The organism is Kitasatospora sp. NPDC005751 (assembly GCF_040630835.1).
Lineage (GTDB): Bacteria > Actinomycetota > Actinomycetes > Streptomycetales > Streptomycetaceae > Kitasatospora.
In genome coordinates this window covers 1-115343 of the sequence record NZ_JBEXYC010000009.1, presented here as the reverse complement: position 1 = coordinate 115343, position 115343 = coordinate 1, and the positions used below count along the sequence as shown (strand labels likewise).

Annotated in this window: 86 protein-coding genes and 7 pseudogenes (1 of these 93 running past the window's edge); 54 read left to right on the top strand and 39 right to left on the bottom strand. The window is 73.7% G+C overall.

What is annotated here, in order from left to right:
• The 4 genes from ABZ497_RS12280 to ABZ497_RS12265 form a co-directional block, all read right to left on the bottom strand.
• On the bottom strand, positions 1–226 hold the start of the coding sequence (locus ABZ497_RS12280; RefSeq protein WP_359804525.1) for a diiron oxygenase. Its footprint begins 641 nt before the window's first position; 226 of the gene's 867 nt are visible here — the first part of the coding sequence; it begins with the start codon at positions 224–226; the stop codon falls past the left edge of the window.
• Positions 227–413: 187 nt separating this feature from the next.
• Complete coding sequence (locus ABZ497_RS12275) at positions 414–1412, bottom strand: LuxR C-terminal-related transcriptional regulator (RefSeq protein WP_329485908.1); 999 nt, start codon at positions 1410–1412, stop codon at positions 414–416.
• A complete protein-coding gene (locus ABZ497_RS12270; protein ID WP_359804524.1) occupies positions 1409–2176 on the bottom strand; it encodes an alpha/beta fold hydrolase in 768 nt (255 codons plus the stop codon). Before ABZ497_RS12270 ends, ABZ497_RS12275 begins: the two co-directional genes overlap by 4 nt.
• 727 nt (positions 2177–2903) lie before the next feature.
• The gene (locus ABZ497_RS12265) at positions 2904–4136 is read right to left on the bottom strand and encodes an MFS transporter (protein ID WP_359804523.1); all 1233 of its coding nucleotides are present in this window, start codon (positions 4134–4136) and stop codon (positions 2904–2906) included.
• Positions 4137–4469: 333 nt separating this feature from the next.
• Between ABZ497_RS12265 and ABZ497_RS12260 the strand changes: the two genes are divergently transcribed.
• Both ABZ497_RS12260 and ABZ497_RS12255 read left to right on the top strand, forming a co-directional pair.
• Entirely contained in the window at positions 4470–4817 is a 348-nt protein-coding gene (locus ABZ497_RS12260; RefSeq protein ID WP_359804522.1) for a metalloregulator ArsR/SmtB family transcription factor, read from the top strand.
• Between the two features lie 95 nt (positions 4818–4912).
• Positions 4913–5539 (top strand): pyridoxamine 5'-phosphate oxidase family protein, encoded by a 627-nt coding sequence (locus ABZ497_RS12255; protein WP_359804521.1) that lies wholly within the window; start codon positions 4913–4915, stop codon positions 5537–5539.
• A 1023-nt stretch (positions 5540–6562) separates the two neighbouring features.
• Here the strand turns inward: ABZ497_RS12255 and ABZ497_RS12250 are convergent.
• A pseudogene (locus tag ABZ497_RS12250) lies at positions 6563–6775 on the bottom strand (IS110 family transposase); the annotation flags it as partial.
• A gap of 317 nt (positions 6776–7092) precedes the next feature.
• On the opposite strand from ABZ497_RS12250, the gene ABZ497_RS12245 reads away from it, so the two are divergent.
• From ABZ497_RS12245 to ABZ497_RS12225, 5 genes are all read left to right on the top strand, one after another.
• Positions 7093–8694, top strand: coding sequence for a restriction endonuclease (locus ABZ497_RS12245; protein WP_359804520.1), 1602 nt, complete (start codon positions 7093–7095; stop codon positions 8692–8694).
• A 414-nt stretch (positions 8695–9108) separates the two neighbouring features.
• Positions 9109–9381 (top strand): hypothetical protein, encoded by a 273-nt coding sequence (locus ABZ497_RS12240; RefSeq protein WP_359804519.1) that lies wholly within the window; start codon positions 9109–9111, stop codon positions 9379–9381.
• A 518-nt stretch (positions 9382–9899) separates the two neighbouring features.
• Positions 9900–10415: a DUF5994 family protein gene (locus ABZ497_RS12235; protein ID WP_359804607.1), complete on the top strand. Its 516-nt coding sequence runs from the start codon at positions 9900–9902 to the stop codon at positions 10413–10415.
• Between the two features lie 212 nt (positions 10416–10627).
• Complete coding sequence (locus ABZ497_RS12230; protein ID WP_359804518.1) at positions 10628–12739, top strand: HAD-IIB family hydrolase; 2112 nt, start codon at positions 10628–10630, stop codon at positions 12737–12739.
• 309 nt (positions 12740–13048) lie between these two features.
• Positions 13049–14239, top strand: a complete 1191-nt coding sequence (locus tag ABZ497_RS12225) for an IS110 family transposase (protein WP_359804517.1) — start codon at positions 13049–13051, stop codon at positions 14237–14239.
• 195 nt (positions 14240–14434) lie between these two features.
• Here ABZ497_RS12225 and ABZ497_RS12220 read toward each other — a convergent pair whose 3' ends face one another.
• Entirely contained in the window at positions 14435–14560 is a 126-nt protein-coding gene (locus ABZ497_RS12220; RefSeq protein ID WP_359804605.1) for a hypothetical protein, read from the bottom strand.
• A gap of 96 nt (positions 14561–14656) precedes the next feature.
• A complete protein-coding gene (locus ABZ497_RS12215) occupies positions 14657–15037 on the bottom strand; it encodes a hypothetical protein (RefSeq protein ID WP_359804516.1) in 381 nt (126 codons plus the stop codon).
• A 34-nt stretch (positions 15038–15071) separates the two neighbouring features.
• Here ABZ497_RS12215 and ABZ497_RS12210 point away from each other — a divergent pair.
• Positions 15072–16794 (top strand): annotated as a pseudogene (locus ABZ497_RS12210) (amidohydrolase); the annotation flags it as partial.
• A gap of 811 nt (positions 16795–17605) precedes the next feature.
• On the opposite strand, the pseudogene ABZ497_RS12205 reads toward ABZ497_RS12210, so the two are convergent.
• Together ABZ497_RS12205 and ABZ497_RS12200 are read right to left on the bottom strand one after the other, a co-directional pair.
• Positions 17606–17850, bottom strand: a pseudogene (locus ABZ497_RS12205) (DUF427 domain-containing protein).
• 82 nt (positions 17851–17932) lie between these two features.
• On the bottom strand, positions 17933–18508 hold the full coding sequence (locus ABZ497_RS12200; protein WP_359804515.1) for a sigma-70 family RNA polymerase sigma factor: 576 nt from the start codon (positions 18506–18508) through the stop codon (positions 17933–17935).
• 248 nt (positions 18509–18756) lie between these two features.
• Between ABZ497_RS12200 and ABZ497_RS12195 the strand changes: the two genes are divergently transcribed.
• Complete coding sequence (locus ABZ497_RS12195) at positions 18757–19290, top strand: DUF4383 domain-containing protein (protein ID WP_359804514.1); 534 nt, start codon at positions 18757–18759, stop codon at positions 19288–19290.
• A complete protein-coding gene (locus ABZ497_RS12190) occupies positions 19287–20801 on the top strand; it encodes a cryptochrome/photolyase family protein (RefSeq protein ID WP_359804513.1) in 1515 nt (504 codons plus the stop codon). Before ABZ497_RS12195 ends, ABZ497_RS12190 begins: the two co-directional genes overlap by 4 nt.
• Here ABZ497_RS12190 and ABZ497_RS12185 read toward each other — a convergent pair.
• Together ABZ497_RS12185 and ABZ497_RS12180 are read right to left on the bottom strand one after the other, a co-directional pair.
• Positions 20790–20948 (bottom strand): annotated as a pseudogene (locus ABZ497_RS12185) (amine oxidase); the annotation flags it as partial. The gene ABZ497_RS12190 and the pseudogene ABZ497_RS12185 overlap by 12 nt on opposite strands.
• Before the next feature lie 167 nt (positions 20949–21115).
• Positions 21116–22465: a glycosyltransferase family 4 protein gene (locus ABZ497_RS12180; RefSeq protein WP_359804512.1), complete on the bottom strand. Its 1350-nt coding sequence runs from the start codon at positions 22463–22465 to the stop codon at positions 21116–21118.
• Positions 22466–23455: 990 nt separating this feature from the next.
• On the opposite strand from ABZ497_RS12180, the gene ABZ497_RS12175 reads away from it, so the two are divergent.
• The 5 genes from ABZ497_RS12175 to ABZ497_RS12155 all read left to right on the top strand — a co-directional run bounded on the left by ABZ497_RS12175 (position 23456) and on the right by ABZ497_RS12155 (position 27028).
• Positions 23456–24805: a nucleotide disphospho-sugar-binding domain-containing protein gene (locus ABZ497_RS12175; RefSeq protein ID WP_359804511.1), complete on the top strand. Its 1350-nt coding sequence runs from the start codon at positions 23456–23458 to the stop codon at positions 24803–24805.
• Positions 24806–24911: 106 nt separating this feature from the next.
• Positions 24912–25214, top strand: a complete 303-nt coding sequence (locus tag ABZ497_RS12170; RefSeq protein WP_359804510.1) for a DUF3040 domain-containing protein — start codon at positions 24912–24914, stop codon at positions 25212–25214.
• A gap of 144 nt (positions 25215–25358) precedes the next feature.
• Complete coding sequence (locus tag ABZ497_RS12165) at positions 25359–25646, top strand: hypothetical protein (RefSeq protein ID WP_359804509.1); 288 nt, start codon at positions 25359–25361, stop codon at positions 25644–25646.
• Positions 25647–25957: 311 nt separating this feature from the next.
• On the top strand, positions 25958–26389 hold the full coding sequence (locus ABZ497_RS12160) for an SRPBCC family protein (protein WP_359804508.1): 432 nt from the start codon (positions 25958–25960) through the stop codon (positions 26387–26389).
• An 81-nt stretch (positions 26390–26470) separates the two neighbouring features.
• Positions 26471–27028, top strand: a complete 558-nt coding sequence (locus ABZ497_RS12155) for a hypothetical protein (protein ID WP_359804507.1) — start codon at positions 26471–26473, stop codon at positions 27026–27028.
• 231 nt (positions 27029–27259) lie between these two features.
• Here ABZ497_RS12155 and ABZ497_RS12150 read toward each other — a convergent pair whose 3' ends face one another.
• Both ABZ497_RS12150 and ABZ497_RS12145 read right to left on the bottom strand, forming a co-directional pair.
• The gene (locus ABZ497_RS12150) at positions 27260–28861 is read right to left on the bottom strand and encodes an FAD-binding oxidoreductase (protein ID WP_359804506.1); all 1602 of its coding nucleotides are present in this window, start codon (positions 28859–28861) and stop codon (positions 27260–27262) included.
• A gap of 394 nt (positions 28862–29255) precedes the next feature.
• Positions 29256–29408 carry a hypothetical protein gene (locus ABZ497_RS12145; RefSeq protein ID WP_359804505.1) on the bottom strand — a complete coding sequence of 51 codons (153 nt, stop codon included), beginning with the start codon at positions 29406–29408 and terminating at the stop codon, positions 29256–29258.
• 517 nt (positions 29409–29925) lie between these two features.
• Here ABZ497_RS12145 and ABZ497_RS12140 point away from each other — a divergent pair.
• Entirely contained in the window at positions 29926–33807 is a 3882-nt protein-coding gene (locus ABZ497_RS12140; protein WP_359804504.1) for a Pls/PosA family non-ribosomal peptide synthetase, read from the top strand.
• Positions 33808–33872: 65 nt separating this feature from the next.
• Entirely contained in the window at positions 33873–35252 is a 1380-nt protein-coding gene (locus ABZ497_RS12135) for a M1 family metallopeptidase (RefSeq protein WP_359804503.1), read from the top strand.
• A 57-nt stretch (positions 35253–35309) separates the two neighbouring features.
• Here ABZ497_RS12135 and ABZ497_RS12130 read toward each other — a convergent pair whose 3' ends face one another.
• The 3 genes and pseudogenes from ABZ497_RS12130 to ABZ497_RS12120 form a co-directional block, all read right to left on the bottom strand.
• Positions 35310–36938 carry a carbohydrate binding domain-containing protein gene (locus ABZ497_RS12130; protein ID WP_359804603.1) on the bottom strand — a complete coding sequence of 543 codons (1629 nt, stop codon included), beginning with the start codon at positions 36936–36938 and terminating at the stop codon, positions 35310–35312.
• Positions 36939–37303: 365 nt separating this feature from the next.
• The gene (locus ABZ497_RS12125) at positions 37304–37669 is read right to left on the bottom strand and encodes a lipase family protein (RefSeq protein ID WP_359804502.1); all 366 of its coding nucleotides are present in this window, start codon (positions 37667–37669) and stop codon (positions 37304–37306) included.
• 175 nt (positions 37670–37844) lie between these two features.
• Positions 37845–38618 (bottom strand): annotated as a pseudogene (locus ABZ497_RS12120) (lipase family protein); the annotation flags it as partial.
• Positions 38619–38977: 359 nt separating this feature from the next.
• Here ABZ497_RS12120 and ABZ497_RS12115 point away from each other — a divergent pair.
• Positions 38978–40357: a serine hydrolase domain-containing protein gene (locus tag ABZ497_RS12115; protein WP_359804501.1), complete on the top strand. Its 1380-nt coding sequence runs from the start codon at positions 38978–38980 to the stop codon at positions 40355–40357.
• A gap of 85 nt (positions 40358–40442) precedes the next feature.
• Here ABZ497_RS12115 and ABZ497_RS12110 read toward each other — a convergent pair whose 3' ends face one another.
• Complete coding sequence (locus tag ABZ497_RS12110; RefSeq protein WP_359804500.1) at positions 40443–40916, bottom strand: hypothetical protein; 474 nt, start codon at positions 40914–40916, stop codon at positions 40443–40445.
• A 226-nt stretch (positions 40917–41142) separates the two neighbouring features.
• Between ABZ497_RS12110 and ABZ497_RS12105 the strand changes: the two genes are divergently transcribed.
• The 4 genes from ABZ497_RS12105 to ABZ497_RS12090 all read left to right on the top strand — a co-directional run bounded on the left by ABZ497_RS12105 (position 41143) and on the right by ABZ497_RS12090 (position 45507).
• Positions 41143–42156 carry a GNAT family N-acyltransferase gene (locus tag ABZ497_RS12105; RefSeq protein ID WP_359804499.1) on the top strand — a complete coding sequence of 338 codons (1014 nt, stop codon included), beginning with the start codon at positions 41143–41145 and terminating at the stop codon, positions 42154–42156.
• On the top strand, positions 42153–42977 hold the full coding sequence (locus ABZ497_RS12100) for a lysophospholipid acyltransferase family protein (protein WP_359804498.1): 825 nt from the start codon (positions 42153–42155) through the stop codon (positions 42975–42977). The genes ABZ497_RS12105 and ABZ497_RS12100 overlap by 4 nt, the downstream gene beginning before the upstream one ends.
• Positions 42978–43343: 366 nt before the next feature.
• The gene (gene pip / locus ABZ497_RS12095; RefSeq protein WP_359804497.1) at positions 43344–44312 is read left to right on the top strand and encodes a prolyl aminopeptidase; all 969 of its coding nucleotides are present in this window, start codon (positions 43344–43346) and stop codon (positions 44310–44312) included.
• Positions 44313–44505: 193 nt separating this feature from the next.
• Positions 44506–45507: a YdcF family protein gene (locus tag ABZ497_RS12090; RefSeq protein WP_359804496.1), complete on the top strand. Its 1002-nt coding sequence runs from the start codon at positions 44506–44508 to the stop codon at positions 45505–45507.
• 70 nt (positions 45508–45577) lie between these two features.
• Here the strand turns inward: ABZ497_RS12090 and ABZ497_RS12085 are convergent, their stop codons facing one another.
• Positions 45578–46120: a PaaI family thioesterase gene (locus ABZ497_RS12085; protein ID WP_359804495.1), complete on the bottom strand. Its 543-nt coding sequence runs from the start codon at positions 46118–46120 to the stop codon at positions 45578–45580.
• Positions 46121–46307: 187 nt separating this feature from the next.
• Between ABZ497_RS12085 and ABZ497_RS12080 the strand changes: the two genes are divergently transcribed.
• Entirely contained in the window at positions 46308–47996 is a 1689-nt protein-coding gene (locus ABZ497_RS12080) for a PHB depolymerase family esterase (protein WP_359804494.1), read from the top strand.
• Between the two features lie 137 nt (positions 47997–48133).
• Here ABZ497_RS12080 and mca read toward each other — a convergent pair whose 3' ends face one another.
• Entirely contained in the window at positions 48134–49015 is an 882-nt protein-coding gene (gene mca, locus ABZ497_RS12075; RefSeq protein WP_359804493.1) for a mycothiol conjugate amidase Mca, read from the bottom strand.
• Positions 49016–49155: 140 nt separating this feature from the next.
• On the opposite strand from mca, the gene ABZ497_RS12070 reads away from it, so the two are divergent.
• The 3 genes from ABZ497_RS12070 to murQ all read left to right on the top strand — a co-directional run bounded on the left by ABZ497_RS12070 (position 49156) and on the right by murQ (position 51842).
• On the top strand, positions 49156–49800 hold the full coding sequence (locus ABZ497_RS12070; RefSeq protein WP_359804492.1) for a TetR/AcrR family transcriptional regulator: 645 nt from the start codon (positions 49156–49158) through the stop codon (positions 49798–49800).
• A gap of 171 nt (positions 49801–49971) precedes the next feature.
• Positions 49972–50652, top strand: coding sequence for a DUF6445 family protein (locus ABZ497_RS12065; protein ID WP_359804491.1), 681 nt, complete (start codon positions 49972–49974; stop codon positions 50650–50652).
• A gap of 140 nt (positions 50653–50792) precedes the next feature.
• On the top strand, positions 50793–51842 hold the full coding sequence (gene murQ, locus ABZ497_RS12060; protein ID WP_359804490.1) for an N-acetylmuramic acid 6-phosphate etherase: 1050 nt from the start codon (positions 50793–50795) through the stop codon (positions 51840–51842).
• A 148-nt stretch (positions 51843–51990) separates the two neighbouring features.
• Here murQ and ABZ497_RS12055 read toward each other — a convergent pair.
• Positions 51991–52259, bottom strand: a pseudogene (locus ABZ497_RS12055) (helix-turn-helix domain-containing protein); the annotation flags it as partial.
• 69 nt (positions 52260–52328) lie between these two features.
• Positions 52329–52745, bottom strand: coding sequence for a GNAT family N-acetyltransferase (locus tag ABZ497_RS12050; RefSeq protein ID WP_359804489.1), 417 nt, complete (start codon positions 52743–52745; stop codon positions 52329–52331).
• A gap of 195 nt (positions 52746–52940) precedes the next feature.
• Between ABZ497_RS12050 and ABZ497_RS12045 the strand changes: the two genes are divergently transcribed.
• Positions 52941–53372 (top strand): transposase family protein, encoded by a 432-nt coding sequence (locus ABZ497_RS12045; RefSeq protein ID WP_359804602.1) that lies wholly within the window; start codon positions 52941–52943, stop codon positions 53370–53372.
• Between the two features lie 70 nt (positions 53373–53442).
• Here ABZ497_RS12045 and ABZ497_RS12040 read toward each other — a convergent pair whose 3' ends face one another.
• Entirely contained in the window at positions 53443–53874 is a 432-nt protein-coding gene (locus tag ABZ497_RS12040) for a VOC family protein (protein ID WP_359804488.1), read from the bottom strand.
• A 169-nt stretch (positions 53875–54043) separates the two neighbouring features.
• On the opposite strand from ABZ497_RS12040, the pseudogene ABZ497_RS12035 reads away from it, so the two are divergent.
• Positions 54044–54161, top strand: a pseudogene (locus tag ABZ497_RS12035) (MerR family transcriptional regulator); the annotation flags it as partial.
• 24 nt (positions 54162–54185) lie between these two features.
• Here ABZ497_RS12035 and ABZ497_RS12030 read toward each other — a convergent pair.
• Positions 54186–54698, bottom strand: coding sequence for an isochorismatase family protein (locus ABZ497_RS12030; protein WP_359804487.1), 513 nt, complete (start codon positions 54696–54698; stop codon positions 54186–54188).
• 756 nt (positions 54699–55454) lie between these two features.
• On the opposite strand from ABZ497_RS12030, the gene ABZ497_RS12025 reads away from it, so the two are divergent.
• Complete coding sequence (locus tag ABZ497_RS12025; RefSeq protein WP_359804600.1) at positions 55455–57176, top strand: cellulase family glycosylhydrolase; 1722 nt, start codon at positions 55455–55457, stop codon at positions 57174–57176.
• A 394-nt stretch (positions 57177–57570) separates the two neighbouring features.
• Positions 57571–59601 (top strand): glycoside hydrolase family 6 protein, encoded by a 2031-nt coding sequence (locus ABZ497_RS12020; RefSeq protein ID WP_359804486.1) that lies wholly within the window; start codon positions 57571–57573, stop codon positions 59599–59601.
• Positions 59602–59764: 163 nt separating this feature from the next.
• On the opposite strand, the gene ABZ497_RS12015 is transcribed toward ABZ497_RS12020, so the two are convergent.
• Positions 59765–60826 (bottom strand): LacI family DNA-binding transcriptional regulator, encoded by a 1062-nt coding sequence (locus ABZ497_RS12015; protein ID WP_359804485.1) that lies wholly within the window; start codon positions 60824–60826, stop codon positions 59765–59767.
• Between the two features lie 597 nt (positions 60827–61423).
• Here ABZ497_RS12015 and ABZ497_RS12010 point away from each other — a divergent pair.
• From ABZ497_RS12010 to ABZ497_RS11995, 4 genes are all read left to right on the top strand, one after another.
• The gene (locus ABZ497_RS12010; protein WP_359804484.1) at positions 61424–62752 is read left to right on the top strand and encodes an extracellular solute-binding protein; all 1329 of its coding nucleotides are present in this window, start codon (positions 61424–61426) and stop codon (positions 62750–62752) included.
• A gap of 188 nt (positions 62753–62940) precedes the next feature.
• Positions 62941–63840 carry a sugar ABC transporter permease gene (locus tag ABZ497_RS12005; RefSeq protein ID WP_329492012.1) on the top strand — a complete coding sequence of 300 codons (900 nt, stop codon included), beginning with the start codon at positions 62941–62943 and terminating at the stop codon, positions 63838–63840.
• A gap of 1 nt (position 63841) precedes the next feature.
• Complete coding sequence (locus tag ABZ497_RS12000) at positions 63842–64783, top strand: carbohydrate ABC transporter permease (protein ID WP_359804483.1); 942 nt, start codon at positions 63842–63844, stop codon at positions 64781–64783.
• An 86-nt stretch (positions 64784–64869) separates the two neighbouring features.
• Positions 64870–66336 carry a GH1 family beta-glucosidase gene (locus ABZ497_RS11995; protein ID WP_359804482.1) on the top strand — a complete coding sequence of 489 codons (1467 nt, stop codon included), beginning with the start codon at positions 64870–64872 and terminating at the stop codon, positions 66334–66336.
• Positions 66337–66360: 24 nt separating this feature from the next.
• On the opposite strand, the gene ABZ497_RS11990 is transcribed toward ABZ497_RS11995, so the two are convergent.
• The 6 genes from ABZ497_RS11990 to ABZ497_RS11965 form a co-directional block, all read right to left on the bottom strand.
• Entirely contained in the window at positions 66361–67758 is a 1398-nt protein-coding gene (locus ABZ497_RS11990; RefSeq protein WP_359804481.1) for a pyridoxal-phosphate dependent enzyme, read from the bottom strand.
• A 198-nt stretch (positions 67759–67956) separates the two neighbouring features.
• Positions 67957–68193 (bottom strand): hypothetical protein, encoded by a 237-nt coding sequence (locus ABZ497_RS11985; RefSeq protein WP_352292002.1) that lies wholly within the window; start codon positions 68191–68193, stop codon positions 67957–67959.
• Positions 68194–68392: 199 nt separating this feature from the next.
• Positions 68393–69655: a sugar ABC transporter permease gene (locus ABZ497_RS11980; RefSeq protein WP_359804480.1), complete on the bottom strand. Its 1263-nt coding sequence runs from the start codon at positions 69653–69655 to the stop codon at positions 68393–68395.
• Positions 69652–70440, bottom strand: coding sequence for an ATP-binding cassette domain-containing protein (locus ABZ497_RS11975; RefSeq protein WP_329485943.1), 789 nt, complete (start codon positions 70438–70440; stop codon positions 69652–69654). The genes ABZ497_RS11980 and ABZ497_RS11975 overlap by 4 nt, the downstream gene beginning before the upstream one ends.
• Positions 70441–70547: 107 nt before the next feature.
• Positions 70548–71642, bottom strand: coding sequence for a substrate-binding domain-containing protein (locus ABZ497_RS11970; protein WP_352292000.1), 1095 nt, complete (start codon positions 71640–71642; stop codon positions 70548–70550).
• Between the two features lie 582 nt (positions 71643–72224).
• Positions 72225–72632 carry a hypothetical protein gene (locus ABZ497_RS11965; RefSeq protein ID WP_359804479.1) on the bottom strand — a complete coding sequence of 136 codons (408 nt, stop codon included), beginning with the start codon at positions 72630–72632 and terminating at the stop codon, positions 72225–72227.
• Between the two features lie 375 nt (positions 72633–73007).
• On the opposite strand from ABZ497_RS11965, the gene ABZ497_RS11960 reads away from it, so the two are divergent.
• Entirely contained in the window at positions 73008–74660 is a 1653-nt protein-coding gene (locus ABZ497_RS11960; RefSeq protein WP_359804478.1) for a cytochrome bc complex cytochrome b subunit, read from the top strand.
• Positions 74661–74763: 103 nt separating this feature from the next.
• On the opposite strand, the gene ABZ497_RS11955 is transcribed toward ABZ497_RS11960, so the two are convergent.
• On the bottom strand, positions 74764–75168 hold the full coding sequence (locus ABZ497_RS11955; protein WP_359804477.1) for a cytochrome C oxidase subunit I: 405 nt from the start codon (positions 75166–75168) through the stop codon (positions 74764–74766).
• A 422-nt stretch (positions 75169–75590) separates the two neighbouring features.
• Here ABZ497_RS11955 and ABZ497_RS11950 point away from each other — a divergent pair, with 422 nt between their 5' ends.
• Together ABZ497_RS11950 and ABZ497_RS11945 are read left to right on the top strand one after the other, a co-directional pair.
• A complete protein-coding gene (locus ABZ497_RS11950) occupies positions 75591–76010 on the top strand; it encodes a hypothetical protein (protein WP_359804476.1) in 420 nt (139 codons plus the stop codon).
• Positions 76007–76219, top strand: a complete 213-nt coding sequence (locus ABZ497_RS11945) for a hypothetical protein (RefSeq protein ID WP_359804475.1) — start codon at positions 76007–76009, stop codon at positions 76217–76219. The genes ABZ497_RS11950 and ABZ497_RS11945 overlap by 4 nt, the downstream gene beginning before the upstream one ends.
• Positions 76220–76222: 3 nt before the next feature.
• On the opposite strand, the gene ABZ497_RS11940 is transcribed toward ABZ497_RS11945, so the two are convergent.
• The gene (locus tag ABZ497_RS11940; protein WP_359804474.1) at positions 76223–77815 is read right to left on the bottom strand and encodes a PQQ-binding-like beta-propeller repeat protein; all 1593 of its coding nucleotides are present in this window, start codon (positions 77813–77815) and stop codon (positions 76223–76225) included.
• Between the two features lie 175 nt (positions 77816–77990).
• Between ABZ497_RS11940 and ABZ497_RS11935 the strand changes: the two genes are divergently transcribed.
• Positions 77991–78647, top strand: coding sequence for an NAD(P)-binding domain-containing protein (locus ABZ497_RS11935; RefSeq protein ID WP_359804473.1), 657 nt, complete (start codon positions 77991–77993; stop codon positions 78645–78647).
• Between the two features lie 55 nt (positions 78648–78702).
• Here the strand turns inward: ABZ497_RS11935 and ABZ497_RS11930 are convergent, their stop codons facing one another.
• On the bottom strand, positions 78703–84273 hold the full coding sequence (locus ABZ497_RS11930) for an amino acid adenylation domain-containing protein (RefSeq protein ID WP_359804472.1): 5571 nt from the start codon (positions 84271–84273) through the stop codon (positions 78703–78705).
• Positions 84270–89219, bottom strand: coding sequence for an amino acid adenylation domain-containing protein (locus tag ABZ497_RS11925; RefSeq protein WP_359804471.1), 4950 nt, complete (start codon positions 89217–89219; stop codon positions 84270–84272). Before ABZ497_RS11925 ends, ABZ497_RS11930 begins: the two co-directional genes overlap by 4 nt.
• A gap of 619 nt (positions 89220–89838) precedes the next feature.
• Between ABZ497_RS11925 and ABZ497_RS11920 the strand changes: the two genes are divergently transcribed.
• Entirely contained in the window at positions 89839–90276 is a 438-nt protein-coding gene (locus ABZ497_RS11920; protein ID WP_359804470.1) for a YchJ family metal-binding protein, read from the top strand.
• Positions 90277–90347: 71 nt separating this feature from the next.
• Here ABZ497_RS11920 and ABZ497_RS11915 read toward each other — a convergent pair whose 3' ends face one another.
• On the bottom strand, positions 90348–91292 hold the full coding sequence (locus tag ABZ497_RS11915) for a polysaccharide deacetylase family protein (RefSeq protein ID WP_359804469.1): 945 nt from the start codon (positions 91290–91292) through the stop codon (positions 90348–90350).
• A 210-nt stretch (positions 91293–91502) separates the two neighbouring features.
• Between ABZ497_RS11915 and ABZ497_RS11910 the strand changes: the two genes are divergently transcribed.
• The 4 genes from ABZ497_RS11910 to ABZ497_RS11895 all read left to right on the top strand — a co-directional run bounded on the left by ABZ497_RS11910 (position 91503) and on the right by ABZ497_RS11895 (position 95966).
• Positions 91503–92033, top strand: a complete 531-nt coding sequence (locus ABZ497_RS11910) for a GNAT family N-acetyltransferase (RefSeq protein ID WP_359804468.1) — start codon at positions 91503–91505, stop codon at positions 92031–92033.
• 537 nt (positions 92034–92570) lie between these two features.
• Positions 92571–94040 carry a M1 family metallopeptidase gene (locus ABZ497_RS11905; RefSeq protein WP_359804597.1) on the top strand — a complete coding sequence of 490 codons (1470 nt, stop codon included), beginning with the start codon at positions 92571–92573 and terminating at the stop codon, positions 94038–94040.
• Between the two features lie 464 nt (positions 94041–94504).
• The gene (locus ABZ497_RS11900; RefSeq protein ID WP_329485957.1) at positions 94505–95026 is read left to right on the top strand and encodes a SigE family RNA polymerase sigma factor; all 522 of its coding nucleotides are present in this window, start codon (positions 94505–94507) and stop codon (positions 95024–95026) included.
• Positions 95013–95966, top strand: coding sequence for a hypothetical protein (locus ABZ497_RS11895; protein ID WP_359804467.1), 954 nt, complete (start codon positions 95013–95015; stop codon positions 95964–95966). The genes ABZ497_RS11900 and ABZ497_RS11895 overlap by 14 nt, the downstream gene beginning before the upstream one ends.
• 480 nt (positions 95967–96446) lie before the next feature.
• On the opposite strand, the gene ABZ497_RS11890 is transcribed toward ABZ497_RS11895, so the two are convergent.
• A complete protein-coding gene (locus ABZ497_RS11890; protein ID WP_359804466.1) occupies positions 96447–97547 on the bottom strand; it encodes a chemotaxis protein in 1101 nt (366 codons plus the stop codon).
• Positions 97548–97869: 322 nt separating this feature from the next.
• Between ABZ497_RS11890 and ABZ497_RS11885 the strand changes: the two genes are divergently transcribed.
• The 6 genes from ABZ497_RS11885 (at position 97870) to ABZ497_RS11860 (ending at position 107453) form a co-directional block, all read left to right on the top strand.
• Positions 97870–98415, top strand: coding sequence for a CU044_2847 family protein (locus ABZ497_RS11885; RefSeq protein WP_359804465.1), 546 nt, complete (start codon positions 97870–97872; stop codon positions 98413–98415).
• A 920-nt stretch (positions 98416–99335) separates the two neighbouring features.
• Positions 99336–99680, top strand: coding sequence for a hypothetical protein (locus ABZ497_RS11880; protein ID WP_359804464.1), 345 nt, complete (start codon positions 99336–99338; stop codon positions 99678–99680).
• Positions 99674–101554: a hypothetical protein gene (locus ABZ497_RS11875; protein WP_359804463.1), complete on the top strand. Its 1881-nt coding sequence runs from the start codon at positions 99674–99676 to the stop codon at positions 101552–101554. The genes ABZ497_RS11880 and ABZ497_RS11875 overlap by 7 nt, the downstream gene beginning before the upstream one ends.
• Positions 101551–102699 (top strand): MoxR family ATPase, encoded by a 1149-nt coding sequence (locus ABZ497_RS11870; protein WP_359804462.1) that lies wholly within the window; start codon positions 101551–101553, stop codon positions 102697–102699. Before ABZ497_RS11875 ends, ABZ497_RS11870 begins: the two co-directional genes overlap by 4 nt.
• A 6-nt stretch (positions 102700–102705) precedes the next feature.
• Positions 102706–107151 carry a tetratricopeptide repeat protein gene (locus ABZ497_RS11865; RefSeq protein WP_359804461.1) on the top strand — a complete coding sequence of 1482 codons (4446 nt, stop codon included), beginning with the start codon at positions 102706–102708 and terminating at the stop codon, positions 107149–107151.
• A 50-nt stretch (positions 107152–107201) separates the two neighbouring features.
• On the top strand, positions 107202–107453 hold the full coding sequence (locus ABZ497_RS11860) for a hypothetical protein (RefSeq protein ID WP_359804460.1): 252 nt from the start codon (positions 107202–107204) through the stop codon (positions 107451–107453).
• A gap of 40 nt (positions 107454–107493) precedes the next feature.
• Here the strand turns inward: ABZ497_RS11860 and ABZ497_RS11855 are convergent, their stop codons facing one another.
• The 3 genes from ABZ497_RS11855 to ABZ497_RS11845 form a co-directional block, all read right to left on the bottom strand.
• Positions 107494–109095: a sigma-70 family RNA polymerase sigma factor gene (locus ABZ497_RS11855; RefSeq protein WP_359804459.1), complete on the bottom strand. Its 1602-nt coding sequence runs from the start codon at positions 109093–109095 to the stop codon at positions 107494–107496.
• Positions 109096–109217: 122 nt separating this feature from the next.
• A complete protein-coding gene (locus tag ABZ497_RS11850) occupies positions 109218–110210 on the bottom strand; it encodes a CAP domain-containing protein (protein WP_359804458.1) in 993 nt (330 codons plus the stop codon).
• 151 nt (positions 110211–110361) lie between these two features.
• Entirely contained in the window at positions 110362–110529 is a 168-nt protein-coding gene (locus ABZ497_RS11845) for a hypothetical protein (RefSeq protein ID WP_359804457.1), read from the bottom strand.
• A gap of 319 nt (positions 110530–110848) precedes the next feature.
• On the opposite strand from ABZ497_RS11845, the gene ABZ497_RS11840 reads away from it, so the two are divergent.
• The 5 genes from ABZ497_RS11840 to ABZ497_RS11820 all read left to right on the top strand — a co-directional run bounded on the left by ABZ497_RS11840 (position 110849) and on the right by ABZ497_RS11820 (position 115269).
• On the top strand, positions 110849–112417 hold the full coding sequence (locus ABZ497_RS11840) for an ATP-dependent DNA ligase (RefSeq protein ID WP_359804456.1): 1569 nt from the start codon (positions 110849–110851) through the stop codon (positions 112415–112417).
• 181 nt (positions 112418–112598) lie between these two features.
• On the top strand, positions 112599–112838 hold the full coding sequence (locus tag ABZ497_RS11835; protein WP_352291960.1) for a ferredoxin: 240 nt from the start codon (positions 112599–112601) through the stop codon (positions 112836–112838).
• A 298-nt stretch (positions 112839–113136) separates the two neighbouring features.
• Positions 113137–114357, top strand: a complete 1221-nt coding sequence (locus tag ABZ497_RS11830) for a cytochrome P450 (protein WP_359804455.1) — start codon at positions 113137–113139, stop codon at positions 114355–114357.
• 285 nt (positions 114358–114642) lie between these two features.
• Positions 114643–114804: a hypothetical protein gene (locus ABZ497_RS11825; protein WP_329485968.1), complete on the top strand. Its 162-nt coding sequence runs from the start codon at positions 114643–114645 to the stop codon at positions 114802–114804.
• A gap of 108 nt (positions 114805–114912) precedes the next feature.
• The gene (locus ABZ497_RS11820) at positions 114913–115269 is read left to right on the top strand and encodes a hypothetical protein (protein ID WP_352291954.1); all 357 of its coding nucleotides are present in this window, start codon (positions 114913–114915) and stop codon (positions 115267–115269) included.
• The last annotated feature ends 74 nt before the right edge of the window (positions 115270–115343 follow it).

Genomic DNA, 115343 nt, shown 5'->3' with positions numbered 1-115343 from the left:
TCTCGTACCGCGACAGTGCGTGGAGCTCCTTTTCGGTGAGCCGCCGGGCGGCCTCGGTACCGTGGGTGGTGGTGAGTTCGGGGCTCATCCACCACATCTCCTCGGGCAGGCTGTCCGGCCATTCGAAGAGTTTGTAGGGGTTGTAGTAGTCATCGATCGACTTCGTGGTCAGACGGTCGAGTATTTCCAGGAACCGGCCGTCCTGGTCGATCAGTTTGCTGACCATGCTGGCGTTGACCTCCGAGTTTCCCCGGCCGCCTCGCGGTGACCGGCCGCCCCAATGCCGTGCCGTTTTCCGGCACTCTTCGAAGGTAGGGAAGTCCCGGCGGGCGCCGCAATGACCTGATGTGGTGTGGCCACATACGGCCATATCGAAGCGGCGACGCCCGCCGGGACCGACGGCACCGGGCCGGTCAGCCGGCGGCGCCCCGGACCGGCAGGAGTCCGGCCTGGACGGCGGCCGCGCCCGCCTGGAACCGGCTCTCGGCGTTCAACTCGTCCATGATGGTGGCGAGGTGACGGCGGAAGGTCCGCGAGGACATGCCGATGCGCCGGGCCACCACCTCGTCCTTGAGCCCCGAGGCGAGCAGTTCCAGGATGGCGCAGCGGACCTCGTCCAGGGTCTCGCCGTACCTGACCACGTTCGAGTCGATGTCCGTCCCGGACGCCCAGGCGTGTTCGTAGGAGCGCACCAGCCGGGCGACGATGGCCTGCTCGTAGACGACGGTGACGCCCGCGTCGTCACCCCCGGGGTCGGCCAGGAAGGCCACCTCGCCGCCCACGATGACCAGGCGCTCGAAGGCCTGGGTCGAGGTGCGGACCCGCGCGCTCGCTTCGGCCAGCGTCCGCAGGCTGCCGCGTGAGGCCAGGCTGCTGCGGGCGGTGTGCGGGTACAGGACCTGAATCGGGACCCCGGGCGGCAGCGCCGACAGGCCCAGCACGTGCGAGTCCTGCCCCTGGACCGGGGCGAACGGCTCCATGACGAGGATCTCGGACGGGCGGTCGCGCAGGGCGTCCGCCATCCGCAACCCGGTCTGCTCCCGGTCCAGCCCGCTGAGCACCGGCTCCCTCCGCAGCCGGGTGCGCTGGAGGCTGCTGTAGGTGTCGGCGAACGAGCCCAGCGTGTCCTGGAAGTCCGTCAGTTCACGGCGCTTCTCGCGGATCGCCTGCTCCAGCGGCATGAGCAGTTCCAGTTGGGCGATCTCGGGGCTGCGCGCCACGAAGCGCCCCTGCTCCTGGCAGTACCTGACGAGCTTCAGGCAGCGCAGGGCGGAGAGCGCCTGTTCCGCCCGCTCGGCCGTGATGCCCAGGTCGGTGGCGAGCTCCGGGAGGGTCACCCCCTTGGCCACCAGCAGCCGCTCGTAGACCCGGACCGCCAGCTCCTCGTCGATCGAGCACAGTCCCCGCTTCACGCTCTGTCTCCGTCCGCTCGTCCGGTGGATCCGACACCCAGATCCGCGGTGATCGTCGCGACCACCGCGGCCAACTGCTGATCGAGGAAGAAGTGGCCACCGGGGAAGGAGGTGAGCCGGAACTCCCCTGTGGTGTGGCCCTTCCAGCCGAGCGCCGCCGCCAGGTCGAGATACGGGTCGGCGTCCGCGAACAGGAAGGTGACCGGACAGGTCACGGTGGTGTCGGGCCGGGCGGTGTAACGGGAGTTGGCCCGGTAGTCGTTGCGGATGACGGTCAGGATCGACTCCCGGTACTTCGGGCGGTCCAGCAGCCTCGCCGGGATCCCGCCCAGCTCCCGGAGTTCGTCCAGGACCTCGTCGTCGCCCCGGGGGATGTTCAGGCCGAGCCCGGCGGACGGCGAGCGGCGGCCCGAGACGAACAGCCGCACCGGCGCCCGCCCGGCCGCCTCCAGCCGGCGGGTCACCTCGAAGGCGACGACCGAGCCCATGCTGTGGCCCAGCACGGCCAACGGCAGGTCGTCGAAGGCGAGCAGTTCGGTGCCGATCCGGTCGGCCAGCGCGCCGATGTCGTCGATCCCGCGCCCCCCGGACCCGCCGCGCCGCCCGGGGTACTGGACCGACAGCGCCTCGACGCCGCCGGGAAGGGCGGCCGAGAGCCGGCGGTAGGTGCCCGCCGAGGCCCCGGCGTGCGGGCAACAGACCAGGCGCAGCCCGGCCCTCGGTGCGGGGTCGAATATCTGGATCCATCCCGTGTTATTGGTCAAGCCTTGTTCTTCCATCCCAGTTGTCCCGTCCTATCCGATCACTGGGCAGCGGAGACGCAAATGATTGACGCAGGCGTGGAAGTTCTTCGGTGAGGAGAGTCGGCAGAAGGCAGGTTCGGCGCTTTCCTCGAGCCGTGATCGCCGTCGGGGCGGAGTCGACGGCGGCAACTCGCGTTATCCATGGTGAGGGCCGCAACACGGTTCGCGGCCACAGGAGTTGCCAGGACGTCAGCTTACCTTGCGCCACTTTCATGTCAACCAATCAGAGTCCGTGTGCGACGTGTTCCCCGTGGGACTGCTGGTGAGGATTGGAAGGCCATGAAGGAACACGCACCATCCTGCCCGGACGCGCCCGGGAGGCGCCTCGACCACCTCTTTCGCGACCGCCCGCCCCCGGGATCGCGGTCCGTACCGCAACGAAGCGGTCGCGAAGGCCATTCACCTCTATGACAGAGATATCTCGACGGTGCACATCGCCTATCCGCGGAACGGCCCCGCGAAAGTCCGCCCCTGCACCCACCGGAGGCCCTCACGGCCTTCTTCGGCGTCAAGCCCAACTACTTCTTCGGTGACGAGGTCGCAAAGGAGGCCGATTCGGCGCCGTCGAGGTGGCTCCGCCGGTCGGCCCTGTCGGCCCTGTCGGCACTGTCGGCAGCGGCGGCAGCGGCGGCAGCGGCAGCAGCGGTAGCGCCGGGCAGCGGCGGCCTCCCGCCGCTGCCCGGCGGCCTCACTCCGCGGCCGAGGACACCGGCGCGGCAGGGGGCTCGGCGGGCGCCGTGCGGCCGTCCGCCCGGCCCGAGATCCAGGCGAGGCCGGCCGCCGACACGGCGAAGGCCGCCGCGACCGGGAGCAGGTGCCCGGCGGAGCCGAAGGCCTTCAGACCGATCGCCCCGAGGACGCTGGACAGCGAGACCGCCAGGTACAGCACGGCCGCGTTGAGCGAGACGACGAGGGACTCGGAGCCCGCCGGGGCGAGCGCGATGATCCGCTGCTGCTGCGGCGCGGTCAGCGACCAGGAGGCCACCCCGCAGAACGCCACCGACACCAGCGCGGCCGCGAACGAGCCCCGGCTCGCCAGCATCGCCAAGAAGACGGCCGCGAGCCCCAGGGTCGCGGTGATCACCACCTTGCGCGGCCCGTACCGGTCGGCGAGGTGCCCGGCCATCAGGTTCCCGGCGGTGCCGGCCACCCCGAAGACCAGCAGCAGCAGCGACACCCGTGCCCCGTGTCCCCCGACGGCCGGCGCGAAGACGGAGCTGATGTACGTGTAGGGGAGGTAGACGCCGACGAAGGCCAGCAGGGTGCAGGCGAGCACGCCGGCCACCCGCCGATCGGTGAGCGGGGACAGGCGCCGGCGCAGCCCGGCCGCGGTGCCGAGCCTGATCTCGGGCAGTCGCAACGCGATCACGGCGGCGACCGGGACCGCCAGGGCGGTGACGAACCACATCGTCGCCCGCCAGCCGATCGCGTCGCCGAGAGCGGTGCCCAGCGGCGCGCCGAGGGCGAGCGAGGCGGTCAGGCCCACGGTCACGATGGCGATCGCCCGGCCGCGGTGGCGCTCACCGGCGAGCGCCGCCGCCGTGGCGCCCGCGTTCGGGGTGAACATCGCCGCACCGGCCGCCGCGATCACCCGCGAGGCCAGCACCAGCCCGTAGCCGGGGGCGACCGCCGTCACCACGTTGCCCACCCCGAACACCAGCAGCGCCGTGACCAGCACGGTACGCCGTGACCAGGTGCCGGTCAGCGCCGCCAGAACCGGGGAGAGCACCGCGTAGGCGAGGGCGAAGACACTGACCAGCTGGCCCGCCGCGGCGACATCGACGTGCAGTGAGCCGGCGATGTCGGGGAGCAGGCCCGCGATGACGAAGGCGTCGGTGCCCACGGCGAAGGTACCGAGGGCCAGGAGCATCGCGGCGGGTCCCCAGGGGGCCGCCGGGGACGCGTCGGCGGGGTCGGTCACGGTGCGACTCCCGGTTCGATGATCGGCGTCTGTTACGACCGGCATCGTAACGGCAGGGGCCTCCCCCACTGGTGCCGACAGCGCGGCCGACCGTCGGGTTCCGGCCAAATGCCCGTCGGAGAAGTTCCGTTGAAGCCTTCGACGGCCGACGACCCCGAGGCGACGCCGGTCCCCCGCAACTCGCCCGCGGCGGCCGAAAGGCGTCAGAAAGGTCGATGTCCATCGGACAAGACGACTACTATCGAAGCACGGAGAGCCTCCTGCCGATCGGCCCGGACGGATGGGTACCGTCGGCACCGGTGCACGGCCGCACCGACGAGCAGGGTGGAGCGGATGAACGCGATCGAGGAGACCTGGCTGCCACAGCCCGACCTTGCGGCGGTGGACATCGGCACCGTGCTCCAGGCACTGGCCGATCCGGTGCGCCTGCAGATCCTCCGGGCGCTCGACGCCTCCGCCGAGGAGTCGTGCACGTCGCTGGACCTGCCCGTCAAGCGCTCGACCGTCTCGCACCACCTGCGCACCCTGCGCGAGGCCGGTGTCGTGGCGACCAGGCTGGTCGGCAACAGTCGGCTCAGCCGGCTGCGCCGGGACGACCTCGAAGCCCGTTTCCCCGGACTCCTGACCTCGATCCTCACGGCCGCCCCGGCGACCGCCCCACCGGCCGTCCCGACCGGCTGACCCGGCGGGCCCGGTGATCCGGACCGCCACCACACCGCCGCGCCATCGCGCCATCGCGTCCACCCAACCGCCCCACCGGCGAGAAGGAGCACAGCATGGGCCGCTACGCCCACCTGGCGTACACCGACGAGGTGCGCCTGGTCCAGAGGGAACAGGGAAGCGAGTTGTCGGCCATCCGCCAGCTCGCGCACGGCGACGAGCCCGAGGAGCTGACGGACGCCGAGACCGACTTCATCCAGTCCCGCGACGGGTTCTACCTGGCCAGCGTCAGCGAGACCGGCTGGCCGTACGTCCAGTTCCGCGGCGGTCCGCCCGGCTTCGCCCAGGTCGTCGACGAGCGGACGATCGCCTTCGCCGAGGTGCGCGGCAACCGCCAGTACATCAGCACCGGCAACATCCGCGCGGACGGCCGGGTGGCGCTGTTCTTCATGGACTACGCCCGCCAGGCCCGGCTGAAGCTCTTCGGCCGGGCCTCGGTGCAGGACCTGGAGGAGAATCCGGAGCTCGACCGGCGCCTGCTCGCCACCCGGACCGGGGGCCGGGTGGAACGCCTGATGACCATCCACGTCGAGGGCTTCAACTGGAACTGCCCCCAGCACATCACCCCGCGCTTCTCCGAGGCCGAACTCCGGCCCCACCTCGACCAGTTGCAGGACCGGCTGGCCGCATTGGAGAAGGAGAACCGCCTACTGCGGACGCAACTGGAGCAGCGGGCCGGGTAGACCGGCAGCAAGCTCGCTGCCGTTGGGAAGCGGGTCGCCGGGCTGCCGGCGGCCCCTTTCCGACCTCGGTCCGCATGACCTGAGGGCCTGTGCCTGGTCGCGGTGGGGGCTCAGTGTTCGGCGAGGATCCGGCTGGGCTTGGCGGCGGCGGGGCATCGGCTTGGAGGAGATGCGCCAGGTTCACCTCGTGTGGCCTGCTCGACCAATGACGCGCCCGGGCACGGCGTCGCTGGTCGACATAAGCCGTCGCTGGTCGACACAAGCCAACATCCGACGCAGACTTGAGTTAGGTCGTCTATCTGAAGACCGGCCGACGCCCATGTGATCCAGAGATCTAAATATTCTGACACGAAGAATGCAAACCCATCCCTACTCGCCAGAGGGGAGGGAAAGTGTCATATCCAGAATGGGGAGAGTTCGACGTCATATCCCCAGAGCTCATCATAGATCGAGACAATGAGGCGCGCTGCCCCTATACCCCGAAGCTTGCGTTAGTTGATTCCAAGTCACTTAGTCGCGCCATTGAATCGACATGGAATCAGTATGGCTTGAATGAGTGGAAAGGAATCGATGATCGCACCCGAGGGAATGCCTTCAATGTTGAGAGACTGCTTTGCCTGATGCTTCCTTCGGAACGATTTTGCGCATATCACCTAGGGCGAGGCATGGCGGGAGTCGCCTTGGAAGTCATCGCATTCCCGTGCGATCAATACCAACCTTTAGTTGCCCCAATGGAGGCTCTCATTCCGCGCATTGTGCCTGGGGCAGACTCGCAGTACGTTTCGCGAACCAAAGAGACACTAAGTGATTTCATGGCAGCCGAACAGAGCCGCGGAACCCAGGGATTCGCTGACCTCTTCAGGGCCACTGAGCCTGTAAAGCCGAAAAAGGTCCGCTGGTGGCAAAGGTGAACGAGGCCAGGCCCTGAAAAGGCGGCGAGGCTGCCGACCGAAGGCGCACCTACGAACGAACTGCTGGCCCCCCGCACGCGTGCGACGCGACCTGGAACTCGTCCTGCACTGGTCACCGTATGAGGGCCCAGAGAACGTTGAGGCGGCTGCGGGCGAGTGCGAGGACGGCCTGCTTGTGGATCTTGCCCTCGTTCCGCTTGCATTCGTAGAACATCCTCGAGCTGGGACAGCAACGGGCTGCGACCTTGGCGGAGAACACGTGCAAGAGCCGACGGCGGTAGCGGTGAGGCCGGCGCATGTTGCCGCTGATGCGTCCGGCCGTTCGCTGCTCTGGCCAGGCGGTTACCTACTCGGCGCGGCGGATGGCCATGGCCAGCTCGCATCAGCTGCGGGCCTTGCGCCGAGTCGTCCTGCCTGAGCGCCATCCGACGCCTCGACCACGTGCGGAGTATTCGTGAAGACCCGCAGGATTCGCAGCGCTCCACTCGGGTGCAGGTCGCCTTGCGGGTTGAGATCCGGCGCATACGACGGCAGCTGGACGACCAGTCGTGGGATCGCCGTTTAGTCGCCTTTGCCGTATGGCGCCGGGTCGGTTAGGGCAAGGTGGTAGCGGCACAAGATGTATGAGCATGAGGAGGGCCAGTGGCGGGAGGGGCGGCGCGTCCGAAGCGGCAGCCGGACTATGCGGCGCAGGCACGGCGGGCCGAAGCCGAGCAGCGCAGGCTCCAGCAGCAGGCGGAGCGTGAGCGCAAGGCCGCGGAGGCCCGTGCCAAGCAGGCTGAGCGGGAGCTGCGTGCTGCCTACTCAGTAGCGCGGGCCCAGGAGGCGGTGGACCTCACGAGCGTGGCGGAAGACGACGCCGAGAAGCTGCGGACACTTCTTACCCGGTCGGTCCAACACGCGGCTCCGTTGTCATTCAGCGCGCTTCGCCAGCAGTTCACGCCTGCTGCGTTCGTGGCCGGCAGGTTGGACCGTGCGGTGGCCGCACCACGGTGGGAGGACTTCGAACCGCCCGCTCGGCGTGGCCTGCTGGCCTCGCTGGGATTCGCCAGCCCGCGTCACGAAGCTGCGGTCGAGGAGGCCCGGCGCCGTTTCGACGAAGCACTGGCCGAGCACGCCCGAGGAGACAAGAAGCGGGTGGCCAAACTCGCGGAGCGCCGGGCCGCACACGACTCGAAGGTCCGAGAAGCTGCCGAGCGGGTCCACGCGTTCAACGCCGCATTGACGGAGCGGGAAGCGGCGTACCGGGCCGGAGACGTCGAGGCCGTGGAATGGTTCGTCGACCAGGTGCTGGCCGCGTCTGTCTATCCCCTCGGATTCCCGAAGCGGCACCAGGTGTCCTACCAGGCCGACACCGGTGATCTCCTTGTGCAGTTGGACCTGCCGCTGGAGGACGTGGTGCCGCCAGCCCGCTCCTTCAAGTACGTAAAGACGCGGGACGAGATCGTTCCTGTGCCGCGGCCCGAGAAGGAGCGCAAGGAACTGTACGCGTCGGTTCTCGCCCAGAGCGCGCTTCGCACTCTGCATGACGTATTCGCCTCCGACCCGGACCGGGTCATCCGGTCCATCGCCCTCAACTGCCACGTCGACACCATCGACCGTGCCACGGGACGCGGTGTCCATCCGTGCCTGATCACCCTGCAGGCGAGCAGGGAGGACTTCGAGGCCCTCGTTCTCACCAAGGTGGAACCCCGACTGTGTCTCCAGCGGCTTCGGGCTCTCGTCTCCCCGAACCCCTACGAGCTGGAACCGGTGCGCCCGCTGGTGACGTTCGACCTGTCGAAGTTCAGGCTGATGGACAGCATGGACGTGGTTGCCGGCCTTGACAGCCGACCAGTACTGATCGACCTTTCGCCCCTCGAGTTCGAGCACCTGGTCCGCCAGCTCTTCGAAGCCATCGGCATGGAAGGGTGGAACACACAGCCGTCCAAGGACGAGGGAGTGGACGCCATCGTGATGAACACCGACCCGGTGATGAAGGGGCTGTGCGTCATCCAGGCGAAGCGCAGCCGTAACGTGGTGCCCTTCGAGACCGTCTCGGCCCTGGCGGGCGTCGTCGAGCACAAACGGGCAGCGAAGGGCATCCTGGTCACCACCTCGTGGTTCGGCAGAGCCAGCCAGGCGTTCGCCCAGGACCACGGCCGACTCGAGCTCCTCGACGGAGCCAACCTGGTCCACCTTTTCAAGGAGCACCTTGATCTCGACGTCATCCCCGGCCCGGTTCCCCCCAAGCGTCGCGCCTAGAAGCGCTGTTCGCTCCACTCCAGGCGAGCACTCGGCGGGGCGGGAGCTCGAGGGTGGACTCGCGTGCGGCCGGGGCGAGGATGTATTCGTCCATGCTCGGACAACGCCCACGCCGTAGGTGCGGCTGTATGCGGCCTCGCCTACGGCGTAGAAACCGAAGTCCGGCTCCTCGGTGGTGACCTCGCTGTTGACGTCGACGGCGTGGAGGCTGCCGGGGCGTCCGACAGCTGCCCGCAGAGCCCGGTCGACCAACTATATGGTCCGGCCCTGGTTTCGTCCGACACCGCACCGGAGGCGCCCAGGAGTTGTCCTCCATGGAACCGATACGCCCCCTCGGAGTCGTTCGTCCCCAGGTTGTCCGACCGATGGAGCAGGATGGGCTCTGACGAGTCACCGGGAAGAGGGAAGCAAGGAATGGCCGCCGACGAGACCCAGCTGCCTGTCGAGTTCCTGGCCACCCTCGCGGCCGGCGCCGATCCCGGGTCCGCGGCGGCCCGGATGGCGGCCGAGCAGGCCCATGACGTAGCCAACAGCCAACAGGGCGGGCCGCTCCTCGCCGCGCTTCTCGCCAAGCCGTATCGGGATTCGGCGCCCTCCTGGCTGTTGGAGGCCGCGGTGGCGAACGGGCTGCGGCAGAGCGAGAGCGCGTACCTCACCGACTCCACCTCGCGCTCACAAGCTCGTTGACATCCGGCATGTTTCCTGTCAACGACGACCTGCAGCCTCCATTGCTACCGATGAAGAGTCAGCCTCGGGGGAGCCCGGAAGGAGCGCGACAGCGCCCACTCACAAGATCGAAGCTCACGTCCGCCGCCTCCGACCGCCGGGCCAACGTCGGCCTGAGGCTCGGCGTCACGGGCTTTCACCGTTCCCTGCCGCTCGGATGCGAGGGCCGCAGCAACAGGCCTTACGGTCATGCGAGGTTCGGACGATACGGGGAGTAGCCTTGGTATCACCGAAGGCACTTCGTATGCCGGCACCGGACACTGGCGTCGTCTCCGGCGAACGGGTATGCCGGACCCGGGCCCCGCTCGGGTTCGGAGACAGGCCCCTTGATCATGACTGTGATCCTCGATTGTGCGCCGACGCCGACCACCCCCGAATCCACCCTGCGGCTCTCCCTGCACCCGGCGGCGCACAGGCCGGTCGGCTAGACGGGGCCTGGTGGCCCCCGGTCGCGTGACCTTCTTCTCGAACTTCCCTCTCTGGCCGCCGAGATCGACGAGCGGTGGGGCCGGGTCACCCGGATCACTGTGAATCCCGCACAGTGGCCAGTCGTCCCCCGGCGGATCCCGGTCGCGGGCCACACCGTCCACGCGGGCTGGTTCACCCTCGAACAGGACGAACACGTGGTCACGGTCTGCTCGTACGCGCCGCGCCACCTGAACCTGTTGGTCGTCCCCCCGCAAACGGCTGCCGTCGATGCCGCCCGGCTGATGACCGAGGCGGCCGACCCCGAGAGCACGAGGACCGCGAGCGCCCTGCTCGCCGCCGGGACGGGCGGCGCTGCGGCGCAGCCGAAGGCCCGTTCCGACTTCCTGCCGTCGGCCGTCACACCCGCCGACGGCTTGGGTGAGGCCGGCAGGCGAGCGGATCTCGCCCAGGCTCCAGCCATGCGCTCGACGCTGCTGGACTGCAGAAGTGGCTCGCTGGTGTTCCTTGCCGTTGACCGCTCGGAGAACTGGTGGTCAGTCAGATGTGCTCGGCATGTTGATCAGTGAGTGCGGGTGTGCTTGATGTTGCCCAGCGTGGCAGGTCCCATTCAATCGGTGATCGGTACGTGTTAGCGTCCGATGATCCTGATCCATGATGCGCCCGGCCCGGCGGTCGGAGCGCATCTCAACGTGGCGATCGGCGAAGGACGCGGGTGCGGCGGGCCGGCGACGAACGGACGCACGATGGCCTTGGCCCACCTCGCCGAAGGGGGCACTGCATGAGGGTTCTGGTCACCGACCTGGACGGCACGCTGCTGGGCGGCGACCGGGCCGACCGCCGCCGCCTGCGGGCCGCGCTGGACCGCCACCCGGAGGTGACCGTGGTCTTCGCGACCGGCCGCGGGCTGTCCTCCGTACGCGAGGTGCTGCGGGACCCGCTGGTGCCCAGGCCGCGCTGGATCATCGCGGACGTCGGGGCGAGCGTCATCGACGGCGCGGACCACGTCCCGGTCGAGGCCCTGCAGCGCGGACTGCGCAGCGGCTGGCCCGGTGCCCAGCGGGTCCGCGCAGCGTTGCGCCGCTTTCCCGGCCTGAACCACCAGCACGGCGTGGCGCAGTCCGGGCGCTGCTCCTTCCATCTGCGCCCCGAACAACTCACCCCGGAGATCACCGACGCGGTGCGTGCGCTGGGCTGCACGTGGCTGTACTCCGCCGACCGCTACTTCGATGTGCTGCCGCCCGGAGCGAGCAAGGGCAGCGCGCTCGCGGCCCTTGCCACCGAACAGCACTGGCCGATGGACTCGGTCCTGGTCGCCGGCGACTCCCTCAACGACCTGTCCCTGTTCGCACTCGGCGCACACGGCGTGATCGTCGGCAACGCCGAACCCGCCCTGCGTGAGGCCGTACCCGAGGACGACACGGTCCACCGCCCCGACCGGCCCGGCGCCGCGGGCATCCTGTCGGCCCTTCAAAACCTGGGCTGGGTGGAACGCGACCACCCGCTCGTCATCGGGTACCACCGACCGCCGGTGCACTGGACGCCCGACGGCTGGCGGCCCCCCGCGAGCCCCAACGGCATCCTGCCCACCTTGCGCACCCTGCTCGGCGAGAACCCGCAGGCCCTGTGGACGACCGCCACAGTCGTCGAACCCGGGGCGCCCCCGGCCGAGCTGGACCGGCACGGCACCGGGCTGCCGCTCTCCTTCGTCCCGGTGAGCGCCGCGCAGTGGGCCGGCTACTTCCACCGGGCCTGCAAGGAGACGCTCTGGCCGGTGCTGATGTCCCAGCCGGAGCGACTGCGCTTCGCCCCCGACGCGTGGAGCCACTACCGCGAGGTCAACAGCCGATTCGCCGAGCACATCAACGCCCGCGCCGCGCCCGGCGCCACGGTCTGGCTCCACGACTACAACCTGTGGCTCGTCCCCGGCCTGCTCCGCCCCACCCGCCCCGACCTGCGGGTCGGCCTGTTCCACCACACCCCCTTCCCGCCGCCCAACGTCTTCGCCGCCCTCCCCACTGCCACGGAGATCCGTGCCTCCCTGGCCTGCCTGGACTGGGTCGGATTCCACACCGAGACCTTCGCCGGACACTTCCGTCAAACCCTCGCCGGCGCCTCGCGAGTGCCTCGGGTGGGCGTGCATCCCCTGGGCATCGACCGGGAGGCCATCGAAGCGCTTGCCCGCGCCCGCCGGCCCCGGGCCGCCCCGGCCGACGGGCCGCTGGTGCTCTCCGTCGAGCGCCTCGACTACGCCAAAGCGCCCGTGCAGAAGGTCGAGGCCATCGCGGCCCTGCTCACCCACCGCCCCGAGCTGCGCGGACGGCTGCGGTTCCGCCTGGTCTGCCCGCCCCCCGAGGCCGGGATCACCTCCCACGACGCGACCCGGCAGCAGCTGGAGCACCGCATTACCGCTGTCAACCACGCTTGGGGGAACTCCAGTTGGCAGCCGATCGAGTACCTGCCCCGTAATCTGCCGCTCGACGAGGTGATCGACCACTACCTCGCCGCCGACGTATTCTGGGTGACCTCCCTCCAGGACGGGATGAACCTGACCGCGAAGGAGTACATCGCCGCCCAGTACGCCAATGGCCACTCCGGCGTGCTGGTGCTGTCCCGCCACACCGGCGCCGCCTCCGAGCTCGGCAGCGCGGCACTCCTCACCGACCCCCACTCACCCACGGACCTCGCGGACACCTTGCACCAAGCCCTGACGCTCACCTCCGAAGAACGCCGCTACCGGCTGGAACTACTCGCCGACCGCCTCGGACACCGCCACCCCGCGAACTGGGCCGCCGACATCACCACCGCCATCCGCGACGACGACACGCTTCCCCGCCGTCGCGCTCACCTGCGCCAGGACGACACCAACATGGTGGTCACCACCGTTCGGTGACCACGCCGCGGTGGCCCGGCCAGGTGTGACGGACAGCCGATCCGAGTCTCGAAGGCACCACTCGTGTTCAGGCGGTCCTACGTTGTTGATGTGGCGGACGGGCCAGTCGTATGGTCCAGAGGCCCAGGGACGCCGGGTATGGCTTTCAGGCGGTTGCACTCGATGGTTCTCCGCACCTGGCCGCCCGGTGTCTCACGACGACTCGACCGCTGATTAGGAGCTGCGGGCCCCTCGGGTGCACCGCTGAGTAGGACCACGCTGGCGAGGTCGTCCGGACGAACAGCGCACATCGAACGAGCGGGGGAACAGGTGGCCCAGATCTGGGCGGGCACGGACATCGGCAAGACCCACCACCACTGCGTGGTCCTGGACACCGAGGGCAGGAAGCTGCTCTCGCGCCGGGTCCTGAACGACGAGCCGGAACTGCTGGCACTGCTCGCCGACGTACTGGCACTGGACGAGGACGTGCTCTGGGCGGTCGACGTCGCCGACGGCATGGCCGCCCTGCTGATCAACGTGCTCCTCAACCACGGCCAGCAACTGGTCTACATACCCGGCCTGGCGGTCAACCGGGCCTCGGCCGGCTACCGGGGCACGGGCAAGACCGACGCCAAGGACGCCGTCGTCATCGCCGACCAGGCCCGCATGCGCCGGGACCTGGCCGTGATCCGGCCGGACGACGAGCACGCCGTCGAACTGAGGATCCTCACCGACCGCCGCTCCGACCTGACCGCCGACCGCACCCGCCGGATCAACCGGCTGCGCGGCCAACTCACAGGCATTTTCCCGGCGTTGGAGCGGATCCTTGACCTCGGTAACGTCGGTCCGCTGGTCCTGCTGACCGGCTACCAGACCCCGGCCGCCCTGCGGCGGACCGGCCGCAGCCGTCTGGAGACCTGGCTGCGTAACCGCAAGGTCCGCGGCGCCGACACCCTGGCCCAGGCCGCCGTAGAGGCGGCCGAGCGCCAGCACACCACCGTCCCCGGGGAGAAGATCGCCGCGCAGGTGATCCACACCCTGGCGAAGGAGGTGATGGACCTCAACGAGCAGATCACCGAGACCGACAAGCTCATTGCGGCCCGGTTTCGCGACCACGACCTCGCCGAGGTGATCGCCAGCATGCCCGGCATCGGCCCGCTGCTGGGGGCCGAGTTCCTGGCGGCCACCGCCGGCGACATGAGCCGCTTCGGCAGCGCCGACCGCCTGGCCAGCTTCGCCGGAGTCGCCCCGGTGCCCCGCGACTCCGGCAACGTCAGCGGCAACCTGCACCGCCCCCGGCGCTACCACCGCGGCCTGCAACGCGTCTTCTACACCTCCGCGATGATCAGAATCCAGTGCTGCGAGGAGTCGCGCCGCTTCTACGACCGCAAACGTGCCGAGGGCAAGCGACACACCCAGGCAGTCCTGGCCCTGGCCCGCCGACGCGTCAACGTCCTGTGGGCCCTCATTCGTGACGGGCAGTGCTTCCAACGTGGACTCCCGGTCACAGTCGCTGCTTGACAACAGCATTAGGAGGTGCCCTGCGGACCCGCCGGCGATTTCGACTTCCGACAGACGCGGCTCTGTGCCGTGATCGACAGGGAGGAGTGTGCCCTCCCCGAATCGGAGCAACTCATCAGAGAGTCGGCTATCGCCCGGCCACCGGTGGCGCCGGACGGCGTCTCCACCTCGACAAGGCGCCGTCACTGAGGATGTCTACATCAATGTCGTCGCTTCGTCCGTCGGCGCTCCCTCGGGCATCGGACGCTCCGGTGTCCGGAGGAGCGCGGAGCCCAGGAGCAGCCAGGCGGTGGCGAGGAGCCAGCCGCCGAGGACGTCCAGCGGCCAGTGGACACCGAGGTAGAAGCGGGTGGCGGCGAAGGCGACGGCTCGGAGCGCGTCTCCAGGGCCGTGATGCTCGGCGTGCTGCCGCCGTTCCTACTGAAGGCCGATGACACCCCGGGCGGGGTCGGCGACATCGTCTTCGAGAGGATCCGGGGCGCCATCCGCGCCGACCGCCCCGCCTTCGTCGCCGGCTTCTACCACGTGGACGTGCTCGGCGGCGACCGGGTGAGCGACCAAGTCGGTCAGTGCAGCTGGAACGTCGGCGTTTCGGCCTCCGCCAAGGCGACCGCGGACTGCGTCCCGACCTGGCTCACCGACTTCCGTGCGGACCTGCCGAAGATCGACGTCCCCGTCCTGATCATCCACGGCGACGCCGACCGCACCCTGCCGCTGCGCTCGACCGCCGTCCCACTCTCGAAGGCCATCGCGGGCGCCCGCCTGGTGGTGCTCGAAGGGGCCCCGCACGGTCTTCATCTGGACGCACGCCACCGAGGTCAACAGAGAACGCGGACTGATCACCGCCGTCGGCGACGACGCCGACGTCCTGCCGCGGGTCGGCCCGCACACCCGCGTGGTCGACGCGCTGGGTCGGCGCGCCGTCCCCGGCCTCAACGACTCGCACCTGCACGTCATCCGGGGCGGCCTCAACTACGTGCTGGAACTGCGCTGGGACGGCGTGCCCACGCTGCGCCAGGCGCTGGCCATGCTGCGTGCCCAGGCCGAGCGCACCCCACCGGGCCAGTGGGTCCGGGTGGTGGGTGGCTGGTCCGCCGACCAGTTCGCCGAGCGTCGACTGCCCACCCTCGCCGAACTCAACGCCGCCGCCCCCGACACCCCGGTGTTCGTGCTGCACCTGTACCAGTCGGCGCTGCTCAACCGGGCGGCACTGCGGGCCGCGGGCTTCACCCGGAACACCCCCGACCCGGTCGGCGGGCAGATCGTGCGTGCTCACGACGGCGAGCCGACCGGCATGCTGCTGGCCGCACCGGGCGCCCTGCTGCTGTACTCCACGCTGGCCACGGCTCCGACCCTGGACGAGGCCGACAAGGCCGCCTCCACCCGGCACTTCCTGCGCGAGCTCAACCGCTTCGGGCTCACCTCCGCCATCGACGCGGCGGGCGGCTTCCAGAGCTTCCCGGAGAACTACGGCACCGTCACGGAGTTGGCGAAGAACGGCCAGCGCCGGGCAGGAGCTGGACGACCTGCGGCGCTGGGTGGAGACCGTCCGACCCGGCGACGGGGACGAGTGGCTGCGACTCAACGGAGCCGTGGAGAACCTCACCTGGGCGGCCGCCGACTTCGAGAACTTCTCCGAGGCGCGCCCCGAACTCGGCCCGTACGAGGCCGGGTTCGAGCAAGCGGTGCGGCTGCTGATGGAGCACGACTGGGGCTTCCGGCTGCACGCGAGCTACGACGAGACGATCCGCCGCGATCTGGCGGTCTTCGAGCGGCTGGCCGCCGAGGGCCTGTTCCCCGGTGGGAACCGGTGGCTCTTCGACCACGCCGAGACGGTCTCCGCCGCGAGCCTGGAGCGGATCGCGGCGCTCGGCGGCGCCGTCTCGGTGCAGAACCGGATGTCCTTCCAGGGCGAGGCGTTCGTCCGGCGCTACGGCGCGGCCGCGGCCGCCGACGCCCCGCCGGTGCGGGCGATGCTGGAACGCGGCCTGACGGTGGCCGTCGGCACCGACGCCACCCGGGTCTCCTCCTACAACCCACGGGTGGCCCTGCACTGGCTGGTCTCCGGACGGGCCGTCAGTGGACGCGCGGTCCGCCCGGCCGCCAACCGGCTGAGCCGCGAGGAGGCACTGGAGCTGTACACCCTCGGCGGCGCCCGGCTCACCGGTGAGGAGGAGGTCAAGGGCCGTCTTCGGGTGGGCTGTTACGCCGACCTCACGGTGCTCAGCGCGGACTACCTCACCGTCCCCGAGGCGGACATCCCGCACATCGAGTCGGTGCTCACCGTAGTCGGCGGCCGTATCGTGTACGGCGTCCAGGAGCACGAGGGCCTCGCCCCCGAGCTGCCGGCCGTGGTCCCGCTGTGGAGCCCGGTGGCACGCTTCGGCGGCTACCAGGCCACCCCGGCGCCGAGCCTGTCCGGTGTCCGGCAGGCCGAGCGGCTGGCCGAGGCGGCGGCCGACTCCGACGAGCAGCGCGCCTGGCGCGCGGCCCGCGGCCACTGGGTGCCCGGACAGGGCGGCGGCCCCGCACTCGACGACCCCTGTTTCCTCTGAATCGCCCGCTTCCGGCCTGACCGGTCGAACCATCGTGCGCCGCCGAGCCCTTGCCGCTTGGCGGCGCACGGCGTTGCCCGGCGGGAGCCGTGAATGGACCACCCACGTGACAGATCTCGATGGTCTCTGCTGCCCGAGGTTCTGGCGACGCAGCCGGGGGAGTTCCTCTCGCTCAGGGCTGGTCAGCCGCCCGGCAGGCCTTCTCACGGCCGCAAGCCGCTTCGCACCACGCTCAGCGGACACGAGGGCGCGGCCCTGGTCGACGTACCCGCCGGCAGCTTCGCCGCTGGCTGCGGAGGGAGAGCTTCACCCTGGCACGCCTGCTGGCTCCTGCACAGCGAGTACGGCGAAGCCGACGACGAAGACCTCGGCACCAGCGCGCCGGCCGCGAACGCTTCGCCCAGCTCGTCCGCGACACTGCCGCCCGCCACCGCGGCCGCCTCATCCGAGCCGCCGCCCTACGAACCCACACGCCGCCGACCGGCTGGTTCTCCATGGGTAACGGGAGCTGTACTTTCGGGTGCCGCCGAAGCGGCGGTCGGCAACGGCGGGTGCGCCGCTGGGTCCAGAGCTCAATGGTCGTCCTGTCCACTTGTCGTGCCCAATCGCACCGTTTTGCGCTCCGCTGCGGGCGGCGGCCGGCCGTACCGCCGGGGTGCTCACGGCCCGGCCGAACCCGGTGGCCCTTCGAACGGGCCGGCGAGCGCGTCGGTGATCCACCCGCCCTAGAAGCGGCCACCCTTGGCGCGCACCGTCTCGCCGTGAACCGTGCACAGGTCCACCACTCCGGGGTAGCACGCCAGACGGCCGCTCACTCCTCGTGGACGGGCTTCGGATGGGAACAGCCCCAGGCCGCCCGCGCCGCTGTGCGCTGCCCGACCCGCGCGTCCCAGGAGCGGGCCCGCCCCTTCCACTCGCACACGCTCACACCCTCCCGGGACGTGAGGAACTCGGTGACAACGTCATCCGGGGGAGGTAGTGCACCGGCGGGTGGCTCGTCTCCAGCACACGCGCCGCCTCGGCCGCGGAGGCGATCAGCACCCCGGCGAACCGCACCGCGATCCGCGTCCGGCGAGCAGAGTGGACGGCCGGTGGGTGCGGGTGGTCACGCACCGGTTCGAGGCCGGACCGCCGGTCATCACGCCGCCGTGCGGTCCGGTGCGGGGAGCAGCCCAGCCGAGCCGGCGTCGGGCGTGATCGCGGCGCGCAGCCGAAGGAGCCCGTCGCGGACGCGGGTCTTGACGGTGCCCAGCGGCACGCCGGTCCGGTGCGCGATCTCACGTTGCGTGTACCCGCCGTAGTAGGCCAGCACCACGGCCTCGCGTTGCGCCGCGCTCAGCTGCCGGAGCGCGGACCGGACCCGTCGGCGTTCGAGCGATCGCAGCGCCTGCTCCTCCGGGGGGTCACCGGGGCAGGTCTCCCGGAGCCCGACCCGCCGGTCGCGTTCGGCGGACGCCTGGACGGCCCGCACCCGGTCCACGGCCCGGCGGTGCGCGCAGACCAGCACCCAGGTCATGACCGCGCCACGCTCCGGCCGGTACGCGGCAGCGGTGCGCCACACCTCCAGCAGGACTTCCTGGGCCACCTCCTCTGCGTGCGCCGGGCTGTGCAGGGTCCGTAGCACGACCCCGTAAACCGGCCCGGCGATCACGCTGTACAGCAACTCGAAGGCCGCCTCGTCGCCCCGGGCGACCCGGCCCACGAGCTGGGGCATTTCCTCGGCCGTCGGGCTGCGGCGAACGACGGAACGTCTGCCGCACTCGGTCCTCGTTGGCGTCTTCACACCGTCACGGTGCAGCGATTCGCCCCGGAAAGCCCAGTCGCAGCGTTTGTGCAGCGCACTCTGCCGCACACCCCGTGAAACGCTGCGCCTTCGGTGCGAGTGGGGCGGGAGCTTACCGCGGCCAATGCTCGCCACGGGCCGCACGGCGGCCATGGACTCACTCGGAACGGGAGCGGACCATGAAGCTGCACGACGAACTTCCGGTCGACAATCACCTCTCGCAGATCTACCGCGCGGGCGCCGGCCTGTGCGGAGCGGCGCTACTGGTCTTCGGCTGCCTCGGGCTCACGAACGGTCTGGCGTTCTTCAGCACCAGCGGCGAGCGGATCGCCGGCCTGTCCAGCAACGGCCTGCTCAGCCTGGTCTCGGTGGTGACGGCCGTGGTACTGATCGCCGGCGCGCTGATCGGCGGCAACGCGGCCTCCACGGTCAACATCACCGTCGGCGCGCTGTTCGTCCTCAGCGGCTTCGTCAACCTCGTCCTGCTGGACTCGCCCGCCAACATCCTGGCCTTCCGCATCCAGAACGTGCTCTTCAGCTTCGCCATGGGCCTGGTGATCGCCACCTTCGGCATGTACGGCCGCGTCAGCGGCAAGCTGCCCCTCGACAACCCCTACTGGCGCCAGCGCCACCCCCGACCCGCCGACCGGGACAGTGCGCCGGCCCTCCCCGACGGCTCCCGGCCGCCGGTACTCCCCGGGCGGCCGGTGTGAGCGGCCCGTGCCCGCACTGGCTGTTCGGCGACCAGCTCGGGCCGCACTTTCTCGCCCCGGGCGAGGGCGGCCCGGACCCGGACGCGCCGGTGGTCATGATCGAGGCCCGCTCGGTGCTTCGCCGGCGGCGGTTCCACCGGGCCAAGGCGCATCTGGTCCTGTCGGCGATGCGCCACGCCGCCGAGGCGCTCGGCGACCGGGTGCGCTACGTCCGGGCCGACACCTACCGCGAGGGCCTGGCGAAGGCCGTAGGCCGTCGCCGGACCACCGTCTGCCACCCGACCTCGCGCGCTGCCCTCGGCCTGGTGCGCGACCTCGACCAGGTCAGGGTGCTGCCGCCACGCGGCTTCCTGGTCCCCTTCGCCGACTTCCGCCGCTGGGCCGGCGAACCCGGCGAGCGGCGGCTGCTCATGGAGGACTTCTACCACCGGGTGCGCCGCGCCGAGCACCTGCTGCTTGAACCGGACGGCAGCCCGGTCGGCGGCCGCTGGAACCTCGACCGGGACAACCGCGAACCGCCGCCGAGGGGAGCTACCGCCCTGCCGCTGCCGGCCCCGTTCGAGCCCGAGGAGGACGGCATCGACGAGGAGGTCCGGGCCGATCTGGACCGTTGGGAGCGCGCCGGGGAGGTCGCCTTCGTCGGCCGGGACGGCCCGCGCCGCTTCGCCGCGACCCGGCCGGAGGCCGAGCGGGCGCTCGCGCACTTCGTCGCCCACCGCCTGGCCGACTTCGGCCGCTACGAGGATGCCATGCTCCTCGCCGACCCGTGGCTGGCCCACAGCGCCCTGTCCGTCCCGCTCAACCTCGGCCTGCTCGACGCCCGCGAATGCGCGCGTGCCGCCGAGACCGCGTACCGGGCGGGCCGGGTACCGCTCAACAGTGCCGAGGGATTCGTACGACAGATCGTCGGCTGGCGCGAGTACGTCTGGCAGCTCTACTGGCACCTCGGCGAGGGATACCGAGACGCCAACCGCCTCCGCCACCACGAACCTCTTCCCAGCTGGTTCCGCGACCTGGACGCCGATGCCGTCACCGCCCGCTGCCTGTCCCACGTCCTCGCCGAGGTCCGCGACCACGGCTGGGTCCACCACATCCCCCGGCTCATGGTGCTCGGCAACTGGGCCCTCCAGCACGGCTGGGACCCACGGGAGTTGACTGACTGGTTCCACCGCTGCTTCGTGGACGGCTACGACTGGGTGATGACCGCCAACGTGGTCGGCATGTCCCAGTTCGCCGACGGCGGCCTGATCACCACCAAGCCCTACGCGGCCGGCGGCGCCTACCTGAACCGCATGGGCAACCACTGCCGCCCCTGCCGCTACCAGCCCACCGAACGCCTCGGCGACCGCGCCTGCCCCTTCACCACCGGCTACTGGGCCTTCGTCCACCGCCACCAGGACCTCCTCGCCGCCAACCACCGCACCGCCCGGGCCGCCGCCGGCCTGCACCGGCTGACCGGCCTGTCCGAAGTCCTGGCCGCCGAACACACCCGCGGCCAGTCACCGCCGTGAGGCGGCCAGGTCCGCCGCCACTTCCCGGGCCGCCCGCCTCCCCGACGCCGGCGCGCCCTGGACCGAGGGCGTCGCCCGGTGGTCCCCGCACACGTGGCGGCCCGGCGCGAAGCGCGTGCGACGGCTGAGCGACCGCGGGGGCCGCAGCCGCCGAGAGCGCTTCGGCGATCCGGTGGCCGGCGGCTCCCACGCCGAGCAAGAGTTGCCCCGTCGGCAGCCTGGCCGCCGGGGCTGCCCCGGGACGGCCCCCATGCCGTCCTGCGGCAGGCAGAGGGTGCCGCGCGCCATGCCGCTCCGTACCAGGTGGAATCACCTCAACTACGTCCCGTGACATCGCGCTCGCCGCTCTTTCCCTCCGCACGCTGCGGCTGGTCCGCGGGGCGGCTGGCGCCGCACGTGGTCCGGTAGGCGTCGGCCAGGGACGCGGCCATGGCGTCGATGCCCAGCCGCTCGCGCACCGTCGCGGCTCCGGCTTCTGCCATCGCCGCCAGTTCCGGCACGGGGGTGGAGACCAGGGAGCGCAGGCCGTCGGCGAGCCGCTCGACCGAATGGGTGGCCAGCAGTCGTCCGTTGACGCCGTCGTGCAGGTAGTGGGAGGCCCCGCCGCGCTGCGGGGCGGCCACCGGAAGGCCCGCCTCCATGGCTTCCAGTACAGCCAGGCCGAACTCCTCCTTGGCGCTGGGGCATACATACAGGACGGTTCCTGGCCCGCGTTGCGCCAGCGCCCTCTCCAGTAGCCGCACCTGCCGGTTGGGCAGCGCGGGCCACAGGGCGGCGCGCCGCTCGGCCACGGGATCGGTCGCCAGGTGCTGAGCGAGCCGGGCGCGGACCGCCGCTTCGTCCGGGGTCGGGACCGTGGGGGATCCTCCGACCAGCAGCAGCGTGGTGCGGTGGTGCAGGCCCGCGAGGACCCAGGCTTTCACCAGGTGCTCCTGCTGCTTGACGGGGTGGAGCCGTCCTACACAGAGCAGAAGCGGCAGTTCGCGGTCCTCGGCTTCAAGGCCGCTCGCACTCGCGCCGCCGTACAGGCGGGCCAGCTGGCCGTGTGCCGTGTCGTCGTCGGCCGCGGCGGGATGAAAGGGGGCGATGCCCTCGGGCTGGATGTGCACCGGGCGCTCCGCCAGCTGGGGGAAGTGCGCCGCGAGCTCCTGCCCTCCTGGTGCCGCGGGCATGGCCACCAGCAGGTCGGCGCGCGCCACGAGACAGTCGGCGACGAAGATCCGGTGCAGGTCCAGGCGCAGCGCGCGGGCCGCGTCGCCAGTGTGCTCCGGTGGCAGGCCGGCGTGCCGTTCGTCGATCGTGCGGTGGGGGTCGGGGGTGACGGTGAACGCGAGTTTCGCGCCGCGGCGGCGGGCGGTGCGGGCGACGGCGAGTGAGGCGTCATCAGCGAATCTGACGTGCGTGATGTCCGGGCGGTAGCCCGGGAGTTCGAAGATCCGGGCGGTCCACCAGGCCAGTGCCGCCTGGTGCTCGACGGCGGTGTGCGGATCCAGCGGCTGCGGCGAGTCGACGGGCAGCCGGACCAGCAGATGGGATCGGCCCGATGGCTGGGCCAGGTCGCAGCGGTCGGCTTCCGTGGGCCGGGCCGTGGTGAGGGTGAGAACCCGGGCGACGCTGTTCTGTGCGGTCAGGGACGGGCCCAGCCCGGTGAGGAGCACGCTCATGCCGCCGCTGAGTCCGGCGCCGGGTTCCTCCAGTCGGCCCAGCAGCATCGATTGCGCGACGACCAGGGATCCCGGCGGGGGCTCTTCCAGGACCGCGAACGCCGCCCTGAACCGCCGGCCGGACGGGTCCGCGGGGTCGGCCCGCCCAGCCGCAGGCGGCGAGCAGGAGCCGCTCGTAGCCGTCCCTGCCCTCACCGGGGTCAGGCAGCAGGCGGTGGCCGCCGGGCACCCCCGACAGGTAGCGCCACAGCGCGTGAGCCGCCCTGCGGCCGGGGGCCCGGTGCTGGAGGGCTTCCACGGATGAGAGCGGTCGCAGCCCGTTCGCGTCCGCCACGTCCAGCAGGAATCCGGTCTCCGCCGGGCCGGGATCGGCGAGCAGCCGGCGGCGGATCTCGGCGGTGGCGCTCGCCCCTGCGTCGAGGCGGGCGCTGCGTTCCCAGGCTTCCGCGAGGGCGGTCCGCTCCCACACCTGGAGATCCGGCGCCGCCCCGGCGGCGGCCAGGATCCACGCCGGAACCGTGCTCTCGCGCCGGACGAGCCGGCGAAGCCACGCCGTTCGCCGGTCGGCGACGGACAGCGCCGCGTCCGGGCGGCCGCAGGACCCGCCGTACTCGGCCCGGGCCAGTCGGCTGAGCAGGTCGCGGCCGGGTACCGCGCTGAGGTCCTCGGCCCAGTGGCACCTGCGCCAAGCGGCAAGTGCCCCGGCGCCGGCGAGCCCGCTTCGCGGAGGTGCTGCCAAGGCCGGTGTCAGGTGGTGGGTCATCGCGTTTCCTCCCGTGCCGCTGTCCGTTCGACGGCGCCTTCGGAGCCGGGCCGCACAACGGTTTGGGCCCAGGCCGCGACCGGCGCCACGTACCCTGTCCGGGCCGGTATCGACGGCATCGGTGGCACGAGCTTCCGCCCGGGGCAGCACCGGTCGCCCGGACGTGGCACCGGGCTCCCGGCATCATCGAAGGCCGCTCGCGCGGCGACACCCCGAAGGAGGACAGCATGGCCCGCGTCGTCGTGATCAGCCCGCCCTTCCACTCCCACGCCCGGCCGCTGGCCGCGCTCGGCTCCGCGCTGAAGCGGTACGGCGCCCGCGTCGACTTCGCCTGCACCCCCGCGTTCGCCGACCTCGCGACCCGCGCCGGCCTCGGGTTCGCCGAACTGGCAGTTACCCGCAACGCCAACACCGGCGTCGCCGAAGCGACCCGGCAGGGCCGGGCCGAGGCCGCTCGCCTGCGCGACTTCCTCGACGCCACCCACCACGGCCCGACCGCGACCCTCCTCGTCCAGGCCCGCCACCGCCGCGCCGACATGCTTCCCGACCCCGAGGACGTCCTGCGCGGCCTCGCCGACCTCGACCGGCGCCTGCGCCCGGACTGGTACCTCGTCGATCAGCTCTCCTACTCCGCGACCCTCGCCCTGCACTGCCTCGACCTGCCCTACGCCACCTTCTGCCCCGGTCACCCCAGCTACCTGCCGGCCTCCCCCGACGCCTTCTTCGGGCTCCCCCACGCCTGGCCGGACACCCTGCGTCCGGCCGCCGCCGACCTCGCGCGACTGCGCGACGCGGCGGCGGCGAACGACACCGCGTTCACCGCCGCGTTCCAGGCGGTCGTCCGCCGCCAGGCGCCGGGCCGACCTGCGCCCGAGCGGGCGTTCACCCTGTGCTCGCCGCACGCCGTCGTCTTCAACTACCCGAGTCTGCCGTGGCTGCCGCCAGCCCCGGCCGGCCCCCGGGCCCTGTACGCCGGGCACCTGCTGTCCGACGCCGGCCCGGACCCGCTGGACGAGCACTGGCAGGCCGTGCTCGCCCGGTTGACGACGGACGGGCGCCCGCTGGTACTGCTGGCCCTCGGCACGTTCCTGTCCGCCCGCGACGACGTCCTGACCACCGCCGCGGCCGGGATCCTCCGGCACACCCCGGCCTCGGTGATCATGGCCGCCGGGGACCGCGTCGCCGCCGTCGCGGCCGACCCGGCACTGCGCGACGCCGACCCGGAACGGCTGCACGTCGCCTCGGTGATCCCGCAACAGGAACTGCTCCCGCACGCCTCCGCCATGGTCCACCACGGCGGCAACAACTCCTTCACGGAGTGCCTGCACGCCGGCGTGCCCGCTCTGGTCCTGCCGTTCTCCAGCGACCAGTTCGCCATCGCCCACGACGCCGAACGCGCCGGAGCCGGCCGCTGCCTGGACCCCAACACCCTCACCCCGGACGCCGCCGGCCACGCCGTCGCCGCCTTCCTCGCCGCACCACCACAACCCACCGAGGCCCTACCCGCCCGCCCGCACCCACGCGGCCCCGCCTGGGCCGCCCGAGAACTCCTGCAGTCCATGCCGACCCGCCCCTGACGCCTTCGGCACGCCACCAAGTCGGTTCACGCAAACGCTGCGACCGGCGCCACGCCGCAGCGAACGGATGCTGTATCGCAACCGGCGAACCAAAGGTGGCCGCACCATGCGCACTCCCCTGACCGGCCGCGAGCAGCGGCTGCTCGACGGCATCGAGTCCCACCTCCGGCGGGAGGATCCGGCGCTGGAGCGTCTGCTCGCAGTTCCCCCGGGTCTGCGGACGCGCCTGTGGCACCGGCCCCGTTTCCTGGCCGCCGCAGCCTCGGCCCTGGCCGCCCCGACTGCCGCCTGCGCGCTGTTGGCGGGCTCGGGTGCTGCCACCACACCCGTTGCCGAAGCCGGCGCGGGCGGGTCCGCGCCCGTGCTCCCGCTCGTCTTCCGGCGCCTGACACTACTGCGCGCCGGCTGATGGCGCCGGCTGCTCGCAGGAAGGGATCGCGCCGGGCCGGACGGCGGGAGGGCGGACGATGCACCAACGATGCGACTACCGGACCAACGAGCCTGCTCTCAGGCTGAAAGCCCAAGACCGATTCGAGCACGTCGGAGGGAAGTCATGGCCATCGTGCGACGACTCCACGAAGCCGGAATCACCAGCGAACACGCCTACGCGGCGGCATTCGGATCCATCGGCCTGTCCCTGCTGAGCTGGATCGCGTCGATGAAGGCCGAACAGGCCGGCGTTGAACGCGCCGACCGGTGGGGCATCTTTGTGGGCGAGTGGGCGCCCACGTTCTTCGGGCTCGGGCTGGCACTCGCCGGGTACGAACGCGAGGCGCCCACCGTCTCCTCCAAGGGTCGGCGGAGCGCGTGGCTCGACCACCCGGGCGACAAGACCGGGTGACCGGCCCGAGCCGCCGCCTGGGCCCCGCAGGACAATACCTGCGGGGCCCGCAGCGCTTCACTCACCCTCGTAAGCCCCGACGGAGCAGCTCGCAGACGGCCGCGGTACCGGTCCCCGGCAGCTCCGCCGATCTCCAGTGCAGCAACGCTGCGAGTTCCCCGCCCCACCGCCAGGAGCGCACCATCCGAGGCCTGAACGCCAGCAGGGGAGGTACGGATGATCATCGAACCGGTGACGGTGGACCCGGCCCGGCCATCGCACAAGACAGCGGCAGCCCGCAAAGCGGCGGGCCACGACGGAAAGGCGAACTGATGATCAGCGTCGAACGGAGCATGGTGATCGGGCGCCCTGCCGGGGAGGTGGTGAGGTACCTGGCGGACTTCGACAACACAGTGGAGTGGGATCCGGGCACCGTGGCCTGCGTGCGCCTGGACCCCGGTCCGCTCGTGGTAGGTGCGCGCTGGCGCAACACCTCGCGGTTCCGAGGGCGGCAAACCGACCTGGACTACCGCCTGGAGGAGTACGGGCCCGCCCGGCTGGTATTCGTCGGACACAACCGTACCGTCACGGCCACGGACGACATCACGGTCCGCGCAACCGAGGGCCGAACGCTCGTGGTCTACCGCGCGTCGTTGCACTTCCACGGCCTGGCGCGCCTTGCGGCGCCGTTCCTGCGGGCCGAGTTCGAGCGTCTCGCGAATGCGGTCGCCGAGCGCCTTCCCCGGGTGCTGGCCCAACGGTGACCCACCCCGGCGGGGAATCCGGTGCGTGCGGGTCGCACGCGCGCAGCCGGCCTGCGTCGCTCGCCCTGGGAGGAGACGGCGGTGGAGTTCGGCGGTGGAGTTCGGCGGTGGAGTTCGGCGGTGGAGTTCGGCGGATGGCGGCTGCTGGTGATGGACGCCACCGGTGTGATCGGGGCGCTGACCGGCGTCATCGTAGAGCGCCAGCTGTCGGGAACCGCTGCCTACCGGGCTGCCGAGGCCGCCCTGGCCGCCTGGCTCGAATCGGTGCGCGCCGAGCACCGCCGACAGGGTTTCACCCTGGTGGACGCACGCCTGCCGCGCCTGGACACCGGCTTCGCACAGCGCCCTCGCCGGAACGGTACCGCCGCTGCCGCCCGGCGCGGACCCGGGAATCCGGGTCTCGGCGGTGCTCGACCAACTGTCACCCAGGACCAGGATCCGCATGGAGGTGGCCATCCCAGCCGCCTCCGCCTTCAGCTCGCTCCCGGGCCCGCACACCAGGCCGCCCGGGTACCGATCAGCAGCCAGGCCATTTCCGCACATACTCATGCAGAGGCGCCGCAGAGCGATTCCAGCCCTCGCCCGGCCTCTCCGACCGCTCCTGCTCGAACAGCTTCCGCCTACGCCGATCAGACCTGACTCACCATCGGCTTAGACCAGCAGAAGTCAGCATCAGTCCGAGTCCACCCTCACAGATGCGCGAACACCTGAGAGATCAGCCCACGGCACGTCGAACCTGCACCGCCGCTGCGAGGAGGTCCGGCCGCCCTCCAGCGCTCGGGGCAGAAAGCCACGTCGACCTCTTTGCTCACACCATTCGCCCCGATATCACCTACTTACCGGATGGTCGACATGGCTCTGTGTGTGCGGTCAGGACGGCAAGGTGATCGACTGGGCGTGGTGGAAGACGTTCGTCTCGTCCCAGGTCTTCTTGGCCCGCTGCAGTCGGGCGTAGTTCTGCTTGTAGTAGAGCCGCTGGTAGGCCGGCTGTTTCTGGTCGGCCGTTCCGAGGTCGACGTCGGGGTAGTTCACATAGGCGCCGTCGGTGTCCGTGTCGATCTCCGGGATGCCGTTGGTGGCCCTGTAGACCGCTTGGTAGAGCCCGCCGAGGTAGGCCAGGTGCGCGGCGTCCTGCGCGGGGTCGGTCCAGTAGGTCTGGTACTGGAGCTTCATCACGGAGTCGCGCTGGGGGATCGCGGCTTCGGCGGGCTTGTGCTCGTTGATCCGACAGCCGTAGGAGTCGATCTGGACCAGCGTCTGGGTGAGATCCACGCCGGGGACGGTTTTGGTCAGCCACTCCCAGAAGGCGTCGATGTGTGTGGGGGTGAAGCGCCGCCGGTGGTAGGCGGACTTGTACTTGCCGCGCTGATTGGCCCCGGAGGGGTTCAGCGTCATGGTGGCCTGGAACCACGGCATCTGTCGGCGCTTGTCCGGATACGGCAGGAGCACGCCCCCGGCGGCGTAGCTCTGGACCACGGCCCTGCTCGTCAGCCCGGCCTCCATCGCGGCCAGGAACTCCTCCAGCGGCGCCGGATCGTCCTCGTCCCACTGGCTGAGCAGGACGACGTTCCCGTTCGTCCGGTGGGTGAGTTTGAGGATCGCGAAGAGGCCCCGGTAGACCGTCTCCTTCGGACCGCTGTGCTGGGCGAAGAAGGATCCGAAGTTTTCCACGAGGCGGCGGAAGTCCTCCGGGTGCTTGAGCAGGTCCGCCCAGGACCAGGCCACGCTGCTCAGCCAGACCCGTGGCGGCGGCTTGGGGAGGCGGGCGGCGAAGTGGTAGCGCAGGACGACGCCGAAGTTTCCGCCGCCCCCACCGGTGTGCGCCCAGAAGAGGTCGCTCTCCGGCGAGGTCGCGGGGTCGTCCCGGTGGGCCGTGGTCAGCTCCACCGTGCCGCCGCGGACCGTGACCACGTCCACCTGGACGAGGTGGTCGACGGTCAGCCCGTCTCTTCGGGAGAGCAGCCCGTACCCGCCGCCGCTGACGTGACCGCCCGCCCCGACCGAGTAGCACGACCCCGCGGGCAGCGTGACGCCGTACGTCCGGAACAGGCTGGTGTAGACGTCCCAGTTGGTCGCGCCGCCCTCGACGCAGTAGGTGGGGGCGCCGAACTTGTCCCGCGCCGCGCGGACACCGCGCAGAGTGCTGAGGTCGAGGATGACGCCCCGGTCGTTGTCGACGAACCCCTCGTAGCAGTGCCCGCCGCCCCGGATCGTCGGCCGCAGCCCCTTGTCGAGCGCGGTCTTCAGCGCCGCCACCACGTCCGCGTCGCTCCCCACCAGCCGGATGTAGGCCGGTCTGCTGGACCAGCGCTGATTGAAGCCCTGACTGAGCGTCTGGTACCGCGGATCGCCCGGGAGCACCGACTGCCCGCCGAGGACGCCGGGGGCGCCGGGGGCGCCGGCCGAATCGGCCGCGGCCGGGCCGGCCGCGCCGACCCCCAACGAAACGGCGGAAACCCCGGCGGCAGCCATTCCGGCACTGCCCAGGAACCCGCGGCGAGAGAATTCTTGACTCATGCCAGGACCCACTTTCTCGATTCTGAGAAGCTGGCGTCCGCACGCTAGCACGGGCATTCGCCCATGTGAATACCTGTACGAATTAGTGTGACTGTACGTCCTTTTCAATCCCCCTTCGAACCCTCCCGACTCAGAGCCATTGTCAGTGGCGCCGGTTAATGTCCCCTCGTCGACCCCGGGCCCCGGGGTGACAGCTCGATTCCGTGCCTCGCACCCCGGGCCGCACGACCCTCGGAGAATGTGATGCGAAATAAGAACGCCAATATGATGAATGCGCCTCGCGCGGGCGAATTCCCTGCGCTCGGCCACTGGACGACCCTGCCGGCCGTCATCGGCGGGGTCGGCCTGGTCACCCGTCGACGTCGTCGGGCCCGCGCAGGGCGGCCACGACCAGCCCGCGGATCTCGTCCGGCCGGACTCCCCCTCCGGCGACGAGCCGGTCGAAGACCAGCCCGTCCACGCAGGCCAGCAGGGCGAGGGTGCGGCCCGCCGGATCCGCCACGCCCGGCCCTGCCCGGCAATGAAGGCGCGGACGCCGGCGCGGGCCGCGCTCTCACCCGGGACGGCTCGCGCGCCCCCGGGAGTCCGGAGGTCCGCCCAGGGCGCCTTCCGAACGGGGCTGGAAGGCGCCCTGGACCCGCCGAGAACCGGTCCCCGACCCCTGCGGGAGGCGCCCGCGAGGCCCCCGGAACAGCCCCCGTCACCCGGAGGGAGCACGATCCGTGTGGCGTGGCTCACCATCGAAATTCCGAACTGACGATCCGTCAAGGTCGCTGACGGGTCGTCACATCTACCACGAGTAGGCCCAGTTACGAGCTGATGCAACGTCAGATTCATTCAGTTCAAGGCCAGTTGAGCAGAGTGTCGGGCAGTACGCCGTTCATCACACGGGGCTACCATCGGTGAGGTTGTCCGCTCCGGCCCCGGAGTGGGGTCACCCGATAGACTGAGTGGTCCCACCGCCCCAAGGGCCGGACACGGTCGGAACCAGGGGCGAGGACGAGGAGCGCACGGCAGCCATGACCGCTGAACCGAGCCACACAGAACAGACCGCGCGGGCCCCGCAGGCCCTCTTCCCCGGTCGCCCGGCTCCGGCCCCGCGCACCCTGGTCGACATCCTGGACGCCGCCGTCCGCGCCCACCCCAACGAGCCGGCCCTGGACGACGGGCACACCGTCCTCGGCTACCGGGCACTCGCCGCCGAGGTCGAGCAGCTGCGCCACCGGCTGAACGGCGCCGGGATCGGCCCCGGTGACCGGGTCGGCGTCCGCGTCCCCTCCGGCACCAACGACCTCTACATCGCCATCCTCGCCGTACTGGCCGCGGGCGCCGCCTACGTCCCGGTGGACGCCGAGGACCCGGACGAGCGCGCCCAGCTCGTCTTCGAGGAGGCCGCCGTGGCCGGCGTGCTCGGGGCCGAGCGCGTCCTGACCCTCACCGGCGACCCCCGGCCCGCCGTCCCCGCGGACACCCGGCCGACCCCCGCCGACGACGCCTGGATCATCTTCACCTCCGGCTCGACCGGCCGGCCGAAGGGCGTCGCCGTCACCCACCGCAACGCCGCCGCGTTCGTCGACGCCGAGGCCGCCCTCTTCCTCCAGGAGGAGCCGATCGGCCCGGGCGACCGCGTGATGGCCGGCCTCTCCGTCGCCTTCGACGCCTCCTGCGAGGAGATGTGGCTGGCCTGGCGCTACGGCGCCTGCCTGGTGCCCGTCCCCCGCTCGCAGGTGCGCAGCGGCGCCGATCTCGGCCCGTGGCTCGCCGAGCAGGAGATCACCGTCGTCTCCACCGTCCCGACGCTGGCCGCGCTCTGGCCCGCCGAGGCACTGAACGAGGTCCGGCTGCTGATCTTCGGCGGCGAGGCCTGCCCGCCCGAGCTGGTGCAGCGGCTGGTCACCGAGGGCCGCGAGGTGTGGAACACCTACGGCCCGACCGAGGCGACCGTGGTGGCCTGCGCCGCGCTGCTCACCGGCGACGGTCCGGTCCGGATCGGCCTGCCGCTGGACGGCTGGGACCTCGCCGTGGTCGACGAGGCCGGCGAGCCGGTCGCCGCGGGCGGCACCGGCCAGCTGGTGATCGGCGGCGTCGGTCTGGCCCGTTACCTGGACCCGGTCAAGGACGCCGAGAAGTACGCGCCGCTGCCCTCGCTCGGCTGGGACCGCGCCTACCGCAGCGGCGACCTCGTCGAGGCCGACCCCGAGGGCCTGCTCTTCCTCGGCCGCAGCGACGAGCAGATCAAGCTCGGCGGGCGCCGGATCGAACTCGGCGAGGTCGACGCCGCGCTGCAGGCCCTGCCGGGCGTCGCCGGTGCGGCCGCCGCCGTGCGGACCGCCCGCGGCGGCAACCAGCTGCTGGTCGGCTACCTGGTCACCAAGGACGGCTGGGACCGGGAGGCCTCGGTCGAGCGGCTGCGCGCCGAGCTGCCCGCGGCTCTGGTGCCCCTGCTGGCCTCCGTGGAGTCCCTGCCCACCCGTACGTCCGGCAAGGTCGACCGCAACGCGCTGCCCTGGCCGCTGCCCGACCTGGAGACCGCCGGGCCCACCGAGCAGCTCTACGGCACCGAGGCCTGGCTGGCCGAGCAGTGGACCGAGATCCTCGGCGTGCCGGTCGGCGGCCCGCGCGAGGACTTCTTCGCCATCGGCGGCGGCAGCCTGGCCGCCGCCCGGCTCACCACCCTGCTGCGCGCCCGCTACCCGAGCGCCGCCGTGCTGGACATCTACCAGCAGCCGACGCTGCGCAAGCTCGCCCGCCATCTGGAGCGGTCGGTGGCGGACAGCGGCGAGACCCGCACCGTCGCCCTGGTGCCGACCAGGGCAAAGCTGCTCCAGCTGCTCCTGCTGATTCCGCTCTTCACCGTGGTCGGCCTGCGCTGGACGGTCGCCCTGCTCACCCTCGGCAATGTGCTCGCCTGGTTCGGCGACTACCCCTGGGCACCGACCGCCTCGTGGTGGGTGGTCGGCGCGGGCGCGCTGGCGCTGTTCTCCCCGGCCGGCCGGCTCGCCATCGCGGCCGGCGGCGCCCGGCTGCTGCTGCGCGGCCTGCGGCCCGGCAGCTACCCGCGCGGCGGCAGCGCCCATCTACGGCTCTGGACCGCCGAGCGGCTGGCCGAGGTCAGTGGCGCGACCTCGCTCTCCGGAGCCTGGCTGACCCGCTACGCGCGGGCGCTCGGCGCCAAGGTCGGCCCGGAGGTGGACCTGCACTCGATGCCGCCGGTGACCGGGATGCTCAAGCTGGGCCGGGGCTGCGCCGTCGAGGCCGAGGTCGACCTCTGCGGCTACTGGCTGGACGGCGACCGGCTGGAGGTCGGCCAGGTCAAGGTCGGTTCGGGGGCCGTGGTCGGCACCCGCTCGACCCTGCTGCCCGGCGCCCGGGTCGGCAAGCGGTCGCACGTGGTGGCCGGTTCCAGCGTCACCGGGCACGTGCCGACCGGCCAGCGCTGGGGCGGCGCGCCCGCCGCCAAGCTGGGCCGGGCCGAGCGGACCTGGCCGAAGGACCGGCCGGCCCGCCAGGCGCGCTGGGCGGCGCTCTTCGGCGCCAGCGGCACAGCGCTCAGCCTGTTGCCGGTGCTGCCCGCCCTCGCCGGGCTCGTGGTGCTGTCCCGCTTCGTCCAGCCCGGCCAGGACCTCGGTGCCGCGCTCGGCGGCGCCCTGCTCGGCCTCCTCCCGGCCACCCTGGCCTACGGCCTGGTGTACGCGGCGCAGCTGGTGGCGGCCGTGCGGCTGCTCAGCATCGGGCTGGCCCCGGGCGTGCACCCGTTGCACGGCCGGATCGGCTGGCAGGCCTGGACGGTCACCCAGCTGATGGACCAGGCCCGCGAGATCCTGTTCCCGCTGTACGCGGGTCTGGTCACGCCGCTGTGGCTGCGGGCGCTGGGGATGAAGGTCGGCCGGGGCGCCGAGGTGTCCACCGTGCTGGCGCTGCCGAGCCTGACCACGGTCGGGGACGGCGCGTTCCTGGCGGACGACACCCTGATCGCCCCGTACGAGCTGGGCGGCGGGTGGCTGCGGCTCGGTGAGGCGAAGGTCGGTGAGCGGGCGTTCCTCGGCAACTCGGGGATGACCGCTCCCGGGCGGGCCGTCCCGGCGCGCGGGCTGGTGGGCGTGCTGTCGGCGACGCCGAAGAAGGCCAAGAAGGGCAGCTCCTACCTGGGCATGCCGCCGATGCGGCTGCCGCGCTCGGCCGACCAGGCCGACCAGAGCCTCACCTACGAGCCGCCGGCCCGGCTGCTCTGGGCCCGCGGGCTGGTGGAGGTGGCCCGGCTGCTGCCGGTGCTGGCCTCCGGCGCGCTCGGTGCGCTGACCCTCGCGTCGCTCTCCTGGCTGTCGGCGAACTGGTCCCCGGTGGCGGCGGCGCTGCTCTCCGGGCTGGTGCTGCTCGCGGCGGGCGGGGCGGCCTGCGTGGTCGCGGTGGCCGCGAAGTGGCTGCTGGTCGGGCGGTTCCGGGCGGTCGAGCACCCGCTCTGGAGCGGCTTCGTCTGGCGCAACGAGCTCGCGGACACCTTCGTCGAGGTCCTGGCGGTGCCGTGGCTGGTGGGCGCGGTCCCGGGCACGCCGGTCCTGAACGTCTGGCTGCGGGCGCTCGGCGCGCGGGTCGGGCGGGGTGTCTGGTGCGAGAGCTACTGGCTGCCGGAGGCGGACCTGGTCACCCTCGGTGACGGAGTGACCATCAACCGGGGCTGCGTGGTGCAGACCCACCTCTTCCACGACCGGATCATGCGGATGGATACTGTCATCCTCCGCGAGGGCGCCACCCTGGGCCCGGGCGGCATCGTGCTGCCCGGCAGTACGGTGGGCGCACGCAGCACCCTGGGCCCGGCCTCGCTGGTGATGCGCGCCGAGTCCGTCCCCGCCGACACGCGGTGGCTGGGCAACCCGATCGAGGTGTGGCAGGCCACCTCGTGACCGCCGCCCCCTCCGACCCGCCCGCCACCTCCACGTCCCCCAGTTCGCAGGGAGCGCACGACCCGGTGAAACCCCGCCCGGTGAACCACCAGCACGCCTCGGCGGCCCGCGCCGCCGCCCCGGACCCGTACTTCCCGAACAGCGGGGACACCCGCTACCGGGTGCACCGCTACGAGCTCGCCCTGGACTACCGCCCCGGGCCCAACCGGCTGGGCGGCACCGCGCGACTGAGCGCGGTCGCCGGGACGTCGCTGCCCGAGTTCGCGCTCGACCTCGCCGAGTTCCGGATCGGCCGGGTCCTGGTGGACGGCAAGGCCGCCCGGTACACCCACCGGGCCGGCAAGCTGCGGGTGCGGCCGGTCAAGGCGCTCGCGGCCGGCGCCGCGTTCACGGTCGAGGTGCACTACACCGGGAACCCGCGGCCAATGCGCAGCCCGTGGGGCGGCCTCGGCTGGGAGGAGCTGACCGACGGCGCGCTGGTCGCCAGCCAGCCCGTCGGCGCGCCGTCCTGGTTCCCGTGCAACGACCGGCCCGCCGACAAGGCGACCTACCAGATAGCGGTGACCACGCCGTCCGCGTACACCGTGGTGGTCGGCGGCCGGCTGCTCACCCGCACCACGCACGCCTCCAGCACGACCTGGGTGTACGAGCAGAGCGCACCGACCTCGACGTACCTGGTGACGGTCTCGATCGGCCAGTACCGGCCGGTCGTGCTCGCCGAGCGCCCGGCCGTCCGGCAGACCGGGTACGTGCCCGAGCGGGTGGCCGGCGACTTCGCGGTGGACTTCGGGCGGCAGCCGCGGATGACCGCGTACTTCGAGGAGGTCTTCGGCCCCTACCCGTTCGGCGAGTACACGGTGGTCGTCGCCGACGAGGAGCTGGACGTCCCGGTGGAGGCGCAGGGCGTCGCCACCTTCGGCACCAACCACCTCGGCGGGGGCTGGGAGCGGGAGCGGCTGATCGCCCACGAGCTGGCCCACCAGTGGTTCGGCAACAGCGTGTCGATCGCCGACTGGAGCCACATCTGGCTCAACGAGGGCTTCGCCAAGTACGCGGAGTGGCTCTGGTCCGAGCGGGCCGGCGGCCCGTCGGCCACCACGCACGCGGCGGCCGCGCACGCCCTGCTGGCCGGCCTCCCCCAGGACCTCAGACTGGCCGACCCGGGCCGGAAGCTGATGTTCGACGACCGGCTCTACCAGCGCGGCGGCCTGACCGTCCACGCGCTCCGGCTCACCCTCGGCGACGCCGCGTTCTTCCCGATGCTCCGGGAGTGGGCCACCGCCCACCGGCACGGCGTCGTCGGCACCGCCGACCTGCGCGCCCATGCGGGGCGCTACGCCGATCACTCGCTGGAGCCCCTGTTCACCGCGTGGCTGGACCGCCCGGAGCTCCCGCCGCTGCGGGGGCTGAGCGGGCCGACCGGCCCACCGCGACCGGGCTACTGACGGTCCGGCCCGGACCCCTCGCGGTGAGGGGGCCCGGGCCGGACCGCCGGCCGGGTGTCAGCCCGTGAAGCCGGCCGTGATGGAGGTGAACTGCCAGTCGTTCTGGGCGATGCCGGAGCAGGTCTCCTGCAGGCCGCCGCCCGCGCAGCCGCGGTCGCGGTTCACCGACCAGAAGGCCAGCCGGGCGATGTGGTGGCTGTTGGCCCAGTCGCGGATCGCGGTCCAGTTCTGGACGGTGGTGACCTCGTTGTTGTCGCTGAGGCCGTTCATGCCGGAGATGCCGACGTGCGCGTAGGCGGTGGCGTCGTCCCAGCCGAAGGTGGACCTGAGCTTGGCCTTCAGGCCCTCCGCCGCACTCACGGTGGCGGCGTACATGTCGGTGGAGGCGTTGCCGAAGTCGAACGGCATGATGGTGAAGACGTCGATGTCCGCGCCGAGCGCCTTGGCCTGCTCGATCAGCCGGTTCCCGTACGAGGTCGGGCCGGTGGTGCCGGTACCGAAGGTCAGGATGGTGCGCAGGCCGGGGTTGTTCTGCTTGACGATCTTGAGCGCGCCGAGGATGCGGTCCTGGACGACGGTGTTCTCGAACTCGTCGGTGTTCTCGATGTCGATGTCGATCGCCTTCAGACCGTAGGCGTCGATCACCTTCTGGTAGGCGCCGGCGAGATCGGCGGTGGTGGCGCAGTTGGGGCCGAGCTTGTTGCCGCTCCACCCGCCGATGGACGGGACGACGTCGCCGCCGGCCGCGCGGACGGCCTTGATGGTGGCCTGGTCGACCCCGTTCAGCAGCGGCCGCTGGCTGTCCCAGGTGGGGTTGCAGCCGTTCTGGGCGAGGACGAAGGCCAGGGTGAACCACTTCACGCCGGTGGCGTTCATGACGGTCGTGGGGGCCGGCGGGTTGCCCCAGCCGTTGTAGAGGTAGGGCGCGGCCTGCTTGAACCCGGTCGGGGTGCCGCCGCCCGGGTCGGTGGTGACCACGAGGGCGGCGGAGGAGCCGGAGGTGTTGCCGGCCGCGTCGCGGGCCTTGACGGTGAAGCTGTACGCCGTGGCGGCGGTCAGCCCGTCGACGGTCGCGCCGGTGCCGGTCGTGGTGGCGACCTTGGTGGCGCCCTGGTAGACGTCGTAGCCGGTCACGCCGACGTTGTCGGTGGCGGCGTCCCACGCGAGGGTGACGCCGGTGGCGGACTTGCCGGTGCTGCGCAGGTTGCCTGGGGACGTGGGTGCCTGGGTGTCGCCCGGGGTCCCGCCGCCTGGGCCGTCCAGGCTCAGGTCGTCGGCGTAGTAGGTGCCCTGGCCGTACCAGCCGTTGACATAGACCTCCGCGCTGGTCTGCGTGGCGCCGGTGGTGAAGGAGACGCTCAGCCGGGTGTAGTCGGCGGCCGAGGTCCAGGCGGAGCCGGCGCCGGTGACACCGAGGTAGACATAGCTGCCGCGGACCCAGCCGGACAGCGAGTACGTGGTGTTGGGCTGGACGGCGACGGTCTGCGTGCACTTGGCGTTGTCGCTCGCGGAGGCGGCGCCCGCCAGCGCCTTGCCGCCGCCGTGCACGGGGGTGGAGACCACCGAGCCGAGTCCGCCGGCGCAGGACCAGCCGGACAGGGTGCCGGTCTCGAAGCCGGGGTTGCCGAGTTGGTTCGCCGCGTGGGCGGCGGTGGGGGCGGTGAACGCGGCGGCGGCCGCGAGCAGGGCTGCCGCGCCGACGGCGGGCAGTCGGGTGCGCTTGAGCACCGGGGACCTCCAGTGGGGGTGTGGGGGTGGAGGTGCGGGGAGGAGCCCAAAATGGACTGGACCAATTCATGCTGTCAAGTACCGTCCGGCGAGCGGACGGTGAGCGGGCGGCGAGCGACGGGTGAACGGGGCCGAGAGCGGGCCGGAGCGCGGGGAGCGCCGGGAGAGCGAACGGGCCGGGAGAGCGAACGGGGACGCGGCCCGGGGACGCCGAAGGCCGCGCGGCCCCGGGTGCCTGGTGGACCCCGGGGCCGCGCGGCCTTCGGCCGCCGGCCCCTCCCCCGGAACGTGTGTTCAGGTCGGGAGCGGCAGGCGCCGACGCGTCAGCAGTTCGACGGCGCCGCGTTCCCGGCGAAGCGGTCGGCGATCCAGGTCAGGTACTCCTGCTGCGCCTCGAACGGGATCGTGTTGTGGGTCGCGCCCTGGTAGGTCGAGTATTCGACCGGCCGGCTGAACCCGCAGGCCCGCTTGATGTACTGCTCGGTGGAGTGCGGGTTGATGACGGTGTCCGCCGTTCCCTGCATGACCAGCACCGGTGCCACCGTGGCGGCGTAGCCCGGGGTGTTCTCGTAGAAGCGCCGGCTCCAGACCTCCGGCACATCGCGCAGCGGCTTGAACAGCGTGTCCAGCTGGTGGTTGTCCGCGACGTTGTTCTGGATCACGTCGGCGAAGTGCTCGATGCAGGCCACCCCGTCGCCCTCCAACGCCTGGAGTCCGGCCCGGCTGCAGCACGTCGGTGGCCCGCAGCTCGGGGTAGGCCGCCAGGAAGCCCCGGTAGACGTTGATCCGCAGCGCCGCGTTGTGGGCCTCCGAGGACTCGTTGCGCGGACCGGGCGGCACGAGACCGGCGAACTGCGGACCGAGGTCGGCGGCCGGCGCCAGCGCGGCCACGCCGACCAGGTCGAGGTCCGGACTGTAACCGGGCGCGTCCTGACCGACGAACAGCCCCGCGCCGCCACCCTGCGACCAGCCCAGGACGGCCGTGCGCCGGCCCGCCCGGGCCGAGCGGATCTGCCGCACCGCGGTGACGGAGTCCAGCACGTTGTGCGTCTCGGTCGCGCCGACCACGTACTGGTGGACGCCCGGCGTCCCCAGGCCCTGGTAGTCGGTCGCCACCACGACGTCGCCGGCGCCGAGGAACTGGGTCAGCGCGGGCACTCCGACGTCGATCGAGAAGGGGCTCTGGTAGCTGAAGTAGTCGACGAGGTCCCGGGCCGGATTCGGGGCGGCCGACGGGGCGCACTGGCGCGGCCCGCCGACGGTCCCGTGGGCCCACGCCACGACGTTCCGGTCGCCGCGGCGGGGGACGGCGTCGGTCGGCCAGGCCACCAGGCCGGAGACGGCGACCGGGGTGCCGTCGTGCAGCGTCGAGCGGTAGAGGATCCGGCAGGCCCGGGCGTGGTCGGGCGCCTCGATGGCGCGGGCCCAGATCAGGTCGCCGTGCCGGCCCTCGGGCAGCGGGGACGGGGGCTCGTAGAACGCGTCGCCGCCGGGGCCGACCGGGACACCGGGGGCGCACCGGCCGGAGTGGTCCGGGCCGCGGCCGTCGTCGGTCGCGGCCGCCTCGGTGCTCAGTGCGGGCAGGGCAAGAAAGGTCACGAGGGCAGCCGCAGTGACTGCCCGTAGCCAGGCTCTCATCAGGTATCCCATCGCCGGAGGCCGGCTGCCCCCGGCCGGCCTCGGAGGCGGCCGTGCCGTGCGAGCCGGCTTGTCATGGTCGAGCCGAGGCTACTCCTCGTCGACCGGCAATCGACTGATCGTCACCACCGCCGCGTGTTGGCGGCTCCGGCCCGGGGCGGGCGCCGCGAGCGGCGCGGCGGGCCCTCGGCGGGACTCCCCCGGCCGGCCCGGAAAGGAGCCGGAAAGGAGGTGGAGGACCGTGGACGACCGACGTAGGTTGAAGGAGCCGTGCGGCCCCGCCGACGGCATGCGGCGACGGTCGACCCCCGGCCCCGGGCCGCGTTCCAGCCGCTGCACCGAATGATTCAGAGGATCAGATGACCGACCAGTACGACGAGCTCCTCCCGACGACCCGCCGCGCGCTGCTGCACCGGATCGCGGTCGCACAGGCCGAGGGCCGCACGCCCTCCCTGGTCGCCGCGGTGGTCCGGGACGGCAGACTGGTCTGGAGCGGAGCGCGCAGCATGATCGACGGTCATGCGCCCACCGTCGACGTGCAGTACCGGATCGGCTCGCTCACCAAGACCTTCGTCGCCGTCCTGGTGCTCCGGCTGCGCGACGAGGGCCTGCTCGACCTGGCCGACCCGCTGGAGCGCCACCTGCCCGGCACCCCGGCCGACGGCGCCACCGTCGCCCAACTGCTCGCCCACTCGGCCGGCCTCGCCTCCGAGACCCCGGCGCCCTGGTGGGAGCGGACCGACGGCACGCTGCGCCCCGAGCTCGCCGACCTCCTGGAGGGCGACAACCCGCGCAAGCACCCGGCGGGGCGGCTCCACCACTACTCCAACCCCGGCTACGCCCTGCTCGGCGCGCTGGTCGAGCGCCTGCGCGGCGAGCCGTGGCACGAGGTGCTGCACCGCGAGGTCCTGGCTCCGCTCGGGATGGACCGCACCACCCTGCTGCCCGAGCACCCGCACGCCGGCGGCTTCGCCGTCCACCCCTGGGCCGACGTCATGCTGCCCGAACCGCTGACCGAGACCGGGCTGATGGCACCGGCCGGGCAGCTCTGGTCGACCGTCGCCGACCTGGCCCGCTGGGCCGCCTTCCTGACCGCCGGCGACCCGAAGGTGCTGACCGCCGAGAGCCTCGCCGAGATGCGCGTACCCGCCGTCGGCCCGGGCGGCGAGAACTGGTCCGGCGGGTACGGGCTCGGGCTGCAACTGCTGCGCCACCAGGACCGCGTGCTCTACGGCCACACCGGTTCGATGCCGGGCTTCACCGCCGGCCTCTGGATCAGCGAGGCGGACGGTCTGGCGGCGATCGCGGTCGCCAACGCGACCGGCGGCGGCGACACCCCGCGGGTCGCGGCGGAGCTGATCTCCCTCACCGCCCAGCACGAACCCCGGCTGCCCGAACCCTGGCGCCCGCTGTCCTCCCTCGACGAGGACCTGCTCGCGCTCACCGGCCCCTGGTACTGGGGCGCCGCCGGCCACACCCTGCGGCTGAAGGCCGACCGCGTCCTGGAACTGGCCCCGCTCACCGGCGGCACCCGCAGCTCCCGGTTCCGCGCCGAGCCGGACGGCACCTGGACGGGGCTGGACCACTACTACGCGGGCGAGACGCTGCGGGTCGTCCGCGCCGCCGACGGCTCGGTCAGCCACCTGGACGTCGGCTCCTTCGTCTTCACCCGCCGGCCCTACGGTCCGGCCGAGGCCGTGCCCGGCGGGGTCGACCCCGCCGGCTGGCAGGCCTTCTGAGGCGTCGGGCCTCCCCCGGCCCGGGTGTGTCGCCGCCGCGGGGCTCCGGCACGCCGTGACGGGCGCCCGGTGCGGTGCGGCGGGCCTACGCCGCGCCGCCGCGGGGCTCCGTCGCTTCGGCGTCGGGGGCCCGCGCTCCGGCCGGGGACCCAGGCGGACGGGCCAGGCGCAGGAGGTGGGCCGTGCGCAGCGCGTGCGACGCGAGCAGCGTGCCGACGACCGTGCACGGCGCCAGCGCGGCGTCCGTCGCGCCGCTCTCCCACCCGAGGAAGGCGCCGACCGCCAGGAACGGGACGACCCCCGTCACGGGGGCGACCACCATGGCGAAGGCGAGGGTGCTCCGCCTGCGGTCCTCCTCCCAGCACCGGTCGGAGGTGATCTGCAGGGCGCCGGCCATCGCCACCACCAGCATCCACCAGGGCGAGGTGGCCAGTCCGACCAGTCTGGCGAGCAGGTGGAGGAGGAGCAGTACGACCGCGAGCTGGACCTGCACCCGCAGGATGTCCCGCAGCTCCGCGGCGATCTCCCGCCGCCGCGCCGAGCCCGGTTTCCACCCCATGGAGCGGAGCATACGGTGGCGCCCGCACACCGAACAGGTGTCCGGCAGACAGTGAGTGGCCCCATTCAGCAGGTGCACATCCAAGCTCTGCCGAACGGCAACGTGGACGCCAGCGGACACGGAGAAACATACGGATACCGGTTCGCACGCCCCACGACCGAGAGTGCGGGCCGGTGCCACGGCGATCCGTGGCCGCCGTCGTCCGTGCCGCCCTGGAGGGTCTGCCATGACCACCGTCCCCACGTACGCTCCGCCCGCCGTCACCCCCGGCCACACCTCGGTACTCCCCATCCCGCTGCCGGCGCAGCAGACCGTCGTCCAGCCGGTCACCGTCCGACCGGTCCCCGCCCCGGCCGCACCCGCCCCGGCCGCTCCCGTGCCCGCCCTCGCGGCCCCGGCGCTCTCCGCACCGGCGCTGTCCGCACCGGCCCTCCTCGGCAAGGTGCCGGCGCCCGCCTACACCGTCGCGCTCGCTCGCGACGAGGCCGACGTGCGCGCCGCCCAGCTGCTGCGCCACCAGGTCTTCGCCGCCGAACTCGGTGCCCGGCTGCACAGCCCGGTGGCGGGGCTGGACGTCGACCCGTTCGACGCGTTCTGCGACCACCTGCTGGTGCGCGAGGGCGAGGACGGCCTCGTGGTGGGGACCTACCGGCTGCTGCGCCCGGCGGCCGCCCGACGGGCCGGACGGCTCTACTCCGACGGCGAGTTCGACCTGCGCAACCTGTCCCCGCTCCGCGACGGCCTGGTGGAGCTGGGCCGCTCCTGCATCCACCCGGACCACCGGGGCAACGGCGCGGTCATCAACCTGATGTGGGGCGGCATCGCCCGCTATCTCGCCGACACCGGCAACACCTGGGTCGGCGGCTGCTGCTCGATCCCGCTGGACGACGGCGGCGCGACGGCGGCGCGGGTCTGGGACACCGTCAGCGCCAAGTACCTCGCCCCCGAGGAGTACCGGGTCGCCCCGCACCGGCCGTGGGACCCCACCGGCCTGCCCCGCGCCGAGCGGGCCGCGCTGCCGGCACTGCTCCGCGGGTACCTGCGGCTGGGCGCCTGGGTCTGCGGCGCGCCCGCCCACGACCCGGACTTCGCCACCGCCGACCTCTACGTGCTGCTGTCCCTGGAGCGCACCGATCCGCGTTACCTGCGGCACTTCCTCTCCGGGCTCGCTCCGGCGGCCCCGGCCACCGGACCGGCCGTGCCCGGCGGTACGGAACCCGCGCCCGGGCCGCTCTCGTGAGCGTCTGGCTGCCGACCGCCCCCTGCACGCCGGAGACCTGCCTGACCGAGGCCGCCCCCGTGGTGGCACTCCCCCGGCGGATCCTGCGCCTCGCCTCGTTCCTGGTCGTGCTGGTGACGGGCCTCGCGCTCACCCCGTCGGTCCGGGCCCTGCCCGGGGGCCCGCGCGACGCGCTGGTCCGGTTCTGGGCACGCACCCTGCTCGGCGCGCTCGGGGTCACCGTCCGGATCGCGCCGCCCCCGGCCTGCGGAGGCGGGGTGCTGGTGGTGGCCAATCACGTCTCGTGGCTGGACATCCCGCTGATCGCCGCCGGCCGGCCCGGCCGCTCGCTGGCCAAGGCCGAAGTCCGGCACTGGCCGGTGCTCGGCCCGCTGGTGGCCTGGGGCGGCACCGTCTTCCTCGACCGCGACCGGCTGCGCACCCTCCCCGGCACGGTCGCCGCGGTCACCGAACTGCTGCGCGCGGGACGGCCCGTGGTCGTCTTCCCCGAGGGGTCGACCTGGTGCGGGCGGGAGAGCGGCCGGTTCCGCCCGGCGCTCTTCGAGGCCGCCGTCCAGTCCGGTGCTCCCGTGCAGCCGGTGACGGTCCGCTACCGGCTCGCCGACGGGCGGGCGACCAGCGCGCCGGCCTTCGTCGGCGAGGACGGCCTGCTCGCCTCGATCGCCCGCGTGGTGTCGGTCCGTGGACTGGTGGCCGAGGTGACCTTCCTGCCCGCGATCCCGGCACCCGCGGTCCGGACCGGTCAGCCGGCGGACCGCTGGCAGCCGCGCCGGGAGCTGGCCCGTGCCGCCCAGGTGGCCGTGGAGGCGACCGGCCGGTGAGTGCCCGGTGGTGACTGCCCGTTGTGAGCACCCGCTATGAGCACCCGCTATGAGTGCCCGCTGTGGCTGCCCGCTGGCGAGCACCTGCTGTGAGCACCCGCTGTGAGTGCCCGCTGGTGAGTCAGACCGGTGGGGTCGGTGCGGCCGGGTGCCCGCGGCGGATGCCCGTCGTGCCCGGCGCCGCCCGGTGATCGACGGGCGGTGGGCCGGGCGGGTAGCCTCACGGCATCCGCCCGTCCACCACGGCTCGCCGCCGTCGACCGCCGTGCCACACCGTCCGACTCCCCTGCGACCGGCAGGCGTTCCGCGGGACCGCCCCCGCCCGCCGCCGAGGTCGGCCGACGCCACGCCCAGGAGGACTCCGCCGTGCCCGAGCTGTACCCGATCGGCAAGCCCTACGCGCAAGGACTCCTGGAGGTCGGCGACGGCCAGCGAATCTACTGGGAGGCCTCGGGCAACCCCGCCGGCAAGCCGGCCGTCGTGGTGCACGGCGGGCCGGGCTCCGGCCACAGTCCGAAGAACCGGCGCTGCTTCGACCCCGAGCGCTACCACCTGGTGCTGTTCGACCAGCGCGGGTGCGGACGGAGCCTGCCGCACGCCGCCGACCCGGCGACCGGTCTGGAACACAACACCACCGCCCATCTGATCGCCGACATGGAACGGCTTCGCGAACACCTGGGCATCGAGAAGTGGCTGCTGTACGGCGGCTCCTGGGGCTCGACCCTGATCCTCGCCTACGCGCAGACCCACCCCGAGCGGGTCTCGGAGATCGTGATCTGCGGGGTGACCATGACCCGCCCCGAGGAGACCGACTGGCTGTACCGCGGCGTGGGCCGGCTGCTGCCGGGCCCCTGGGAGGCGTTCCGCGACGGGCTGCCGCCCGCCGAACGGGACGGCGACCTGGTGGCCGCGTACAGCCGGCTGCTGAACAGCCCCGACGAGGCCGTCCGCCGCAAGGCCGCACGGGACTGGGCGACCTGGGAGGACGCGGTGATCGCGCACGAGTCGCTGGGGAAACCGAACGCCTACTCCGACCGCCCGGACGACGCCCTGATGGCGTTCACCCGAATCACCGCGCACTACTTCGCGCACGACGCCTTCCTGGAGGACGGCCGACTCCTGCGCGACGCCGGACGACTGGCCGGGATCCCGGGCGTTCTGATCCACGGCCGGCTGGACCTCGGATCGCCGCTGAAGACCGCCTGGGAACTGGCGAAGGCCTGGCCGGACGCCGAGCTGACGGTCATCCAGGACTCCGGCCACACCGGGAGCCCCGCCATGGGCGAGGCGGTGTTCGCAGCCATCGAACGGTTCGCCGGACCCGCCCGGAACTGACCACGACAGCTCGCTCCGGCCGTCTCGTGCCGGCGGCGAGACGGTCCGCCGGCCCGACCGGGAGTCGGACCTGCGGCGAGACCGAGACGGCGGAGTTGCCCGGCCGTTGCCCGGCCGGGGGCCGCCCGGGCCCGGTCGGCCGTGTGCCCAAGGGCCGCTCCCGGCCGCTCGATCGGGCCCCTACGATACGAGCATGATCGCCTATGCCCCCGCGGCCCTGTTCTTCGTCCTGTGCGGGATCGGGGTGCTCCGTGACCGACGCCGATTCAGCAACGCCGTCCTGCTCGGCATAGCCGTCTCCTTTCTCGCCCTGGCGCTGCTCGCCGAGTTGCGCAAGGCCCCGACACTGGTCGCCGAGGTGGCAGCCGTCGCCATCATCCTGCTGCCGGCGGTCGGAACGCTGGCGCTGGTCGGCTTCCTGATCGCCAACGGCCTGACGATGGTCCGCAAGGAGGGCAGACGGCCGGCCAATCTGCTGTCCCTGCTCGCGGGCCTCGGCATCCTCTCCGTGATCAGCCTGCTCGTCGCCGCCGTGGTGACCCGCTCGTACCGGCTGGGGGTCCTCGCCGGCACCGCCGTGCTGGTGGTCGGTTACATCTCCTTCCTGTTCGTCTGCTTCGTGGGCTACGCCTTCCTTTACGGCCGCCACCGCCCCCGCCGGGACGTCGACTTCGTCGTGGTGCTCGGCTCGGGCCTGATCGGCGGCGACCGGGTGCCGCCGCTGCTGGCGAGCCGGCTGAACCGGGGCCGTGAGGTGTACGAGAAGCAGGCCGCTCGCGGCAACCCACCGGTGCTGATCACCTCGGGCGGCCAGGGACCGGACGAGAAGCTGCCCGAGTCCCACGCGATGGCCGACTACCTCGTGCAGCGCGGCTTCCCCGAGGCACACCTGGTGCGTGAGGAGCACTCGCGCACGACGGAGGAGAACCTGCTCTTCTCCAGGGCGATCATGGAGCAGGCCAAGGCCGGGTACCGCTGCGTGATCGTCACCAACAACTTCCACGCGTTCCGTGCCGCGCTGACGGCCCGTAAGGCAGGTGTGACCGGGCAGGTCTTCGGCTCCCCCACCGCGGCGTACTACTGGCCGAGCGCGACGATCCGGGAGTTCGCCGCCGTCTTCCTCTCCCACAAGCTGATCAACTTCGGCATCTGCGGCTTCCTCGCGCTGTGCGGAGTGCTCGCCGCTGCGCTCTGACGCACCCGACACCCCGTCCTTTCAAGCCCCGGCCGCCAGAACCCGGGGAAACGGCCCGGGGACCGCCGTGTCATACCGTCGGACGCGGCGCCAGGACCGCGCAGGTGGTCGTCCCGTGCGCGTACAGCTTGCCGTCCTCCACGCCGACCACCCGCGCCTCCGCCGTCGCGAGGGTACGGCCGACGTGCAGGGCCACGGCCTCGCACCGCAGCTTCCCAGAGTCGGCGAACACCGGGCGCACCATGTGCACGTTCAACTGGGTCGTGGTGTAGGCCGTGCCGGCGGGCAGTCGGCTCATCACGGCGCAGCCGAGCGCCGAGTCGAGCAGGGTGGCGAGGTAGCCGCCGTGCACGGTGTTCATCGGGTTGAAGAGATGCTCGCCGACCTCGCCCTCGAAGACCGCCGTGCCCGGCCCGGCCTCGACCAGCCCGAAGCCCAGGGTGCTGGCGATCGGCGGAGCCTGGATCCGTCCCGCGATCATCTCCTGCAGGATCTCCTCCCCGGTGAGGTGCGGGAACGCGGAGACCGGCGGTCCGGCCTGCCAGTGGTGGGTACGGCTGTGCGACGCCTCGTCCGGCACGGTCTGCTCTCCCTGGAATCCATACGTGGTCATGGGACCAACCTGCCCGCTCCGCCCGTCCGGCTCAACTGCGATTCGCACTACGGAGCGGCTCTGCCCATGGCGGCACCGGCCATGACGGGCGCGCCGACAACGGGTGCCCGTCACATGTCACCCGACGGCCGGGCGCGGCACGCTGCACGGCAGTCCACCGAACTCCGCCCCCACCCAGGAGTCGTCCATGGTTCTGCTGCCCGTGCGCGTGTCGACCACGCCCGCCGTGACCGCCCCGTCCACCGCGCCCGTCCCACCGACCGGATCCGACGCGACCGGATCCAGCGCACCCGGATCCAGCGCGCCCGGTACCACTGAGACCGGGACCGCCCGCGCCGTGCCCGTCGCCGGTCCGGCCCGCCCGGGCGGGCGGCTCGCGCGCCGCGCCGCGGCTGCGCTGCTCGCGGCGCTGGCACTCGCCTCCACGGCACCGGCCTCCGCCGTCGCGGCCGCCACCCCGGGCCCCGGCCGTACCGCGGCCTCCGCGACTTCCGCCGCGCATGTGGCCTCCCCTGCCACTTCCACGGCGGGCGGGACCTTCCAACAGGTCACCGGGTTCGGTGGCAACCCCGGGAACCTGGCGATGTTCTCCTACACCCCGGCAGGCCTGCCGACCGACGCACCGCTGGTGGTCGCGCTGCACGGCTGCACCCAGACAGCCACCGACTACTACCGCAACTCCGGCTGGACCACCCTGGCCGACCGGTACGGCTTCGCGGTGGTGTTCCCGCAGACCGGCAGCGCCAACAACGCCCTCTCCTGCTTCAGCTGGTTCGACGCCGCCAAGGACAGCCGGGGCGCGGGCGAGGCCGAATCGGTGTCCGAGATGGTCACCGAAGCCCGGGCCCTGTACGGCTCCGACGGGCGCCGGGTGTTCGTCACGGGCCTCTCGGCCGGCGGCGGTATGGCGGCCGACCTGCTGGCCGACTACCCGGACGTGTTCGCGGGCGGAGCGATCGACTCCGGCCTGCCCGCGCACTGCGCCACCACCCAGGCCGCCGCCTCCGGGTGCCAGAACAACGACCAGCGGCTCACCCCGGCCCAGTGGGGCGACCGAGTCCGCCGGGCGTACCCGGGCCACAGCGGGCCGTGGCCCCGGGTGGCGATCTGGCAGGGCACCGCGGACACCACCGTCAGGCCCGTGAACGGCACCGAGCTGCGGGACCAGTGGACGGATGTGTGGGGCATCGGCCAGAGCGCCTCCGCCACCCGGGACCTGCCGGGTGGCACCACCGAGTCCGTCTACAACGACGCGAGCGGCCGGCCCGCCGTGGCGCTCTACTCCGTCGCGGGGATGGGTCACGGACTCGCGGTCGACCCGGGCCCGGGGGCGGACCAGTGCGGGGCCGGCGGCGCCTACTTCCTCGACACGATCTGCTCCAGCTACTACACCGCGCGGTTCTGGGGCTTGGACGGCGGCGGCCCGGCCACGCCCTCGCTGCCCGCACCGACGGGCCTGACCGCGACCGCCACCGGCCAGGACTCGATCGCGCTCGGCTGGCAGGCCGTCACCGGCGCCGCGTCCTACGTGCTGTACCGCAACGGAACGCGGGTGGCCGCCCCGGCCGGCACCTCGTACACCGACGGCGGCCTGAACCCCGGGGCCTCGTACACCTACACCGTGGCCGCCGTCGACGCGGCGGGCGCCGTGGGAGCCCGGTCGGCGGCGGTGACGGCGAGCACTCCCGGCGGCGCGCAGCAGTGCTTCACGGACAGCAACTACGACCAGGTGAAGGCGGGCCGTGCGACTCAGGCCGGCGGCCTCACCTACGCCCTCGGCTCGGGACAGGCCATGGGCCTCTGGAACACCTTCACGATCCACACGCTGAAGGAGACCGGGGCGGGCTACTTCGTCCTCGCCGACGGGCAGTGCTGACCCGCGACCGGCCGCGAGTCGGCCCCGGCACGGGCCCTGATGCGGCCCCCGATTCCGGGCCGGGCCCGCGTGTCCGCAGTGTCCGGCCACCGTGCCACCGCCGGTGAGCCGGCCTCCGCCCAACCTTCTGAGCTTCCTCATCCGTGCTCCTCTCCGGGGCGCAGACCGGCGAACAGGTCGGATTCGGGGAGGACCGTCTCCACCAGGCTCCGGGCCAGGTGGTAGTCCTCCGTCGGCCAGACCTCGCGCTCGATCTCACGCGGGTGTGCCATGAACCCGGTGCCGGGCTGTATCTGGGTGGCGTGCGCGAGCAGGGCGGCGTCCCGTACGGCGAACTGCTCGGCGCAGCGGATCCGGGTGGTGGTGGCGAGGGCGGGCGGGGCGTCGGGCCAGCCGGCCAGCACCTCGCCCATGGCCGAGTCGACGCCGCGAGCCGTCATCGCGTCGTGCATGGCCTGGAACCATGCCCGGGACAGCGCCAGGTGGTAGTAGAGCTTGGCCACCTGCCAGGGCTCGCCCGCCTCCGGAGAGCGGTCGGGGTCGGCCGCGCCCTCGACCGCCTCGACGGTGACCCGATGGGTCATCACATGGTCGGGGTGCGGGTAGCCGCCCGTCTCGTCGTAGGTGACGACGACGTGGGGGCGGAACTCGCGGATCAGCGTGATCAGCGGCTCGGCGGCGACGGCGGGCGGCAGGAGCGCGAAGCAGCCGTCGGGCAGTGGCTCGCCGGGGCCAGGTAGCCCGGAGTCGGTGAAGCCCAGGAAGCGCTGGCCGACACCGAGGATCCCGCGTGCGGCGGCCATCTCCTCGCGCCGGATCCGGGCCAGCTCGGCCCTGGTCCCGGGCCGGTCGAGTGCCGGGTTGAGCACCGAGCCGCGCTCGCCGCCGGTGCACGTCGCGACCATGACGTCCACCCCCTGGGCGGCGTAGCGGGCGAGGGTGGCCGCCCCCTTGCTGGACTCGTCGTCGGGGTGGGCGTGCACGGTCAGCAGCCGGAGTGCGGAGGGGTGAGTGAACATGCGCGGTTCCTTCGGTCCGAGTGGCATCGAGCAGCGGTCCGGTCCGGTGGCCCGCCGGGAGACAACTTAGGTCGGACCCATTGACTGGGTCAAGCCTAATTTCTGTACCCGACCCAGTGAATCTGCGCTACGCTCACGCCATGACCGAGGGCACCCCCAACCTGCGCGAACTCAACAAGCGCCGCACCCGCGAGGCGATCTCCAACGCCGCCACGCGGCTCTTCATCGAGCACGGCTTCGACCGGACGACGATCGCCGAGGTCGCGGTGGCCGCCGGGGTCGCCAAGATGACCGTCACCAACCACTTCCCGCGCAAGGAGGACCTCGTCCTCGACCTGCACCGGGAGATGATCGCCGCCCAGGCCGAGGCGGTCGCCGGGCGCGCGCCCGGCGAGTCCGCGCTGGCGGCGCTGCGCCGCACCTGCCTCGCCTCGATCGACCGGCACGACCCGGCCCTCGGCTTCGCCGATCCGCCGTTCGCCCGCACCGTCACGGAGAGCCCCGCCCTGCTCGCCCGGCTGCGCGAGATCCACGAGCAGAGCGAGAACGCGCTCACCGCGGCCCTCGCCGAGGCCACCGACTCCCCACCGGGCGACCTCACCGCCAGACTCGCGGCCGGCCTGCTGGCGGCGATCCGCCGCGCGCTCTTCACCGAGGTCTTCCACCGCGTCCTGGCCGGCGAGGAGCACGAGGCGATATCGGCGGCCATCCGACCGTCCGCTGTCCGGGCCTTCGACCACCTGCGGAGCGCGCTCGACGGGTACGCCGTCCGGCCGACCGAGTGACGCGCCGCCACACACCGGGCGCGCCGACGACGGCATCCCCCCGACCGGGCCGCTCGTCGTACAGGCACACCGGCACACCGGCACACCGAAAAAGCGCAGGTCCCGACACTTGACGAAAGGTTGACTTGTTCACGGCAGAACGTTGGCGGGCCCCGACCCTATGGTCGGCGCATGCCCCCACAGCCCCTCGGGCGGACAGCCCTGCCCGTCCTGCCCTACCGCAAACCCACCCCCGGCCGGGACTACTGGGTGCTGGACGACGTGCTGCCCGATCCGGACGCGGTCCGTGAACGGTGCCTCGCCCGGGGCGACTGGACCGAGGGGTACCCCTACCGGCCCGAGACCTGGCCCGGACTGCGCACCATGCCCGGCCTGGAGCCGGCCGAGCTCGCCCGGGTGGAGGCACTGGTCCGCCGGGCGACCGGTACCGCCAAGCTCTGGGTCCAGAGCACGCCCGGCGGCGGAACGCTCAACCACAACTGCGTCCAACTGGTCGGCGCCGGCGAGTCGGAACCCCGCCCCCACACCGACTCCCGCGCGCTCTGCCGCTACGCGGCCGTCCTCTACCTCAGCCCCGGCGCCCCCAAGGAGGCCGGCACCAGCTTCTACCGCCAGCAGTTCCCCGGCGGGCGCCTCGGCGGCAACCTCGTCGACGCACCGCACAACAACCTCGTCGAGGCGCTCGGCACGCGCCGCGTCCCGGGTGACGCCTTCACCGAGGACGTCCGCGTCCCCAACCGCTACAACCGGCTCCTGCTGTACCGCGCCAACCTGATCCACAGTGCCACCGGCTACTACGGCATCCCGCTGGAGGAGCGGCGAATGACGGCCGTCTTCTTCTGGATGGCCTGACCCCGGAGCGCCCTGGCACCGGGCCCCGGAGCACCCGGCCCCGGATCCCTGACGCGACCCGTCCGTGCAGCTGAACCCCGGAGCACCGGCCCGGCCGCCCACCCTGGTTCACGGCACGCCCACCCGGGGAAACAGCGCTCATGGACAGCGACCTCCCGCCGCACCCGGAGCCCGGCACGGCGACCGGTGCGACCGACGACCCCGGCAGCGACACCCGCAGCGACACCCTCAGCGACAGCGGCGACGACACCGACAGCACCAGCGGGACCCACAGCGGCGACGGCGCCATCGGCGGTTCGGTGACCGAGGCCGTACGCCCCGACTGGTCCGGCATCGACCGGATGACGACCCTCGACCTCCTCCGCCTGATGAACGACGAGGACCGCACCGTGGCCGAGGCCGTGGCCACGCAGCTGGAACCGATCGCCGCCGCGGCCGACGCGATCGCCGCCCGGATGGCCCGGGGCGGCCGACTGGTGTACGTGGGGGCGGGAACGGCCGGGCGGCTCGGAGTGCTGGACGCGAGCGAGTGCCCGCCGACCTTCAACACCGCCCCCGGCCAGGTCGTGGGCCTGATCGCGGGCGGCTCCGCAGCGCTGGTCCGCGCCGTCGAGGGCGCGGAGGACCGGCCGGATCTCGCCGTCGCCGACCTCGAAGCACTCGCCCCGACGGCCGCCGACTGCGTGGTGGGCGTCTCCGCCTCGGGCCGTACGCCGTACACGGTGGCCGCGATCCGACAGGCCCGCGCCGCCGGAGCGCTGACCGTGGGCGTGGCCTGCAACCGGAGGTCCGCCCTGGTGTCGGCGGCCGCGCTGGGCATCGAGGTGGTGACGGGGCCGGAGGTGCTGGCCGGATCCACCCGGCTCAAGGCGGGCACCGCACAGAAGTTCGTCCTGAACCTGCTCTCGACGGCCGTCATGGTTCGGCTCGGCAAGACCTACGGAAATCTGATGGTCGACGTGCGGGCGGGCAATGCCAAGCTTCGCGACCGGGCCCACCGGATCGTGGCCACGGCCACCGGCGCGGACGAGGAGACCGTCCGGAGCGCGCTGGCCGTGACGGGCGGCGAGGCCAAGGACGCCGTCCTGGTCGTGCTCGCCGGAGTGGACGCGCCGACCGCCCGCCGACTGCTCGCCGCCTCGGGCGGCCGACTGCGCGAAGCCCTCGAATCGGCCCGGCCGGTGAACTGACGGACGGTGGACTGACGGACGGCCTCGGCGGCACGCACTCGTGGCGGCCGCAGAGACGCCGCCGGAGCACACTGAGCCGGCTAGCCGTTCGTCGACGGCGTGCTTGTTCCGCCAGACGATGTAGCGGCGGATCATGCTTGAACTTGGTGATCTCCATGATCTCCCGGCGCTCGGGCAGGGTGAACGCCCGTGGCCGCCCGCCCCTGTGCTTCGGGAAGAGTGAGTCGAAGCCGTCGGCGTTGAAGTGGTGGATCACGTCGCGAACCCGGCCCGTACTGGTGAAGGTGACCTCGGCGAGCTTCGCCACAGGCGCACGCGGGGCAGACAGCAGGACCATCTGTGCCCGCCGCCAGGACACCACCACCCGGCGACCCGGTGGACGATCCGCAGCAGCCGGCCGCCCTCGTCATCATCGATCTCGCGGACCTGTACGTGGACGCCGGGTCGCCAACCATGCGGTGCGGGAGGGGGATCCGTTGCGTCGGTCTACGGCTGATCGAATGTCCAGGTGAGGACCACCTGTCCCGTTTCAGGGACGCCGCCGGCGCGGCGGTACGTGGCCAGTGCTGCCGCGTTCTCCTCGTCCGTGATGGTCCACACGCCATAGCAGCCCCGTTCACGGGACAGGTCGGCGAGCGCCGACACCAGAGCCCGGCCGACGCCACGCCCACGGAAGGACTCGTCCACGCCCAGCTCGTACAGGAACATCTCGGTTCCCTTGTCCGGATGGGTCATCTCGACACCGGTGACGATCCCCGCCGGGACGTCGTCCACATAGGCGATGAGGAGGTGATGGCGCTCGTCCGTCAGGAACCGTTCAGTGGCCTCCCGCCCTGGGACGGTGTCGAAGAGATGTCCAGCGGCGTCGACCGCCTCGACCTGAGTGACACGACGGATCTCCATTCGAGGATCCTGACACGTTCCGGCATCGGGGGGCGGGCATTTTGCCGCAGAGCGATCCCGACGCCGAACCCATCTCCACGGCCTTCGGACCCCCGTCGCTCTGGCCTCTGTCGGTACCCCAGCAGGGCGAACGTTGCCTGATGCGGCACTGAGAGTCATCCCGTCGGTGGTCTTGCCCGTGGGATGACCTTGGCCGTGGCTGGTGTTATCACGGCGTCTGAGCCGCCCTGGACTGCCCTGTTCGCCGGACTGAGCCCGCGTGCCGTCGGCGAGTTGGTGAGGCAGCCGCGCCGGGTCGGTCGGCCCCTGCCCGGCAACCGCAACGGCTGCAGGGCATGGGAGGAATCCGGGGCCAAGGCCGCCGTCGGCCGGCCAACCACGATCGCCGACGGCGGCTACCCCGGAACCGGTCTCGTCATCCCGCACCGCCGCCTCCGCGGCGACGAACTGACCGACTGGCAGACCGAACACAACCACGACCACCAACGGGTCCGCGCCCGCGTCGAGCAGGCCTTCGCCCGGATGAGGACCCGGAAGATCCTGCGCGACCGCCGCCTGAGCGACGACGGTGTGCGCCACGCGATGCACGGCGTTGCCCGTCTGCGCAACCTCGCTCTCACGGGATGACTCCCGCCGCATGCGCGACCTGAAGGGTTCCCGGGAGAGGGCTCCCCACCTCGCAGTCTCGGAGGAGAAATCAGGCGAGGCAGAACTCGTTGCCCTCGATGTCCTGCATCGTGATGCACGACTCGTTGACGCCATCGGCGCGCTGCGTCAGCACGTGCTTCGCCCCGAGCGCCATCAGCCGTGCGCATTCGGCCTCGAGCGTGGCCAGGCGCTCGTCACCCACGAGCCCGGTGCCGGCCCGCACATCGAGATGCACCCGGTTCTTGACGACCTTGCCTTCGGGGACTCGCTGGAACAGCAGGCGCGGAGCCACACCCGCGGGATCAGTGCACGCGAAGTAGATCGCATCCTCGGGCGGCAGTGAGCGGAAGCACTCCTCCCACGTGGCGAAGCCCTCCGGGACCGGCGGCATGACGTACCCCAGCACCTCGCACCAGAAGGCGGCGAGGCGCACGGGCTCCGCGCAGTCGAAGGCCACTTGGAACTGTTTGATCGTTGACATTGGCGCACAATAACAGGGGCGCTGCTCATCTCCGCAGGTCAGGGGATCCACAGGTGGTCAGGCGGCGGGGTGGACGGCAGCGCCGATGGTGCGGACCACGGCACAGCAGGCGGCGGGTACGCCACCTACCGGCGGCCGGATGCCGAGGATCGAGCAGGCGATCTCCGCCGCCCTGGGTGGGGCGCGCCGTGGTCAATGTCGGGGACGGCGCGGCGTCGTACGAGTCGGCGACGCGGGAGGTGACGGCGGTCGAGCCGTCGGCGTCCATGCGTGCCCAGCGCCCCGCGCACCTGTCTGCCACCGTCCGGCGGTCACGAGAGACGGACGGCTTCCCGCGCCACCACCTCGCCGAAGCGCGGCAGGTCGAGGTCGACCGCCGACCGGTGCTCCGCCTCCGTCAGGGCCGCCATCGCATCCTCGACGAAGACCAGCTCGTAGCCGTGGTCGGCGGCTGCCCGAGCGGTCGACTCCACGCCCAGGTTGGTCGCGATGCCGGCGAACACCAGTGTGTCCACGCCGCGCCCCTGGAGCAGGTCGTGCAGGCCGGTGTCCTGGAACCCGCCGATGGTGCGCTTCACCAAGACGGCATCGGCGGTCGCCGCCACCTCCGCGACCAGCCCACTGCCGGGCGGCTGCTCGGCGACGTTCGGGCGCTCGACGCGCAGGGCGACGACGGGGGCACCCGCTGCCCGGAAGGCCGCCGCCAGTTCCAGCGACGCCCTGAGCACCCCGGTCCCCGCGTGCGGTGCCAGCGGCAGGGCGACGATCCGGTCCATCAGGTCGACCAGGACGAGCGCCGTCCGGCCGGAGTCAAGGGTTCGCATGGCGGATCACGGTAGCGGGTCACCGTGGCCGGATGCCTGCTCCTGGGCGGTCGCGCTCCGGAATCCTCGATCAGCACCCACGCCCGTACTCGACGTCTGCGACGTGGTCGGTCATCCGCAGGATGTCGGCGGCCTCGCACAACAGCGGCAGGCCGCGCGACGCCACGAGCCCTGACGAGCGACGGCCGAACAAGGTGCCTTCCGGCCAGGCAACCGGGCAACTGATCGGACCACCGCAACGCCGTCCGGCCGCGCCGTCGGACGGCATCGGCCGGGCCGGCGACAAGAGTTGAACGCCAACGCCGTCCTTGACGCCCTCGGCGGGTTGTCGATTTCATGGTGTGAACGTCGCCCGGTCCCGAGCATCGACGGCGATGTGGGTGCCTCGTGCCCCAGGGGGTGATGTCCGCACCTCCGTCCGCGACGCACCACCCAGCGACGACACCGCACCGGCCGCCCCACCCCGAGAACACCGGAGCTTCCCCGCACCCGAACGTGGGAGCGCTCCCGCACTCCTCGTCCCGTCCCACCCCGCTCCACAATTACCGCCCGCAAGAACCATCCGCTCCGCCCCGGCCGGTGCCCACCGGCGGAGGCCCGCCCGGACCGCCGCCGCACTCCTCGGAGAGGAAGACCGACGTGTCCCACCCCCTACGCCGCCTGCGCAGGATCGTGACAGCGCTCGCCCTCACGGCGGCCGTGCTCCTGTCGGCCCCGCCCGCGCAGGCCGCCCCCACCACCCCGACCAGCGCCCCGATGCCCGGAGCGACCGCAGGGACGGGAGCAACCGGCGCCACCGCCCCGGGCTCCGGCTACTGGCACACCAGCGGGCGCCAACTGCTCGACGAGGCCGGCCGACCCGTCCGGATCGCCGGAGTCAACTGGTTCGGCTTCGAAACGGCCGACCACGTTCCGCACGGCCTCTGGGCCCGCGACTACGGCAGCATGATCGACCAGATGCGCGCCCTCGGCTTCAACACCATCCGCCTGCCCTACAGCGACGACCTCTTCCGGGGCTCCGTACCGACCGGCGTCAACCACTCCGGCGGCATGAACGCCGACCTCCAGGGCCTGACCTCGCTCCAGGTGATGGACCGGATCGTCGACCGGGCCGGAGCCGCCGGGCTCAAGGTGATCCTCGACCGCCACCGCCCGGACGCCGACGGGCAGTCGGCGCTCTGGTACACGAGCGCCGTCCCGGAGAGCACCTGGCTCGCCGACCTCCGGGCGATCGCCGCGCGCTACGCCGGCAACCCCACCGTCATCGGCATCGACCTGCACAACGAGCCGCATGATCCGGCCTGTTGGGGCTGCGGCGACCCGGCGCTCGACTGGCGCCTGGCGGCCGAGCGCGGCGGCGAGGCCGTCCTGGGGGCCAACCCCTCGCTGCTCGTCCTCGTCGAGGGCGTGCAGAGCTTCCAGGGCAGTTCGACCTGGTGGGGCGGGAACCTCCGCGGTGCGGCGGCGTACCCGGTCCGACTGAGCGTGCCGAACCGCCTCGTCTACTCCGCGCACGAGTACGCCACGAGCGTGGCGCGCCAACCGTGGTTCGACGACCCGGCGTTCCCCGCCAACCTGCCCGCGGTGTGGGACTCCAACTGGGGCTACCTGTTCCGACAGAACATCGCGCCGGTGTGGATCGGCGAGTTCGGCTCCACCCTGCAAGCGGCCGCCGACCGGACCTGGCTGAGCGCGCTCACCCAGTACCTGCGGCCCACCGCGCAGGCGGGCGCGGACGCCTTCTCCTGGACGTTCTGGTCCTGGAACCCGAACTCGGGCGACACCGGCGGGATCCTCAAGGACGACTGGACCACCGTGGACACGGTGAAGGACGGCTACCTCACCGCCGTCAAGGCCCCGGGCTTCGCCGCCGGCGGCGGTGTCGGCGACACCCGGTCGCCGACGGCCCCCACCGGTCTCACGGCGACCGCTGTCACCGCCACCTCAGCCACCCTCGGCTGGGCCGCCTCGCAGGACGACACGGGCGTCACCGGCTACGACGTCCACCGGGGCGCCACGCTGGTGGGCACGGTCACGGGCACCACGTACACGGACACCGGCCTCACCCCGGCGACCGCCTACACCTACACCGTCACCGCGCGGGACGCCGCCGGGAACGTCTCGGCCGCCTCCGGGGCGACGACCGTGACCACCGCGGGGCCTCCCGACACCACCGGCTGCACGGCCGGTTGGCACACGGACAGCCAGTGGGACACCGGGTTCACCGCGACCGTGACGGTCACCAACACCGGGAGCCGGGCCGGTAGCACCTGGACGGCCGCCTGGGACCGGCCCGCCGGGTGGCAGCCGACCGGTACCTGGAACGCCGCCGTCACCCAGTCGGCGAGCACGGTCACCGCGACCGGCCTGGCGTACAACAGCGCCTTGGCGCCCGGCGCTTCGACGACCTTCGGCCTTCAGGGCAGCGGCCGGCTCGGCGCCTCCCCGCCGGTGCCGACGTGCACCGTCACGCCCTGACGGCAGCAGGACCTCCGCCCACCCGGCACCACCAGCCACCGGGCACCACCACCAGGCGCCAGACACCAGGCCGTACCGCAGACAGCCCACCCAGACCCACCCGACACTCGCCGAGGCCCACCACAGATCCTGCTGCGGGAGCGCTCCCACGCATTTGCGTCGAACGCCTTGACGCCCCCGAGCGTTCATGGGTTGATAGCGGGGAGCCGGAGTCTGACTCCATCTCACGCACACAGCAGCCGAATTGAGAGCCTTGCCGCAGTTCGGCAACCATCCCGGCCGACCCGCCGGAAACCTGCACCGGGATCGCTCTCACCTCTGATGGGAGCGATCCCACCCCGGCGCCCCGGACCGGCGCCCTTACCCCTGGGTCCCCCACCCGAAAGGACTCCCCATGCCTTCCGGCCACCACAACGGCGGACGCACCCGCCGCAGGCCCGTGCTCCACCGGCTGCGCGCCCTCGCCGCCGTCGCGGCGCTCGGCGCCACCAGCCTCCTGCCCGTCGCCACCGCCACCTCCGCCTCAGCCGCTCCGGCGGAGGCCTCGACGCCGGCCGCCCGGGTCGACAACCCCTATGCCGGCGCGGGCGTCTACGTGAACCCCGAGTGGGCCGCGAACGCCGCCGCCGAACCCGGCGGCAGCGCCGTCGCGGGCCAGCCGACCGCCGTCTGGCTCGACCGCATCGCCGCCATCAACGGCACCGCCGGCCACCTGGGCCTGCGCGGACACCTCGACAACGCCGTCCGGCAGGCGGCGGGCAAGCCCTTCGTCGTCCAGCTCGTCGTCTACGACCTCCCCGGCCGCGACTGCGCCGCCCTCGCCTCCAACGGCGAACTCGGCCCGACCGAGATCGGCCGCTACCGGACCGAGTTCATCGACCCGATCGCCGCCGTGCTGGCCGATCCCGCCTACGCCGGGCTGCGGATCGTCACCACCGTCGAGATCGACTCGCTGCCGAACCTGGTCACCAACGCGGGCGGCACCGCCACCGCCACCCCGCAGTGCGACACCATGAAGGCCAACGGCAACTACGTGAACGGCGTCGGGTACGCACTGGCCAAGCTGGGCGCCGTCCCGAACGTCTACAACTACGTCGATGCCGGCCACCACGGCTGGCTCGGCTGGGACTCCAACCTCGGCCCAGCCGTCGACGTCCTCCACCAGGCCGCGACGGCCGCCGGCTCCACCACCGCCAACGTGCACGGCTTCATCGTCAACACCGCCAACTACTCGGCCCTGAAGGAGCCCTACTACACCATCGACGACTCGGTGAACGGCACCTCGGTCCGCCAGAGCGCCTGGGTGGACTGGAACCGCTACGTCGACGAGCTCTCCTACGCCCAGGCCTTCCGGCAGAAGGCCGTCAGCGCCGGGTTCGACCCGGCCGTCGGCATGCTGATCGACACCTCGCGCAACGGCTGGGGCGGCGCGGCCCGCCCGACCGGGCCGGGCGCCCGAACCAGCGTGGACAGCTACGTGGACGGCGGCCGGACCGACCGGCGGTTCCAGACCGGCAACTGGTGCAACCAGAGCGGGGCCGGCCTCGGCGAGCGTCCGCGGACCGCACCCGAGCCGGGCATCGACGCCTACGTGTGGGTGAAGCCCCCGGGCGAGTCGGACGGCGCCAGCCAGTACATCCCCAACGACGAGGGGAAGGGCTTCGACCGGATGTGCGACCCGACGTACACCGGCAACGCGCGCAACAACTTCCACCTCTCCGGCGCCCTGCCGGGCGCGCCGCTGGCCGGGGCCTGGTTCTCCGCCCAGTTCCAGGAGTTGCTGAAGAACGCCTACCCGCCGGTGACCGGCGGCGGCACCGGCGACACCACGCCGCCGAGCACCCCGGCCGGGCTCCGCTCCACCGCCACCACGGCCGCCACCGTCTCGCTGGCGTGGACGGCCTCGACCGACAACGTCGGGGTCACGGGGTACGACGTCTACCGCGACGGCACGGCGGTCGGGTCCACCACGGGCGCCGGCGGCACCACCTACACCGACGGCGGGCTGACCGCCTCGACCGCCTACCGCTACACCGTGGTCGCACGTGACGCGGCGGGCAACGCCTCGACGGCCTCGGCGGCCCTCACCGTCACCACCGCCGCGGGCAGCGGCGGCGGGAGCTCCGGCTGCACCGCGGCCTACCGGGTCAGCAGCGACTGGGGCAGCGGCTTCAACGCCGACGTCACCGTCACCAACACCGGCACGGCCGCCGCCACGCACTGGAAGGTGACCTGGACCTGGGGCGGCACCCAGCAGGTGAGCAACCTCTGGAACGGTGTCCTCGCGCAGTCCGGCCCGAGCGTGACCGTCACCAACGCCCCGTACAACGGCGCGCTGGCGGCGGGCGCGAGCACCGCCTTCGGGTTCGGCGCCGGTTACTCCGGCGGCAACACCGCACCCACGCTGAGCTGCACGACGAGCTGACGCCCGACCGGCCCGGTGCCGGCTCCGCCACGACGGCGGGGCCGGCACCGGCGCTGTCCCCAGCGTTCCGGCCAGTCAGGGGTTCCCGCCACACAGGGGGCTCCCGCCACACAGGGGGCTCCCGCCAAACCGGAACTCCCACCGGGGACGCGGCAGGCCCCCGTCAGGCCGAGTCGCGGACCACCAGCTCGGTCGCCAGCACCACCTGCCGGCTGCCCCGGTGCCGTCCGGCGATCTCCTCCAGGAGCAGCCGGGCCATCGTGCGCCCCATCTCCTCGATCGGCTGGCGGACGCTGGTCATCGCCGGTTCGGTGTGCCGGGCCACGATCGAGTCGTCGAACCCGATCACCGCGACCTGGTCCGGGATCCGCCGGCCGGCCGCCCGGAGCACCTGCATGGCCCCGGCGGCCATCACGTCCGAGGCGCAGAACACCGCGTCGAGGTCGGGCCGCCGCTCCAGCAGCGCCCGCATCGCCTGCCGGCCGCCCTCCTCGGTGAAGTCGGCCAGACCGACGAGGTCCTCCTCGTACGTCTGCCCGGCCTCCTCCAGGGCCCGGCGGTAGCCGTCCAGGCGGGCCAGCGCCACCTCCATGTCCAGCGGGCCGGTGATGGTGGCCACCCGGCCGCAGCCGCGCCGCAGCAGGTGCCGGACGGCCATCCGCGCCCCGCCGGCGTTGTCGGCGTGGACATAGCTGAGGACCTCGTGGTCGTTGCGCCGGCCGGCCAGCACCGACGGGATCTCCAGGCTCTCCAGCAGGCCGGGCAGCGGGTCGTCCCGGTGCACCGCGACGAGCAGCACGCCGTCCACCCGCTGGGCCGACAGGTACGCGGCCAGCCGGTCGCGCTCGCGCTGGTTGCGGACCAGGATCAGCAGCAACTGCATGTCGGTCTCGCTGAGTTCGGCCGCGACGCCGCTGATGATGTCGGAGAAGTAGGGCTCGGAGAAGAGCCTGGTCTCCGCCTCCGGGACGACCAGGGCGACGGCGTCCGTCCGGGAGGTGACCAGGGCCCGCGCCGCCCGGTTCGGCACGTAGCCGAGTTCGGCGATCGCGGCCTGGACCGCCTCCCGGGCCTTGTCGCTCACCCGGGGCGAGCCGTTGACCACCCGGGAGACCGTGCCGCGGCCCACGCCGGCGAGGGCGGCCACCTCCTCCAGGGTCGGCCGTGCCGAGCCCCGTGACCCACTGCCCGACGCGCCGGCCGTCCCACTCGCCGCCTGTGCCATCGTCCACCTCTCCAAGACCTCGCCACGGGGGCCGCCAACGCCGGGCGGGCGCCCCGGAGACCATCCTCCTCCACCGGGGCGCGGCGCGGGCGCGAGGGGGCAGGTGCCGGCCCGGTGGGCCGCCCGCCGCAGGACACGTTCCCGCAACGGATGGCGCGATCCGCCTTGACACCCGACCCGATCACCCAGCAACCTTCCCCTAGTGCTTGGGAGCGCTCCCACGACAGTGCGCCCACCCTAGCGGCCCGCCGCCACCGGGGCCAGCCTCCGACGCCCGACCGAAACCGGAGGGGCTGTCCGACGCTCGATCAACAAGCTCGCCAGTGAGCCGAATTGGCCGCCGGATCACTGACTGATCAACCCCGGCCGGGCACCACGCACGCGTCCGCCGAGTACTGCCGGAACCAGAGCCCGAGCCGGAACCCAAGTCCGAGCCGGAACCAGAGGACCCGAGCCGAAGCCCGAGCAAACCCGCACCCGGCCCCCGGGAGCACCGGCCACCCGGCCACCCGGCCACCCGGCCACCCGGCCACCCGGGAGCACCGGACACCAGACACCCGCCACACCCACCACGCACAGGCACCGAGGAGAACCCCCATGCGTCCCACCACCCGCGCACGCCGCCGGGCCGTCCCCGTCACCACCGCACTGACCCTCTCGGCCCTCCTGCTCACCGGCTGCGCCGGCGGCTCCGACGCCGATCCCGCCACCGGCGCGGCCGCCGACGGCGGTGGCAAAGTCACGCTCTCCGTCGGCGACTTCGGCACCTTCGGCTACCGCGAAGCCGGCCTGTACGACGAGTACATGGCCGCCCACCCCTCGATCACCATCCGGTACGAGACCGTCCAGGACGGTCAGAAGTACTGGGACGCCCTGGCCACCCACCTGGCCTCCGGCAGCGGCCTCAACGACATCCAGGCCGTCGAGGTCGGCTACATCGCGCAGGCCACCGGCACGCTCGGCGACAAGTTCACCGACCTCTCCAAGGCGGAGGGCGTCCGGGCCGACGCGTGGCTGCCGTGGAAGGCCAAGCAGGCCACCACCGCCAAGGGCGCCCTGATCGGCCTGGGCACCGACATCGGCCCGATGGCCGTCTGCTACCGCAAGGACCTCTTCGAGCAGGCCGGACTGCCGGCCGACCGCGAGGCCGTGGGCAAGCTGTGGAGCGGGGACTGGGCGAAGTTCGTCGAGGCCGGTAAGCAGTACCAGGCCAAGGCCCCGGCAGGCACCTTCTTCACCGACTCGGCGAGCGGCCTCTTCAACGCGGCCCTCTCCGCGGAGTCCCAGCAGTACTCGGACGCCTCCGGCAAGCTCGTCTACCGGGACAGTCCCGGGGTGAAGAAGGCCTGGACGACCGCCGTGGACGCGTCCCGCGCCGGTATCAGCGCCGGTCTGCGGCAGTTCCAGGACGACTGGAACACCGCCTTCAGCAACGCCCGGTTCGCCACCGTGGTCTGCCCGTCCTGGATGACCGGCATCATCAGCAAGTACTCCGGCGACCCGGGCAAGGGCAAGTGGGACATCGCGCAGGCCCCGGTGGCCTCCAACTGGGGCGGCGCCTTCCTCACGGTGCCCAAGGCCGGCAAGCACCAGAAGGAAGCCGCCGCGCTGGCCGCCTGGCTGACCGCGCCCGAGCAGCAGGCCAAGGTCTTCGCCAAGGTCGGCAATCTGCCGTCGACCACCGCGGCGCTGGCTCAACCCGCCGTCCAGAACGCCACCTTGGACTACTTCGGCACCACCCCGACCGGGAAGATCTTCGCCGCCACCGCACAGAACATCGCGCCGGCACCGATCGGTGAGCAGGACGGCACGGTCAAGACCGTCATCACGGACAACGGGATCCTCGACATCGAGCAGCACGGCACCGACCCGGCCAAGGCCTGGACCAACGTCACCAAGCTGATCGACGACAAGGTCAACGGCTGAGCACCACCCCTCCGGCCGTTCCGGTGCCGGGCCCGTCCGCGGCCCGGCCCGGCCCGGCCCGCCACCCCTGGAAGGACTCCCCCGTGGCCACCACCCACCGGCCCGCGACGGACAGCGGCCCGCCCCGGCCCGCGCCCGCAGGGCGCCGCTCCGGCCCCGCCGCGCCGCCCCCCAGCTGGCGCTCGCGCCTGCACCGACTCGACCTCAAGGCCTCGCCCTACGCGTACATCGCGCCCTTCTTCCTCTGCTTCGCGGCCTTCGGCCTGTTCCCCCTGCTGTGGACCGGCTGGCTCTCGCTGCACCGGGTCGACCTGCTCGACCCGGGGGTGATGGAGTGGCGCGGGCTGGGCAACTACACCCGGCTCTGGGGCACGGAGCAGTTCCGCACCGCGCTGCTCAACACCTTCACCATCGGGGTGCTGTCCACCGTGCCGCAGCTGCTGATGGCGCTCGGGCTGGCGCACCTGCTCAACTACCGGCTGCGCGGCCGCGGCTTCCTGCGGGTGGCGGTCCTGGCGCCGTACGCCACCTCGATCGCGGCGGCCACCCTGGTCTTCGTCCAACTGTTCAACCCCGACTACGGGTTGGTCAACTGGCTGCTCTCGCTGGTGGGGGTCGGCCGGACGGACTGGTACGCCGACACCTGGCCCGCCCAGATCGCCGTCGCCACCATCGTCACCTGGCGCTGGACGGGCTACAACGCGCTGATCTACCTGGCCGCGATGCAGGCCGTCCCGAAGGACCTCTACGAGGCCGCGAGCCTGGACGGCGCCTCCCGCTGGCAGCAGTTCACCCGGATCACCGTGCCGTCCATCCGGCCCACCATCCTGTTCACGGTGATCGTCTCGACCATCGGGGCCACCCAGCTGTTCGGCGAGCCGCTGCTCTTCGGCGGCGGTGTCGGGGTCAGCGGCGGATCGGCCCACCAGTTCCAGACCTTGAGCCTCTACATGTACGAACTCGGCTGGCCGAGCCGTCAGTTGGGCCGTGCGTCGGCCGTCGCCTGGACGATGCTGCTGATCCTGTTGCTGATCGGCGCCGTCCAACTGCTGCTCGCCCGCCGGGGCCGTGCCGGACAGGGGCGCTGAGATGACCACCACCCTCGAACCCACCCCGACGGCGCGGCCGTCCACCGCCGGCCGTGCCCCCGGCCGGCTCGCGGGCGCGCTGCGCGCCGTCCGGCGCCGGCTGCGGCCCGGTGCCGGGGAGCAGGACAAGGCCGGGCCGCTGACCTACGCCGTCCTGGTGGCCGCCGCCGTGCTCTCGCTGTTCCCCCTGTACTGGACCTTCGTCGCCGCCTCCTCCACCGGGGAGCGGGTGGCCCAGGCACCGCCGCCGCTGCTGCCCGGCGGATCGCTGTGGACCAACATCACCACCGCCTGGGAGCAGGCCGACCTCGGCCGGGCGCTGCTCAACTCCACGGTCGTGGCGGGCTGCGTCGCACTGAGCACGGTCGCGTTCTCCACCCTGGCCGGGTTCGCCTTCGCCAAGCTGGCGTTCCGCGGCCGGGGCGCCCTGCTGACCGTCGTCGTCGCCACCATGACCATCCCCCCGCAGCTCAGCGTGATCCCGCTCTACCGGATCATCACCGACCTGGGCTGGGGCAACCAGCTGAAGGCCGTCGTACTCCCCTCCCTGGTGGCCGCCTTCGGGGTGTTCTTCATGCGGCAGTACCTCGCCGAGGCGCTGCCGGTGGAGCTGATCGAGGCGGCCCGGGTGGACGGCGCGCACAGTCTGCGGATCGTCTGGCACGTCGTGCTGCCGGTGGCCCGGCCGGCGATGGCCGTGCTGGGAATGCTGGTCTTCGTGCAGTCCTGGAACGACTTCTTCTGGCCCTTCGTCGTCCTGACCCAGCAGAACCCGACCGTCCAGGTCGCGTTGTCCGCCATCGGCGGCGGCAGCGCCTACGAAGTCAACCAGGCGGTCATCATGACCGGCGCCCTGGTCGGCACGCTGCCGCTGCTGCTGCTCTTCGCCGTGCTGGGCCGGCACATCGTCGGGGGCATCACCGCCGGCGCCGTCAAGAGCTGAACCCGCCCCATGCCGCCGTCAAGAGCTGAACCGCCGTCGAGCGCTGACCCCCGCCCCGCCCACCACCTCCCGGGAGCATCCCCGCCATGACCTCCACCGTGCCGCCCGCCCACACCGATGCCGTCCCCGCCGCCCGCACCGCGGCCGAACCCCCCGCCCGGGCCTTCCCGCCCGGCTTCCGCTGGGGCGCCGCCACCGCCGCCTACCAGATCGAGGGCGCCCCCGCCGAGGGCGGCCGGACGCCGTCGATCTGGGACACCTTCAGCCACACCCCCGGTCGGACCGCCGGCGGGCAGACCGGCGACGTGGCGGTCGACCACTACCACCGGTTCCGCGAGGACGTCCGGCTGATGGCCCGGCTCGGCCTCACCTCCTACCGGTTCTCGCTCTCCTGGCCACGGATCCAGCCCACCGGCCGCGGCCCCGCCCTGGAGAGCGGCCTGGACTTCTACCGGGCCCTGGCCGACGAGCTCGCGGAGCACGGCATCCGGCCGGTCGCCACCCTCTACCACTGGGACCTCCCGCAGCACCTGGAGGACGCCGGCGGCTGGCCGGTGCGCGAGAGCGCCGAGCGCTTCGCCGAGTACGCGGCCCTCGCGGCGCAGGCCCTGGGCGACCGGATCGACACCTGGGTGACCCTCAACGAACCCTGGTGCAGCGCCTTCCTCGGCTACGGCTCCGGCGTCCACGCACCCGGCCGCACCAGCCCGGCCGACGCGCTCCGCGCCGCCCACCACCTCAACCTCGGGCACGGCCTCGCCGTCGGCGCCCTGCGCGCCGCCCTGCCCTCGACCGCCGAGATCGCCGTCTCGCTCAACCTGCACGCCGTCCGCCCGCTCACCGGCCACTCCGACGACCTCGCCGCGGCCCGGCGCATCGACGCGGTGGGCAACCGGATCTTCACCGGTCCGATGTTCGCCGGCGCCTACCCGGACGACCTGCTGGCCGACACCGCCCACCTGGTCGACTGGGCGGACCTGGTGCGCGACGGCGACCTCGCCGAGATCTCCCGGCCCATCGACCTGCTCGGGCTGAACTACTACACGCCGACGGTGGTCTCCGCCGCCCGCGACGGCGAGGCCGCGACGGCCCGCCACGACGGCCACGGCGCGAGCCCGCACTCCCCCTGGCCGGGCGCCGACGACGTCACCTTCCACCGCGCGCCCGGCGAACTCACCGCCATGGGGTGGCCGATCGACCCGACCGGCCTGACCGAGCTGCTGACCGCGCTGCACCGGGAGCACGGGCTGCCGCTCCTCGTCACCGAGAACGGCGCCGCCTTCGAGGACGTGGTCGGCCCCGACGGCAGCGTCGACGACCCCCGGCGGATCGCCTACATCCGCGCCCACCTCGCCGCCGTCCACCACGCCCTCGAAGCCGGCGCCGACGTGCGCGGCTACTACCTCTGGTCGCTGCTCGACAACTTCGAGTGGGCCTACGGCTACGCCAAGCGCTTCGGCGCCGTCCACGTGGACTACGACACGCTCGCCCGCACCCCGAAGGCCAGCGCCCACTGGTACGCGGAGGTGATCCGCCGGGGCGGGATCGACTGAGCGAGGGGCCGGATGCCCCGGGCCTCAGCCGGCCAGCTCGTCGCGCCGCACCAGTGCGACGGCCCGGCCGTCGACCAGGACGAGCGCGGCCTCCTGGCCGGGCCCGAGCGACTCCCGGGCCTCGGCGAGCGACTGGCCGACGCCGACCGTCGGCAGGGCGGGGCCCAGCAGGGCGGTGACCGGGCCGTCCGGCGCGGCGCGGCCCTCGGTGACCGCTCGCTCGACGGCCGCCGAGGAGAGGGAGCCGAGCACCTCGGTGGCGCTGACCCCGTACGGGCGCTCCGGCCGGGCCAGCACCACCGGCGCGACGCCGCCGGGCACCTCGCGCAGCACGGCCAGGGCGTCGGCCACCGAGGCGTCCGCGGCGACCGTGACCGGCCCGCCGGGCCGACCGTCCAGCACGGACCGGACGGTCGGCCCGGTGTGGTCGGCGCCCCGCGGCTCCTCCAGGAACCCCCACCGGCGCAGCCAGTCGTCGCTGTACAGCTTGGAGAGGTAGGACCGGCCGGAGTCGGGCAGCAGCACCACGACGAGGTCGTCGGGGCCGAGTCCGCGCGCGACCCGGAGCGCGGCGGCCACCGCCGTGCCCGAGGAGGGGCCGGCCAGCAGTCCCTCCTCACGGGCCAGCCGCCGTGCGGTCAGCAGGGACTCGCGGTCCGGGATCCGCTCGACGTGGTCGACGACCTCGCGGTGGTAGGACTCCGGCCAGCGGTCCTCCGCCGTGCCGGGGTGCAGGAAGTGGCCGATGCTGTCGACGAAGTAGGGGCTGCCGTCGCCACCGCCGTAGCGGGAGGACTCCGGGTCCGCGCCGACCACCGTGACGCCGCCGCCGGAGGCCTTCTTGAGGAAGGCGCCGGTGCCGCTGATCGTGCCGCCGGTGCCGACCCCCGCGACGAAGTGGGTCACCCGGCCCCCGGTCTGCTCCCAGAGCTCCGGACCGGTGGTCCGCACGTGCGCGTCGGGGTTGGCGGGGTTGTCGTACTGGTTGGCCAGCCAGGCGCCGGGGATCTCCTCGGCGAGCCGGCGCACCACGTTGAACAGGTGGTCCGGGTGCTCGGCCGGCAGCGTGGTCGGGGCGAGCACCACCTCGGCGCCGTACGCCCGCAGGATGTCCGACTTCTCGACGGCGGACCGGTCGGCCACGCAGGCGATCACCCGGTAGCCGCGCCGGCGGCCGACGATGGTGAGGCCGATCCCGGTGTTGCCGGAGGTCGCCTCGATGATCGTCCCACCGGGCCGGAGCAGGCCGTCCCGCTCGGCCGCCAGGACCATCGACAGCGCGGCGCGGTCCTTCACGCTCCCGCCGATGCTGAGGAACTCGGCCTTGGCGTAGACGGGGGTCGCGAGGCCGGCGCCGAGCCGGGCCAGCCGGAACAGCGGCGTCCCGCCGATCGCGTCGACCACCGATTCGTGAACCGTCATGCGACTCCTTGCCCCGGTACCCCGCCGCGCGCGGCCACTGCCGCGTACGCCACGGCCCCGGGCGAACGCCTGCGACCGCTGGGACGAAAGGCTTTCACCGCACGATCGCCCGACGCAAGAGGACCCGGCGCGAGAGGACCCGGCGCAAGAGGACCGGGCCAGGTCAGCGGGCCGGGCGGATGGGCCCGGCCGGGCGGGTCACGCCTCCTGGGTGTCGAGCCAGTTCAGCAGGACGGCGCGGTCGGCGACGGTGCCGGTGGGGTTCGCCGGGTCCAGCAGCCAGTGCCGGATCCGCCCGACGGTCTCCGGATCGAGGTCCAGGTACAGGCGCCAGTGCGCCCGGGTGTGGCAGTTCGGGTCGCGCGGCTCGTCACAGTCGTGGCAGTGGGTGAAGAAGGCGTCCACCATGCGGTGCACGATCAGCTCGTCGGACATGAAGGCCGCGTTTCCCTCTCTCGGTGCGTGCTGCCGGCCTCCACGGGCCGGCGCTCCACTTCCAGGGTGCGGGGCGGCCGACCCGGACGGGAGGGACGAACGTCCCGCGCCCCGGCCCGTCCGGCGCCCGCCCGGGCCCGGTAACGCCGGAGGCCCGGTACCCGTGGGGGTGGGTACCGGGCCGTTCGAGGGGCGGTGGTCAGCCGCGGCCCGAGGACTTCTGCGTGCGACGGGAGACCGAGTCCAGGACGACGGCGGCCAGCAGCACGGCGCCGGTGATCATGTACTGGATCGCCTGGGCGGCGTGCACCATGTCCAGGCCCGTGGTGATGGACTGGATGACCAGGATGCCGAGCAGCGCCGACCAGGTCTTGCCGCGCCCGCCGAAGAGGCTGGTGCCACCGATGACGGCGGCCGCGATGGCGCTCATCAGCACGTTGCCGCTGCCCAGCGTCTTGTCCGCCGAGCCCTGCTGGGAGGCGATGAACAGGCCGCCGAGACCGGCCAGGCCGGCCGAGATCATGAAGACCGAGATGCGGACCCAGGCGACGTTGATGCCCGCGCGGCGGGCGGCCTCGATGCCACCGCCGACGGCGAAGATCTGCCGGCCGTAGGAGGTGCGGCGCAGCACGAAGTCGGTCAGCACGACGACGCCGAGCAGGATGACCAGCGGCAGCGGCAGGCCGCTGTCCTGGTTGAGGGTGTAGGCGCCGGCCAGGGCGAGCACCGCGAGGGCGCCGGTGCGCAGCGCTATCTCGCCGGTGGTGCGGGCGGGCAGTCCGGCGGTGGTGCGGCGGCGGGCGTCCAGGAGCTGGCCGCCGAGGAACAGCACGATCGCGAGGACGGCCGCCAGCCAGGCGAAGGCGATGTCGCCGTCGCCCAGGAAGTAGGTGTCCAGGTTGGCGACGACGCCGTCGTTGATGTTGTTGACGGTGCCGAGCTTGCCGAGGACGTAGTCCTGCAGACCGCTCCAGGCGAGCATGCCGGCCAGGGTGACGACGAAGGCGGGGACGCCGATCCTGGCGAAGAAGAAGCCGTGCAGGGCGCCCATGGCCACCGCCGCGACGAGGGCGAGCAGGATCGCCAGGCCCTCGTTGAGGCCCTGACGGACCGCCAGGACGGAGGTGATGGCCGAGGTGACGCCCGCGATGGAGCCCAGCGAGAGGTCGATCTCGCCGAGCAGCAGGACGAAGACGACACCGACGGCGATCAGGCCGGGACCGGCGATCCACTTGGTGATGTTGGTCAGGTTGTCGGCCTGGAGGAAGTGGCCGGTGACGCTCTGGAAGATGACCGCGATCAGGACCAGGCCGATGACGACGGGCAGCGAGCCGAGGTCCCCGCTCTTGATCTTGCGGCGGAACTCCTCCACGTAGCCCGCGACGCCGCCCTGGCGGACCAGCAGGCGCGGGTCGGCCACCGGTGTCGGGGCGTTGGTGGGGGTGGTCTGGCTGGTGCTCACTTCGCTTCCTCCGCGATACGTGCCTGACGCCGGGTGACGGCGTTGTCGGTGGCGCCGGTGATGGCGGAGATGATCTCCTCGGGCGAGGTGCCGGCGACCGGGAAGACCCCGTTGTTGCGGCCCAGGCGCAGGACGGCGACGGTGTCGGCGACCGCCCGTACGTCCGCCATGTTGTGGCTGATCAGGATCACGCCGAGGCCGCGCTGGCGCAGCCGCTCGACCAGGTCGAGGACCTGCGCGGTCTGCTCGACGCCGAGGGCCGCGGTCGGCTCGTCGAGGATCACGATCCTCGGGTCGCCGACGAGGGCGCGGGCGATCGCCACGACCTGGCGCTGGCCGCCGGAGAGCGCGGCGATCGGGATCCGCACGCTGGGGATCCGGATCGAGAGCGTGTCCAGCAGTTCCTTGGCGCGCCGCTCCATGGCGACCTCGTCCAGCGTGCCGAAGCGGCGCAGCTCGCGGCCCAGGAAGAGGTTGGCGACGACGTCGAGGTTGTCGCAGAGCGCGAGGTCCTGGTACACGGTGGCGATGCCGAGTGCCTGGGCCTCCTGGGGGCGGGTGACCCGGACCGGGCGCCCGTCCCAGGTGATCTCACCCTCGTCGATCGGGTGAACTCCTGCGATCGTCTTGACCAGGGTGGACTTGCCGGCGCCGTTGTCGCCGACCAGCGCGACGACTTCGCCGGCGTGGACGTCGAGGTCGACATCGGTGAGTGCCTGGACAGCGCCGAAGCGCTTGGAGACCGCGCGCAGCGCCAGTACGGGTGCGCCTGTCACGTGAACCATCTCCTGCGGGGTAGTGCGTGGGGTGGGGTGGGGTTCCTGCGGGCAGGAGGGCCGGCGCTCCCCGGGCGGTACGGGGAGCGCCGTGGCCTTCGAGCCCGGCGGGCGCGCTACTTGACGCCGGCGGTGGTGCAGGCGGCGGCGAAGTCCGCGGTGCAGATGTCGGCGGCCTTGTACAGGCCGTCGGCGATGACGGTGTCGTTGATGTTGGCCTTGGTGACGACCTTGGGCTCCAGCAGCTTGGCCGGGATGCCCTTGTCCGTGTCGCTGTCCACCGTGGACGGCGCCGCGGCCTTGAGGTCCTTGCCCTGCAGGAGGTTCACGGCCAGCTCGGCGGCGCTGTCGGCGAGCGGCTTGTAGGCCTTGTAGATGGTGTAGGCCTGGTCCCCGGCGACGATCCGCTGGACGGCGTCGAGGCCGGCGTCCTGACCGCCGACCGGGACGCTGACGCCCGCGGCCTTCAGCTGGGTGATGATGGCGCCCGCCATGCCGTCGTTGGCGGAGTAGACGGCCTGGAAGCCGTCCTTGCCCAGCTGGGTGATGGCGGCACCGGTCTTCTGGCCGGCGACGGTGGGCTTCCACTCGCCGGACTGCTCGTAGACCACCTTCTTGACCTTGCCGTCGAGCACCTTGTGCGCGCCCGACTTGAACTGCGCGGCGTTGGGGTCGGCCTCGTCACCGTTGATCATGATGATGTTGGCGTCGGCCGCCTTGGCGCCGAGCGCGTCGACCAGCGCCTGGCCCTGCAGCTCGCCGACCTTCTCGTTGTCGAAGGAGACGTAGGCCGAGACCGGGCCGGTGGCGAGCCGGTCGTAGGCGATGACCTTGACGCCCTTGCCGGCCGCCTCCTTCACCCAGGACTGGGTGGACTTGGCGTCGAAGGCGTCCAGGATGATCACCTTCACACCCTGGGCGATCAGGGTGTCGAACTGCTGCTTCTGCTTGGCGGCGCTGCCCTCGGCGTTGCTGTACTGCACCTTGCAGTCCGAGCAGAGCGCCTTGACCTTGGCCTCGATGAACGGCCGGTCGAAGGACTCGTAGCGGGTGGAGGAGGCGTTCTCGGGGAGCAGCAGGCCGATGGACTTGCTGTCCCCGGAGCTCGCGGAGTCCTTCTTGTCACTGCCGGCCTTGCCGCAGGCGGCCATCGAAAGGGCCATCGAGACCGCGGCGGTGCCAATGACGACGCGACGCATCGTTGCGTTCATGTGGGGAGTGCCTCCGTGACGGTGCCGCAGCGCTGCGGCGGGGTGGGAGGAGTTAATCCGTCTTCGGCATATGACGTCAATAAGTAAATCCAAGCCCTCACGATTCAGATCTTTTCGTTATCTTCGTGAACGCCTACTCGTCATTGAAGCTTGGAGGAACCTCCGAGTATCAATCTGGCAGGACATGACAGAACGGACATATGGTTTCGCTTCGACGTTCACCACCTGGTGCGAACGTGAGAATCGATCCGCGAATCCAAAGGGCCGGTCGCCGATCCCCTGACCGTTGCACTCTTGACAAGAACAGAGCAAAGTGCTTCGTGCGTTCAAGACTTAGATCAACAGGACGGAAGGCTTGAGGATCTGACGTTCCGTCGGCGGCGGCCGGGATCACCGTGCGGGCCCGCCGGCGCCCGAACGTGGTACAGGAGGGGCGGCCGCGGCGCACCCCCGGAACGCCGTGGACCCGCCGGACGTGATCGTCCGACGGGTCCACGGTGTTCGGGAACGTGCTCGTAGGGGGTGCCTACCGGCGGACGGCACCCACCACCCGGGGCCCGGGTCCGCCGGGGCCCCGCCCGCTCAGCCCCACCACTGCTCCGGCACGGCGGCCGCCTCCGGCGCACCGCCGGACCGCACCGCCTCCTCCCGCTCCCGGGGGCCGGCCGTCACCAGCAGCTCGCCCGGCCCGGCCTCGGCCACCCGGTAGCCGGACTCCCGGAGCACCGCGGCGACCGCCCCGGTCATCGCCGTACGGATGCCCTCGCCGGGCGGCGGCGCGGCGTCGCCCGGCCCGTCGGCGCCGTCCCCGCCGGGCTCGGCGCCCTGCCCGGCGTCCTGGTCCGCGCCCGGCGACCAGCCGACCAGCACGCCCTGGGGCAGTTCCGCGATCCGCAGGCCCGAGGGCCCCGAGGGGCCCCGCTCGGTGTCGAACCCGGCACGGGCCAGGGCCGCTGTCACGTCCTCGTAGAGTTCCCGGTGATCCACCATTGGCGCAGCGTAGGCCGGGGACCGCACCCTCCCCGCGCACGGCGCGCGCCGAAACGGTTCGGCTCCCCGGCAACAGCACCCGAGCGCACCATTCCCGGCCCGAAAGCGGCCGGTCAGCGGCACGCACACCCCCGGACGGGCCGACACGAGCGGCCGTCCGGGCCGATGGACGTGCACAGTCGGCCCCCTGCCGACAGCATGACAGAGTAAGCGCTCCATCACTTTGAGCAACGGGGCCAGCGGGTCGGCGGATCCGCGCGCCGGCGACCCCGGCGGCCCCGTATCGAGAGGTCCCATGATCACATCACTCCGCCGGCCGGCAGCTCCGCAGGCGGGCTCCCCGGACGGTACGCAGCGGACGCCGGGGAGCCCGTCGTGAGAGCCCACCACCAGTCGCGCCCGGGACCGGTCACCAGCACGCGCTCGGCGCCCGCGAACAAGGCCGAGGCCCTCGCCGACTGGGCCGACGGCCGGCTCGGCATCTACGCCCTGTCCAAGGCCAACCTGCGCAAGATCTTCCCGGACCACTGGTCCTTCATGCTCGGCGAGATCTGCTTGTACACCTTCATCATCATCATCCTGACCGGCGTCTGGCTGACCCTGTTCTTCCAGCCGTCGATGGCCGAGGTGACGTACGAGGGCTCGTACATCCCGCTCCGGGGCATCCGGATGTCCGAGGCGTACGCCTCGACGGTCGACATCAGCTTCGACATCCGCGGCGGTCTGCTGATCCGGCAGATCCACCACTGGTCGGCGATCGTGTTCGTCGCCGCGATGCTGGTGCACATGATGCGCGTCTTCTTCACCGGCGCGTTCCGCAAGCCGCGCGAGATCAACTGGATCTTCGGCGCGCTGCTGCTGTTCCTCGGCATGTTCGACGGCTTCATGGGCTACTCGCTGCCCGACGACCTGCTCTCCGGCACCGGCATCCGGTTCATGGAGGGCGCGGTGCTGGCCGTCCCGCTGGTCGGCACGTACCTGCAGTTCTTCATCTACGGCGGCCAGTTCCCGGGCTTCGTGATCGTGCCCCGGCTGTTCACCGTACACATCCTGCTGATCCCGGGGATCATGCTGGGCCTGCTGGTGGCCCATCTGATCCTGGTCTTCTACCACAAGCACACCCAGTTCTCCGGGCCCGGCCGCAAGGAGGAGAACGTCGTCGGCATGCCGCTGATGCCGGTCTACATGGCCAAGGCGGGCGGCTTCTTCTTCCTGGTGTTCGGCATCATCAGCGCGATGGCGGCGATCGCCACCGTCAACCCGATCTGGGCCTACGGCCCGTACCGGCCGGACCAGGTGTCCACGGACGCCCAGCCCGACTGGTACATGGGCTTCTCCGAGGGCCTGATCCGGATCATGCCGGGCTGGGAGATCGGCCTCTGGGGGCACACCCTCAACATGGGCGTCTTCGTGCCTCTGATGATCTTCCCACTGGTGCTCTTCGCCATCTGGACGTACCCGTTCCTGGAGGCCTGGGTCACCGGCGACCGGCGCGAGCACCACATCGCCGACCGCCCGCGCAACGCGCCCGTGCGGACCGGCTTCGGCGCCGCCTGGGTCAGCCTCTACGTGATCCTGCTGATCGGTGGCGGCAACGACCTCATCGCCACCCACTTCCACCTGTCGATCAACGCCATCACCAACGCGGTCCGGATCGGCTTCTTCGTCCTCCCGGTGGTGGTCTTCGTGATCACCAAGCGCTGGTGCCTGGGCCTCCAGCGGCGCGACAAGGAGAAGGTGCTGCACGGCCGCGAGACCGGCGTCATCAACCGGCTGCAGCACGGCGAGTTCGTCGAGGTGCACGCCCCGCTCCCGCAGGGGCGGCTGTACACGCTCACCTCGCACGAGCAGCCGCAGCCGATGGAGCTGCCGGCCGAGGTGGACGAGAACGGCGTGGTCCGCCGGGCCGGCCTGCTCACCCGCACCCGGGCCCAGCTCTCGCGCGGCTTCTTCGGCCGGGGCAGCCAGATCGCCAAGCCGACCGCGCAGGAGCACGAGGAGATCACCAGCGGCCACGGCCACCACTGACCTCCCGCGCCCCGCACGACCGGGCCCGCCACGCCGTCCAGCGCGTGGCGGGCCCGTCGCGTGCGGCCACCCCGCGGGCTCCGGCGCGCGGCCGCCGCCCCGGTCAGGCCCGCAGCGCGACCGGCACCACCGCGAGCAGGGCCGCGGCGAGCGCCACCGAGAGGCAGACGGCCGCCCAGCGCGCGCAGATCCGCCGGCACTCGCCGCGGTAGCGCGCGGCCAGCTGGCGGCACCGCTCCACGGCCCGGTCGACGACGTCCTCGGCGTAGCGCAACCGGTCGGCCGCGTAGGCCCGTTCGAGGTCCTCCCGTTCGGCGGGCGACAGCCAGGGGAACCGGCCCGCGAACGCCTGGGCGTCCCGCTCGGCCGCCGCCACCTCGGCCTCCCAGGCCAGATAGCCCTCCAGCCGGGCGATCTCCACCCGTGCGTCCACCCGGGGCCGGGCCGGCCCGCCGCCCTTGCCAGGCCGAGGGGTCCGCGCTCTCGGCGGGCGCTCTCTGCCACCCATGACCGCTCCTTGTCCAGCACCCGGGCACCGCGGCGAGCAGCACTGCGGCAGCGGCGCGCACCAGTCGATTGGGTCGGCCGAACGCTCCACCGGCCAGGACAGCAGCCGGCGGTCGATCGCACCGCAACCACGCAACTACTATCAGTGACCGACGGCGGCCCGCGGGACGACTCGCCGGATCCGGCCGCACCACGGGGCGCCCGCCCGGCCGCCCGCGCTGGGCCGATCGGTGCGACGGCGGCCCCACGGAACGCCCGCACGACCGGAGCGGCGGCCCGCCCGAGCACTCCCGCCCGCACCCCGAAAACCGGGTGGACACGCTCCGCACACAGGCATGTACGATCAGCGATCACGGCGGCGCTCTGCCCGACCGCCGGTCCGGCCTGCCCCGGCCCGCCGGGGTCCGAACCAGGAGGTCAGCCATGCCCGATGCCGGTCGGTTCAACGAGTTGGGCGAGCAGGGCTCGCAGGCGGTCATGGAGGCGGCCGCGGTGCTGGAGCGCGAGCTGTGCGCCGGGCTGACCGACGCCAAGGCCGCCGGCGACCGGCTGACCGGCGAACACCGCGTCGACCAGGAGGAGTTCGACCGCCTGGTGCGCCGGGTCTCGGAGAACACCCACCAGCTGATCGAGGCCGTCAGCAGCCGTCTGCTCGGCAGCACCACCGGCGACGCCGCCGACCAGACCCAGCGCCTCGCCGCCAACGCGCACGACGTCCTCGACCTGCTGCTCAACCTCGGCTCGCTGGCGCCGGCGCTCGCCAACCGGACCATGGAGAGCACCTTCGGGCCCCGGCAGAGCCCGGCCGAGCGCCCCGGCGGGGCCGACGGCCGGCACGGGTGACGACCACCGCCCGGCCGCTCGCCGGCGCCGCCTGCGGGGCGAGCCGGTACTCGCCCGGCAGGCGGCGGACGTGCTGGTGCCCCCTGCTCGTGGTGCAGTGGCCGGTGGCGTACCTGCTGCGGCCGGTCCGGCTCTGGGCGGCGCCGGCACCGATGGCGGCGCTGCTGTCGGTGGTCGCCGCGATCTCCACCATCAACCCGGGCACCTGAGCGTCAGGCGAAGGCCGAGGGCCGGCCGAGGGCGACCAGGCGGTGGTCCTTCGTCCCGACGTAGATCCGGCCCTTGTCGGTGGCCGGCACCGAGAACTTGCTGACCGTGCCGATCGGGAAGGAGCGGCGCAGCTTCAGCGTGCCGTCGACCGGGACGGGGTCGTAGGCGCGCAGTTCGCCGCCCTCGCCGTACTGGCCGGTGCCGGACCAGATCACCCAGACCAGGGCGGAGCCGGACCGGGTGCCGTCGGAGGTGACGACGGGTGAGCCGGACATCTTGAGGAAGTCCTCGGCGCTCGTGCCGGCGCTGGTCAGCCGCGGGTCGCCGGCCGCGGTGACGGAGTACTTGAGGGCGCGCAGCCTGCCGTAGTTCTCGACGGTGTAGACGTAGCCGCCGTCGCCGCCCCAGACCGCCGGGTGGCCCCAGACGCCGCCGTGCGGGCCGGTGATGCCGACGGCGCGGTCGGTGCCGCCGGGGCCCTGACCCATGCCGCCGAGGTCGTCCCGGTCGAGCAGGAAGATCCGGCCGTCCTTGCCGACCTGGACCAGCAGGCGGGGGTGGGCGGGGGTGCCGAAGTGGGCGGCGGGCAGGGCGACCGGGCCACCGGAGCCGAGGTCGGTGTCCCGCTTGTCGAGGGTCGCGTTGTTGCTGGGGCTGAAGAAGTCCTGCGGGGTGAAGCCGCCGTCGTCGTCGACGGCGAACCGGATCACCGACTCGCCGAGGCCGCCGGGCGGGCTGGAGCCGGGGCCCCGCGCGGGTGAGGCGCCGGCGCCCTGGCCGTTGGCGGTGGTGAGGAAGATCCGGCCGGGTCCGTCCGAGACCGGCCCGCTGCCGGCCATCCAGATGGAGGCCCGCTGGGTGTCGGAGCCGGCCACCGTCGACCAGAGGGTGAGCTTGCGGGTCCGGGTGTCGAGGCCGGCCAGGGTGCCGATGTAGTCGCCGATGCCGCAGAGCGAGCCGAAGCCGAGGTAGAGCCGCCCGTCGAGGAGCAGCAGTCCGGGCCGCTGGAGCGAGCGGTAGGCGTTGAACGGCTTGCCGGGCGCGTTCACCGGGTCCCCCTGGACGGTCACCGGCCAGCCGCTGCGCTCGGCACCGGTCTGCGCGTCCATGGCGTGCACGTAGTAGTGCGGGTGCCGGTCGTCCGGGCCGTCGTCGACCTTGCCGGTCAGGTAGACGGTGCCGGTGGCCGGGTCGTACACGGGGGTGGAGGTGGTGCCGACGTTGGGACCGGGGTCGGAGCAGCCGATCGCGGCGGAGCGCCAGGGGGCGCCCGTCGACCGGTGCCAGCGGACCCTCCCGGTGGCCGCGTCGACGCCGTAGACGTGGTTGGTCTCGGTGGCGACGACCACGGTCGGGCCGATGACCAGCGGCTGGGCGAACACCTGGCCGTCGAGCGGGGTGCTGAAGCGGATGCCGAAGTCGGAGGCGTCGACCTCGCCGGGGGCGAGCCCCGGTTCGGCCTGGTCCCAGGCGGTGCGTTCGGTGGTGCCGGAGACGGTCGTGACGTCCGCGTGGGCGACCGCTGCCGGAGCGAGCAGGGCGATGCCGGTGAGCAGGGCGGCCGCCCGGGCGTACGGTCTGTTGGTTCGGTTCATGGCGCCCATGCTTCGGCGGTGGCGGCACGGCCACCAGCGGGCGTGGTCCAGTCGGCGCACCCGGAGCGGCTCGGCCGCCGCCGAAGGCGGTCATTCGCCCGACGGCGGGGGCGCGGTGATCTATCGTCGTCGCTGCACGCGTCACGGGGCGCGCGACGACGGAGGGCGAGGCACGGTGCGGTTCGCAGTCATCGGCACAGGGACGGTCGGGCGGACGCTCGCGGACAAACTGGTGGCGCTCGGCCACGAGGTGACGCTGGGCTCCCGGAACAAGGACAACGAGACGGCCGTCGCCTGGGCGGAGCAGGCGGGGCCGAACGGGCGGCACGGGACCTTCGCCGACGCGGCGGGCTTCGGCGAGGTGGTGCTGAACGCCACCGGCGGGACGGTCGCGCTGGAGGCGCTCCGGGCGGCGGGCGCCGAGCGGCTGGCCGGGAAGCTGCTGGTGGACATCTCCAACCCGCTGGTCTTCTCCGCCGAGGGCGAGGTGACGCTGGATCCGGTGAACACCGACAGTGTGGGCGAGCGGATCCAGCGGGAGTTCCCGGAGGCCCGGGTGGTGAAGGCGCTCAACACCCTGACCGCGCCGCTGATGGTGGACCCGGGGCGGCTCCCGGGTGAGCACAACGTCTTCGTCGCCGGGAACGACGCGGGGGCGAAGGCCGAGACGGTCGCGCTGCTGGGCGAGTTCGGCTGGCCGGCGGAGTCGGTCGTCGACCTCGGGGACATCGCGGGCGCCCGGGCGATGGAGATGATGATGCCGTTCTGGCTCCGCCTGATGCGGGCCTACGGCACGGCCGAGTTCAACTACTCCATCAGGCGCGCCGGGTAGCGCGCCGGGAGGCCCGTGCCCCGTCCCCCCGGTCGCGGGGGGACGGGGCACGCCGCTACCGGGAGCCCGGTCCGGCTCCGGCGGGTACGCGCTTCTCGGGCGCGTCCTCGACCGGCTCCGGGGTGCCCCGGGCCGGCCGGGGAATCCGTACCCCGGCCGGGGCGACGGCGCCCGGGCCTGCCGGGGCAGCGGTACCGGCCACGCGGGCCGCCTCGGTGAGCGCCAGCAGGCGGTCCGCCTCGGCCTGGATGGCGTCCTTGTCACCGATCTCGGCGTCCGGCAGGGCGTCCGGCAGCAGGTCCTCGATCAGCCGCAGCGGCCGGTAGGCGAGGCCGAGCAGGCCCCAGACCGCCAGGACGGCGCCGACCACGACGAGCAGCAGGCCCGCGCCGCGCCCCGGGCCGGTGCCGAGCACCAGGCCGACGGAGTCGGCGAGCGCGCCGCCCGGCCGCATCAGCGGCTCGAAGACGTGGTCGGAGAGCGGCCCCGCGGTGAGGAAGCCGAGCGGCATCATCGACATCGCGAGCATCTGGTTGGTGGCCAGCACCCGGCCCTGGAGCTCCATCCCGACCTTGGTCTGGATCAGCGCCATCCAGTGCGAGTTGAGGATCATCAACGCCGCCCAGAGGCCGAAGAGCCCGCAGGCGGTGATGGCCGCCTGCGGCCGGCAGCCGGTGACGACGGCGGCCACGCCGACCAGCGAGGTGAAGCCGATCATGCCGACCGCGCGCCGCCTGGTGCCGCCCCACAGGGCCATCACCAGCGCGCCCGTCAGCGCGCCGACGCCGCCGACGGCGGTGATCACGCCCAGCTGCACGGCCGAGCCGCCGGCCAGCACCATCGGGGTGACCAGCACCGTCGCGACGGCGAACAGGTAGTTGAAGACCACGAAGAAGACCACCATCGCCACCAGGCTGTGCCGGCGCACGATGTAGCGCCAGCCGGTGACCACCTCGCGCAGCAGCGGCTCCTCCTGCCGGTCGAACAGCGCGTCCGGGAAGCGGACCAGCAGCAGGCAGGTGACCCCCGTCAGGAAGGTCGCCATGTCGAAGAGCACCACACCGTGCAGGCCGATCAGCGAGACCAGCACGCCGCCGGCCAGGACGGCCATCATGTCGCCCGCACCGGTGCCGAGTTGGGCGAGGCCGTTGGCCTGTCCGAGGTAGCGTTTGGGCACCAGCTGGGTGATCGCGGCCAGATAGGCCGGGCGTTGGAAGGCCGAGCAGACCGCCCCGACGCAGGCCACCAGATAGATGTGCCAGACCTCCAGGAGGTCGGCCCAGAGCAGGAGACCGAGCGAGAGCATCGCGGCCGCGGCCACCGTGTCCGTGACGATCATGATCTTGCGGCGGTCGATCCGGTCGGCCAGCGCGCCCGCGATCGGCAGCAGCAGCACGGCGGGCAGCACCGCCACCACCGAGATCATCGCGAAGTCGAAGGCCGAGCCGGTCTGCTGGTAGACCCAGACGCCGAGGGCGAAGGTGGAGAGGCTGGTGCCGATCATCGAGACGAACTGGCCGATCGCCACCTTGGCGAAGGTGCCGAGCTCGGCCCGGGCCGCCGGCCGCTTGGCCGCGACCTGCTCGGCCACCGCCCCGGTGGCGGTGAACTCGGTCAGCACCCGGGCGAGTTCACCGGCCTGGTGCTTGAGGAAGTAGTGCCCGGCCCGTGGGATGACGGCCAGGTCGACAGCCTCGCCGAAGTGCTCCCACTCGGCGTACCGCTCCTCGTACAGCTGGGTGGCGCGGTCCTTCTCGCCCACCACGCAGAGGATCGGCGCCGCGATCCGGGCCGGGCGGGCATCCCCGTACGCCTGGGTGTAGAAGTCCTCCGCCTGCCGGACGTCGTGGCGCAACGCCCGTACCAGGAAGTCCTGTTCCTCCTGGTCGTAGACGTCGGTGAAGCCGCCCATGGCGCGCAGGTAGTCGAGGTAGGAGCGGTTGGAGAGCATCCGGTCGCCGGGCAACCGCTTGGCCATCCACTCGGCGAACCGGCCGGGCAGCCGGGCCGCCGGGAAGGTCCCGCCGAGGGCGACGCCGCGCAGGTCGACGCCGGCCGCCTCCAGCCGGGAGCCGAGCGCGGTGGCGAGCGCACCGCCGAGGCAGTGGCCGTAGAGCAGCACCGGGCCCTCGATCCGCTCGGTGATCTGCTCGACCAGGTGGTCCGCCAGGGCGCCGAGTTCGACGAGCTCGTCGTCGGGCCTGCTCGGATCGTGCCCGGGCAGCTCGACGGCGTACAGCCGGTGGCCGGCCGGCAGCGCGTCCGCGAGCGGCTGGAATGTGATCGGACTGCCGCCGCCGTACGGCACGCAGACCACGCTCACCTCGGCGGGCGCCGTGCCGCGGGTCAGCCGGTGCAGCAGGGTGCGCGGTCCCTCGTCCCCGGTGCCGGCGGCCCGGGCGTCGAGCAGCGCGGCGAGTTCGCGGACGGTGGGGTGCTGGAACAGGTCGATCACCGAGAGGCCCCGGCCGATCAGGCGGACGGCGTGCACCGCGGAGAAGGAGTCGCCGCCGAGCGCGAAGAAGTCGTCCGCCGGGCCGGGTTCGTCGACGGCCAGCACGGTGCGGTAGGCGGCGGCCACCTCGTGCTCGGTGGCGGAGGACAACGCGCCCCCGCCCTCGGCCGGGCGGGCGGCGGCCGGCTCGGGCAGCGCGGCCCGGTCGACCTTGCCGTTGGCGTTCAGCGGCAGGGCGTCCAGCACGACCAGGGCGGCGGGCACCATGTAGTCCGGCAGCCGGGTGCGCAGCGCGGCGCGCAGGGCGGCCGGGTCGGGGGCGGCCGCCGGGTGGGCGGGCACCAGGTAGCCGACGAGGGTGCGGGCGGCGCCCTCGCCGCGCGCCACGACCACGGCCTCGCGCACCTCGGGGCGGCCGGTGAGTTCGGCCTCCACCTCGCCGATCTCGACCCGGAAGCCGCGGATCTTCACCTGGTGGTCGATCCGGCCGAGGAACTCGACGGCGCCGTCCTCCCGGCGGCGGACCAGGTCTCCGGTGCGGTAGCTCCGGCGGCCGTCGACCCGGACGAACCGCTCGGCGGTGAGGTCGTCCCGGCCGAGGTAGCCGCGGGCCACGCCGGCGCCGGAGACGTACAGCTCGCCGGGGACGCCGATCGGCACCGGGCGCCGCCGGGCGTCCAGGACGTGGGCGCCGACGTTGCCGAACGGCAGGCCGAGCGGCGCGGTGGCGGCGTCCCCGAGGTCGGCCGGGACGGCGGCGCCGAGCATCGACACCGTGGTCTCGGTCGGGCCGTAGTGGTTGTGCAGCAGCAGGTCCGGGCGGGCGGCCCGGATCCGGGCCACCAGGTCGGGCCGCAGGGCCTCGCCGGCGCAGATCAGCAGCCGGCCGGGGAGGATCCCGGCGAGCCCGGCGCCGTGGGCCGCGAGGCCCTCCAGGTGGCTGGGGACGAGCTTCATCGCGTCGATCCGGTGGACGGCCGTGTAGGCCGCGAAGGCGTCCGGATCGGTGGCCTGGTCACGGGTGAGCAGGTGCAGGCAGCCGCCGCCGGTGAGCGCGCCGAACACGTTGGTGGTGCCGAGGTCGGCGGCGAAGGTGGAGACCAGGGCCCAGTCCCAGCCCCGCTGGTCGCCGCCGATCCGCTCGCGCAGCCCGTGCAGGTAGTTGCGGACGTTGCGGTGCTCGACGGCGACGCCCTTGGGCGCCCCGGTGGAGCCGGAGGTGAAGATCAGATAGCAGAGGTTCTCCGGGCCGGCCCCGGCCTCGGGGGCCGGGCACGGCGCCACCGGGGCGTCCAGCGGCTCCGGGACGACGACCGGGGTGCCGGCCACCCGGCCGGCCAGGTCGTCGGTGGTGACCACGGCGGCGGCCCCGGCGGCGGCCAGCAGCGCCCGGATCCGCTCGTCCGGGTAGACCGGGTCGAGCGGCAGGTAGGCGCCGCCGGCCTTGAGGATGCCGAGCATGCCGACGACCAGCGCGGCCGAGCGCTCGACCAGCAGCCCGACCGGACGGTCCGGACCGACCCCGAGCGCGCGCAGCCGGTGGGCCAACGCGTTGGCGCGGTTGTCCAGTTCGGCGTAGTCGAGGACGCCGTCGGCGCCCCGGACGGCGGGCGCGCCGGGGGTGCGGCGGGCCTGCTCCTCGACCAGGCCGTGCAGGGTGGCTCCGAGGTCCCAGTCGCGCGGGGCGCCGTCCCACTCGGCCAGCCGGCGCTGCTCGGAGGGGGTGAGCAGCGGCAGCTCGGCGAGCGGCCGGTCGGGGGCCTCGGCCATCGCGTCGAGCACGGTGCTGAGATGGCCGAAGACCCGTCGTACGGTCGGCTCGTCGTACAGCTCGGCGCGCCAGACCAGGTCGGCGCAGAGCTCTCCGCCGTGGTCGACGACGGCGACCGAGAGGTCGAACTTCGCGGTGTCGGTGCCGATCGGCCGCCAGTCGGCGCGCAGCCCGGGCAGGTCGAGGTCGGCCCGGTCCTGGTTGTGGACGTTGAGCATGACCTGGAAGAGCGGGGTGTGGGCGAGTTCGCGTTCCAGGCCGAGGGAGTCGACCAGCCGCTCGAACGGCAGGTCCTGGTGGCCGAAGGCGCCCAGGGTGCCTTCGCGGACCCGCGCCAGCAACTGCCGGACGCTCGGGTCGCCGGAGAGATCGGTGCGCATCGCCAGGGTGTTGACGAAGCAGCCGACCAGCGGCTCCGTCTCGCTGCGGGTGCGCCCGGCGACCGGCGTGCCGACCACGACGTCCTGCGCGCCGGTGTAGCGGGACAGCACGGTCTGCAGGGCGGCGAGCAGCACCATGTAGACGGTGCCACCGGTCTGCTCGGCGAGCGCCCGGATGCGGCGGGTGCGCTCGGCGCCGAACTCGACGGTGATCCGCCGGCCGTCGGTGCCGGCCACCGCGGGACGCGGGCGGTCGGTGGGCACGGTGACGGTGGCGGTGGCGCCGCGCAGGCGCTCCTGCCACCAGGCCTGCTGGCGGGCCAGCTCGTCGGCCAGCTCGGTCTGCTGCCAGTACGCCACGTCGGCGTACTGGAGGGGCAGCGGCTCGAAGGCCGGTGCGCGGCCCTCCCGGCGGGTGCCGTAGGCGGTGGCGAGGTCGGCGAAGAACACGCCGATCGACCAGCCGTCGGCGGCGATGTGGTGCAGCACCAGGCTCAGCACCGCGCCCTCGGCGGTGCGCAGCAGGGTGGCCCGGACCGGCAGGTCCGCCGCGAGGTCGAACGGGCGGCGGGCGTCCTCCTCCAGCCGGGCGTCCACCTCGTCGGCGGGGAGGTCGGCGGTGGCGAGGATCAGCGGGGCGGCGGTCAGCGGCCGCGGCCGGACCTCGCCGTCGACGGTCGGGTAGACGGTGCGCAGCACCTCGTGCCGGTCGAGGACGTCGGTGAGCGCGGCGGCCAGTGCGGCGGTGTCCGGCTCGCCGGTGAGGTGGAGGGCGAGCGGGATGTGGTAGGCCGCGCTGTCCGGCTCGTACTGGGCGAGGAACCACATCCGGCGCTGGGCCGAGGAGAGCGGGGCCGGGGTGCCCTCGGGGCGGGGCGCGATGCCCCGGCGGGCGGGCTCGGCGGTGCCGGCGTCCCGGGCGGCCTTCGCGGCCTTGGCCGCGGCGAGCCGACGGCGGAGCAGCTCCTGGCGTCTCGCCTCCCGGTCCGGCCGGTCGCCGGTGGTGTGCTGGTCGCTCATACCGTCTCCCCCGTCAGTGCGCCGATGCCGTCCTCGGCGCCCAAGCCGTCCATGCCGTCCATGCCGTCGATCTCGTCGAGCAGTCGCTCCTCTATGCGGCGGGCCATCGCGGCCAGGGTGCGGGACTCGAAGACGCTGCGCAGCGGCAGGTCGATCTCGAAGGTGTCGCGGACCCGGGCGGCCATGCGGGTGGCGAGCAGCGAGTGGCCGCCGAGCGAGAAGAAGTCGTCGTGCCGGGAGACCCGCTCGACGCCGAGGACCTCCTGCCAGAGGTCGGCCAGCAGTTCCTCGCAGTCGCCCTCCGGCGGGGCACCGGCACCGCCGGAGGGCGGCACCGGCAGCGCGGCCCGGTCGACCTTGCCGCTGGGGGTCAGCGGCAGCCGGTCGAGCAGGACGAGCGCGGCGGGCACCATGTAGTCGGGCAGCCGGGCGCCGAGCGCGGTGCGCAGCGCGTCCTCCCCGACGGTGCCGTCGGTGACGGCGTACCCGGCGAGGACGGGACCGGCCGGGCCGTCGGCCAGCCGGGCGGCGCCGGCGGTGACACCGGGGACGGCGGTCAGCGCGGCCTCGATCTCGCCGAGTTCGATCCGGAAGCCGCGCAGCTTGACCTGGGCGTCGGTGCGGCCGTGGTACTCCAGCCGGCCGTCCGCCCGGCGGCAGGCGAGGTCGCCGGTGCGGTACATCGGCGCGCCCCCGGGGCGGCCGGGCTCGGGGACGAACCGCTCGGCGGTGAGGTCCGGGCGGCCGTGGTAGCCGAGCGCGACACCGTCGCCGGCGATGCAGAGCTCGCCGATGCCGTTGACCGGGACGGGCCGCCCGGCCGTGTCGAGCAGGTGCAGCCGGGTGTTGGCGACGGGCGCGCCGAGCGCCACCACTCCTCCGTGGGCGACGAGTTCGGGCGTGACCCGCTGGATGGTGGACCAGACGGTGGTCTCGGTGGGGCCGTAGAGGTTCCAGAGCGCGCCGGTGCGCTTCAGCAGGGCCTCGGCGAGGTCTGCGGTGAGCGCCTCGCCGCCGCAGAGCGCGGTCAGCCCGGGTCTGCCCGGCCAGTCGGCCTCCAGCAGCAGCCGCCAGGTGGCCGGGGTCGCCTGGAGGTGGGTGACCGCGCGCCGCTCCAGCCAGTCGGCCAGCGCACGGCCGTCGGTGGCGGTGGCGCGGTCGGCGATCTCCACCCGGGCGCCGGTGACCAGGGGCAGCCACAGCTCCAGGCCGGCGATGTCGAAGGTCACGGTGGTGACGGCGGCCATCACGTCGCTCGCGGTGAGGCCGGGTTCGCGGCCCATCGAGGTGAGGAAGTTGACGATCGCGCGGTGCGGGACGGCCACGCCCTTGGGCGTGCCGGTGGAGCCGGAGGTGTAGAGCAGGTAGGCGCGGTCCTCCGGCCCGACCGGGACGGCCGGCAGCTCCGGTGCGGCGGCCGCCTGCGGGCCGTCGACCAGGACGACGGTCCGCCCGTCGAGCAGCGCGTCCCCGGCGGTGGACCGTTCGGCGACCAGCAGGGTGACACCGGCGTCGTCGAGCACCGCCCGGTTGCGGGCGAGCGGCTGGTCGATGTCGAGCGGCAGGTAGGCGGCGCCGCTGCGCAGCACGCCGAGCAGGGCGGCGGGCAGCAGCCGGCCGCGCCGGACGGCGACCGCCACCAGGGTGCCGGGGCCGGCCTCGTGCCCGGCCAGCAGATGGGCCAGCCGGCCCGCGGTGGCGTCGAGTCCGGCGTAGTCGAGGACGCCGTCGTCGGCGGAGACGGCCACCGCCTCCGGGGTGCGGGCGGCCTGGGCGGCGACCAGCTCGTGCAGACGGAGGTCGGGCAGCGCCGCCGCCGGGCCCTCGGCGGGCTCCACGGCGTCCGGCCCGGTGGCCGGGAGCATCGCCAGCTCGCCGAGCGGGCGGTCCGGTTCGGCGACGGCGGCGGCCAGCAGGGCCACCAGGTGGTCCAGCGCGGCCCGGACGGACCGCTCGTCGTAGCGCGAGGTGCGGTACTCGGCGGAGAGCAGCGGGCCCTCGGCCGGGAACTCCAGGAACAGCGACAGGTCGGTCTTGGCCGTGCCGTTGCACACCTCGGCGACGAACTGCAGGCTGAGGCCGGGGAGTTCGAGGCCGGCCACCGGGTGGTTCTGGACCGCGAGCAGGACCTGGGCGATCGGGGAGGCGGTCAGCCCGGCGGAGCCGCCGACCCGGCGGACGTGCTCCAGGAACGGGTAGCCGCTGTGCTCGGCGGCCTCCAGCACCACCGGACGCACGCGCGCGACCAGTTGGCGGAAGGTGTCGGTGCCGGCCGCGTCGAAGCGGAGCGCGACGGTGTTGATCAGCGAGCCGAGCACCTGCTCCAGCTCGGGCACCGGACGGACCGCGAACGGGCTGAGCACCGCGAGGTCCGTGCGGCCGCTGTAGCGGTGCAGCACGCCGCCGAGCGCGGCCAGCACGGCCATGTAGAGGCTGGCGCCCTCCTGCGCGGCCCAGCGCTCGGTGGCCCGGATCAGCTCGGTGTCGAGCCGGCGGGCGATCCGGCGGCCGGCGGTGTCGTACGGGTTGGGGTGCGGGCGGTCGCCGGGCAGGTGCTGGTCGGCGTCGAGGCCGAACAGCCCGTCGCCCCAGCGCAGCGCACCGTCGCGGGCGGCCGCGTGGGCGCGCTCCTCCCAGCGGGCGATGTCGGAGAACTGCAGCTGAGGCTCGGCGAGTTCCCCGCCCTGGTAGGCGCGGCCGAGTTCGGCCAGCAGCAGCCCGGCGGCCCAGCCGTCCATCGCGGCGTGGTGGACGGTGATCAGCAGCTCGTGCCGGTCGGTCCCGGTGCGCAGGGCGAGGGCGCGCAGCAGCTGCCCCCCGGCGAGGTCCAGCGCCCGGGCGGCCTCGGCGCGCAGCGCGGCGTCCAGCTCCTCCTCACCGGCGCCGGCGAGGTCGAGCAGCGGCACGTCGACGGGGTACGGCGGGCGGATCTCCGCGGTCACCTCGCCGTCGCGGTCGGCGAACGCGGTGCGCAGCACCTCGTGCCGGCGGACCACCTCGCTCAGCGCCCGGCCGAGGGCGGACCGGTCCAGGGTGCCGACGGCGCGGAAGCGCAGCGGCACGTTGTAGAGCGGACTGCCGGGCTCCAGCGACTCGTGCAGCCAGAGCTCGCGCTGGAAGCCGGTGGGGCGGGCGGGCAGCGCGGCCTCCCGCACGGGCGGGGCGACGGACGGACGGCCGCCGCCCCCCTTGGCGACCCGGACGGCGAGCGCGGCGACGGTCGGCGCGGCGAAGAACTCGGCCAGCGGGACGCGGGTGCCGTAGGCGCGCTCGATCCGGGCGAGCAGTCCGGCGGCGAGCAGCGAGTGCCCGCCGAGGTCGAGGAAGACGTCGTGCACGCCGACCCGCGGGACGCCGAGCAGTTGCTGCCAGAGCTCGGCGATCCCGGTCTCGACCGGGGTGCGGGGCGCGACGAACAGCTCCTGGTCGCCCCGGCTCCGGGCGACCGGCGGGAGCGCCCTGCGGTCGGTCTTGCCGTTGGGGGTCAGCGGCAGCCGCGCCAGCACGCCGACGGCCAGCGGCACCATGTAGCCGGGCAGCGCCGCGGCGCAGTGCGCGCGCAGCTCGGCCGCGGTGGGGTCGGCGACGCCGGGCCCGGGCTGGACGAAGGCGGCGAGGTAGTCGCCGGCCTCGTCCCGCTGGACCACGGCGGCGGCGGCCTCGACGGCGGGGTGGGTCGCGAGCACCGCCTCGATCTCGCCCAGCTCGACGCGGAAGCCGCGTACCTTCACCTGGTGGTCGACCCGGCCGTGGTACTCCAGCTCCCCGCCCGGCAGGCGGCGCACCAGGTCCCCGGTGCGGTAGCAGCGCTCGCCGTCGACGGTGACGAAGCGCTCCTCGGTGAGGTCCGGGCGGCCGTGGTAGCCGCGGGCGAGGCCCTCGCCGGAGAGGTACAGCTCACCGATGCCGCCGTCCGGTACGGCGCTCCGCCGTTCGTCGAGCACGTGGCCGGTGGTGCCGGGCAGCGGGCGGCCGATCAGCGGCTCCTCACTGCCGCCCCGGTCGACCAGCGACCAGGTGGAGTAGACGGTGTCCTCGGTGGGCCCGTAGAGGTTGTAGACCCGCTCGACCCGCGGTTCGCCGTAGACCTGGTCGGCCAGCCGGCGCGGCAGCGCCTCGCCCGCCAGGTTGACCACGCGGACGCCGCCCGGCAGGCCCCTGCCGCCGGGAAGGGCGCCACCGCGCAGCAGCGCCGCCATGGCGCTCGGCACGGTGTTGACCAGGGTCACCTCGTCGCGGGCCGGCAGCTCGGGCAGGGCGAGGACGTTCTCCGCCACCACGACCGTGCCGCCGACGGCGAGCGGGAAGAACAGCTCGTAGACCGAGATGTCGAAGCAGACCGAGGTGCCGAACAGCACCCCCGCGACGTCGGCCGGCCCGTAGGTCCGGGCGGCCCAGCGGAGCATCGCGTTGACGCCCCGCTGGGTGACCGCGACGCCCTTGGGCCGGCCGGTGGAGCCGGAGGTGTAGAGGACGTAGGCGAGGGAGTCGGCGCCGCCGCCCGGGGCGAGCGGTGCGCGGGGGCTCTCGGCGTCGGTGTACAGCAGGGTCGCGCCGGCGCCGGCCAGCAGGTGCTCGTGGGCGCGGTCGGTGAGGACCACGGGCGCCTGCGCGTCGCCGATCACCAGCTCCAGCCGGTCCCGCGGGTAGGCCGGGTCGAGCGGCACGTAGGCGCCGCCGGCCCGCAGGACCGCCAGCAGGGCGATCACGAGGTCCGCCGTGCGCGGCAGGCAGACCGCCACCAGGGTTTCGGCGCGTACTCCTGCGGCGGCCAGGCGGCCGGCCATCGCGTCGACGGCGGCGGCCAGCTCGCGGTAGGTCAGCCGCCGGTCGCCGTCGATCACCGCCGTCGCCCCGGGTGTCCGGCCGACCTGTGCGTCGACCAGATCGGCCAGCGAGGCCGTCGGGTCCGGTGGAGCCAGTGGAGGAAGTCCCGTCGAACTCATCAACTCTCCTGAGGGATGGCCCTGCGCCGACTTGTGGTCGGCTGGAAATGGGCGGTGTGCCCTCGGAGATGGTGGGGTAACGGTCTCCGGATGACCAGCACATCTCCATCACTCGTTCGATATGCCGGAAAGATCACCTGCCCATCACCACGGAGCGGTACGAGTACGTGACGGTTCGTCGACGATTCCTACCGGCTGCCGAAGCCCGTGACATCCGCGCGCGGTGCCGATACGGTCTCCCCAGTAGCCGACGGGGCATCAGCTCCGGGGCGGCAAAGGGCCTTCGACCTCGGATGTCTTGACCTGAACCCGTCATTTCGGTGCCTGAAGCAGCGTCAGCCGACCGCCCCCGAAGGCTCACGACCCCCTCGTCGGCGCCCGCCGTACGCGGCCGGCCGCACCACCGCCGCGCGACCGCGCGATCCGGCCCGCCTTCACGCGGTACGCACATGTCCGCAGCGGGTCCGCCCCTTCGCCCGGATTCCGGCGGATCGGGGCGGCCCGGCCCCGTCCAGACACCCGGCCCGGCACCCGACCGGCGCCCGCCCCTTCACCCGGCCCGGCGCCCGGGTGCAGGGCCGGGGCGGCGGCGGCCCCGCGAGGGGTGAGAATGGACGCCATGTCCCGACGCCGCTCCGCGCCCCGCGCCGCCACCCCCGCACCCCGCCTGCTGCCCTCCTCGCCCTGCCCCTGCGGCCTGTCCGCCGCGTACGGCGACTGCTGCGGCCGCTACCACCGGGGCTTGGCCGCCGCGCCGACCGCCGAGGCGCTGATGCGCTCGCGCTTCAGCGCCTTCGCCGCCCACGACGAGGCGTACCTGCTCCGTTCCTGGCACCCCGACACCCGGCCGGACGCGATCGACGTCGATCCCACGCTGCGCTGGACCGGGCTGGAGGTGCTCTCCGCCACCGACGGCGGCCGCTTCCACGCCGAGGGCACCGTCGCCTTCCGCGCCCACTACACCGAGGGCCGCGACCAGGGGATCCTGACCGAGCACAGCCGCTTCGTCCGGTACGAGGGCGCCTGGGTGTACCTGGACGCCCTCTCGGTGGACTGACCGGCCCCCGGACCGGGCCGGACCGGACCGGGCCGGGCCGGGCCGGGCCGCCGTCGGCTCCCCGGCGGCGGCTACAGGTAGTCGTCCAGCCGGGCGAGGGCGAAGCCCTGCGCGGTGACGTCGTTCACGACCTTGCGGAGCAGGTCGGGCATGGTGCCCGGCCACAGGTCGGTGCCCCGGAAGTGGGTGAGGATGATGTCCCCCGCGTGCAGCCGCTGGTCGTCGTAGCGGTACTCCATGTGGTCGGGGAAGGCCTCCTCGTTCCAGAGCGGCACCGCCTCGATGCCGCAGGAGGCGGCGGCCCGCAGGGTGTCGTCGTTGTACTCGCCGTACGGGGGCCGGAACAGCCGGGGCCGGGTGCCGATCTGCCCCTCCAGCTGGTCCTGCTGGCGGCAGATCTCGTCCCGCTGCACGTCGTAGCCGAGCACCTTGAGGTTGCGGTGGTTGATGGTGTGGTTGTTCACCGCGTCGCCCTGGGCGGCGAGGTCGCGGAAGTAGCCGTAGTCGGCGCGCGCGAGGTAGTCGGCGACGAAGGTGCTGAGCGGGATTCCGAGCTCCGCCGCCATCCGGGAGAACTCCGGGTCCTTCTCCGCGCCGTCGTCGACGGTCAGGAAGACGATCTTCTCGTCGGTCGGGACGCGGTACACCACCGGCGGCCGCCCGTCCTGGAGCCGCACCCCCTGCACCGGCTTCAGCTCCGGCTTGGACACCGGTGGCCGCGGCGCCCGCAGCGGCAGCCGGTCCACCCCCCAGCGCCGCGCGGTCTCCAGCGCCTCGCGGACGGCCGTCTCCCGGCGCGCCACCGCCTCGCTGCTGGTCTCCTCCTCCGCCCGGGCCAGGCCGGGCAGCGCCAGCGGCACGGCCGGCGGCCGAGGTCCGCCCCGCTCGGCGGTGGAGGTGGCGGCCGGGTCGGCCGGGGCGGGGGCGGCGCTCAGACCGGCCCGCGAGGACGGCGCCTGGTGTCCGGTCGGCGCGGCGCAGCCGGCGATCACCGCCGCCAGGCAGACCGCCGCCACGAGGCCGGTTCCGGCTCGGCGACTCCCCCTCAACCCTCCATTAATACGATGATCTGATGGTGTGTCCATGGAGCACTGCTCCCCCGCCACGCCCACCGGCCAATCCCACCGTCACCCACCCGGCGCAACACCGGTCCGCGCAGGTCACCGGGCCGTCCAGCCCGGATAACCGTTCGCGCCGGACACCGTCCGACGCCGATAATCCGGCGCATGACCACCACCACCCCGCGCACGAACGACCGCTGGGCCATCGAACGGGCCGATGTGAACTCCGAGGAGGCGCAGGCACTGCTGCGCGCGTACTACATCGACGTCGCCAACCGGTACTACCGGCTGCACCTGGGCCGGGACGGCACGCCCGAGGAGATCGAGACCGGCCTGGCCGACTCCCCCAGCGACGACCTCGCGGAGCCGACCGGCCTCTTCCTGCTCGGCCGCCTCGGCGGGGCCGCGCAGGCCTGCGCCGGCCTGCGGGTGCTCGACGACCGCACGGTGGAGCTGACCAGGGTCTTCGTCCGGCACGCGGCCCGCGGCACCGGCGGCGGCGGGCTCCTGCTCGCCGCCGTGGACGAGGGCGCCCGAGCGCTCGGCGCCGAGCGCGTCGTGCTCGACACCCGGCTCGACCTCGTCGAGGCCCGGGCGCTCTACACCCGGCACGGGTACCGCGAGATCCCGGCGTACACCAGCGGGGCGTACGCCGAGGTCTGGTACGGCAAGGACCTCACCGAGCAGCGGGGGTAAGGCGGTTGACGCCGGTCGCGCCCCACCGGCCGGCGGGGCGGGGGCTGGAGGGAGCAGCACGCGCGGCGGCCCCGAAGTCCAGCCCGGGCGGCGCATCCACACCGGAGATTCGTCGCGCCCCGCGGCTCGCGCGGGGCGACGGCTCGCGGCGAGGGGGCTCGGCGGGGCGGTTTCCCGTCCCCAGCTCCCGCCCCCGCCCAGGAGTCGCGTGGCGGGCGGGGGTGAGAGCATGAAGAACGGCCGCCGGACCTGGCCAGGTACTCCGACGGCCGTGGCCCCGTCCGTCAGGGGGCGGAGCACTTCGAACGCTATGACAGTCCGCAGCCACTCGGCTACCGCGGTGGGCCGTCCGGGGGATGCCGCGTGTCGCGCGGCCTCCCGGACCGTCCGACCGATCCGCTACGATCCGTGCTCGAAAGGTCGCCCTGCGGCACCGGCGGACCTCGCCGCCGCACTCCGGGACACGACACGAAAGCGGTGATCACCCTGGCCAGGCCGCGCTCCAGCCTCGTCATCGCCCTGGCACTCGCGACGGCGGTGCTCGGCGCCGCGGTGCCGCCCGGCGCGGCCGCGGCGGACGCTCCGGTCGCCGGCGTCGGTGACCCGGTCTTCCCCCAGCTCGGGAACGCCGGCTACGACGTGCAGGGCTACGACCTCGACCTCCGCTACCGCCCCGACAGCCGCACCGTCGACGGCACCGCCGCGCTGACGGCGCGGGCGCTCACCGCCCTGCCCAGCCTGGAGCTGGACGCGCTCGGCCTGGACGTGCACGCCGTCCGGGTCGACGGCCGGCCGGCCGCGTTCCGCGCGCACGACGAGAAGCTGACCGTCGTCCCGGCCCGTCCGGTGCGCCGCGACGCCACGCTCCGGGTGACGGTCGACTACTCGGCCGACCCCGCCGCGAAGCTGCCGCACACCGGCTGGGTCCCCACCCCCGACGGCTTCGCGGTGGCCGGTCAGCCGGACGGCGCGCACACCGTGTTCCCGTGCAACGACCACCCGAGCGACAAGGCCCGCTTCACCGTCGCCGTCACCGCGCCGGACGCCCTGTACGGGGTGGCCAACGGCCGGCTCACGACGACCGAGCGGCGCGACGGCGGGCAGACCACCCGCCGGTACGTCTCGCGCGAGCCGATGGCCACCGAGCTGGTGCAGGTGTCGGTCGGCGACTACACGGTGCGCGAGCGCACCGGCCCGGGCGGGCTGCCGCTGCGGGACGTCGTCCCGACCGCGCGCGCCGCCGATCTGGAGCCCGCCCTCGCGCTCACCCCGGGCCAGCTGGCCTGGGCCGAGCAGCACCTCGGGGCCTTCCCGTTCGAGACGTACGGGCTGCTGCCCGCCAACACCGACGACCCGGCGGCCTTCGGCTTCACCGGGCTGGAGACGCAGACCCTCACCCTCTACAAGCCGAACTTCCTGCGCCAGCCCGAGCCCCTGATCGGCTCGCACATGATGCACGAGCTGGTGCACTCGTGGTTCGGCGACAGCGTCTCGCCGCGCACCTGGGCGGACCTCTGGCTGAACGAGGGCCACGCCGACTTCTACGGCCTGATGTACCGCTACGAGCGCGGCTGGCCGGACTCGGGCGGCTTCGCCACCCTCACCGACCGGATGCGCGACGTGTACGCCAAGGGCGACCAGTGGCGCCACGACTCCGGGCCGGTCGCCTCGCCGACCGCCGCCGACCTCTTCGACAGCCAGCGGTACACCGGCGGGGCCCTGGTGCTGTTCGCCCTGCGCGAGCGGGTCGGGGCGGCCGCCTTCGACCGGATCGAGCGGACGTTCCTCCGCCGGCACCGGGACGGCACGGCCACCACCGCGGACTACATCCGGACCGCCTCGGAGGTGTCCGGCCAGGACCTCACCGCCTTCCTCACCGAGTGGCTCTACGGCGACCGGACCCCGGCCATGCCGGGCCACCCGGACTGGACCGTCACGCCGGTCACGCCGACCGACCGCGCGGCCGACCGGTCCGCCCCGGCGCCGCGTGGCAGCGGGACGCTCTGAGCCGGCTCCCCTCCGGGGTGCCGGCCCCACCCGGTGCGGCGGGCCCCTCCCCGCCTCCCGGCCGGCCACCGTCGCCACGGCCCCGCCGTACGCCGGAGCGCGCCGGTCCGGTGCGCTCGGGCGCCCATCGCGCGCCCTGTACGACGGGGGTCCGCGGGCGCATCGTGGTCACACGGCCCGCCCGCCGCCCGGCCGAGTTCCGGCCGGCTCGCGGGCCGTCCAAGGTCCGCGCGACGGACGGCCCCGCCGGCCCGCTCCGGACGATGCCGAGGCCCCGCCCACGACGCCCGGCGGGGGCCGCGGCGCCGGTCCGCGACGCACTGCTGGAAAATGTGCCCTTCCGGCAGGCAACCCGTTCGACCTCCCATCGCGTTCAGCAGCCGTGAGTAGGACGACGACGGCACGGCCACCACGGCCGGCGATGACGGCGGGAACGACGGGAGCACCATGGCGGGGGCGGCACGATGAGGGATGCGACACCGGACTTCGAGGAGTTCGTCGCCGCCCGCAGCCCGCGCCTGCTGCGGATGGCCTGGCTGCTGACCGGCGATCCGCACCTCGCCGAGGACCTGCTGCAGACGGCGCTCGCCAAGGTCTGGCCCCGGTGGGAGAAGATCGCGATCGACCGGCCGGAGGCGTACGTCCGGCGGGTGCTGGTGAACTCGCACGTCTCCTGGTGGCGGCGCCGCTGGCACGGGGAACTGCCGCACGGCGAACTGCCGGAGCAGCCCGTGACCTCGGACCCGTTCGAGGAGCTGGTGGTCGGCGAGGTGGTGGCCGCCGCCGTCCGGGCACTCCCGCCGCGGCAGCGCGCGGTGGTCGTGCTGCGGTACTTCGAGGACCTGAGCGTCGAGGAGACCGCCGAGGCACTCGGCTGTACCACGGGCACGGTCAAGAGCCAGACGCACCGGGCGCTGCAGGCCCTGCGCGGCAAGATGCCCACCCGGGAGCTGCTGCTGGAGGGGGGACGCCGTGACCTGGTCTGACCCCGACCGCCCCGACCGCCGGCCCGGACACCCCGGGTTCGGACACCCCGGCTTCGGCGACCCCGTGCTCGGCGCCCCCGACGGGCTCTCGATGGCGGACGCCGAGGTGGAGGACGAGCTGCGCGTGCTGCTGCAGCGGGCCGCCCCGCACCTGCCCGCGCCCGCCGACCGGATGGACCGGATCCGCGAACTCGCCGCCCGCAACCGCCGCCGGCGCCGGGCGGCCGGGCTCGGGGCCGGGCTGACCGGGGGCCTGCTCGCCGCCGCGCTGGCCGCCGCCCCGGCCATCGCCCCCGCGCCGACGCACACCGCCCTGCGCCCCTCGGCGGGCGGACCGGCCGCCGACGCACCCGGGAACGGGGCCCCGTCGCCGAGCCTGCCACCGGAGGGCGCGAGCCCGGCGCCGAGCGTCGCCCCGAGCTCCCTGCCCGTCGCCGAGGACGACTGGCAGGCCGTCCGGTACCCGGAACTCAACAGTGTGATCATCCGGGTGCCGCCGGGCTGGTCCACCCTGGTCGTGCGCTCCCCCGACGCGCTGCGCGCGACCGGGTACACGGCCAGCCAACCGCTGGCGGGCGGGCCCGAGTGCGCACCCGAGCCGGGCTACTGCACGCCCCTCACCGCCCTGGCGACCGACGGCGCACTCGTCAGCATGACCCTGCTCAGGGACCCGGCCTACCTCGGGAAGATCGCGGGGACGGGGACCACGATGGCCGTGCAGGACTCCACGATCGACAAGGAGTGCAGCCTCCGCGGCGGCACCAGCCAGCTCACCGGGTACCGGGCGATCGCCCTGGGCGACGCGGTGGCGGTGGTCGAGCTGACCGCCTGCCTGAACCACGCGTCCACCCGGACCCTGGGCCTGGTCCAGAAGATCGTCGACTCCGTCCGGATCACCGGCGGCGCCTCGGGGGTCGCCGACGGCAGCCTGGTCGACTGAACCCGCCCGGCCCCGCTCCGCCCACCCGCATCCCGAAGGCGGTCCCACCATGGCCCTGCCCCGTCGCACCCTCGTCGGCCTGATGCTGCTCCTGCTGGGCTGCGCGCCCGCCACCGCGGGCTCGGCGGCCGCCCCGTCCGCGCCGCCGCGGCCCGGACCCCCGGCGACCCGGGACGCGGCCGAGCCCCCTCCCCGGTGCACCCGGCGCCGCCGGCACCCCGCGAACCGGCCCCGGCGGGCCTGCCGGGCCGCCGGGCCGGCCCCCGACCGGGGCGGCTCACCGCGGCGGCCCGGCAGGCCCTGGTGGTGACCGGAAAGCCGCCGCCGGGCGAGGGATCCCGCTGACGGCCGCCCGCCCCTCGACGTCCTCGGCGGCGGGCCGGACATCCGTCCTCCGACGGCGGCGGGACCGCGGGTCGCGGGCGGCAGACCGCCCCGGGCCCGGCCGGGGTGACCGGCCGGGCCCGGGGCGGACGGTGGTCAGTAGCGCAGCACGGCGGCGATCCGGTCGCGGCCGGCGAGCTCGCCGGAGGGGACGAACTGCACCTTGGCGCCGGTGTCCAGGGCGCGCTCGACGATCTCGTCGACCATGTCGTCGCGGACGTCCGGCTCGTCGGCGGTGGTGGGCACCAGGTGGCTGTCCGTGACCCGCACCGGCTCCCAGTAGTCCTCCTCGACCGCCAGCAGCGCGGCCCGGCCCTCGTTCACGTTCTGCCAGACCTCGTCGATGCCGGCGGCCAGCGCCTTGACGCTCTGGGCCGAGTCGAGCCGCGCGTGGAGTTCGGCGACGGCCTGCTGCTCCTGCTTCGCGACGATGGGGCGGACGGCCTCCGCGACGGCGGCGGCCGAGGCGTGCCCCAGGCCGCCGCGCGGCACCTGGGCGGCGGCCCGCTTCACGGCGGTGCCGACCTCGTCCAGCAGGGCGAGCGCGGCGGCCTCGCCGAGCACGTACAGCGGGCGCGCGTCGGCCTCCAGGACCGCGGCCAGCGCGGTGTCCGCGTCCCGCAGGAAGCGCCTGGTCTCCTCGTCGCGGAAGGTGCTCGGCACGTCGCCGATCCGCTCCTTGCGCTCGACGTCCCAGTCCGGGCCGACCTGGTCCAGGGGGAAGGCGCCCGCCGTGTGCTCGGCCAGCCGCGCCGCCGTACCGCCGAACAGCGCGACCCGGTCGGCGGCGACCGTCAGCACCCAGTACGGCGCGCCGGCCGCGTAGGCGGAGACGAGGTTGCGGGTCAGGAAGGTCTCGGAGAACACCACCCGGGCGGCGACGCTCCGGGGCAGCGACCAGACCTGGTGCTCACCGGGCGCCACGAAGATCGCCAGACCGTCCTCGGCGTGCACCAGGTCGATCTCCCGCAGGGCCCGGTCCAACTGCTCCACCACGTCCAGCCGGTCCGCCCGGGACACGGCCTCGTCCGCGTGCAGCCGGTTCTTGGCCTCCGCGATCAGATTGCGCAGGCGCACCGGGTCCTGGGCGTTGTCGGGCTCGCTTCGGTGGGTGGGCAGCAGGATGGAGACGGCCGGGTAGCGCCGGGGGCGGCGCAGTTCGGCGAGGACGGCAGGCGTGAGCTCGGCTGCGTGCATCGGATGCCCTTCTTGTCGCGGTTGCCTCGACATGCTCGGCAGAATCAGATTCTCTTATGGTTTGCCAGCTTTGCCGGATTTGCCTCTCCACCCCTCCCCATCCAAACCCGCTCCTATGCCCGCCGCCACCGAAAAGGTGTCCGTATCCACGGTGGGACCGGGCGCACCGGACCCAGCGGGAGGCCCGCCCCCGCCCACGGAAGATCCGCCGCTCAGCTGAGACGCGATCAGAACCTCCTGATCGTCGGATAGTTGTGTCGCACGGCGGGCTCAGCCCCTACGCTGAGCGCTGCCGCACATCGAGGCCGAGGGGGAGTCACAGGTGGGGGACGTCATCACGGTGGATCTCGGCGGGGGCGCGCTCGTCCACGCCGAGGTGACGGCGCTGGAGCCCGCGACGGCGCCGGTACCGGCTCCCGCGGCCGGGACGGGGACGGGGGCGGGCGGTGACGCCGGGGTCCGGGACGCCGCCGGGCGGGCGCTCGCCGAGTTGCCGCTGCGGCTGGACGCGGTCGGCGGGGTGTTGCGCGACATCGGACGCTGGGCCTCCGACAGCGTCGCGGACGCGGGCCCGGCGATGCCGGACGCGCTGGAGGTCGAGTTCGGGCTCAAACTGGCCGTGAAGTCCGGGAAGCTGATCGGCGTGGTGGCCGAGGCCGGGGGCGAGGCCTCGTTCACCGTCCGGATGAGCTGGGACACGGCGCGGGTCTCGGCGGCCCGGGCGGCGCGACGCGACGTCGCCCACCCGGGTGCGGGCGACGGCGCGGACGGCGGGCAGGGCGGGGCGGGTGGTGCGGACGGCGGAGCGGACACCGGGCCGCCCCGAGCCGGAGCCCCGGCCGGACCGCGGGTGAGCGACCTCCGGTGACGGACCGCCGGCCGCCCGGGGTGGCGGCCACGCGGGCGGCCGCCGTCGAGGTTTTCGACGACTCGGGCTTCCTGGGCAGCGGATTCGTCCTCTCCCCGACCATGGTGCTGACCGCCGCCCACGTGGCGCGTCGCGGCCGCGCCGGGCTGGGCGTGCGGGGCGCGTGCGGACGGGCCGGCGCGGCCCGTCCCGGCCGGCTCTTCCCCACCGAACCGGGAGACGGCAGGTTCCACGCCTTCCCGGATCTCGCCCTGCTCGACCTCGACCGGACGGTGGCGGCGGTGCCGCTCCTCCTCGACGCCGGGCGCCCGCCGGAGGCCGGAACGGCGGTACTGGTGAGCGGGTTCTCCACCCACACTCCGGTCCCCGGGGTCCACTGCGACTCCCTGCTGCTGACGGTGGCCGGCCCGGCGGCGGGCTATCTGCGGCTGACCGGGGACGAGGTGCGGGACGGGTTCAGTGGCGGCATGGTCGTCCGGCTGGACTCCGGCGCGGTGTGCGGGGTGCTGAAGGGCAGTCGGGACTTCGACGGGGTGCGCGGTGGCTGGTTCACACCGCTGTCGGCCCTCGCGGCCGCCTTGCCGGTGATCGACCCGCTGCGGCACGCACTGACCGCCGGGGCCGAGGCGGCGCAGCAGGCCGGATCGACAGCGGGTGCCGGCCCGACAGCGAGTGCCAGTGCGGCAGAGCATGCCAATCCGGCAGAGCATGCCACCAGGGCACCACATGCCAGCTCGGCACGGCCTGCCGGACCGGCTCGACCAGCCCGGGTGGCAGGCAGTGCCGTTTCGTCAGGTCGTGCTGTTCCGTCGGGCCGAGGCGTCCCGCCAGGCCATGCAGCTTTGGCAGAGCAAGCCACTCCGGCAGAACGTGCCACTCCGGCACACCGTGCCGGCGCTATTCCCGGGGCCCGGGAGCTCGTGCCCCTCCTCCTGGCCGTGCCCGACCTGGACGACCCCGACTTCCGGCGTCAGGTGCTGCGCGCGGCCGGGGAACAGCTCGGTCCGTCGGAGCCCCTGCGGGTCGCCCACCGGTCGCAGGCCGTCGACCACCTGATGGAGCTGGTCCAGGCGTGCGCGAGCCATCGTGATCCGGCGACGGCGCTGGCCGCCGTACTGGACGCGCTGGACTTCCTGCGACCGGGCCTCGCCGCCGTCGACGAGCTCCGCACCCTCGCGGACCTCCCGCAGGCCGGCTCCGGCGGCCCGGCCGGAGACGGGTTCCCCGGTCCCCGCGCCGCCGGACCGGGAGGCTGTCCGTGGTAGACCGCCGGGGCCTGCTCGCCCGTCTGGGCGAGCGGCTGCGGCCCGCCGATCCCGGCGCCGGCGACGCGGCCGGCCATGCGAACGACGGGCCGACCGACTGCGGGCCATGGCCGGCCGAGGCGGACCGGCAGCTGTGCGAAGTCCTCGCCGAGGTCCCCGGCATCGGCGACCCGGCGTTCCGTGAGCGCACCCTCGACGAGCTCGGCCACCGGCTCTCCCCGCCCGGCGCCTTCGCCGTCCCCTTCAGCGCCCTCGTCACCGACCACCTCCAGGAGGTGGTCCGCGGCTGCCGCCGCTGGCACGACCCGGCCCAGGCCCTCGTCCACCTCGCCGACGTCCTGCGCTTCCAGCGCGGGGGCACGGCCGCCGTCGGCTGGCTCACCGCGACCGTCGAGGCGATCACGGCGCCCGGTCTGCTGGCCCCGGCCACGCAGCTCGCCGTGCTGCGCGTCCTCCGGACGCTGCGACCGACGCCGGGCCCGGCCGTCGTCCAGCGCCTGGTCGAGGCCGCCTGCACCCCCGGCGAGACCCACCCGGTGCGGAGCCGGGACGGCCTGCCCGAAGCGGTGACCCGCCTCAACCAGGCCCGTCTCGACCAGACCCGCCTCCAGCAGCCTCACCTCCCGCAGGCCCACCTCAACCAGGCCCGCCCCGACTGGCCGTCGGGACCGGCGGCCCCCGAACCACCGGGCGACCGGCAGCCGCCCCCGCTGCTGCTGCGCTTCCTGGCCGGGCTCGCCGAGGAGACCACCGGCCCCGAATCCGCCGCCCTGGCCGACCTGGTGAAGCAGCAGGCCCACGACCTCGGCATCGCGGAGGCCGACCTGGCCCGCTCCGCCCAGGCCACCGCCGCCCACGGCGACGGCCCGGCCGAGCAGCACCACCCGCTGGTCCTGCAGATCGTCCTGGACGACGTCTCCCCGATCGGCTCGGACGCCGAGCCCGTCTACTCCTTCGAGGCCCTGCTGTACGACACCGCGCAACAGCCGTGGCGGCTCGTGTCCAAACACGCCTCGGACGACCGGATCCCCCAGTCCGCCCTGCGCGGCAGCGGCAGCCGGCACCTGACGACCTGGCGGGAGCTGGCCGCGGCGGCGGCGAACGCCGAGGGCCTGCGGGTGGAGTTTCTGCTGCCGTGGTCCCTCCTCAGCCACCCCGCCGAGCTGTGGCCGATGGACGAGGACGACTACCCGGTCGGCATGCACTTCCCGGTGGTGGTCCGCTCGCTGGACCGGATCCGGTCGACGCTCTGGCACCCGGCCTGGAAGAGCAAGTGGCGCGCCCTGGAGGCGACCATGGACGGCGACCCACTGGGGACCGTCGCCGACCTGCCGGGCTGGCTCGCGTTCGCCGAGGACCTCGCGCCGCTCGACGCCGAGGCCGCCGGTCGCACCCTGCGGCTCGGCAGCCGGCCGGGGGACGTCCGGCGCTGGCTCGACGAGCGGCCGCAGACCGCGATCCTGGCGCTGTCCTTCCCGTACGCCTACCACCCGAAGCAGCGGGCCGCCTCCTACCGCGCCGTCAAGGACGCCCTCCGGGAGGGCATCCCGGTGATGGTCTGGCGGCGGGACGCCGGCAGCTCCATCGAGTTGCACGAGCTCCTGGGCGAACTGACGACCGGTCGCCTGACGGGCCTGGCGGCGCACGTCCACCGCCGTCGCCGGGCCGCCGCCGAGGACGACCCCGCCGACCTCGGTCACCACCTCACGCTGCTCTGGGACGAGCCGGGCCAGGCCGCCTGGCTGGCGCCGTCGCCGTTCAGCGCCCCCGCGCACAGCACCGCCCGTGAGCCGGACCCCGCCCCCGGCGCCCCGCCCGGTCCGCTGCCCCACCCCGGCCGCGGGCCGGCCCAGCAGGAAGGACAACCCGCGTGACGACCCCGTTCGAGGGCGACGCCCAAGCAGTCCCCGCGCCGCGCCCGGCCCCCCGCCGGCCGGACGGGCCGGCGCCGGACTGGTGGCTCTACCGCAGCGCCGGCCACCCGCACGACGGGATCCGGGCCCTCCCGGACGCCCCGCCGTGGCGCTCCTTCCGCCGCGACGGCGAGGACCGCTCCGGCCTGCCCACTCCCCCGGAGATGTCCGAGGCGGTCGCCGTCCGCAAGCTCGGCCGCGACCACCGGGCCGCCGCCTACCAGGCCGACGAGAAGGAGATTCACCTCGTCAACATGGCCCTCCACCTACGCCGTCCGCTGCTGGTCACCGGACCACCCGGGGTGGGCAAGTCCACCCTGGCGTACAGCGTCGCGCACGAGCTGCGCCTCGGTCCGGTGCTGCACTGGCCGGTCACCAGCCGCTCGACGCTCCAGGAGGGCCAGTACCACTACGACGCGATCGGCCGGCTCCAGGACACCGGCCTGCGCCCCCTCGGCCGCCCGGGCGCCGGCGGCGGCAACCGTACCGGTGCGGCGGGCGGGGAGGAGCGTTCGGCCCCGGGGATCGGCCCCTACCTGCGGCTCGGCCCGCTCGGCACCGCGCTGCTGCCCTGGGACCGGCCCCGCGTCCTGCTCGTCGACGAGATCGACAAGGCGGACCTGGACCTTCCCAACGACCTGCTGACCGTCTTCGAGGAGGGCGAGTTCGTCATCCCCGAGCTCAGCCGGCTCGACGACGAGGACGCCCGGGTGATGACCGGCGACGACGACGGCTGGGCGTCGCTGCGCCGGGGCCGGGTGCGCTGCACCGAGTTCCCACTGGTGATCCTCACCAGCAACGAGGAGCGGGACTTCCCCGCCGCCTTCCTGCGGCGGTGCCTGCGCCTGGAGATCCCCCGCCCGAGTCCGGACAAGCTCGCCCGGATGGTCGCCGCGCACCTCTCCGGCCCGGGGGCCGCCGTCCCCGCCGAGGTCCGCGAGCGACTGATCGCCCGGTTCCTGGCCAAGCAGCAGGAGGAGGGCGCCGACCTCGCCAACGACCAGTTGCTCAACGCCCTGCTGATGGCCTCCCGCGGCCTGTGGGACGACGACGGCGGCCGGGACCTGCTCGACACCCACCTGCTGCGCTCGCTCGGGGAGCGGTGACACCCGGTGTCCACGGCCCCCGTGCCCGAGGAGCTGCTGCGCCAGCTCGGCCGTCTGCTCACCGGGGACGGGACCGAGCCCGAGGGCAGCACCGACCCGCGCGACCTGGCCGACGTGCTCTGGCTCGCCCACGTCTGCGGGCTGCGCCCGGACACCGCGGCCGAACCGGCCCGGGTCCGGCTGCCACCGCTGCCCGTGGTCGACGAGGAGGAGAACGAGCAGGCCGCGGCCGCCTGGGGAGCCGCGCTGCGCGCCGCGGTCGACCGGGCCGCCCGGGACCAGGACGAGGGCGACCCCGACGGCGCCGCACGCCGCACGCCCGCCCCCGACCGCGGCGCCCGGTCACCGGCCGCCGCCGGGCCGCACCCGCCCGGGCCACCGTCGCCACCGACCGGGCCGCCCGGCGTCGTCCCGCTCCACCTGCCTCCCGTACCGGACACCGGCCGCACCGGGGACCGTCCGGCGATCGGCGTCCGCAGCCCCGCCAGGCCCGCGCTGGCCGACACCCTGGCGCTCTCCCGCGCCCTGCGCCCGCTGCGCCGCACCGTGCGCTCGCCGCACGACCGGGTGCTGGACGAGTCCGCCACCGTGGCGGTCTCCGGCCGCGCCGGCCTGGTGCTGCCGGTCTGGCAGGGCGCCCCGGAGCGGTGGCTGGACGCGGACCTGGTGGTGGACTGCGGCCCGACCATGGCCGTCTGGTCCACGCTGGCGGACGAACTGGCCGCGCTGCTGCGCCGCCACGGCGCCTTCCGGCGGGTGCGCGCCTGGTCCCTGCACGACCACACCGGCGTACCCGTCCTGACGCCGCGCCACCACCGCGTGCCCACCGCACCCGCGCGGTCCGCCGCCCGCCATTGCGCCGGCCCGGGCCTGGGCCTGACCCCCGACCCGCGCGGCCGGCGGATCGTGCTGCTGCTGACGGACGGGGTCGGCCCGCTCTGGCACGGCCGGACGCTGCCCGCCGCGATGCACGACTGGAGCCGTCACGCACCGGTCACCGTGCTCCAGGTCCTGCCGCGCCGGCACTGGCACCGCACCGCCCTGCACCCCGTTCCGGCCCGGGCCCGGGTCCGGCCGGGTGAGCGGCCGGCCGTGCTGTTCACCGCCGACGACCCGTGGAGCGAGCCCACCGGACCGACCGGACCCGACGGCCGGTCCGGGCCCGGCACCGCCTGGGCCACGGTCCTGGAGCTGCGCGCCGACTGGCTGGCGCCCTGGTCCCGGATGATCTCCGGCCGGGCCCCCGACTGGACGCCGGTCCTGGCCGTCCCCCTGGACGGCCGTCCGGCCCGCCCGGGGGGCCTGCGGCCCTTCGGACCGCCCCCTCCCCCCACCCACCGGCCGCCCGGTGACGAGACCCCGGCCGACCTGCTCGCCCGGTTCCGCCGGGAGGCCTCCCCCACCGCGTACGAGCTGGCCGGGTTCCTGGCCGCCGCGCCGCTCAGCCTGCCGGTGATGCGCCACGTCCAGCAGGCCATGCTCGCCGGTTCCTCGGCGGCGCACCTGGCCGAGGTCCACCTCTCCGGCCTGCTGGAGCGGCGCTCGCCCCACGTCCCGGGGGAGGACCCGGAGGCGGTGCTCTACGACTTCCGCCCCGGGGTCCGCAGCGGTCTGCTGTCCACGCTGACCAGGGGCGAGTCCGCCGAGGTGCTCCGGGTGCTGGCCGGGGTGTCCCATTCGGTCGCCAGCACCTTCGGCACGCTCGACTTCCGCGCGCTGGCGGCGCTCGCCGCCGCGGCCCCGGCCGGGGCCGCGGCGCTGCCCGCGCAGAGCGTCCCGTTCGCCGAGGTGGCGGTCGAGGTCCTGCGCGGCCTGGGCGGCGCGGACGGCGCGCTGGCCGACCGGCTCGCCGTCCGCCTGCCGTCGAATGCCCGGACGGCCGCCGCGACCGGGGCGGCGCCCCCGGCCCGGCAGCCGACCGAACGTCCGCCCGCCGTCCTCCTGTCCGACGACGGCACGCTCCGGACCGGGCCGGAGACGACGGCGCGCCGCCGCTGGTGGCGACGCGGCACGGCGGCGCCGGACCTCGCCACGGCGGCCGGGGACCGGTTGCCCGCAAGGGCCGCCGGACCGACCTGGAGCAACCTGCCGCAGAGCCGCCCCGACATGACCGGCCGGGAGCGCGAACTCGTCGAGGTCGAACGGATCCTGCACCCCGGGAGCAGTGCCGCCGGGGCCCGGTCCGCCGGTCACCCCACCGCCGAGCGCTCGCTCTGCGTCGTCCAGGGCCCGCCCGGGACCCGCAAGACCTCGCTCGCCCTCGCCTACGCCCATCTGCACCGGGAGTCCTACTCGCTGGTCTGGTGGGTGGACGGCAGCACCCACGAGCGGCTCGCGCAGTCCTTCGCCGAACTCGCGGCCCTGCACGGCCTCGCGGCCACCGCCGGCGACGGCCCGGCGGACGGCTCGGAGCCGAACCGGCGGCTCGTCGAGCACCCCGGCTGGCTGATCGTCATCGACGACCTCGGCGGGGAGATGCCCGAGCAGGAGCGCTGGATGGCCGGCTACTCGCCCCGCACCCTGGTCGGCGGCCACTGGCCGCCCGACGGCTACGGCAGCGTGCTGATCACCACCGGTGTCGAGAGCTCCGACCGCCGGGCCCTCGAAGGCCATCTCCTGCCCCTCGGGGGCGGCGTCCGGCGCCGCTCCGGACCGGCCGGCCCCGCCGCCGATCCCGAGGACGACCTGGCGGCGCTGCCCGGCCTGCTCGCCCAGGCCTCCGAGACCACGGTCGTCCGGGCCGCCAACCCGGGCGCGCCCGGCGCCCGTCCCGAACCGACCGTGCCGTACCACGTGCTGCTCGACCGGCTCTCCGAGGTCGACGGGCGGGCCATGGCCGTCCTCTCGATCTGCGCCTTCCTCGCTCCCCGCGGCCTCAGCCTCGAACTGATCACCCAGGGGCTGCGGGCCGCCGCCGACGACCCCGGCACCGGCGCCGCCCCCCTCCAGGGACGCCTGCCGACCGAGGTGCTGACCCAGCTCTCCGCCGACCGGCTGCTGCGCATCGCGCCCGACAGCCGCACCGGTTCGATCGCCATCCACGGCCACGAGCAGCTGCAGCGGACCGTCCGCGCCCGGATGTCGCCCGTGCGGCGACGCGGTTGGGCACGCGCGGCCCTGCGGGCCGTGCTGGCCTGCTTCCCGCCCGACCCGACGTCACCGCAGCACTGGGCGACCTGCACCGCGCTGCTGCCGCACGCCCACACCGTCGTCCAGCGTGCCGACGACTACGCCGCCGACACCGCCGACCGCTCGAAGCTGCTGCACCGACTGGCCCGGTTCCGCGTGCGGCAGGGCGACCTCGTCGCCGCCGAGGCCTATCTCGGCTACCAGGAGTCCCTGCGCCGGCGGCACGGACCGCTCGGGGAGGAGGAAGTGGACGCGATGCTGCTGCTCGCCGAGGTGCTCCGGGCCGGTGCCCAGTACGACCAGGCCAAGCTCCGGACCGGCCGGGCACTGGCCGACCTCGCCGGGCAGCCCGCCGGGGCCGCCACCGCCCGGCTGACCGTCCGCGCCCACCGGCTGGCCGCCGGGATCTGCCGGGACCTCGGTGACCCGGCCGGGTCCCTGCGGGAACTCCGGTCCGCCGCCCGGGCCCTCGGCCCGCGCGGCGGCGCGGACCGCTCCCCCAAGGAGGTCGCGGCGCCCGTGTCCGCTGCCGACCGCGAGCTGGCCCTGACCGGCGTGGCGATCGACCGCGAGCTGGCCCTGACCGAGCTGGAGGCCGGCCGGCTCGACCGGGCCGCGGACCACCTGGAACAGGCCTGGACCGAGCTGCTGCGCCTCGGCTCCTACCTGCCCCGGGTGGCCGCCGTCCTGGAGGTCACGATCCGCCAGGACCGCGCGCGGCTGTCCCTGCTCCAGGGCCACCCGAGCCTGGCCGCCTGCGAGTTGCTCGCCCAGAGCCTGCGCAAGGCCGGCGCCGACCGGGACGTGGAGTCGCTCGACCTCGTCATGGGGGCCAGCGAGACCCTGGTCGACACCATGCGCGAGTACTTCGAGCAGTTGGAGATCCCCGGGGCGGGCCTGCCGGGCAGCTACCAGGGCCTGCGCACCCGTCAACTCGACTCGGTGTCCGCCATCGGCGAGGCGGTGCTGACCTACCGCCGCGGCCGGGCGGAGCAGCAGCCGCACCGGCTGGCCACCGCGCTGGACGTGTCCGGCATGCTGCTCGCGGCGCGCGGCCGGCACGGCGGCGCGCGGCGGGCCCTGGCCGAGGCGGCGGAGCTGCACCGACGGGTGCACGGCCACGACCACCCCGCGTGGGCGGAGAACCGGTGGCGGCTGGGCCGGGTGGTGGCGGCCGCCGGACAGGACGCGCGGGCCCGCGGGCTGTTCGTCGAGGCACGGGCGGTGCTGGCCGCCCGGCTCGGCCCGGAGCACCCCCGGCTGGTACCGATCGACGCCGCGCTCGCCCGGCTCGGCCCCCGCCCGCGTGACGAGGACGGGTGAAGCCGGCGGCCCGGCCGTAACCCGGGTGGCGCAGTGTCGTTGGGCGGGGCATGAAGAAGCGCAGCTTGCTCGCCGTCGCCTCGCTCGCCGTGGGTGTCGTGGCCTCCCTCACCGCTCCCAGCGCGCACGCGGGCGCGATCGGCGGCCAGGGGGACCTGTCCGGCCCGCTCCAGCAGGGCGGCACGCTGAACGCCGCGCCCGCCGCCCTGCCGGGGCAGGTCGGCGACGCCGGCGGGGTGCTCGGCGAGGCCACCGGTCACGTGACCGGTCAGGCGGACGGCCTGATCGGCCTGCCGTCCTGACGCCGGTAGCGGCCGGCCCGGCGGTACCGGCGCTCGGTGGTCAGCCGAGCGGGGCGCCGAGGTCCTGGGTCCAGTAGGAGCCGCCGGGCCCGGTGGTCACGCCGATGCCCACGTCCTTGAAGCCGCAGTCCAGCATGTTCGACTGGTGGATCCCGCCGTCCATCCAACGGGAGACCACGGTGGCTGGGGCGGTCGGGCCCCGGTCGAGGTTCTCGCCCCACTGGGACCAGCGGTAGCCGGCCGCCGACAGCCGGGCGTCCGCGCGGGCGCCGTCGGGGTTGACGTGGTCGAAGTAGCTCCGGGCCACCATGTCGTCCGAGTGCTTCTGCGCCGCCGCGTGCAGCTTGGGGTCGATCCGCAGCGGGGCGCAGCCGACCTTGGCACGCTCGGCGTTGACGAGGTCGACCAGCTGGCGCTCCGGGCTGGGCGGCGTGGCCGGGCGCGCGGTCACCGGGGACGGCGGCGCGGTGACGGCCACCGGCGGCTCGGTGGGTGTCGAGGTCGGCGTCGGCGGGGCCGCCGGGGTCTCGGTGACGGGCGGTTCCGGTACGGACTGCACGGGTATCGCGGGCACCGGCAGGCTGTCGGGCAGGGTGTCGGGCGCGGCGCTCGGGGTGGTCGGTTCGGGCGCGGCGTGCTCGGGTCGCGGATGCGGCCAGACCAGGGCGAGGGTCGCCACGGCCAGCACCGCCGCCGTACCGCCCGCGACGGCCGTCCGACGCCGGATCGGGCCGAACCGGCCCTGCGCTCCCCCCGGTCCGGACGCTCCCCCGGAGCCCGTGGCACCGCCCCCCGGCCCGCCGGCGGAGCCCGGCGGCGGGGTGGAGCCGGCCGCGGCGGCCGCGGCCTGGAGCTGCAGCCCGGTGGGCGAGTCCAGCGGGATCGGCACCAGCGCCAGGCCGGCCAGCAGGCCCTCGGCGGGGAAGAGGTCCCGGCCGAGCCCGTCGCAGCCGGCGCAGCCGCGGATGTGCCGGGCGATGCGCTTGCGCCACACCGAGTCCGGGGTGCCGTCCCAGCCCGCCGTCAGCTCGACCAGCTCCGCGCAGCGCGGGTAGGCGGTGAGCGCGCGGACCACCACCCGGCCCGCCTCCAGCTGCTTCTTCATCCGCTGGACCCGGACCGCGGTGTGCTGCGGCGTCAGGTCGAGCGCCTCGGCGAGTTCGGCCCGGCTGAGTTCACCGCAGGCCTCCAGCCACCAGAGCGCGAGCAGCTCCCGGTCGTCCGGGTCCAGCCAGCGGGTGGCCTCGGCGACCTCGCGGCGCTGGCCGGACAGCCCAAGCCGCAGGATGGTGAGGTCGGTGAAGTCGGCCCGCGGGTCGGCGAGCTCCCAGGCCTCGTCGAGGCCGCCGACGGTGCTCTGCTGCTGGCCGGTGAAGCGCCGGCGGACCTGGTTCATGGTGATCGCGACCAGCCAGGAGCGGAAGGATTCGGGGTCGCGCAGCCCGTCCAGGCCGTCCAGCGCCCGGATCATGGTCTCCTGGGCCACGTCGTCGACGTCGGCGTGGCCGTTCAACGCACGGCCGGCGACGTTGTAGACCAGCGGCAACCAGGCGGCGACCAGCGCCTCCTGGGCCTGCCGGTCGCCGGACTGGGCCGCCAGCACCAGGGTCGTCCCGGTCCTGCTCTGCACGTCAACGTTCATGGGTACGCACTCCGTCTTGCCGTCATCCGTCCGCCGTTGCCTCCTGGGAGACCTCGGGGAAGTGCTCAGATAACAACAATTCGCGCGGATTCGGAAACGGGGGTTCGAGCGGGGGCCGGAGATCAGGACGGGGAGGCGAAGACCTGGGTCCACCAGGGGCCGCCGGAGCCGGTCTTCACACCGACGCCGATCTGCTTGAAGGAGCAGTTCAGGATGTTGGCGCGGTGGCCGGGGCTGTTCATCCAGGCGTCCATCACGGCCGCCGGGTCCTTCTGACCGCGGGCGATGTTCTCGCCCCAGCTGCTCCAGCGGTAGCCGGTCGCCTCGATCCGGTAGTCCGCGTGCCGACCCTCGGGGCTGGCGTGGTCGAAGTAGTTGCGGGCCGCCATGTCCTCGCTGTGGCCCTGGGCGGCGGTGGCCAGCCGGGAGTCGGCGGTGAGCGGTCCGCACCCGTTCTGGGCGCGCTGGGCGTTGACCAGGTCCACGACCTGCTGGGCGTACTGGGCCGCGGTGCCACCCGCGGGGGCGCCGCTCGCGGGGGCCGCGGTGGTCCGGGGCGGCGTCGCGGCCGCGCTCGTCGAGGCCTTCGGGGCGGTGCCGGCGCTCGCGGTGGAGGTCGGCTTGGCGGTCGCCGAGGCCGTGGCCGGGGCGGACGCGGTCGGCGCGGCGGCACCGGCCGAGGGGCTCTGGCCCGCGGCGGCCGAGTCGGACGGCGCCGGGGTCGCGGTGGCGGCGTGGGCCGGGTCGGCGGCGGAAGGGCTGTCGGTGGGCGAGGGCTTCAGCGCCGGGTCGATGACACCGGACCCGGGGATCTGGATCCCGTTGTGGTCCCCGGCCTCCGCCGCGATCTGCGGGTCAAGGGCCACCGTCCACTGCCCGTCCCGGTCGGCGGACCCGTGGTAGTAGCCGTAGCCGGCGCCGGCCAGCGCGGCGATCACCCCGGTGCCGGCCACCGCGGCGACCACCGCCACCACCGGGCCGACGCTGCGACGGCGGCGGCCCCGGCGGCCGCGCCCCCGGTGGCGGTCGGCCGCGCGCCGTGCCGCGCGGCCGCCGTCGGAGGCGTCCGGGCCCCCGACGGCGGGGAGGATCGTCGTCCTGTCTTCGCTGTTCACCTGGGCACACTTCCTGTTCGGGCCGGCCGGTACGGGTGCCGACACCTGGGAGACCCCCCGGCGGCGCGCCGATAACAGAAAGTACGAACGAATTTCCGATGCTCCGGCCGTCGGCCGGTCGGACCGGGGGGACCGAGGCTTCCGGAGCCTGTCAGCCGGCGGCGGCCGGCGCCATGGCGTGGGTCACGACCATGGTCCGGGTGGGCACCTGGCCGTCCGTGCCGCGGGCCCGGCGGCCGTCGTCGGCGGTGCTCCAGCGGACGGCGTACCGGCCGCGCCCGGCGGCGATCGCCCTGAGCCGGGCGAGCGGCGCCTCCACCGCAGCGCCGGCCCGGACGTCCGCGGCATGCCGGGCCGTCGGATCCCTTCCACTGGACGGTACGGCCAAGAGCCCCGGCCGGCGCACTACGCGGTGGCACAATCCCTCCGGCCGCGCCCGGGGCGTGTCCTGCGATCCGGAACGGGCCGCGTCGCGGATGCTGGAGCCTCCCGCCCGATCCGTTCGCCGGTCCGATCCGCGCCTCCCGCGTTCCCGTCGGCCCCGATACCGCGTCCGGCCCGCTCTCGGGTCCGGCCCGCTCTCGGGTCCGGCCGGCACTCGGGTCCGGCCGGCGCCGAGCCCCCATCGAGGAGCCCCCATGCTGCTCCGGCACCTGGCCCTGACCTCCCGCGCCGTGGCGGGCGAGCCCGGCCGCCGGGCCAAGACCACGCTGCTGGCGGACTGCCTGCGCGAGCTCGGCCCGGCCGAGGCCCCGGCGGCGGTGGCCCTGCTCTCCGGAGAGGCCCACCGGTTGCGCACCGGCATCGGACCGGCGGCCCTGCGCGACCTGCCGCCCGCCGTCGCCGAGCCGTCCTGGGGCGTCCGGGAGACCGAGCAGGCCCTGGAGGCCATCGCCGCGGTGCACGGCCCGGGCGCCAGGGCCGAGCGGCAGCGGCTGCTGGCCGAGCTGTTCGGGCGGGCCACCGAGGTCGAGCAGGCGTTCCTGCGGGCGGTGCTGGTGGGCGAGCTGCGCCAGGGCGCGCTGGACGCGGTGGTGGCCGACGCCGTCGCCCAGGCCGCCGGCGTCCCGGCGGCGGCGGTGCGGCGGGCGCTGATGTTCCGGGGTTCGGCCCGCGCGGTGGCCGAGGCCGCGCTGACCGGCGGCGCGCCCGCCCTGGAGGCGTTCCGGCTGGAGGTCGGCCGCCCGGTCCGGCCGATGCTGGCCGCCTCGGCACCGGACGTCGCCGCCGCGCTCGACCGGATCGGCCCGGCCACGCTGGAGTGGAAGCTGGACGGCATCCGGATCCAGGTGCACCGGGACGGCCGGGACGTCGCGGTGTTCACCCGGAGCCTGGACGACATCACCGCCCGGGTGCCCGAGGTGGTCGAGGCGGCCCTCGCCCTGCCGGTGCGCTCGGCGGTGCTGGACGGCGAGGCGATCGCGCTCGGCCCCGACGGCCGCCCCCGGCCGTTCCAGGAGACCGCCGCGCGGACCGCCTCCCGGCAGGACCCGGACCGGCTGCGCGCCGAAGTGCCGCTCAACGCCTACTTCTTCGACCTGCTGCACCGCGACGGCGTGGACTTCGTGGACCGGCCGGGGCTGGACCGCTGGGCGGCCCTCGACGAGTCGGTGCCGGCCGCCCTGCGGGTGGCGCGCACCGGGACGGCGGACCGCGAGGCCGCCCTGGCCTTCTTCCGGGACACCCTGGCGCTGGGCCACGAGGGCGTGCTGGCCAAGGACCCCGCGGCCGGCTACGCGGCCGGCCGGCGCGGAGCCGGGTGGATCAAGGTCAAGCCCCGGCACACCCTGGACCTCGTGGTGCTCGCCGCCGAGTGGGGCAGCGGCCGGCGGCGCGGCTTCCTCAGCAACCTGCACCTCGGCGCCCGGGCCGCCGGCGAGCCCGGCCTCGGGCCCTGGGTGATGCTCGGCAAGACCTTCAAGGGCCTGACCGACGAGACGCTCGCCCGCCAGACCACCGAACTCCTCGCCCGGGAGGTCGAACGGGACTCGTACACCGTGCGGGTACGGCCGGAACTCGTCGTGGAGATCGCCTTCGACGGCGTCCAGCGCAGCCCCCGCTATCCCGCCGGGCTGGCCCTGCGGTTCGCCCGGGTGCTGCGCTACCGGCCCGACAAGAGCGCGGACGAGGCGGACACCGTGGCCACCGTCCGGGAGATCGCCGCGGCGGAGGGGCTCAGCGAGGCCGGACGCGCCTCGGAAGGGTGATGACGGTCGGTCAAACCGCCTTTGCCAGAGCTTTGTTCGGGTCGAGCGTGGAATCGGCCATTCTGCACGAGTATGGCGACGCACCCTTCGTGTGCGACAGAGCGACGGCTACGTTGGCGTGGACGGCGGGGGGCGGCCGGCCCGGGCGATCCGGTGCCACACCACTGAGAGGTGTCCGTACATGCAGGTGAGCATCGACCAGGACCGCTGCTGCAGCTCCGGCCAGTGCGTCGTCACGGCGCCGGAGGTCTTCGAACAGGACGACCACGACGGCCTGGTGAGGCTCCGTCTGACCGTTCTGCCACCGGCGCGGTTCGCCGACGTGCGGCTGGCCTCCGAGCTCTGCCCGGGCGGCGCGATCACCGTCGCCGAGGAGGCTCCGGAGAGAGACCGGGAGCAGACGGGCCCCGCGGCCGGTTAGGGGCCGCCGCCGGGCCGGTGCTCCCGCCCGCCCCGGGGACGCCCGCCGTCCTCCTTGAGCGTCCGCCCTCCTTGAGCGTCCGCCCTCCTTGAGCGTCCGTCGTCCTCCTTGACCACCCGCCGGGCCCGACCGGTCCGGCGCCCCCACCGGCCGCCGCCCACGGCGGCCTTCCCCACGTCACCCGGCATCCGGTTCCCGGCCGCCGGACGGGCCCGCGTGTCCACCCCCGGGGCCCGCCGCCCGTCCGCTGCCGCCCGCCCCTGCCGCCCATCGCTCCGCCACGCGAGGAGACCCCACCTTGACGAGCACGCCCACCGCCCCCGCCCCCGCCCCGCTGCTGCCCGCCCCGCACGACGGCGTCTGCCCGTTCAGCCCGCCCCCCGTCTACACCGAGGCCGCCCGCGCGGGCACCGTCACCCGCGCCGCGCTGCTGGACGGCTCCTCCTGCTGGCTGGTGACCGGATACCACGAGGTCCGCTCGCTGCTCTCCGACCGCCGTTTCAGCGCGGACGTCCGCCGTCCGGAGTTCCCGTCCTTCACCCCCGGCCGGCGGGCGATCCTCGCCGCCAACCCCAACTTCCTGCGCCTCGACGACCCCGAGCACTCCCGGCTGCGCCGCATGGTCACCGGGGACTTCCTGGTCAAGCGGGTCGAGGCGATGCGCCCCGAGGTCCAGCAGATCGTCGACGAGGCCCTCGACAGCATGACCGCGTCCGGTGCCCCCGCCGACCTGGTCGGCGACTTCGCGCTGCCGGTGCCCTCCCTGGTGATCTGCCTGCTGCTGGGCGTCCCGTACGAGGACCGGCAGATGTTCCAGGAGCTCAGCCGCGTCCTGGTCAGCACCACGGTGGAGGAGGCCGAGGTGCGCCGGGCCCAGACCGAGCTGCTCGACTACCTCGGCGGCCTCGCCGCGCAGAAGCGGCGCCGCCCCGGCGACGACATCCTCAGCCGGCTCGCCGCCCGCGACGACCTCAGCCTCCGCGAGATCGCCGCCACCGGCATGCTGCTGCTGGTCGCCGGCCACGAGACCACCGCCAACATGATCGGGCTCTCCACCCTCCTGCTGCTGCGCCACCCCGGGCAGGCCGCGCGGCTGACCGACCCGGCAGCCGTCCCCGGCGCGGTCGAGGAGCTGCTGCGCCACCTCACCATCATCCACATGGGGCTGCCCCGACTGGCGCTGGAGGACGTCGAGCTGGGCGGCGTCCGGATCCGGGCCGGCGACGGGGTGGTCGCGATGCTCTCCACCGCCAACCGGGACGAGGAGCTCTTCGGCTCCCCCGGCCACCTCCCCGCCGACGAGCTGGACGTGGCCCGGGACGCCCGGCGCCACCTCGCGTTCGGCTTCGGCGTGCACCAGTGCCTGGGCCAGCCGCTGGCCCGGGCGGAGCTCCAGATCGCCCTCGCCACGCTCTTCCACCGGCTGCCCGGGCTGCGGCTCGCCGTGCCGGAGAGCGAGCTCACCTTCCGTTCGGACGCGTTCATCTACGGCCTGAAGGCGCTGCCGATCGCCTGGTGAGCCCCGCCACCGGAGCGGATCCACGCCCCGGAACGGGCATGACGCCGGCGCGGCCGGGCAGAAGGGGTGACGCGGGCACCCGTCCGGTCCGGCCGATCCGCTCGGCCGCGACCGCGGAGCCCGGTCGGCCCCGGCGCACGGGCTACCGGGCTCGGTTGGCCGCGGCGCGGGCACCGAGGCAGGCTGGAGGGGCGAAGCAGGAGCCCGGCCCGGCGGCCGGCCCGCACCACGGCAGGCTGTGGTGCTCTCGGGCGACCCCGGCCGGCCGAGGAGACGGAGCCCGCGATGACCGATATGAGCGCACGGTCCGAGGTGAGCGTCGATCGGGAGGAGGACATCCGCGCGGCCGACCCCGAGGAGGGCATCACCTCGATGCAGAACCAGCACGCGCAGGACACCTCGCAGGCGGAGGGCGCACCTCCGGAGGAGCCCGAGGCGTACAGCTGACCTTCCAGGACGAAGGATCTCCACGAGGCCGCCCGCCGGACGGGCGGCCTCCGCGACCGCGGGTGTCGCTGCCCGCTCGGCGGCGGCCCGGCGGGGAAGGATGGGCGCATGAGCGAGCAGCAGCAGAGCGCATCGGCGGCGCAGGGCGGACGGCCGACCGGGAGGCCCGGGGACCCGCGGGCGTCCTGGGCCACCTGGACCACTCAATCGATCATCAGCGGACCGGGCGGAGTCACCACCGCCGAGGTCGGCCCGATCTCCGGCGACCTCACCGTGCACACCACGTGGGTGGACGGCGAGGCCCGGCTGACCGTGCAGTACACCGGGGCGCTGGACTGGTACACCGTGGCCGGCAGCCCCGTGCCGGCGACGGACGAGATCACGGCGCGGGCGATCCACCAGGCCATGGTCAACACCGTGAAGACCGGGCGCGGGGCCTCCGCCCCGCAGGCGCCCGGCGTCTGAGGCGCACACGGGGGCTGCGCCGGGCCGGCCGGTACAACGAGGCGCTGGAGATCGACGAGGACATCTACCAGCGC

What these genes read in the sequence shown, in the direction of transcription:
- ABZ497_RS12260 (WP_359804522.1), top strand. Translation starts at nt 4,470, where the DNA reads ATGAACGCGATCGAGGAGACCTGGCTGCCACAGCCCGACCTTGCGGCG.
- ABZ497_RS12255 (WP_359804521.1), top strand. Translation starts at nt 4,913, where the DNA reads ATGGGCCGCTACGCCCACCTGGCGTACACCGACGAGGTGCGCCTGGTC.
- ABZ497_RS12240 (WP_359804519.1), top strand. Translation starts at nt 9,109, where the DNA reads ATGGCCGCCGACGAGACCCAGCTGCCTGTCGAGTTCCTGGCCACCCTC.
- ABZ497_RS12230 (WP_359804518.1), top strand. Translation starts at nt 10,628, where the DNA reads ATGAGGGTTCTGGTCACCGACCTGGACGGCACGCTGCTGGGCGGCGAC.
- ABZ497_RS12215 (WP_359804516.1), bottom strand. Translation starts at nt 15,037, where the DNA reads ATGAAGACCGTGCGGGGCCCCTTCGAGCACCACCAGGCGGGCGCCCGC.
- ABZ497_RS12200 (WP_359804515.1), bottom strand. Translation starts at nt 18,508, where the DNA reads ATGCCCCAGCTCGTGGGCCGGGTCGCCCGGGGCGACGAGGCGGCCTTC.
- ABZ497_RS12195 (WP_359804514.1), top strand. Translation starts at nt 18,757, where the DNA reads ATGAAGCTGCACGACGAACTTCCGGTCGACAATCACCTCTCGCAGATC.
- ABZ497_RS12180 (WP_359804512.1), bottom strand. Translation starts at nt 22,465, where the DNA reads ATGAGCGTGCTCCTCACCGGGCTGGGCCCGTCCCTGACCGCACAGAAC.
- ABZ497_RS12175 (WP_359804511.1), top strand. Translation starts at nt 23,456, where the DNA reads ATGGCCCGCGTCGTCGTGATCAGCCCGCCCTTCCACTCCCACGCCCGG.
- ABZ497_RS12170 (WP_359804510.1), top strand. Translation starts at nt 24,912, where the DNA reads ATGCGCACTCCCCTGACCGGCCGCGAGCAGCGGCTGCTCGACGGCATC.
- ABZ497_RS12165 (WP_359804509.1), top strand. Translation starts at nt 25,359, where the DNA reads ATGGCCATCGTGCGACGACTCCACGAAGCCGGAATCACCAGCGAACAC.
- ABZ497_RS12160 (WP_359804508.1), top strand. Translation starts at nt 25,958, where the DNA reads ATGATCAGCGTCGAACGGAGCATGGTGATCGGGCGCCCTGCCGGGGAG.
- ABZ497_RS12150 (WP_359804506.1), bottom strand. Translation starts at nt 28,861, where the DNA reads ATGGCTGCCGCCGGGGTTTCCGCCGTTTCGTTGGGGGTCGGCGCGGCC.
- ABZ497_RS12140 (WP_359804504.1), top strand. Translation starts at nt 29,926, where the DNA reads ATGACCGCTGAACCGAGCCACACAGAACAGACCGCGCGGGCCCCGCAG.
- ABZ497_RS12115 (WP_359804501.1), top strand. Translation starts at nt 38,978, where the DNA reads ATGACCGACCAGTACGACGAGCTCCTCCCGACGACCCGCCGCGCGCTG.
- ABZ497_RS12110 (WP_359804500.1), bottom strand. Translation starts at nt 40,916, where the DNA reads ATGGGGTGGAAACCGGGCTCGGCGCGGCGGCGGGAGATCGCCGCGGAG.
- ABZ497_RS12105 (WP_359804499.1), top strand. Translation starts at nt 41,143, where the DNA reads ATGACCACCGTCCCCACGTACGCTCCGCCCGCCGTCACCCCCGGCCAC.
- ABZ497_RS12090 (WP_359804496.1), top strand. Translation starts at nt 44,506, where the DNA reads ATGATCGCCTATGCCCCCGCGGCCCTGTTCTTCGTCCTGTGCGGGATC.
- ABZ497_RS12085 (WP_359804495.1), bottom strand. Translation starts at nt 46,120, where the DNA reads ATGACCACGTATGGATTCCAGGGAGAGCAGACCGTGCCGGACGAGGCG.
- ABZ497_RS12080 (WP_359804494.1), top strand. Translation starts at nt 46,308, where the DNA reads ATGGTTCTGCTGCCCGTGCGCGTGTCGACCACGCCCGCCGTGACCGCC.
- mca (WP_359804493.1), bottom strand. Translation starts at nt 49,015, where the DNA reads ATGTTCACTCACCCCTCCGCACTCCGGCTGCTGACCGTGCACGCCCAC.
- ABZ497_RS12070 (WP_359804492.1), top strand. Translation starts at nt 49,156, where the DNA reads ATGACCGAGGGCACCCCCAACCTGCGCGAACTCAACAAGCGCCGCACC.
- ABZ497_RS12065 (WP_359804491.1), top strand. Translation starts at nt 49,972, where the DNA reads ATGCCCCCACAGCCCCTCGGGCGGACAGCCCTGCCCGTCCTGCCCTAC.
- murQ (WP_359804490.1), top strand. Translation starts at nt 50,793, where the DNA reads ATGGACAGCGACCTCCCGCCGCACCCGGAGCCCGGCACGGCGACCGGT.
- ABZ497_RS12050 (WP_359804489.1), bottom strand. Translation starts at nt 52,745, where the DNA reads ATGGAGATCCGTCGTGTCACTCAGGTCGAGGCGGTCGACGCCGCTGGA.
- ABZ497_RS12040 (WP_359804488.1), bottom strand. Translation starts at nt 53,874, where the DNA reads ATGTCAACGATCAAACAGTTCCAAGTGGCCTTCGACTGCGCGGAGCCC.
- ABZ497_RS12030 (WP_359804487.1), bottom strand. Translation starts at nt 54,698, where the DNA reads ATGCGAACCCTTGACTCCGGCCGGACGGCGCTCGTCCTGGTCGACCTG.
- ABZ497_RS12025 (WP_359804600.1), top strand. Translation starts at nt 55,455, where the DNA reads ATGCCCGGAGCGACCGCAGGGACGGGAGCAACCGGCGCCACCGCCCCG.
- ABZ497_RS12020 (WP_359804486.1), top strand. Translation starts at nt 57,571, where the DNA reads ATGCCTTCCGGCCACCACAACGGCGGACGCACCCGCCGCAGGCCCGTG.
- ABZ497_RS12015 (WP_359804485.1), bottom strand. Translation starts at nt 60,826, where the DNA reads ATGGCACAGGCGGCGAGTGGGACGGCCGGCGCGTCGGGCAGTGGGTCA.
- ABZ497_RS12010 (WP_359804484.1), top strand. Translation starts at nt 61,424, where the DNA reads ATGCGTCCCACCACCCGCGCACGCCGCCGGGCCGTCCCCGTCACCACC.
- ABZ497_RS12000 (WP_359804483.1), top strand. Translation starts at nt 63,842, where the DNA reads ATGACCACCACCCTCGAACCCACCCCGACGGCGCGGCCGTCCACCGCC.
- ABZ497_RS11995 (WP_359804482.1), top strand. Translation starts at nt 64,870, where the DNA reads ATGACCTCCACCGTGCCGCCCGCCCACACCGATGCCGTCCCCGCCGCC.
- ABZ497_RS11990 (WP_359804481.1), bottom strand. Translation starts at nt 67,758, where the DNA reads ATGACGGTTCACGAATCGGTGGTCGACGCGATCGGCGGGACGCCGCTG.
- ABZ497_RS11985 (WP_352292002.1), bottom strand. Translation starts at nt 68,193, where the DNA reads ATGTCCGACGAGCTGATCGTGCACCGCATGGTGGACGCCTTCTTCACC.
- ABZ497_RS11975 (WP_329485943.1), bottom strand. Translation starts at nt 70,440, where the DNA reads ATGGTTCACGTGACAGGCGCACCCGTACTGGCGCTGCGCGCGGTCTCC.
- ABZ497_RS11970 (WP_352292000.1), bottom strand. Translation starts at nt 71,642, where the DNA reads ATGAACGCAACGATGCGTCGCGTCGTCATTGGCACCGCCGCGGTCTCG.
- ABZ497_RS11965 (WP_359804479.1), bottom strand. Translation starts at nt 72,632, where the DNA reads ATGGTGGATCACCGGGAACTCTACGAGGACGTGACAGCGGCCCTGGCC.
- ABZ497_RS11955 (WP_359804477.1), bottom strand. Translation starts at nt 75,168, where the DNA reads ATGGGTGGCAGAGAGCGCCCGCCGAGAGCGCGGACCCCTCGGCCTGGC.
- ABZ497_RS11950 (WP_359804476.1), top strand. Translation starts at nt 75,591, where the DNA reads ATGCCCGATGCCGGTCGGTTCAACGAGTTGGGCGAGCAGGGCTCGCAG.
- ABZ497_RS11940 (WP_359804474.1), bottom strand. Translation starts at nt 77,815, where the DNA reads ATGAACCGAACCAACAGACCGTACGCCCGGGCGGCCGCCCTGCTCACC.
- ABZ497_RS11930 (WP_359804472.1), bottom strand. Translation starts at nt 84,273, where the DNA reads ATGAGCGACCAGCACACCACCGGCGACCGGCCGGACCGGGAGGCGAGA.
- ABZ497_RS11925 (WP_359804471.1), bottom strand. Translation starts at nt 89,219, where the DNA reads ATGAGTTCGACGGGACTTCCTCCACTGGCTCCACCGGACCCGACGGCC.
- ABZ497_RS11920 (WP_359804470.1), top strand. Translation starts at nt 89,839, where the DNA reads ATGTCCCGACGCCGCTCCGCGCCCCGCGCCGCCACCCCCGCACCCCGC.
- ABZ497_RS11910 (WP_359804468.1), top strand. Translation starts at nt 91,503, where the DNA reads ATGACCACCACCACCCCGCGCACGAACGACCGCTGGGCCATCGAACGG.
- ABZ497_RS11900 (WP_329485957.1), top strand. Translation starts at nt 94,505, where the DNA reads ATGAGGGATGCGACACCGGACTTCGAGGAGTTCGTCGCCGCCCGCAGC.
- ABZ497_RS11890 (WP_359804466.1), bottom strand. Translation starts at nt 97,547, where the DNA reads ATGCACGCAGCCGAGCTCACGCCTGCCGTCCTCGCCGAACTGCGCCGC.
- ABZ497_RS11860 (WP_359804460.1), top strand. Translation starts at nt 107,202, where the DNA reads ATGAAGAAGCGCAGCTTGCTCGCCGTCGCCTCGCTCGCCGTGGGTGTC.
- ABZ497_RS11855 (WP_359804459.1), bottom strand. Translation starts at nt 109,095, where the DNA reads ATGAACGTTGACGTGCAGAGCAGGACCGGGACGACCCTGGTGCTGGCG.
- ABZ497_RS11840 (WP_359804456.1), top strand. Translation starts at nt 110,849, where the DNA reads ATGCTGCTCCGGCACCTGGCCCTGACCTCCCGCGCCGTGGCGGGCGAG.
- ABZ497_RS11835 (WP_352291960.1), top strand. Translation starts at nt 112,599, where the DNA reads ATGCAGGTGAGCATCGACCAGGACCGCTGCTGCAGCTCCGGCCAGTGC.
- ABZ497_RS11825 (WP_329485968.1), top strand. Translation starts at nt 114,643, where the DNA reads ATGACCGATATGAGCGCACGGTCCGAGGTGAGCGTCGATCGGGAGGAG.
- ABZ497_RS11820 (WP_352291954.1), top strand. Translation starts at nt 114,913, where the DNA reads ATGAGCGAGCAGCAGCAGAGCGCATCGGCGGCGCAGGGCGGACGGCCG.